112 protein-coding genes, 5 tRNA genes, 2 pseudogenes and 2 other annotated features (1 of these 121 cut by a window edge) are annotated in these 115,343 nt (G+C 46.5%); of the genes and pseudogenes, 103 read left to right on the forward strand and 16 right to left on the reverse strand.

Going from position 1 to position 115,343, the window contains the following annotated elements; translation table 11 throughout:
- Positions 1-61 precede the first annotated feature (61 nt).
- The 27 genes from murD to AC506A_RS00920 all read left to right on the forward strand — a co-directional run bounded on the left by murD (position 62) and on the right by AC506A_RS00920 (position 26,983).
- Positions 62-1,501 (forward strand): UDP-N-acetylmuramoyl-L-alanine--D-glutamate ligase, encoded by a 1,440-nt coding sequence (gene murD / locus AC506A_RS00790; protein WP_495459123.1) that lies wholly within the window; start codon positions 62-64, stop codon positions 1,499-1,501.
- A gap of 45 nt (positions 1,502-1,546) precedes the next feature.
- Complete coding sequence (spoVE, locus tag AC506A_RS00795) at positions 1,547-2,644, forward strand: stage V sporulation protein E (RefSeq protein WP_495459124.1); 1,098 nt, start codon at positions 1,547-1,549, stop codon at positions 2,642-2,644.
- Positions 2,645-2,651: 7 nt separating this feature from the next.
- On the forward strand, positions 2,652-3,764 hold the full coding sequence (murG, locus tag AC506A_RS00800) for an undecaprenyldiphospho-muramoylpentapeptide beta-N-acetylglucosaminyltransferase (protein WP_495459125.1): 1,113 nt from the start codon (positions 2,652-2,654) through the stop codon (positions 3,762-3,764).
- Positions 3,765-3,943: 179 nt separating this feature from the next.
- Positions 3,944-4,849, forward strand: a complete 906-nt coding sequence (murB, locus tag AC506A_RS00805; protein WP_495459126.1) for a UDP-N-acetylmuramate dehydrogenase — start codon at positions 3,944-3,946, stop codon at positions 4,847-4,849.
- A 15-nt stretch (positions 4,850-4,864) separates the two neighbouring features.
- On the forward strand, positions 4,865-6,145 hold the full coding sequence (murA, locus tag AC506A_RS00810) for a UDP-N-acetylglucosamine 1-carboxyvinyltransferase (protein WP_495459127.1): 1,281 nt from the start codon (positions 4,865-4,867) through the stop codon (positions 6,143-6,145).
- 91 nt (positions 6,146-6,236) lie between these two features.
- Positions 6,237-7,001 (forward strand): cell division protein FtsQ/DivIB, encoded by a 765-nt coding sequence (locus AC506A_RS00815; RefSeq protein ID WP_495459128.1) that lies wholly within the window; start codon positions 6,237-6,239, stop codon positions 6,999-7,001.
- 241 nt (positions 7,002-7,242) lie between these two features.
- Positions 7,243-8,487 (forward strand): cell division protein FtsA, encoded by a 1,245-nt coding sequence (ftsA, locus tag AC506A_RS00820; protein WP_495459129.1) that lies wholly within the window; start codon positions 7,243-7,245, stop codon positions 8,485-8,487.
- A gap of 16 nt (positions 8,488-8,503) precedes the next feature.
- A complete protein-coding gene (gene ftsZ / locus AC506A_RS00825; RefSeq protein WP_495459130.1) occupies positions 8,504-9,625 on the forward strand; it encodes a cell division protein FtsZ in 1,122 nt (373 codons plus the stop codon).
- A 321-nt stretch (positions 9,626-9,946) separates the two neighbouring features.
- The gene (gene spoIIGA, locus AC506A_RS00830; protein WP_495459131.1) at positions 9,947-10,951 is read left to right on the forward strand and encodes a sigma-E processing peptidase SpoIIGA; all 1,005 of its coding nucleotides are present in this window, start codon (positions 9,947-9,949) and stop codon (positions 10,949-10,951) included.
- Positions 10,930-11,652, forward strand: a complete 723-nt coding sequence (sigE, locus tag AC506A_RS00835) for an RNA polymerase sporulation sigma factor SigE (RefSeq protein WP_090638315.1) — start codon at positions 10,930-10,932, stop codon at positions 11,650-11,652. Before spoIIGA ends, sigE begins: the two co-directional genes overlap by 22 nt.
- Before the next feature lie 201 nt (positions 11,653-11,853).
- Positions 11,854-12,858 (forward strand): methionine ABC transporter ATP-binding protein, encoded by a 1,005-nt coding sequence (locus AC506A_RS00840; RefSeq protein WP_495460929.1) that lies wholly within the window; start codon positions 11,854-11,856, stop codon positions 12,856-12,858.
- Positions 12,855-13,532: a methionine ABC transporter permease gene (locus AC506A_RS00845; RefSeq protein ID WP_495459132.1), complete on the forward strand. Its 678-nt coding sequence runs from the start codon at positions 12,855-12,857 to the stop codon at positions 13,530-13,532. Before AC506A_RS00840 ends, AC506A_RS00845 begins: the two co-directional genes overlap by 4 nt.
- 44 nt (positions 13,533-13,576) lie before the next feature.
- The gene (locus AC506A_RS00850) at positions 13,577-14,434 is read left to right on the forward strand and encodes a MetQ/NlpA family ABC transporter substrate-binding protein (protein ID WP_495459133.1); all 858 of its coding nucleotides are present in this window, start codon (positions 13,577-13,579) and stop codon (positions 14,432-14,434) included.
- A 192-nt stretch (positions 14,435-14,626) separates the two neighbouring features.
- On the forward strand, positions 14,627-15,034 hold the full coding sequence (locus AC506A_RS00855) for a GntR family transcriptional regulator (protein WP_495460930.1): 408 nt from the start codon (positions 14,627-14,629) through the stop codon (positions 15,032-15,034).
- Entirely contained in the window at positions 15,031-15,720 is a 690-nt protein-coding gene (locus AC506A_RS00860; protein ID WP_495459134.1) for an ABC transporter ATP-binding protein, read from the forward strand. Before AC506A_RS00855 ends, AC506A_RS00860 begins: the two co-directional genes overlap by 4 nt.
- On the forward strand, positions 15,717-16,553 hold the full coding sequence (locus AC506A_RS00865) for a hypothetical protein (protein ID WP_495459135.1): 837 nt from the start codon (positions 15,717-15,719) through the stop codon (positions 16,551-16,553). Before AC506A_RS00860 ends, AC506A_RS00865 begins: the two co-directional genes overlap by 4 nt.
- 15 nt (positions 16,554-16,568) lie before the next feature.
- Positions 16,569-17,786, forward strand: coding sequence for a hypothetical protein (locus tag AC506A_RS00870; RefSeq protein ID WP_495459136.1), 1,218 nt, complete (start codon positions 16,569-16,571; stop codon positions 17,784-17,786).
- 152 nt (positions 17,787-17,938) lie between these two features.
- The gene (gene sigG, locus AC506A_RS00875) at positions 17,939-18,721 is read left to right on the forward strand and encodes an RNA polymerase sporulation sigma factor SigG (protein ID WP_090573745.1); all 783 of its coding nucleotides are present in this window, start codon (positions 17,939-17,941) and stop codon (positions 18,719-18,721) included.
- A gap of 151 nt (positions 18,722-18,872) precedes the next feature.
- Positions 18,873-19,148, forward strand: a complete 276-nt coding sequence (locus tag AC506A_RS00880; RefSeq protein WP_495459137.1) for a YlmC/YmxH family sporulation protein — start codon at positions 18,873-18,875, stop codon at positions 19,146-19,148.
- A 98-nt stretch (positions 19,149-19,246) separates the two neighbouring features.
- The gene (gene pgeF, locus AC506A_RS00885; protein WP_495459138.1) at positions 19,247-20,095 is read left to right on the forward strand and encodes a peptidoglycan editing factor PgeF; all 849 of its coding nucleotides are present in this window, start codon (positions 19,247-19,249) and stop codon (positions 20,093-20,095) included.
- Between the two features lie 3 nt (positions 20,096-20,098).
- On the forward strand, positions 20,099-20,824 hold the full coding sequence (locus tag AC506A_RS00890) for a YggS family pyridoxal phosphate-dependent enzyme (RefSeq protein WP_495459139.1): 726 nt from the start codon (positions 20,099-20,101) through the stop codon (positions 20,822-20,824).
- Between the two features lie 60 nt (positions 20,825-20,884).
- Positions 20,885-21,331, forward strand: coding sequence for a cell division protein SepF (locus AC506A_RS00895; protein WP_495459140.1), 447 nt, complete (start codon positions 20,885-20,887; stop codon positions 21,329-21,331).
- A 7-nt stretch (positions 21,332-21,338) separates the two neighbouring features.
- A complete protein-coding gene (locus tag AC506A_RS00900) occupies positions 21,339-21,602 on the forward strand; it encodes a YggT family protein (RefSeq protein ID WP_495459141.1) in 264 nt (87 codons plus the stop codon).
- The gene (locus AC506A_RS00905) at positions 21,602-22,384 is read left to right on the forward strand and encodes a YlmH family RNA-binding protein (RefSeq protein ID WP_495459142.1); all 783 of its coding nucleotides are present in this window, start codon (positions 21,602-21,604) and stop codon (positions 22,382-22,384) included. The genes AC506A_RS00900 and AC506A_RS00905 overlap by 1 nt, the downstream gene beginning before the upstream one ends.
- A gap of 131 nt (positions 22,385-22,515) precedes the next feature.
- Positions 22,516-23,013, forward strand: a complete 498-nt coding sequence (locus tag AC506A_RS00910; protein WP_495459143.1) for a DivIVA domain-containing protein — start codon at positions 22,516-22,518, stop codon at positions 23,011-23,013.
- Between the two features lie 67 nt (positions 23,014-23,080).
- Positions 23,081-23,384, forward strand: a binding site (T-box leader).
- 51 nt (positions 23,385-23,435) lie between these two features.
- Positions 23,436-26,531 (forward strand): isoleucine--tRNA ligase, encoded by a 3,096-nt coding sequence (ileS, locus tag AC506A_RS00915; protein WP_495459144.1) that lies wholly within the window; start codon positions 23,436-23,438, stop codon positions 26,529-26,531.
- A gap of 125 nt (positions 26,532-26,656) precedes the next feature.
- Positions 26,657-26,983: a DUF5665 domain-containing protein gene (locus AC506A_RS00920; RefSeq protein ID WP_495459145.1), complete on the forward strand. Its 327-nt coding sequence runs from the start codon at positions 26,657-26,659 to the stop codon at positions 26,981-26,983.
- 12 nt (positions 26,984-26,995) lie between these two features.
- Here the strand turns inward: AC506A_RS00920 and AC506A_RS00925 are convergent, their stop codons facing one another.
- Complete coding sequence (locus AC506A_RS00925) at positions 26,996-27,712, reverse strand: TraR/DksA C4-type zinc finger protein (protein WP_495459146.1); 717 nt, start codon at positions 27,710-27,712, stop codon at positions 26,996-26,998.
- Between the two features lie 177 nt (positions 27,713-27,889).
- Between AC506A_RS00925 and lspA the strand changes: the two genes are divergently transcribed.
- From lspA to AC506A_RS01110, 37 genes and pseudogenes are all read left to right on the forward strand, one after another.
- On the forward strand, positions 27,890-28,408 hold the full coding sequence (gene lspA, locus AC506A_RS00930; protein WP_495459147.1) for a signal peptidase II: 519 nt from the start codon (positions 27,890-27,892) through the stop codon (positions 28,406-28,408).
- Complete coding sequence (locus AC506A_RS00935) at positions 28,380-29,324, forward strand: RluA family pseudouridine synthase (protein ID WP_495460931.1); 945 nt, start codon at positions 28,380-28,382, stop codon at positions 29,322-29,324. Before lspA ends, AC506A_RS00935 begins: the two co-directional genes overlap by 29 nt.
- Positions 29,325-29,435: 111 nt before the next feature.
- Positions 29,436-30,671: an LL-diaminopimelate aminotransferase gene (locus AC506A_RS00940; RefSeq protein WP_495459148.1), complete on the forward strand. Its 1,236-nt coding sequence runs from the start codon at positions 29,436-29,438 to the stop codon at positions 30,669-30,671.
- Between the two features lie 386 nt (positions 30,672-31,057).
- Entirely contained in the window at positions 31,058-31,591 is a 534-nt protein-coding gene (gene pyrR / locus AC506A_RS00945; RefSeq protein ID WP_495460932.1) for a bifunctional pyr operon transcriptional regulator/uracil phosphoribosyltransferase PyrR, read from the forward strand.
- Between the two features lie 14 nt (positions 31,592-31,605).
- Positions 31,606-32,511, forward strand: a complete 906-nt coding sequence (locus AC506A_RS00950) for an aspartate carbamoyltransferase catalytic subunit (RefSeq protein WP_495460933.1) — start codon at positions 31,606-31,608, stop codon at positions 32,509-32,511.
- 32 nt (positions 32,512-32,543) lie between these two features.
- A complete protein-coding gene (gene pyrC / locus AC506A_RS00955) occupies positions 32,544-33,839 on the forward strand; it encodes a dihydroorotase (RefSeq protein WP_495459149.1) in 1,296 nt (431 codons plus the stop codon).
- Between the two features lie 30 nt (positions 33,840-33,869).
- A complete protein-coding gene (carA, locus tag AC506A_RS00960) occupies positions 33,870-35,015 on the forward strand; it encodes a glutamine-hydrolyzing carbamoyl-phosphate synthase small subunit (RefSeq protein WP_495459150.1) in 1,146 nt (381 codons plus the stop codon).
- Positions 35,002-38,220: a carbamoyl-phosphate synthase large subunit gene (gene carB, locus AC506A_RS00965; RefSeq protein WP_495459151.1), complete on the forward strand. Its 3,219-nt coding sequence runs from the start codon at positions 35,002-35,004 to the stop codon at positions 38,218-38,220. The genes carA and carB overlap by 14 nt, the downstream gene beginning before the upstream one ends.
- 91 nt (positions 38,221-38,311) lie before the next feature.
- Positions 38,312-39,043 (forward strand): orotidine-5'-phosphate decarboxylase, encoded by a 732-nt coding sequence (pyrF, locus tag AC506A_RS00970; RefSeq protein ID WP_495460934.1) that lies wholly within the window; start codon positions 38,312-38,314, stop codon positions 39,041-39,043.
- A complete protein-coding gene (gene pyrE, locus AC506A_RS00975; RefSeq protein WP_495459152.1) occupies positions 39,044-39,691 on the forward strand; it encodes an orotate phosphoribosyltransferase in 648 nt (215 codons plus the stop codon).
- A gap of 157 nt (positions 39,692-39,848) precedes the next feature.
- Complete coding sequence (locus AC506A_RS00980; protein ID WP_495459153.1) at positions 39,849-40,097, forward strand: hypothetical protein; 249 nt, start codon at positions 39,849-39,851, stop codon at positions 40,095-40,097.
- A gap of 251 nt (positions 40,098-40,348) precedes the next feature.
- Positions 40,349-41,344, forward strand: a complete 996-nt coding sequence (locus AC506A_RS00985; protein WP_495459154.1) for an ABC transporter ATP-binding protein — start codon at positions 40,349-40,351, stop codon at positions 41,342-41,344.
- Positions 41,345-41,348: 4 nt separating this feature from the next.
- The gene (locus AC506A_RS00990; protein ID WP_495459155.1) at positions 41,349-42,173 is read left to right on the forward strand and encodes an ABC transporter permease; all 825 of its coding nucleotides are present in this window, start codon (positions 41,349-41,351) and stop codon (positions 42,171-42,173) included.
- Complete coding sequence (locus tag AC506A_RS00995; RefSeq protein ID WP_495459156.1) at positions 42,157-42,996, forward strand: ABC transporter permease; 840 nt, start codon at positions 42,157-42,159, stop codon at positions 42,994-42,996. The genes AC506A_RS00990 and AC506A_RS00995 overlap by 17 nt, the downstream gene beginning before the upstream one ends.
- Positions 42,997-43,139: 143 nt before the next feature.
- Positions 43,140-44,090, forward strand: coding sequence for an ABC transporter ATP-binding protein (locus tag AC506A_RS01000; protein WP_495459157.1), 951 nt, complete (start codon positions 43,140-43,142; stop codon positions 44,088-44,090).
- 3 nt (positions 44,091-44,093) lie between these two features.
- The gene (locus AC506A_RS01005) at positions 44,094-45,209 is read left to right on the forward strand and encodes an ABC transporter permease (RefSeq protein ID WP_495459158.1); all 1,116 of its coding nucleotides are present in this window, start codon (positions 44,094-44,096) and stop codon (positions 45,207-45,209) included.
- A 188-nt stretch (positions 45,210-45,397) separates the two neighbouring features.
- A complete protein-coding gene (locus AC506A_RS01010) occupies positions 45,398-46,162 on the forward strand; it encodes an ABC transporter ATP-binding protein (protein WP_495459159.1) in 765 nt (254 codons plus the stop codon).
- Positions 46,128-47,201: an efflux RND transporter periplasmic adaptor subunit gene (locus tag AC506A_RS01015; protein ID WP_495459160.1), complete on the forward strand. Its 1,074-nt coding sequence runs from the start codon at positions 46,128-46,130 to the stop codon at positions 47,199-47,201. The genes AC506A_RS01010 and AC506A_RS01015 overlap by 35 nt, the downstream gene beginning before the upstream one ends.
- 3 nt (positions 47,202-47,204) lie before the next feature.
- Positions 47,205-50,117, forward strand: a complete 2,913-nt coding sequence (locus AC506A_RS01020) for an ABC transporter permease (protein WP_495459161.1) — start codon at positions 47,205-47,207, stop codon at positions 50,115-50,117.
- Between the two features lie 6 nt (positions 50,118-50,123).
- Positions 50,124-51,011: an ABC transporter ATP-binding protein gene (locus AC506A_RS01025; protein WP_495459162.1), complete on the forward strand. Its 888-nt coding sequence runs from the start codon at positions 50,124-50,126 to the stop codon at positions 51,009-51,011.
- Positions 51,012-51,016: 5 nt separating this feature from the next.
- Positions 51,017-52,558, forward strand: a complete 1,542-nt coding sequence (locus tag AC506A_RS01030; RefSeq protein WP_495459163.1) for an ABC transporter substrate-binding protein — start codon at positions 51,017-51,019, stop codon at positions 52,556-52,558.
- The gene (locus tag AC506A_RS01035; protein WP_495461016.1) at positions 52,559-52,861 is read left to right on the forward strand and encodes a hypothetical protein; all 303 of its coding nucleotides are present in this window, start codon (positions 52,559-52,561) and stop codon (positions 52,859-52,861) included.
- A gap of 83 nt (positions 52,862-52,944) precedes the next feature.
- Positions 52,945-53,021: transfer RNA gene (locus AC506A_RS01040), tRNA-Met, on the forward strand.
- A gap of 21 nt (positions 53,022-53,042) precedes the next feature.
- Positions 53,043-53,119: transfer RNA gene (locus AC506A_RS01045), tRNA-Ile, on the forward strand.
- Positions 53,120-53,137: 18 nt separating this feature from the next.
- Positions 53,138-53,223, forward strand: a tRNA-Leu gene (locus tag AC506A_RS01050).
- Between the two features lie 187 nt (positions 53,224-53,410).
- Positions 53,411-54,382: a tyrosine-type recombinase/integrase gene (locus tag AC506A_RS01055; protein WP_495459164.1), complete on the forward strand. Its 972-nt coding sequence runs from the start codon at positions 53,411-53,413 to the stop codon at positions 54,380-54,382.
- A 326-nt stretch (positions 54,383-54,708) separates the two neighbouring features.
- The gene (locus AC506A_RS01060; RefSeq protein ID WP_495459165.1) at positions 54,709-55,293 is read left to right on the forward strand and encodes a helix-turn-helix domain-containing protein; all 585 of its coding nucleotides are present in this window, start codon (positions 54,709-54,711) and stop codon (positions 55,291-55,293) included.
- A gap of 906 nt (positions 55,294-56,199) precedes the next feature.
- Entirely contained in the window at positions 56,200-56,325 is a 126-nt protein-coding gene (locus tag AC506A_RS01065) for an ATP dependent DNA ligase (protein WP_495460935.1), read from the forward strand.
- A gap of 205 nt (positions 56,326-56,530) precedes the next feature.
- The gene (locus tag AC506A_RS01070) at positions 56,531-57,400 is read left to right on the forward strand and encodes an HNH endonuclease (protein WP_495459166.1); all 870 of its coding nucleotides are present in this window, start codon (positions 56,531-56,533) and stop codon (positions 57,398-57,400) included.
- A 62-nt stretch (positions 57,401-57,462) separates the two neighbouring features.
- Positions 57,463-57,849 (forward strand): (deoxy)nucleoside triphosphate pyrophosphohydrolase, encoded by a 387-nt coding sequence (locus AC506A_RS01075; RefSeq protein WP_495459167.1) that lies wholly within the window; start codon positions 57,463-57,465, stop codon positions 57,847-57,849.
- 322 nt (positions 57,850-58,171) lie between these two features.
- The gene (locus AC506A_RS01080) at positions 58,172-58,930 is read left to right on the forward strand and encodes a stalk domain-containing protein (protein WP_495459168.1); all 759 of its coding nucleotides are present in this window, start codon (positions 58,172-58,174) and stop codon (positions 58,928-58,930) included.
- Between the two features lie 249 nt (positions 58,931-59,179).
- Positions 59,180-59,794, forward strand: a pseudogene (locus tag AC506A_RS01085) (phospholipase D-like domain-containing protein); the annotation flags it as partial.
- 245 nt (positions 59,795-60,039) lie between these two features.
- Positions 60,040-60,303, forward strand: coding sequence for a hypothetical protein (locus tag AC506A_RS01090; RefSeq protein ID WP_495459169.1), 264 nt, complete (start codon positions 60,040-60,042; stop codon positions 60,301-60,303).
- 164 nt (positions 60,304-60,467) lie between these two features.
- On the forward strand, positions 60,468-61,601 hold the full coding sequence (locus tag AC506A_RS01095; protein WP_495459170.1) for a hypothetical protein: 1,134 nt from the start codon (positions 60,468-60,470) through the stop codon (positions 61,599-61,601).
- Positions 61,602-61,845: 244 nt separating this feature from the next.
- Positions 61,846-62,043 carry a hypothetical protein gene (locus AC506A_RS01100; protein WP_495459171.1) on the forward strand — a complete coding sequence of 66 codons (198 nt, stop codon included), beginning with the start codon at positions 61,846-61,848 and terminating at the stop codon, positions 62,041-62,043.
- 38 nt (positions 62,044-62,081) lie between these two features.
- Entirely contained in the window at positions 62,082-63,086 is a 1,005-nt protein-coding gene (locus tag AC506A_RS01105; RefSeq protein ID WP_495459172.1) for an endonuclease/exonuclease/phosphatase family protein, read from the forward strand.
- A 366-nt stretch (positions 63,087-63,452) separates the two neighbouring features.
- Positions 63,453-63,950 carry a metallophosphoesterase gene (locus AC506A_RS01110; RefSeq protein WP_495460936.1) on the forward strand — a complete coding sequence of 166 codons (498 nt, stop codon included), beginning with the start codon at positions 63,453-63,455 and terminating at the stop codon, positions 63,948-63,950.
- 604 nt (positions 63,951-64,554) lie between these two features.
- Here the strand turns inward: AC506A_RS01110 and AC506A_RS01115 are convergent.
- The gene (locus AC506A_RS01115; protein ID WP_495459173.1) at positions 64,555-64,893 is read right to left on the reverse strand and encodes an excalibur calcium-binding domain-containing protein; all 339 of its coding nucleotides are present in this window, start codon (positions 64,891-64,893) and stop codon (positions 64,555-64,557) included.
- Positions 64,894-65,234: 341 nt separating this feature from the next.
- Between AC506A_RS01115 and AC506A_RS01120 the strand changes: the two genes are divergently transcribed.
- The gene (locus AC506A_RS01120) at positions 65,235-66,821 is read left to right on the forward strand and encodes a Calx-beta domain-containing protein (protein ID WP_495459174.1); all 1,587 of its coding nucleotides are present in this window, start codon (positions 65,235-65,237) and stop codon (positions 66,819-66,821) included.
- Between the two features lie 144 nt (positions 66,822-66,965).
- Here AC506A_RS01120 and AC506A_RS01125 read toward each other — a convergent pair whose 3' ends face one another.
- The 3 genes from AC506A_RS01125 to AC506A_RS01135 all read right to left on the reverse strand — a co-directional run bounded on the left by AC506A_RS01125 (position 66,966) and on the right by AC506A_RS01135 (position 69,967).
- Positions 66,966-67,520, reverse strand: coding sequence for a recombinase family protein (locus tag AC506A_RS01125; RefSeq protein WP_495459175.1), 555 nt, complete (start codon positions 67,518-67,520; stop codon positions 66,966-66,968).
- 359 nt (positions 67,521-67,879) lie between these two features.
- Positions 67,880-69,625: a DUF2075 domain-containing protein gene (locus AC506A_RS01130; protein ID WP_495459176.1), complete on the reverse strand. Its 1,746-nt coding sequence runs from the start codon at positions 69,623-69,625 to the stop codon at positions 67,880-67,882.
- Between the two features lie 3 nt (positions 69,626-69,628).
- Positions 69,629-69,967 (reverse strand): nucleotide pyrophosphohydrolase, encoded by a 339-nt coding sequence (locus tag AC506A_RS01135; RefSeq protein WP_495459177.1) that lies wholly within the window; start codon positions 69,965-69,967, stop codon positions 69,629-69,631.
- 713 nt (positions 69,968-70,680) lie between these two features.
- Here AC506A_RS01135 and AC506A_RS01140 point away from each other — a divergent pair.
- The 5 genes from AC506A_RS01140 to AC506A_RS01160 all read left to right on the forward strand — a co-directional run bounded on the left by AC506A_RS01140 (position 70,681) and on the right by AC506A_RS01160 (position 74,851).
- Positions 70,681-72,501, forward strand: a complete 1,821-nt coding sequence (locus AC506A_RS01140) for a phage/plasmid primase, P4 family (protein WP_495459178.1) — start codon at positions 70,681-70,683, stop codon at positions 72,499-72,501.
- A gap of 298 nt (positions 72,502-72,799) precedes the next feature.
- Positions 72,800-73,192, forward strand: a complete 393-nt coding sequence (locus tag AC506A_RS01145) for a hypothetical protein (protein WP_495459179.1) — start codon at positions 72,800-72,802, stop codon at positions 73,190-73,192.
- Complete coding sequence (locus AC506A_RS01150; RefSeq protein WP_495459180.1) at positions 73,192-73,530, forward strand: hypothetical protein; 339 nt, start codon at positions 73,192-73,194, stop codon at positions 73,528-73,530. The genes AC506A_RS01145 and AC506A_RS01150 overlap by 1 nt, the downstream gene beginning before the upstream one ends.
- Before the next feature lie 508 nt (positions 73,531-74,038).
- A tRNA-Leu gene (locus tag AC506A_RS01155) sits at positions 74,039-74,124 on the forward strand.
- A gap of 208 nt (positions 74,125-74,332) precedes the next feature.
- Positions 74,333-74,851, forward strand: coding sequence for an NUDIX hydrolase (locus tag AC506A_RS01160; protein ID WP_495459181.1), 519 nt, complete (start codon positions 74,333-74,335; stop codon positions 74,849-74,851).
- 78 nt (positions 74,852-74,929) lie between these two features.
- On the opposite strand, the gene AC506A_RS01165 is transcribed toward AC506A_RS01160, so the two are convergent.
- Positions 74,930-75,622: a helix-turn-helix domain-containing protein gene (locus tag AC506A_RS01165; protein ID WP_495459182.1), complete on the reverse strand. Its 693-nt coding sequence runs from the start codon at positions 75,620-75,622 to the stop codon at positions 74,930-74,932.
- A gap of 152 nt (positions 75,623-75,774) precedes the next feature.
- Here AC506A_RS01165 and AC506A_RS01170 point away from each other — a divergent pair, with 152 nt between their 5' ends.
- The 3 genes from AC506A_RS01170 (at position 75,775) to AC506A_RS01180 (ending at position 78,318) form a co-directional block, all read left to right on the forward strand.
- Positions 75,775-76,311: a hypothetical protein gene (locus AC506A_RS01170; RefSeq protein ID WP_495459183.1), complete on the forward strand. Its 537-nt coding sequence runs from the start codon at positions 75,775-75,777 to the stop codon at positions 76,309-76,311.
- A gap of 465 nt (positions 76,312-76,776) precedes the next feature.
- Complete coding sequence (locus AC506A_RS01175) at positions 76,777-77,478, forward strand: uracil-DNA glycosylase (RefSeq protein WP_495459184.1); 702 nt, start codon at positions 76,777-76,779, stop codon at positions 77,476-77,478.
- 15 nt (positions 77,479-77,493) lie between these two features.
- On the forward strand, positions 77,494-78,318 hold the full coding sequence (locus tag AC506A_RS01180) for an SPL family radical SAM protein (protein ID WP_495459185.1): 825 nt from the start codon (positions 77,494-77,496) through the stop codon (positions 78,316-78,318).
- Positions 78,319-78,371: 53 nt separating this feature from the next.
- On the opposite strand, the gene AC506A_RS01185 is transcribed toward AC506A_RS01180, so the two are convergent.
- From AC506A_RS01185 to yicI, 3 genes are all read right to left on the reverse strand, one after another.
- Entirely contained in the window at positions 78,372-79,373 is a 1,002-nt protein-coding gene (locus tag AC506A_RS01185; protein ID WP_495459186.1) for an S-layer homology domain-containing protein, read from the reverse strand.
- A 93-nt stretch (positions 79,374-79,466) separates the two neighbouring features.
- The gene (locus AC506A_RS01190) at positions 79,467-79,805 is read right to left on the reverse strand and encodes a L,D-transpeptidase (protein WP_495459187.1); all 339 of its coding nucleotides are present in this window, start codon (positions 79,803-79,805) and stop codon (positions 79,467-79,469) included.
- A gap of 578 nt (positions 79,806-80,383) precedes the next feature.
- Positions 80,384-82,711, reverse strand: coding sequence for an alpha-xylosidase (gene yicI / locus AC506A_RS01195; RefSeq protein ID WP_495459188.1), 2,328 nt, complete (start codon positions 82,709-82,711; stop codon positions 80,384-80,386).
- Positions 82,712-82,843: 132 nt separating this feature from the next.
- Here yicI and AC506A_RS01200 point away from each other — a divergent pair, with 132 nt between their 5' ends.
- Complete coding sequence (locus AC506A_RS01200; protein ID WP_495459189.1) at positions 82,844-83,722, forward strand: AraC family transcriptional regulator; 879 nt, start codon at positions 82,844-82,846, stop codon at positions 83,720-83,722.
- A gap of 2 nt (positions 83,723-83,724) precedes the next feature.
- Here the strand turns inward: AC506A_RS01200 and AC506A_RS01205 are convergent, their stop codons facing one another.
- Positions 83,725-84,861: a cation:proton antiporter gene (locus AC506A_RS01205; RefSeq protein WP_495459190.1), complete on the reverse strand. Its 1,137-nt coding sequence runs from the start codon at positions 84,859-84,861 to the stop codon at positions 83,725-83,727.
- A 233-nt stretch (positions 84,862-85,094) separates the two neighbouring features.
- Here AC506A_RS01205 and AC506A_RS01210 point away from each other — a divergent pair, with 233 nt between their 5' ends.
- The 7 genes from AC506A_RS01210 (at position 85,095) to AC506A_RS01240 (ending at position 92,798) form a co-directional block, all read left to right on the forward strand.
- Positions 85,095-85,778, forward strand: a complete 684-nt coding sequence (locus tag AC506A_RS01210) for a response regulator transcription factor (protein ID WP_495459191.1) — start codon at positions 85,095-85,097, stop codon at positions 85,776-85,778.
- Entirely contained in the window at positions 85,775-87,586 is a 1,812-nt protein-coding gene (locus tag AC506A_RS01215; protein ID WP_495459192.1) for a sensor histidine kinase, read from the forward strand. Before AC506A_RS01210 ends, AC506A_RS01215 begins: the two co-directional genes overlap by 4 nt.
- Positions 87,587-87,726: 140 nt before the next feature.
- Positions 87,727-88,416 (forward strand): N-acetylmuramoyl-L-alanine amidase family protein, encoded by a 690-nt coding sequence (locus AC506A_RS01220; RefSeq protein ID WP_495459193.1) that lies wholly within the window; start codon positions 87,727-87,729, stop codon positions 88,414-88,416.
- Between the two features lie 23 nt (positions 88,417-88,439).
- Entirely contained in the window at positions 88,440-89,309 is an 870-nt protein-coding gene (locus AC506A_RS01225; protein ID WP_495459194.1) for a carbohydrate ABC transporter permease, read from the forward strand.
- A 12-nt stretch (positions 89,310-89,321) separates the two neighbouring features.
- Positions 89,322-90,200, forward strand: coding sequence for a carbohydrate ABC transporter permease (locus AC506A_RS01230; protein WP_495459195.1), 879 nt, complete (start codon positions 89,322-89,324; stop codon positions 90,198-90,200).
- Between the two features lie 14 nt (positions 90,201-90,214).
- A complete protein-coding gene (locus AC506A_RS01235; protein WP_495459196.1) occupies positions 90,215-91,327 on the forward strand; it encodes an efflux RND transporter periplasmic adaptor subunit in 1,113 nt (370 codons plus the stop codon).
- A 25-nt stretch (positions 91,328-91,352) separates the two neighbouring features.
- Positions 91,353-92,798: an ABC transporter substrate-binding protein gene (locus AC506A_RS01240; RefSeq protein WP_495459197.1), complete on the forward strand. Its 1,446-nt coding sequence runs from the start codon at positions 91,353-91,355 to the stop codon at positions 92,796-92,798.
- Positions 92,799-92,844: 46 nt separating this feature from the next.
- Here the strand turns inward: AC506A_RS01240 and AC506A_RS01245 are convergent, their stop codons facing one another.
- Positions 92,845-93,156 carry a hypothetical protein gene (locus AC506A_RS01245; protein WP_495459198.1) on the reverse strand — a complete coding sequence of 104 codons (312 nt, stop codon included), beginning with the start codon at positions 93,154-93,156 and terminating at the stop codon, positions 92,845-92,847.
- A 223-nt stretch (positions 93,157-93,379) separates the two neighbouring features.
- On the opposite strand from AC506A_RS01245, the gene AC506A_RS01250 reads away from it, so the two are divergent.
- From AC506A_RS01250 to AC506A_RS01320, 15 genes and pseudogenes are all read left to right on the forward strand, one after another.
- On the forward strand, positions 93,380-93,826 hold the full coding sequence (locus AC506A_RS01250; RefSeq protein ID WP_495459199.1) for a tellurite resistance TerB family protein: 447 nt from the start codon (positions 93,380-93,382) through the stop codon (positions 93,824-93,826).
- Positions 93,827-94,051: 225 nt separating this feature from the next.
- A complete protein-coding gene (locus AC506A_RS01255) occupies positions 94,052-94,651 on the forward strand; it encodes a TerD family protein (RefSeq protein ID WP_495459200.1) in 600 nt (199 codons plus the stop codon).
- Positions 94,652-94,684: 33 nt separating this feature from the next.
- Positions 94,685-95,260, forward strand: coding sequence for a TerD family protein (locus tag AC506A_RS01260; protein WP_495459201.1), 576 nt, complete (start codon positions 94,685-94,687; stop codon positions 95,258-95,260).
- An 83-nt stretch (positions 95,261-95,343) separates the two neighbouring features.
- Positions 95,344-95,919: a TerD family protein gene (locus tag AC506A_RS01265; RefSeq protein WP_495459202.1), complete on the forward strand. Its 576-nt coding sequence runs from the start codon at positions 95,344-95,346 to the stop codon at positions 95,917-95,919.
- 82 nt (positions 95,920-96,001) lie between these two features.
- A complete protein-coding gene (locus AC506A_RS01270) occupies positions 96,002-97,264 on the forward strand; it encodes a TerD family protein (protein WP_495459203.1) in 1,263 nt (420 codons plus the stop codon).
- Positions 97,265-97,290: 26 nt separating this feature from the next.
- Positions 97,291-98,088, forward strand: a complete 798-nt coding sequence (locus AC506A_RS01275) for a TerC family protein (protein WP_495459204.1) — start codon at positions 97,291-97,293, stop codon at positions 98,086-98,088.
- A gap of 184 nt (positions 98,089-98,272) precedes the next feature.
- Positions 98,273-99,478, forward strand: coding sequence for an HpcH/HpaI aldolase/citrate lyase family protein (locus tag AC506A_RS01280; protein WP_495459205.1), 1,206 nt, complete (start codon positions 98,273-98,275; stop codon positions 99,476-99,478).
- 76 nt (positions 99,479-99,554) lie between these two features.
- Positions 99,555-100,745 (forward strand): annotated as a pseudogene (locus AC506A_RS01285) (phosphoribosyltransferase family protein); the annotation flags it as partial.
- Between the two features lie 36 nt (positions 100,746-100,781).
- Entirely contained in the window at positions 100,782-101,933 is a 1,152-nt protein-coding gene (locus AC506A_RS01290; protein ID WP_495460937.1) for a cysteine protease StiP family protein, read from the forward strand.
- Positions 101,930-102,763 (forward strand): HAD family hydrolase, encoded by an 834-nt coding sequence (locus AC506A_RS01295; RefSeq protein ID WP_495459206.1) that lies wholly within the window; start codon positions 101,930-101,932, stop codon positions 102,761-102,763. Before AC506A_RS01290 ends, AC506A_RS01295 begins: the two co-directional genes overlap by 4 nt.
- Before the next feature lie 14 nt (positions 102,764-102,777).
- Positions 102,778-103,827 carry an ATP-grasp domain-containing protein gene (locus AC506A_RS01300; protein WP_495459207.1) on the forward strand — a complete coding sequence of 350 codons (1,050 nt, stop codon included), beginning with the start codon at positions 102,778-102,780 and terminating at the stop codon, positions 103,825-103,827.
- A 136-nt stretch (positions 103,828-103,963) separates the two neighbouring features.
- On the forward strand, positions 103,964-104,620 hold the full coding sequence (locus AC506A_RS01305) for a hypothetical protein (RefSeq protein WP_495459208.1): 657 nt from the start codon (positions 103,964-103,966) through the stop codon (positions 104,618-104,620).
- A gap of 26 nt (positions 104,621-104,646) precedes the next feature.
- Positions 104,647-105,684 (forward strand): toxic anion resistance protein, encoded by a 1,038-nt coding sequence (locus AC506A_RS01310; RefSeq protein ID WP_495459209.1) that lies wholly within the window; start codon positions 104,647-104,649, stop codon positions 105,682-105,684.
- A 313-nt stretch (positions 105,685-105,997) separates the two neighbouring features.
- On the forward strand, positions 105,998-106,558 hold the full coding sequence (locus tag AC506A_RS01315) for a hypothetical protein (protein ID WP_495459210.1): 561 nt from the start codon (positions 105,998-106,000) through the stop codon (positions 106,556-106,558).
- A 187-nt stretch (positions 106,559-106,745) separates the two neighbouring features.
- On the forward strand, positions 106,746-107,426 hold the full coding sequence (locus AC506A_RS01320) for a TIGR00266 family protein (protein WP_495459211.1): 681 nt from the start codon (positions 106,746-106,748) through the stop codon (positions 107,424-107,426).
- A 96-nt stretch (positions 107,427-107,522) separates the two neighbouring features.
- Here the strand turns inward: AC506A_RS01320 and AC506A_RS01325 are convergent, their stop codons facing one another.
- Complete coding sequence (locus tag AC506A_RS01325; RefSeq protein ID WP_495459212.1) at positions 107,523-108,626, reverse strand: DUF4236 domain-containing protein; 1,104 nt, start codon at positions 108,624-108,626, stop codon at positions 107,523-107,525.
- A 168-nt stretch (positions 108,627-108,794) separates the two neighbouring features.
- Positions 108,795-109,035 (forward strand) — a binding site (T-box leader).
- A gap of 78 nt (positions 109,036-109,113) precedes the next feature.
- Here AC506A_RS01325 and gltX point away from each other — a divergent pair.
- A complete protein-coding gene (gene gltX, locus AC506A_RS01330; protein ID WP_495459213.1) occupies positions 109,114-110,772 on the forward strand; it encodes a glutamate--tRNA ligase in 1,659 nt (552 codons plus the stop codon).
- Between the two features lie 177 nt (positions 110,773-110,949).
- On the opposite strand, the gene AC506A_RS01335 is transcribed toward gltX, so the two are convergent.
- Positions 110,950-111,025 (reverse strand) — tRNA-Val (locus tag AC506A_RS01335).
- 144 nt (positions 111,026-111,169) lie between these two features.
- Between AC506A_RS01335 and AC506A_RS01340 the strand changes: the two genes are divergently transcribed.
- The 3 genes from AC506A_RS01340 (at position 111,170) to AC506A_RS01350 (ending at position 112,058) form a co-directional block, all read left to right on the forward strand.
- The gene (locus tag AC506A_RS01340) at positions 111,170-111,334 is read left to right on the forward strand and encodes a hypothetical protein (protein WP_495459214.1); all 165 of its coding nucleotides are present in this window, start codon (positions 111,170-111,172) and stop codon (positions 111,332-111,334) included.
- A gap of 65 nt (positions 111,335-111,399) precedes the next feature.
- Positions 111,400-111,660, forward strand: coding sequence for a hypothetical protein (locus tag AC506A_RS01345; RefSeq protein ID WP_495459215.1), 261 nt, complete (start codon positions 111,400-111,402; stop codon positions 111,658-111,660).
- Positions 111,661-111,785: 125 nt separating this feature from the next.
- Positions 111,786-112,058: a DUF3892 domain-containing protein gene (locus AC506A_RS01350; protein WP_495459216.1), complete on the forward strand. Its 273-nt coding sequence runs from the start codon at positions 111,786-111,788 to the stop codon at positions 112,056-112,058.
- Between the two features lie 74 nt (positions 112,059-112,132).
- On the opposite strand, the gene AC506A_RS01355 is transcribed toward AC506A_RS01350, so the two are convergent.
- Positions 112,133-112,867, reverse strand: a complete 735-nt coding sequence (locus AC506A_RS01355; RefSeq protein WP_495459217.1) for an MBL fold metallo-hydrolase — start codon at positions 112,865-112,867, stop codon at positions 112,133-112,135.
- Between the two features lie 172 nt (positions 112,868-113,039).
- On the opposite strand from AC506A_RS01355, the gene AC506A_RS01360 reads away from it, so the two are divergent.
- The 3 genes from AC506A_RS01360 to AC506A_RS01370 all read left to right on the forward strand — a co-directional run bounded on the left by AC506A_RS01360 (position 113,040) and on the right by AC506A_RS01370 (position 114,383).
- On the forward strand, positions 113,040-113,240 hold the full coding sequence (locus tag AC506A_RS01360) for a hypothetical protein (RefSeq protein WP_091219335.1): 201 nt from the start codon (positions 113,040-113,042) through the stop codon (positions 113,238-113,240).
- Positions 113,241-113,399: 159 nt separating this feature from the next.
- Positions 113,400-113,966 (forward strand): stalk domain-containing protein, encoded by a 567-nt coding sequence (locus AC506A_RS01365; RefSeq protein WP_495459218.1) that lies wholly within the window; start codon positions 113,400-113,402, stop codon positions 113,964-113,966.
- A gap of 117 nt (positions 113,967-114,083) precedes the next feature.
- The gene (locus AC506A_RS01370) at positions 114,084-114,383 is read left to right on the forward strand and encodes a DUF1292 domain-containing protein (protein WP_090976987.1); all 300 of its coding nucleotides are present in this window, start codon (positions 114,084-114,086) and stop codon (positions 114,381-114,383) included.
- Between the two features lie 65 nt (positions 114,384-114,448).
- Here the strand turns inward: AC506A_RS01370 and AC506A_RS01375 are convergent, their stop codons facing one another.
- Both AC506A_RS01375 and AC506A_RS01380 read right to left on the reverse strand, forming a co-directional pair.
- Positions 114,449-114,868, reverse strand: coding sequence for a DUF1885 family protein (locus AC506A_RS01375; protein WP_495459219.1), 420 nt, complete (start codon positions 114,866-114,868; stop codon positions 114,449-114,451).
- Positions 114,869-115,027: 159 nt separating this feature from the next.
- Positions 115,028-115,343 carry the final stretch of an aminotransferase class I/II-fold pyridoxal phosphate-dependent enzyme gene (locus AC506A_RS01380; protein ID WP_495459220.1) on the reverse strand. The gene runs 1,151 nt beyond the window's last position, so only the last 316 of its 1,467 coding nucleotides appear in the window; its start codon lies beyond the right edge, outside the window — the gene reads right to left on this strand; it ends in the stop codon at positions 115,028-115,030.

The following is a 115,343-nucleotide window of genomic DNA, read 5'->3' on the forward strand; positions in this document are numbered from 1 at the left end:
GGGGATTGTCAAGTAAGAAATGAATAAATGCATTGCTGAATTTTAAGGAGTTGTGACATAGATGAAACACCCATCCTTATACAAGGATCAACAGGTTATCGTACTCGGATTAGCCAGAAGCGGGGTCAGCGTCGCGAAGATTTTCCATAAGCTTGGCGCCAAGGTGACCGTTAACGATATGAAGGAACGTCATTTATCTCCCGAAGCGGACGAGCTGGACGCTTTGGGTGTTTCTGTTATTTGCGGCAGTCATCCGGCGAATCTCATTGATGCGGATACGGCACTGGTTGTTAAGAATCCAGGTATTCCGTACAAGTCAGCACCTGTCAAGCAAGCATTGGAGCTGGGCATTGAAGTCGTTACCGAAGTGGAAGTCGCTTATTTACTGTCACCGGCTCCAATGATCGGCATTACCGGTTCTAACGGCAAAACCACGACAACGACATGGATCGGCGAGCTGCTGGAAGCTGCGGGACTTCATCCGATCGTAGCCGGCAATATTGGGACTCCTTTGTGCGAAGCCGCACAGACGGCATCGAGCCAAGATTGGATTGTCGCGGAGCTTAGCAGCTTCCAGTTGAAAGGCACAACGGAGTTTCGGCCGCGAATCGGCATGCTGCTCAATGTAGCGGAGACACATCTGGACTATCACGGCGGTATGGAAGACTATGTCGCGTCCAAAGCGAAGCTTTTTGCGAATCAGACGCCTGAAGATACTGCGATCTTAAATGCAGATGATCCGGTTTGCCGCGAGCTTATGCATGCAGGGTCGATTAAAGCACGTATTCTGCCTTTCTCTACAACTAAAGAGCTTACATACGGATTATGCGTCAATCCGCCGTTCCCAGCTGATCTTACAGCGCCTGCCGGAGACGTCAACCGTGTTATCGTATGGCGAGATGAGCAAGGTCAGTCTCATGACATCATACCGGTTAATGAACTAGGTATTCCCGGTCGTCACAATACGGCTAACGCCCTTGCAGCCATTGCTGCATGCATCGTAGCAGGCGCAAGCATAGAAGCTCTGCTAGAGCCTCTTCGTCAGTTCCGTGGTGTGGAGCATCGCCTGGAATTTGTGCGCAATCATAACCAAATTGCTTATTACAATAATTCCAAAGCAACGAACGGAACAGCTACGATCATAGCACTTCGTTCTTTCCTGGGCCGTCGCGTCGTGCTGATTGCAGGAGGGCTGGACAGAGGCTCCGACTACATGGAGCTGCTGCCGCATTTCCGCGATCAAGTAAAAGCTGTTGTCTCCATAGGCGAAACCCGCGGTAAAATTGCCGAAGTCGCGAGACTCGCAGGTTTAACGACGATCAAAGTCGTCGAACCTGTGGAGGACGCCGAAAGCACGCTGCAGCTGGCAGTACGAGAAGCAGCAGCCCTCGCGGAGCCAGGAGATACCGTTCTCCTGTCGCCGGCCTGTGCAAGCTGGGATATGTTTACATCCTATGAAGAACGAGGGCGCATTTTTAAAGAATCGGCGCATAACTTGTAAGTAGGGGGCTTGTCCCTACTTAAGCTTGCAAGAGGTGTTCGCGCTATGGCAAAAGCCAGGTCTGCCCCGGATATGTGGATGATCATTTCGATTTGTCTCATTTTGGCTATCGGACTTGTAATGGTGTACAGCGCCAGTGCGGTGCTGGCCTTCCATGAATTTGGTGACAAATTTTATTATGTGAAACGACAGGTGCTGTTTGCTGCGCTCGGCATTGGGGCGATGATCGTCACCATGAACGCAGACTATTGGATTTGGCGCAAATGGGCAAAGCTCGGTCTGCTCGTTTGTTTCGGCATGCTGCTGCTCGTCTTGATCCCCGGCATCGGGGTCGTACGCGGCGGTGCGCGAAGCTGGCTCGGTATCAGTTCGTTTGGCATTCAGCCCTCCGAGTTTATGAAGCTGGCGATGGTCATCTTTCTCTCGAAGCTGCTCGCGGACAAGCAGCAGGCGGTAACCCAGTTTGCGAAAGGCCTCTTGCCGCCGCTCGGTATTATGGGACTGGCCTTCGGTCTCATTATGATGCAGCCGGATCTGGGCACAGGAGCCGTCATGATCGGTGCTTCGCTGCTCGTTATTTATACAGCAGGTGCGCGATTAGCACATTTGGGATCGTTGGCCTTAGTTGGTGTAGCCGGCCTTGTCGGACTTATTCTGGCAGCGCCTTACAGGCTTCAGCGAATTACAGCCTTTCTCGATCCATGGGCAGATCCGCTGGGGGCAGGTTATCAATCCATTCAATCTCTCTATGCGATTGGACCAGGCGGGCTGGTAGGCCTCGGCCTTGGCATGAGCAGGCAGAAGTTCAGTTATCTGCCCGAGCCGCAAACGGATTTTATATTTTCGATCGTGTCCGAGGAACTCGGTTTTATTGGCGGGACTACGATTATCACCTTGTTTGCCATCTTGCTATGGCGAGGCATGCGGACTGCAATTGCAGCGCCCGATACGTTCGGCAGCCTGCTAGCCGTTGGCATCATCGGCATTGTCGCCGTACAAGTGTTTATCAATATCGGTGTTGTTATCGGTATGATGCCGGTAACGGGCATTACGCTCCCGCTGGTTAGCTACGGAGGCTCCTCGTTGACACTCCTACTGACATCGTTAGGTATTTTACTGAATATATCCCGTTACTCGAGGTGACTAATACATGCGTATCGTATTGACAGGCGGCGGAACAGGCGGCCATATCTATCCCGCGCTTGCAATTGGCAAGCAGGTGATGGAAGAGCAGCCGGGCTCGTCCATCCTGTACATCGGCTCTCCGAAGGGGCTTGAAAGCCGGATCGTGCCTGCGCAGGGCATTCCCTTCGAATCGGTCGAAATTACAGGCTTTAGACGTAAGCTTTCCTTCGAGAATGTCAGGACGGTCATGCGTTTTCTAAAAGGTGTTCGAAGGTCTAAGCAGCTGCTGCGAGACTTTAAGCCGGACGTTGTTGTCGGTACTGGCGGCTATGTGTGCGGACCTGTCATCTATGCCGCTGCAAAGCTGGGCATCCCGACACTCATACATGAACAAAATGCGGTAGCAGGCTTGACCAATCAGTTTCTCTCCCGCTATGCCAGCCGTGTAGCGGTCAGCTTCAAGGATGCGCTGTCGCAATTCAAGCGGCAGCCGAATACATTATTTACCGGGAATCCTTGTGCGACCAGTGTCGTACGCGCAGATAAAGAACAAGGCTACGCCAGGCTAAACATCCCGGCAGGCAGTCAGGTAGTGCTGCTTGTAGGGGGCAGTCGCGGAGCGAAAGCGATAAATGATGTCATGGTGGACTTGGCACCGCTGCTTGAGCGGCTGCCAGAGGTCCATTTTGTGTTCGTGACCGGTGAAAGCTATTACGAGAATACGAGTCATCGCATTGAAGAGGTGTTGCCGTTACGTTCCGAGCGCCTCCAAGTGCTCCCGTATTTACATCACATGCCGGAGGTGCTTGCCATTTCTGATCTGGTGGTTGGAAGAGCAGGGGCGTCCTCTATTGCCGAATTGACGGCACTTGGTATTCCATCGATTCTGATTCCATCGCCGAACGTGACGAACAATCATCAGGAAGCGAATGCCAGAAGTCTGGTAGATGCCGGTGCCGCCGAAATGATCCTTGAACGCAATCTGAACGGTGAGCTCCTCTTCGAGCGCATCAGCCGGATTATCAATAGCAAGCAAACGCAGACGGCGATGAGTACGGTTGCGAAATCACTAGGCGTGCCGGAGTCGGCAGCGCTGATTGTGAAAGAATTGAAGCAATTAACAACTGGGCAAAAATAAGCCTGTCCTATAGGCGATTGTCACACTCCTGTGCGGGTAGGCATAGTATACAGCATAATCGTGACCGTCACCCGGCGGGCCTCAGAAGTCTCTGCTTTACAGCAAGGCGGCGGGCCACCCGGAGGAGCGAACGAGCGCCAGGCAAGTTTCAATCGCTATAGCAGAAGGAGGTACGACAGATGGAGCAGTTTTTGGCGGAGCTAAGCGAAATAGATGCAGGCAGAGTCCTGTTTAACAAGCCGCTCTCCGAATTTACAACATGGAAAATCGGTGGGCCGGCAGATGTACTTATTATTCCGAATACCGAAGATCAGCTGGTGTCGGTCGTCCGGTTGCTCCATAAACATGGGGTACAGTGGACCAATCTCGGACGCGGCTCCAATTTGCTAGTCAGCGATAAAGGAATCCGCGGCGTCGTCATTCAACCGGGTGAAGCATTCGATTATGCACGATTTGATGGCACGCTCGTTCATGCGGGTGCCGCTTTTTCCTTTATTAAGCTGTCGGCTTTGGCAGTCAAAGAAGGGTTATCCGGATTGGAGTTCGCGGGGGGAATTCCAGGATCGGTAGGCGGAGCTGTCTATATGAACGCCGGCGCTAACGGGTCGGATGTGTCACGTATCTTCAAATCAGCTGACATTGTACTGGAAACAGGGGAATTGGTTCGCTACGGAATAGAGGATATGAAGTTTACTTACCGTCATTCATGCTTGCATGAACGACCGGGCATCGTCATTGGAGCCGTCTTTGAGCTTGAGCAGGGAGATCGTAAAGAAATTATGGCGACTACTTCCGCTTACAAACAGCGTCGACTGTTGACTCAACCGCTTCAATTGGCTTGTGCCGGAAGTGTGTTCCGCAATCCGCCGAATGATTTTGCCGCAAGGCTCATTCAAGAAGCGGGGCTTAAAGGAATGCGCTGCGGTGGCGCCGAGATTTCTAACTTGCATGCCAATTTCATTGTCAACACCGGGCAAGCGAAAGCTGAAGACGTTCTCACCCTTATGAAAACCATTCAAAGCACAGTAAAGGACAAATTTGGAGTCGAACTGGTGGCGGAGGTACTGGTTATGGGTGAGCGGTAATCCGGAGGTGATAAATTGGACAAATTGGTGATTGAAGGCGGGAAACCTCTCTCAGGAACCATTGTTATCCAAGGCGCGAAAAATGCCGCTTTGCCGATTTTAGCTGCTAGTATGCTGGTAGAAGGAAAAGTGACGATCGATCATGTACCTAAATTGCTTGATATCGACGTCATGCTTAACATTTTGCGCGAACTTGGCTGCCGGGCAGAGCACGAGGACGAAACCGTCACGCTCGATACGTCAAGCTTGCATTCTTCCCACATTCCTGAGGCTCTTATGCGTCAAATGCGATCATCCATTTTTCTTATGGGGCCGCTGTTAGCAAGGTTTGGCGAAGTAACGATTTATCAGCCAGGCGGCTGCGCGATCGGAGAACGGAAAATCGATTTGCATCTTAGCGGCCTTCGGGCGCTGGGGGCGCAGGTCGACGAGGAAGACAGCCGAATAGTCTGTTATGCAAAACGGTTGAAAGGCGCGGAAATTCACCTGGATTTCCCGAGCGTCGGAGCTACGGAGAACATTATGATGGCCGCGGTGCTTGCCGAGGGGCTTACTACGATCAGCAATGCTGCACGAGAACCGGAGATTCAAGATTTGCAGCATTTCTTGAACAGTATGGGTGCCAAGATCTTCGGTGCCGGTACGGATACGATTACGATCGAAGGAATAGAGAAGCTTACGCCTTGCCGCTATCAAGTCATTCCAGACCGGATTGTTACTGGAACGGTGATGGTAGCCGCTGCCGCAACACGCGGGCAGGTGACTCTGCTGAATACATGTCCTTCGCACCTAACCTCTCTCATCCATGTGCTTAGACGCACAGGTGTTCAAATAACGGTTGACGATGATATAATCAAAGTAGGTGCAGCAGCACGCCCAAAAGCTGTTGACCGCATCGTAACCTCGCCTTACCCTGCATTTCCTACCGATATGCAATCGCAAATTATGGTGCTGCTTGCACTGGCAGACGGTGTAAGCGTCATGAAAGAAACGATTTTTGAAGGCAGATTCAAGCATGTCGATGAGCTCTCACGCATGGGAGCCGATATCCGTGTAGATCTGAACTCTGCTTTCATCCGCGGCGTGTCACGACTTTATGGTGCCACGGTTGAAGCAACGGATTTGCGCGCCGGTGCAGCTCTAGTCATTGCGGGGCTTGCCGCGCAAGGGAAAACTGTCGTTGAGCAGGTGCATCATATCGACCGCGGTTATGACCGGATTGAGACGATGCTAGGCAGGCTGGGAGCTAGAATTACCCGCTATTCACCTGTGCCGAACAATCAAATCGTTCCATAACAACGTGTGTGGACAGATATAAGAACGCGTGAGCGGCTCTTGCCATGATTGGCGGGAAGCCGTTTGCGTTTATACAAAGAGGGGACAAGCTATGCAAGAGAAGATGCCCGTGCTGCGCGAACCCGTGAAACGGCGCAGAGGCGGCAAGAAGCTGTTGGCGGTGCTATTCTTATTGTTCGTCGTGATTCTTGGCGTACTATTCTTTAATTCTTCCATAAGCAAAGTAGCTACCGTGACCGTTGAAGGTCAGCACTACCTGAATGCAGCCGAAATCCGCAAGGTTGTCGGCATCGTCGCCGGAGATTCCTTCTTCGGTACATCCGCAAGCAAATTAGAGGCAAGAGTGCATACGCTTAAGGCCATTGAGAATGTGAAGGTGACCAAATCATTCCCCGGAAGTATCACGATTCATGTGCAGGAGTTCAAAACCGTCGCCTATACATTGTCGAAGAACGGCGAAATCACGGCTATTTTGGCTAACGGCGCCAGTATTGCAGCTGGTTCCGAAATGATTGTCGACAAACCGATTCTGTCGGGCTGGAAAGCAGATGACCCTATTTTGGCCGAGCTTTGCAAGATGCTATCAACGATTCCGGAAGACTCCATAGGAGACTTCTCGGAGATTAAGCCTGAACCGTCCCCTTCTTACAAGGATCGGATCAAAATCTACACCAGGACGCGTTTTGAGGTGATTACAGCAGTGTCTCTGCTGCCGGAGAAGATCCCTACGCTGAATGCTGTTATTGAAATTCAGCCCCCGGGACTAATTACTATGCTGCTTGCGGATAAATATGCCTCATTTACGCCTGAAGTCGCAGATAATGAAGGCATTTCCCAAAAAGAGACTACTCAATAGCTTCAAAGAATGATAGAATTTTAGTTATGTAGATTTATTTGCCCTTTTTGCATTTTTTCGGAACAACATCAACCAGAGCATGTACATTCATGTAATGGACGTTTAAATAAACCTTGAAAAAATTGTAGAAAAAAGAGGGATATTCAGGATTACGTTGAATTAAAAAGAAATGCAAAGCAGTCACGGCATTTAATGTACTTAATTAATGTACCTAATTAATGTTGAACGGAGGTGCCAGAGGTTGAGCAGCAATGACATCATCGTCAGTTTGGACATCGGTACATCCAAGGTTCGTGCTATTATTGGCGAAGTGAATAACGGAGTCATTAATATTATTGGAGTTGGATCGGCCGACTCGGAAGGTATCCGCAAAGGGGCTATCGTTGATATTGACCAAACCGTTCAATCCATTCGCAATGCGGTGGATCATGCCGAGCGTATGGTCGGTATTCAAATAAGCGATGTATACGTAGGCATTCAAGGCAATCATATCGGCTTGCAAACGAATCACGGCGTTGTCGCCATATCCAATGAAGATCGTGAAATCGGAGAAGAAGACATTGAACGCGTATTGCAAGCGGCGAAAGTAGTAGCTTTACCTCCGGAACGCGAAATCATTAACCTAGTTCCAAAGCAGTACTTGGTTGACGGTCTTGAAGGCATCTCGGATCCTAGAGGCATGATTGGTGTTCGTCTAGAAGTCGAAGCAACACTCGTTACCGGGGCCAAAACGGCGATACATAACTTAGCCCGGTGCGTCGAGAAAGCGAATTTGCGTATTGCCGGCATTATTCTAATGTCATTAGCATCCGGTCAAATGGCACTCACCAAAGATGAGAAAATGATGGGTACTGTCCTCGCAGACATTGGCGCCGGATCCAGTACCATTGCAATTTTTGAGCAAGGAAGCATTGTTGCAACTTCCACGCTGCCGGTTGGCGGCGAGTATGTTACTAGCGATATTTCCTACGGACTCCGTACTCAAACCGAGCAAGCCGAGAAGATTAAGCAGAAATTCGGCTGTGCACTTATCGACGATGCTGCAGAAGATCAGAAATTCAAAGTAATGCGCATGGGCAGCAACGTGGAGAAGGAATTCTCTCAGGTTGACCTGGCTAACATTATCGAACCACGCATGCAAGAAATTTTTCATTTGATCCGGCAAGAAGTACGCCGACTTGGCTATGGTGATAAGATCAATGGATATGTTCTAACGGGCGGTACAGTGACGATGCCGGGAACATTGGCACTGGCCCAACATGAGTTGGAAGCAAGCGTACGCATTGCGGTGCCGGATTATATCGGCGTTCGTGATCCTGCTTTTACCAGCGGTGTTGGTATGATTCAATATGTTTCGAAGTATATGAAAGGCAAGGCAGTTTCGACTCCTAAGAAGAGTGCCAGCCGGAAGTCCAGTACAACGAATTCGCCCTCGAAGCCTGGTCTTTTTGAAAAATTGAAAAATATGTTTAGTGAATTTATTTGATCGGGGGAGCAATAACATGTTGGAATTTGATTTCGATAATGAGCAGATGGCCCAAATCAAAGTCATCGGTGTAGGCGGCGGCGGAAGCAATGCTGTTAACCGGATGATCGAGAATGGAGTCAGAGGCGTAGAGTTCATAACTGTGAATACAGATGCGCAAGCATTGCATATGGCGAAATCGGAGCAGAAGCTGCAAATCGGTGACAAGCTGACTCGCGGACTAGGTGCAGGTGCAAACCCTGAGGTTGGTAAGAAAGCAGCTGAAGAATCACGTGAATCGGTAATGAACACACTCAAAGGCGCTGACATGGTATTCGTAACAGCAGGCATGGGCGGGGGAACCGGCACAGGTGCTGCCCCCGTTATCGCTGAGATCGCTCGCGAATGCGGCGCGCTGACAGTCGGTGTTGTAACACGTCCATTCACGTTCGAAGGACGCAAACGCTCCGGACAAGCCGACCTAGGTATCGAAGCGCTTAAAGAAAAAGTAGACACCTTAATCGTGATCCCGAATGACCGTTTGCTTGAGATCGTAGACAAGAAGACGCCGATGCTGGAAGCGTTCCGCGAAGTGGATAACGTGCTGAAGCAAGCGGTGCAGGGCATCTCCGACTTGATCGCGATGCCAAGTCTGATCAACCTTGACTTCGCGGACGTGAAGACGATTATGGCGGAGCGCGGCTCTGCCCTGATGGGTATCGGCAACGCTACAGGCGAGAACCGTGCTGCAGATGCAGCGCGCAAAGCCATTCAAAGCCCGTTGCTTGAAACGTCTATCGACGGCGCGCGCGGTATTATCATGAACATCACAGGCGGCGCAAATCTCTCGCTCTATGAAGTGAATGAAGCGGCTGAAATCGTCATTTCGGCTTCCGATCCGGATGTAAACATGATCTTCGGTGCTAGCATCGATGAGAATTTGAAAGATGAAATTAAAGTAACTGTTATCGCAACAGGATTCGAGCACGCTAATAACAGAGCTGAGGTTCGTCGTCCTGTAGCTGGACAACCAGAACCAACAAGCGCTGAGGCTCCACGCCAACAGGCTGCAAGCACGGGTCCTAAACCGTTTGGCAGTAATGTATCCAGCGATCAACTTGATATTCCGGCATTTCTTCGCAATCGTCGCAACACCTAGTCATCTATAATAAGGACTTTAGCCGCTTTCCGGATCGTCGGAAAGCGGCTTTTTTGCTAGTTTACAATCCCTTTGCACTACCTATTTAGATGGATGCTGCATTCTCTAACTCACTTCAATGCACTCAAACCAATCCCTTTGCACTAACCGAACGCAGCACAATTCGCGTTAACGGTTAGTGCGTCCTCGACAAAAAAAGATTGCTCCTGACGGCATGTTTAGACAGACATTGTAATAGGATTTAACTATACTAGACACAAGCCGCAAATCCTCGCTAAGCTTTTACGAGGGAAACGGCGAGCAGGGAAGTGCGGCAGGAAGGTGAATGCACTGGATGCAGTTTATCTCGACGTATTATTCATGGTCAACCTGCTCATAGACGGCTCGAATTTGCTGCTGACAGCTTGGGTGCGAAGCATACGTGCAAAGTGGTGGCGAGTTCTTCTCGCTGCCGGTGTAGGCAGCTTGTACGCCGTAATGATTGTGTTTCCGCCGTTGTCGTTCATGTTCACAATCGTCATCAAGATCGCACTGTCTATCATCATGCTGCTCATAGCGTTCGGATTTGGAAGCGTTCAATATTTTGCTCGTCATGTCGGAGCGTTCTACGGTGTCAACTTTGCTGCCGCCGGTGCTGTAATTGGAGCCCACTATTTGTTTATGAACAGCTCCAATAAGCTTTGGAATACCGTCGCCACTGTAAATGGGAAACTATATTTCATGCTGAAGCCATCGATGCTCTTTGTCTTCAGTCTTATTGGCGTCGGCTATTATATCTACCGATCGGTGATGACACAGCGCAAAGAACGTGATTTGGTCACCAATCATCTCGCGGAGGTGAAGGTTCGAATCGATGATAGGGAGCATAGCTGCACAGGTCTGATCGACACGGGTAATCAGTTGTATGAACCGCTGACCCGTACTCCGGTCATGGTCATGGAAGCGGCCGTTTGGCAAGATGTGCTGCCTGCTTCATGGATTGCTCAAATTCGGGAATCGCAGGTCGATAAGCTCTTAGCGAGCATGACGGATGATACGCCCTTCATTTGGCGAGACCGGCTAAGACTAGTGCCTTATCGTGGTGTAAATCGCGGTGCACAGTTCATGCTGGCGATAAAACCGGATCTTGTCATCATCAATCGCGATGGTGAAGTCTATGAATCCAAGAAAGTGCTTATTGGTTTAGACGCCGGTAAACTTGTCGCTGACGGCACCTACCAGGCGATCATCCATCCGTCACTTCTTCAAAATCGAAGTGTCACGATCGATACAATACACAGTTCTTCGGGAAGGGATGGAACAGCATGCTCGTCAAATGGAAATTGATCCTGCAGTTATATTATTATCGCGTTTTGTTTTTATTCGGATTAAAGAGCGAGGAAATTTATTATATCGGCGGGAGCGAGGCGCTTCCACCCCCGCTAACTCGTGAAGAAGAGGAATATTTGCTCGAGAAGCTGCCATCCGGCGATTCCGCGATCCGGGCGATGCTGATCGAACGCAATCTTCGTTTAGTCGTGTATATTGCCAGGAAGTTCGAGAATACAGGCATTCATATCGAAGATTTGGTGTCCATCGGTGCAATCGGGCTCATTAAAGCGGTCAACACGTTTGATCCAGAGAAGAAAATCAAGCTCGCTACGTATGCCTCACGCTGTATCGAGAATGAAATATTGATGTACTTGCGCCGCAATAGCAAGACACGGACGGAAGTATCTTTCGATGAACCGCTCAATATTGATTGGGATGGCAATGAACTGCTCCTCTCCGATGTGCTCGGTACCGAGAATGATACCATTTACCGTAATATTGAAGAGCAGGTAGACCGTAAGCTGCTTCATAAAGCACTGGATAAGCTGACCGAGCGCGAACGGATTATTATGGAGCTGCGTTTTGGGCTTGCTGACGGGGAAGAGAAGACACAAAAGGATGTCGCTGATTTGCTCGGAATTTCACAATCCTATATCTCCAGGTTGGAGAAGCGGATCATTAAACGGCTGCGTAAAGAGTTCAATAAAATGGTCTAATTCGTGAACAAATGGTCCGCAATTTCCGTAATCCCGGGGATTGCGGGCTCTTTTGCGTTAAAGTAGCAATTCAATCCAGTGACAAAGAGCATAAAAGTTGTTTATAATGCTTGTTGTTCTTTCTACACATGCAGGTTGTTATTGGGGCAAAAGGGTATTCTAGCATGAATGGCATACGAAGGATGGCAGGAGGTTTTACCGCTGATTGAGCTCTTAGACATAAGCAAGTCCTATCGCACTGGCAAAACGTACGTGGATGCGATCACAAATATAGATCTTACTATAAATAAAGGCGAAATATTCGGTATCATTGGACATTCGGGGGCAGGCAAAAGCACGCTGCTTCGCTGCGTCAATCTATTGGAGCGTCCGACTTCAGGGTCCGTGAAGGTTGGAGATGTAGAACTAACGAGTCTCGCAACTACGCGATTGCAGCAGGAGCGCCGCCGGATCGGAATGATTTTTCAGCATTTTAATTTACTCACCATGGCGACGGTTCGAGATAACATTGCATTCCCACTAGAACTGGCTAAGCAGTCAAGGTCAGCAATTAAGCAAAGAGTGGACGAGCTATTGAAGCTGGTAGGCTTAGAGCAGCATGCAGATAAATATCCGGCTCAGCTCTCAGGCGGGCAGAAGCAGCGTGTCGGTATTGCAAGAGCGCTTGCCAACAATCCGGATGTGCTTCTTTGCGACGAAGCAACTTCAGCGTTGGATCCACAAACGACAAACGCGATTCTATCGCTTCTGCTTGATATTAATGAAAAGCTTGGCATTACGATTCTGCTTATCACGCATGAGATGCATGTCATTCGTTCGATTTGTGATCGCGTTGCAGTTATTGACGGAGGCGAAATCGTCGAAATGGGGGATGTGCTGGATGTATTCCTCAAACCGCAGCATACCATTACGATGGATTTTGTCAGCCAAATTGCAGATTCATTCGATCCGCGTGAGCTGATCGGTACGCGCAGCGGTCGACTCGTTAAGGTGAACTATGTCGGCGAAGTGACGTACGAGCCACTTCTGTTTAATGCGGTTAAATCCACTTCGGTGGAATTTACGATTTTGCAGGGGACCGTTTCACGTATGAAAAATACACCGTACGGCCAGCTTGTGATCGAATTTATCGGCAATGACCGTGAGATTGATGAAGTGCTTGCGAGCCTGCGCGGTAAAGGGCTGGAAGTAGGTGAGCTGAAATGATGCTGAAGCAAAGCTTTGATTGGTCCGATGTTCGGTGGGAAGAAGTATGGAAGGCATCGAAGGATACGCTGACGATGCTTGGCGCATCGTTGTTCTTCACGATCATACTTGGCTTGGTGCTCGGGGTTGTGCTGTTCCTGACTTCAAGAAAGCAGTTATTGGAGCAGCCTTTTGTTTATGCGCTTTTATCGATTGTGGTGAATGTGCTGCGTTCCGTACCCTTTATCATCCTCATGATTATGATCATGCCGGTGACGAAGATTCTGACAGGGACAACGCTAGGCGTGCAGGGCTCGATTCCGCCGCTTGTCATTGCGGCTGCGCCTTTCTTCGCCAGACTGGTGGAGACGTCTTTGCGCGAGGTAGACCGAGGCGTCATCGAAGCGGCTCAGGCTATGGGTGCCTCCAGATGGGATATCGTAAGGCGCGTTTTGCTGCTTGAGGCAAGACCTGGCTTGCTGGCAGCAATTACGATTACGGCCGTGACGCTTGTGTCCTATACGGCTATGTCAGGCGTAATCGGCGGCGGTGGTCTTGGCGATCTGGCATTGCGCTACGGCTATCAAAGATTTCAAACGAGCGTAATGCTAGTCACGGTTGGTTTGCTCATTATTTTGGTTCAACTCCTGCAGATGGCCGGTGATTATCTGGTACGCCGATTTAGCCGGAAGTAAGGTGAACAGCATAGAAAGCAATATACAGACGGAGGAATGAAAGAATGAAAAAGGTAAGTTTTGCACTATTACTGCTAGTACTCGTTGTAGCGTTGTCCGCATGCGGAGCGAAAAATAACGAAGGAAACAATGCGAATGCAGGCAATACTCCTGCAAATAATGGCACTAACGCTGCTCAAGAAGTAACGCTTAAGGTGGGCGCTACACCGGTACCTCATGCTGAAATTCTTAATTTCATCAAACCGGCCTTGAAAGAAAAAGGCATTAACCTTGAAGTTGTAGAATTCAATGACTACGTGCAACCGAACACGCAATTGTATGAGAAGCAATTGGATGCAAATTTCTTCCAGCATACACCTTACCTGGATCAATTCAACAAAGATAAAGGTTATGATCTTGTCAATGTTGCCGGCGTTCATATTGAGCCGTTCGGTGCTTATTCGAAGAAAGTGAAAAGTGTAGACGAACTGAAAGACGGTGCAAAGGTCGTTATTCCTAATGATCCATCCAATGGTGGTCGTGCACTGGCTTTACTTGCAGCAAATAATGTAATTAAGCTGAAAGACGGCGTAGGCGTTGCAGGTACCGTTCATGATATTACGGAGAACCCGAAGAACCTAGAGATTACTGAAGTTGAAGCTGCAACACTTCCACGCGTTCTGGATGAAGTGGATTTGGCAATGATCAACACGAACTATGCACTTGAAGCAGGTCTTGTTCCAACGAAGGATGCTCTATTCATCGAAGGTAATGATTCGCCATATGTGAATATTGTTGTTGCTCGCCCGGATAACAAAGATTCTGATGCGATTAAAGCATTAACAGAAGCGCTGCAATCGGCAGACGTGAAGAAATTCATCGAAGACAAGTACGAAGGCGCGATTATCCCGGCCTTTAAATAATACGAATGGTATCAAGGCACTGTCTCTCCCCAAGCTAATAGGGGGCAGACAGTGCTTTTTATTTTGCCGAAACAAGGAAGTTGACAATGGAGTGTACTACATGTATAGTACACGTATAAGGTGTATGAACTACGTAGTACACACACTTCAAAAACACGGAGTTGGAGACGTATGAACAATAGTGATGGCAGTGTGGATGTGAAATTCAATACGAGAGATCCTGTCTACCTCCAGGTAGTCAAGTATTTCAAAGAACAGATCGCAACAGGCCAACTGGCAAAAGGACAGGTCATTCCTTCGCGTCGTGAAATCGCCGGCACGCTCAAGATCAATCCGAACACGGCTCAGAAGGCTTATAAAGAAATGGAGGAACAAGGCTTGATCGTCACTGAAGGGAATTCCCCAAGTCGGATAACGACAGATGAGCAGGTGCTTAATCTAATTCGGAGCGAACTGATCACGGATGCCGTCGATGCATTCGTACAATCTATAGCTAATATCCATGTACCGGTTGATGAGCTGCTAGCAATCGTTAAGACCAAAGTAGAATCCAGCTACTCGAAAGCTGCAAGCGGTAGCGTGAAGGAGGGGCAATCATGATTGAAGTGAAATCGATCCGCAAAAAGTACGGCCGCAAGAAGGTGCTCTCGGACGTATCCTTCACGGCAAAGAAAGGTCAAATTACTTGTTTGATTGGCATTAACGGTGTTGGCAAGTCGACGATTTTGAAAGCGATCATGGGGCTTACGCCAATCGATTCTGGGACGATAACCATTGATGGCCAATCAATCGGGAAACAAATCTATGAACATATTACTTATGTTCCGGACAATATTACGATGCCGCCATCGATGACGGTAGCAGATAGCATGCAATTTATGAAAGATTTCTATAACTGCTGGAATGAGGCGCGTGCGGATGAAATGCTTACATTCTTTAAACTAAACCGTAAAGACCGCATCAGCGAGCTCTCCAAAGGAAATACGGCAAAACTGAATCTGCTGCTCGGACTTTCTCTTGATGTGGATTATGTACTCATGGATGAACCGTTCTCCGGGATCGATATGTTCAGCAGAGAGCAAATTGCATCGGTATTTACCAGTCACCTTGTTGAGGACAGAGGCGTTATCATTACGACGCATGAAATCAACGATATCGAACATCTCATTGATGAGGTCGTATTGCTTGACAATGGTGCGGTGAAATATCAGTTCAACTGCGAAGCGATGCGGATGGAAAATGGCAAGTCGGTCATGGATGTTATGAGAGAGGTGTATTACGGATGAATCGTTATTTAAAGCTGCTGCATATGGAGGTCACGCGTTTCTGGAAGCTTTATGTTTCGCTGTTCGTACTGACAATAGTGATGCAGGGACTCGGGATTGTAATAGCATGTAATCGGTACATGGATCAAGTAAATGAAGAGATGGGCCCAAACATGACTTCTTTCGCGAAGTTTGTGGAGGAGAACGGCAAGATCAAGTTCTCGGTTATACTCAGTCAAGCCAATCTGTGGTTTATGGCACCGATTGCGCTCTGTATCGGCGGGCTTTCCTTATATGTTTTCTTGATCTGGTACCGAGAATGGATGGGGAAGAACTCGTTCATCTATCGACTGCTTATGCTGCCAACAGAGAGACATAATGTATATCTGGCTAAGCTGAGCGCGATTATACTGTTTGTTCTTGGGCTGGTTGCCTTCCAGCTACTCATCCTGCCTTTGGAATATAAACTCTTTGATTCTCTCATTGACGAGGGACTGAGAAGCGCTGAAACGATGTCATTCATCATTCAAACGCATTCCCTTCTGCAAATATTGATTCCCTATTCCTTCACCGAATTTGTTCTCTATTACGGCATCGGCTTGCTTGTTGTCATCATCCTATTCACTGCGATCCTGCTTGAGCGGAGCTATCGTCTGAAAGGAATTATCGCAGCTGTGCTTTACATCGGAGTTTCGATTCTGCTTTTGGCTTTACCTGTTATGATTTCGAATCGAAATGTAGATTATTTGTATCCGATTGAAAGTTTCTTGATTGAACTGGTTGTCGCTGTACTCGTCGGGGCGATGTCGCTTGCTGTGAGCTTCTTCTTAATGAACAAGAAAGTAACGGTATAAGGAGGTAACGGGAAAATGAAACGCTATTGGTTCTCTGCATTGCTCGTCATCTTCATCCTTGCGAGCGTTGGCACCTATTATGTGAAGGCAGCTACAAGAAGTTTGCCTGAATATCGACTCGAAACGATATCAGGTGATGATAAGGAAGCCCAAAATGTGGTTTTGTACGGATCCGAAATCAATGAAGGTATGATCGAAATTACTGCGGATGGCAGCACTTACGACAGTCAGAAGTCGTTCTTCGAACGAAAGCTCTCGACTGCTCAGACGTACAAGTTTAGCCCGGAAATTGCCCAATTGATTAAAGATCACCGCACCTTCATGCGTGGGAAGCGCGCGTATTCCGGTTTCTATCAAGACGAGCAGTATCTGGCTTATGCAGGCATTAAATACGGGACTCAACGAAATGATGGGTCGCGGAGCATGAGCTTCAGCTTTGATGCACTCGAACTGAAAACGAAGGAAAGAAACCGTTTTACAGTCGGGGTTCCTAACAATCCTACCTATAATTGGGTCAGCGTAATCAATGTTCAGGTCGAGGATCAAAATATGAAAGTATTGACGTCCAATTCGATCAAGAGCAACGTATATACGCCGGAAGGTCCTTTGCAAGAGACTCATCTATATACAGTAGATTTGAAGGAAGAACGAATCGTTCGCGATGACATCGTCTTGTCCGACAAGAAGGAAGACAACGGGAATGTCATTCATTACAACATGCTGCAGCCTCTTCATTCATTAGCTCCTATAGGGCAGATGGTTTATAAGCAATCCACTTTGAAAGTCGTGAAGGATAAGGATGGCAATAAATCTTCTGAAATCATAAATGAGGAGCTGTACACTTACAATCTAGAGTCAAGTCAATCGCAACTGATTGCGGCAATTACAAACAGTGATATACTCGGTCAGCAGGTGTTCATCGACGGAGATTCGGTCACCTTAATGAATCAAGGTGTAAATCCGGTAACGGTAAAGCAATATAGCATAAGCAAGAAAGAGTTAAAGCAGTTCACAGTCCCATTGGTTGCGAGCAGTGAATCAAACTCGATGATAACCGGGGAACGGATCTATACGATCTCGACGAACAACGAATCGAAAGATGTTTCCATCATCGATTTGTCGCAAGGCAAAGTGGTTTATACAGGTTCTGTTACCGTTAACGAAACAGGCGCAGAGCGCAAGGAAATGCTGAAGCATCTGAATATTTATTCGCTTTACTTGAGTAAGAAGTAATCTTTCAAGCCCTCGGAATCACTTCGGGGGCTTGTTTGCGTTTACATTGCAGGTCAGCTTTGAGAATGACTTTCTTCTTGCGCGAGGGGGGAATAAATTGGGGGGGCAAGGAGATACTGAACATTAATGTTTCTCCTTGGGAGGTAATCACGTTGACCCGAAACAAAGTCGAGATTTGTGGAGTGGATACCGCGAAACTGCCTGTCCTCACAAACGCTGAGATGCGCGAATTATTTACCGCATTGCAAACGCAAAATGAGTGGGCAGCAAGAGAGAAATTAGTCAATGGCAACTTGAGGCTAGTGCTTAGTGTGATTCAACGGTTTAACAACCGCGGGGAATTCGTCGACGATCTCTTCCAAGTCGGCTGCATCGGCCTCATGAAAGCAATCGACAATTTCGATCTCAGTCAGAATGTTAAGTTTTCCACGTATGCGGTTCCGATGATTATCGGCGAAATCCGCCGTTATCTACGCGATAACAACCCGATTCGTGTATCGCGTTCATTACGCGATATTGCGTATAAGGCACTGCAGGTGCGTGACAGCTTAACGAACAAAAACTCAAGGGAGCCGACGATTTTTGAAATTTCCGAGGCGCTGAACGTTCCGAAGGAGGATGTCGTTTTTGCGCTCGATGCCATTCAAGACCCGGTATCATTGTTCGAACCGATTTATCATGATGGGGGAGATCCCATCTATGTGATGGACCAAATCAGTGATGACAAAAACAAAGACGTCTCGTGGATCGAGGAGATCGCTCTTCGAGAAGCGATGCACAAATTAAATGAACGCGAGAAAATGATTCTGTCGATGCGCTTCTTCGAAGGGAAAACGCAAATGGAGGTAGCCGACGAAATCGGCATCTCACAAGCGCAAGTATCCCGGCTGGAGAAATCCGCGATTCAACAAATGCAAAAGCATGTTAAAACGTAATTTGACCAAAATGAAACGGCGCCTAGCGCCGTTTTTTTGCTGTTTGACCAAGCAGCTATAATTACTGGGCAAGCAGGACATTTTGCCCATTTGGCACATATATTGATAATAAGGTGATGAGCAGTTCTCTCGGAAGCGTGGTGAACGGTTAATGAAAATTTCGGATTTTCAGACGAAGGATGTTATCAATATTGTAGATGGACGCAAGTTGGGACAGATCAGCGACTTGGAGCTGGATTTGCGGCAGGGAAGAATTGATTCCATCGTTGTACCGAACTATTCCCGTTTCTTCGGCTTGTTCGGCGGTGGCACAGATGTCGTAATCCCTTGGCGAAATATTGTGAAGATCGGCACAGATGTCGTACTCGTTCGAATTGATGATGCGAAGGTGTACCGAACTGAGGAAGACGATGTGCAAGTTCGCTAAGCGCATCCGCCAACCAGACGAAAGAAGCCTTGCGGGTGGATGGCCGCTCGCAAGGAGGCTGCCATGCATGGTACACTGGGATTTGAGGTGAATGAATCATGGAACCGTTTAAACATGCTAAAGCAGCGAAGAGTCCTTCGCTTTTTTTATTGCCGCAATGGATCGAGCGGTTTGATGGATTGACCGTCGGCTTCTCCGGACGGGAAGGCGGTGTCAGCAGCGCGCCTTGGCAATCTCTGAATTGCGGCCTTCATGTTGGGGATGCGCCGGATGACGTTGTACGTAATCGAAGCCTATTGGCAGAGTCTCTTGGCTGGCCATTCGAAGCATGGACCTGTGCGGAGCAAGTGCACGGTAATCATGTACATATTGTAGAAGCGAGTGATCGCGGCAAAGGCAGGGCGGAACGCGCGTCTTCGATTGCGGATGCCGATGCGCTTGTGACAAACCAGAAGAATGTTTTGCTGACTTCCTTCTACGCGGATTGTGTGCCGCTTTATTTCTTCGATCCTGTTCGCGAAGTGATTGCACTAGCTCATGCCGGCTGGAAAGGGACGGTATTGGAAATTGCCAGGTTGACCGTCGAACGAATGGTCTCGACCTTCGGCTGTAATGCAGCTTCCATTCAAGCGGCTATTGGTCCTTCCATCGGGATGTGCTGTTATGAGGTGAATGATGTCGTACTGGATCGTGTGCTGCCGCTCATTGCTGACTTGAATGCTAATGCAGCAAATATCGTTGTGCCGACCAGCGAAGGAAAAGCAAGGATAAACTTGAAAGAATTGAACCGACAGATTATGATAAAAGCAGGAATTTTGCCGAGCCGTATCGAATGTTCAGAGTGGTGCACCGGTTGTGCCACGAATCTGTTCTTCTCTCACCGAGTGGAAGGCGGAGCGACAGGCCGAATGGTGAGCTGGATCGGCATGAAAGAAGGAGACAAGTAAGGCGTGACGACTTTATCACAGCGTATTGAAGAAGTGGAACGGCGGCTCGCAGAAGCGTGTGCAAGAAGCGGCCGGCAGCGTTCGGAGATTGAACTGATTGCGGTAACGAAGTACGTAGGCGTACCCCAAACGCAAGCGGTCTTGCAGCAAGGTCTCGTTCATATGGGGGAGAATCGCTGGCAGGATGCGGCAGAGAAGTGGAACGCGATTACGGGCAGCAAGTGGGATGCAAACGCAGACCATGCGCCGTCTGGACAAGCTGTATGGCATTTCATTGGGTCACTGCAAACGAATAAGGTTAAAGAAGTCATAGGGAAATTTACATACATCCATTCCTTGGATCGTCTTTCATTAGCGGAGGCAATCGAGCGTAAGGCCGCGCAGCTTGATGTCAAGGTGCCTTGCTTTATTCAAGTCAATGTATCCGGAGAAGACAGCAAGCATGGCCTTCAGCCCGAAGAACTGATCCCTTTCGCCAAGCAACTCGTGGCCTTTACTCATATCGAGCCGGTTGGGCTGATGACGATGGCGCCGCTTGACGGCGAAGCCGAGCAATCCCGTCCCGTATTTCGCGGGTTAAGACAGCTTCGTGACGAACTGAACCGCAGTGCTGTTTTGAACAAGCAGGTTGACGGTTTGTCGATGGGCATGTCGGGGGATTTTGAGGTAGCTGTAGAAGAAGGCGCAACATGGTTAAGACTAGGAACGGTACTGGTAGGTCACAGCTAAGGATGCGTTTCAGCAAGTGATGACCTGGAATGCAAATTAAGAGGGAAGAGGGCGACGGGCATGATGAACAAATTTATGAGCTTTCTCGGCCTGCAAGAGGAAGAGGAAGTCGTAGAACGCGAACGAATCGACAATCATGACGAACAAGATAATGAAACTTCTCCCTTTGAGCAACGTAAACAACCAGCAAAGGGAAATAATATCGTCAGTATTCATTCGCAGAAGAATGTGCGCGTTATTCTGAACGAACCACGTTCGTACGAAGAAGCACAAGATATTGCGGACCACTTACGCTCGCGCCGTTCAGTCGTTGTGAACCTGCAGCGTGTTCGTTCGGATCAAGCAGTGAGAATCGTTGATTTTCTCAGCGGTACGATTTATGCGTTGAACGGCGGCATTTCAAAGCTTGGTCCTAATATTTTTCTTTGCACGCCCGACTCGGTTGAAATTCAAGGCGCAATAACGGAAATGCTGGCAGAAGAGCAAGATTACAAAAAAATGAGGTGACCTTGAGTTGGACGTAGCAAATTTAATTTTAACCCTATCACAGATTTATCAGTATATGATCATTGCTTACGTACTGTTGTCATGGCTGCCGAGCCTGCGTGAGAGTTTTATCGGCGAACTGCTGGGTAAGTTGGTTGAGCCATATTTGGCTCCATTCCGCAGATTTATTCCCAATATCGGCGGGGTCATTGATATTTCCCCGATCGTAGCTTTGTTTGCACTTCGTTTCGTGGCCTTGGGTCTGATATCGGTCATCGAGATGGTTATCTAATGAAAAACGATATTTATGTCCATTTCCATCCGGATGAGCGGCCCTTCGTGGACCGCGCCTCGGAATGGATAGAACGAGCAGCATTCGGTCACGAAGTGAAAGTGACCGATTTTCTCGATCCAAGGCAGGCCGATATCGTAGCGTCGCTGGTAAATCGGCGTGCAGATGTTGGTCTTCGCTTTGTAGGCGGCTATGAAGGCGCGGAACGCAGAAGGGCCATTATTGCACCTGATTACCGTGATCTCGAAAGTGAACCCGAAGGGATTGCATTAATTGAAGTAACCGGCGGTACGCAAGGTCATCTGGAGCTGGATCATGGCGATTATCTTGGCGCACTGCTAGGTCTTGGCATTAAACGTGATCGCATCGGTGATCTTCATGTGCATGAGGATAGCTGCCATTGTTTAGTTGTCTCGGAAATAGCCGATTATATTAATATTCATTTACGACAAGTCCACCGTGTTCATGTCCTAACGGACATCCTTCCTCTGCCTCAGCTGCGTCCCGCGGTGTCCGCAATGGAAGAGATGAATTTGTCGGTGGCTTCTTTGCGTCTTGACGGTATTGCCAGCGATGTCCATCGGATCAGCCGATCCAAGATCGTAGATCCCATCAGGGCGGGAAGATGCCGCGTCAATTGGAAAGTCGAAGAGGATCCTTCCGCACAGTTGAAGGAAGGCGACGTCATTTCGATGCAAGGGCTTGGCCGATTCAAAGTGCTAATTGTAGAGGGAGTTACGAAGAAAGGCAGAGTTCGGGTCAAAATCGGCAAATTTATCTAATCGTTTGCAGGAAAATGACTCCATCTGTCGAAATTAGAAGTAAACTCAGGAAGGATACAGCTTAAGGCGCTAGTCCCATACGGGGATGCCCTAAGCATGATCCCCTTCGACTACAATCAGGAGGTGCGCCAATGCCGCTTACGCCATTGGACATACATAACAAGGAATTTGGCAGACGACTTCGCGGGTACGATGAAGATGAAGTAAATGAATTTCTTGATCAAGTCATTAAAGACTATGAGGCGCTCATTCGCGAGAACAAGGAAATTCAGAATCAAGCTCTTACTTTGCAGGAGAAGCTGAACCATTTCTCCAACATTGAAGAAACGCTTAGCAAGACGATTATTGTGGCGCAGGAAGCGGCAGATGAAGTGAGAAGCAATGCGAAGAAAGAAGCGCAGCTAATCGTCAAAGAAGCCGAGAAGAATGCTGACCGCATCATTAATGAGTCGCTAAGCAAATCCCGTAAAGTGGCGCTTGAGGTAGAGGAGCTTCGCAAGCAAGCTTCGATCTATCGTGCCAGATTCCGGACGCTCGTAGAAGCACAGCTTGAGCTGCTCAGCCATGATAGCTGGGATACGCTCGATGGACCGCAAAGCTTGACGAGTGAAATCGCTCGCGGCGTGTAATTTTTGTTGCGATTGGTTTGACAATTGTTTAGGAATCGCGTATAAATGGTAATAATCAATCTATACGATCAGTTCGTTGACGAGAACGAGTACGTTTCTGTTAGCACCTCAGAGAGCCGGTATTTGCTGAAAGCCGGTGTGAGAACAGTTGCGGAATATCCTCTCTGAGAAGCACTGCCTAACCTTATGGATGCCATAAGCAGTAAGCAGTTCCGGAAGTCCACCGTTATTTGGAACTCGGATGCATGCATCCGTGACGAAGGTGCCAAGCATAGCGGCGCGTCCATTTGCTATCTCTGTATGAGATAGGCGTGGATCGCAGTTAAACTTGGAACAAGGGTGGTATCGCGAGCTATAGTCTCGTCCCTTTACAGGGGCGGGGCTTTTTTTATTTTTCAGGAGAACGAAAGGGGTATGAGCGTATGCAACGCGTCGATGTCAAAGAGAAAGCAAGAAGTCGGGACTCTAGAGTACTGGCTAAATGGAGAGAAGAAGAGACATTTAAGCAGTCGATTACAAACCGGGAAGGCAAACCGAATTTTGTCTTCTATGAAGGTCCGCCTACGGCAAACGGAGCTCCGCATATCGGTCATGTGCTTGGACGCGTAATCAAAGACTTCATTTGCCGCTTCAAGACGATGGATGGATATCGCGTAGTCCGCAAAGCAGGCTGGGACACGCATGGATTGCCTGTCGAGCTAGGCGTAGAGAAGCAGCTCGGCATTTCCGGTAAACAGGAAATCGAGAAATACGGTGTGGAAGCCTTCATCACAAAGTGCAAAAACAGCGTATTCGAATATGAGCGTCAATGGCGCGAACTGACAGAAGCGATCGGTTACTGGACCAATATGGATGATCCATATATCACGCTGAACAATAACTACATTGAGAGCGTATGGCATATTCTATCGACGATCCATGGCAAAGGACTACTGTACCGCGGTCACCGCGTTAGTCCTTATTGCCCATGCTGTCAGACGACACTTAGCTCACATGAAGTTGCGCAAGGGTATGAGGATGTTAAAGATCTGAGCGCCACTGTGAAATTCAAGCTAGTTGACTCCGATGAGTTCGTGCTCGCTTGGACGACAACACCTTGGACGCTTCCGGCGAACGTTGCGCTTGCTGTTAATCCAAATTTGGTTTACGCACGCGTACTGAAGGATGGTCAAGTTTATGTGGTGGCTGAGGCACTTGTTGAGAGTGTAATGAAAGGCGAATTTGTCATCCAGTCTACGGTTCAAGGTGCAGAGCTGGTCGGTAAGAAATACGAACCGCCGTTCAAATACGCCGAAGTCGAGAACGGACATATCGTCATTCCAGGTGACTTCGTCAGTGATACGAGCGGTACAGGTATCGTTCACATTGCTCCCGCACACGGTGAAGATGACTATAAGGTAGCTCGTCAGAATGGCGTCAGCTTCTTGAATGTGGTGGACAATGCAGGACGGTACGTCGATGTTGTAACGGATCTGGCAGGACGTTTCGTGAAAGAATGCGATGTCGATATCGTCAAAATGTTAAGCGAACGCGGTTTGCTCTTCTCCAAAGAACGTTACGAGCACAGTTATCCATTCTGCTGGCGCTGTAAAACGCCGCTGATCTACTATGCAACAGACAGCTGGTTCATCGAAACAACCGCTGTGAAAGATCAATTGATCGCGAATAACAGCGGTGTGGAATGGTATCCGGGTCACATCCGCGAAGGCCGTTTCGGTAAGTTCCTGGAAGATCTCGTTGACTGGAATATCAGCCGTAACCGTTACTGGGGAACGCCGCTTAACGTTTGGATTTGCGACAGCTGCGGCGGGCAGCATTCACCCGGCAGCAGAGCAGACCTGGTCGCGCGCTCGACATCGCCGATCTCGGAAGACATTGAGCTCCATAAACCATACGTGGATGAAGTGAAGCTGAATTGCCCGCATTGCGATGGCGGTGTTATGACACGGACTTCTGAAGTCGTTGACGTTTGGTTCGACAGCGGATCGATGCCATTCGCGCAGTACCATCAACCGTTTGAGAAACAAGAGATTTTCGCTGAGCAGTATCCGGCGGACATCATCTGCGAAGGAATTGACCAAACGCGCGGCTGGTTCTTCAGCTTGCTGGCGGTATCTACGCTGTACAATGGTCAGGCACCGTACAAAGCGGTTATTTCCACAGGTCATATTCTGGATGAGAACGGACAGAAGATGTCCAAATCGAAAGGGAATGTTATCGACCCTTGGGAAATCATTAACGAATACGGCACGGATGCATTCCGCTGGGCATTGCTGGCAGACAGCGCGCCGTGGAACAGCAAACGTTTCTCGCGCGGCATTGTAGGCGAGGCCAAATCCAAAGTGATCGATACGATCGTCAATACGCACGCGTTCTTCGCGCTCTATGCTTCGATCGACGGTTACGATCCTGCAGCACAACCGGCGCGCGTATCCGGCAACAAGCTGGATCGCTGGATTGTGTCCCGTCTGAACAGCTTGACTGCCCAAGTGAACAAGAGCCTGTCAGTTTATGACTTCCTCAATGCTGCGAAGGGCATTGAAACCTTTGTCGATGAGATGAGCAACTGGTATATCCGTCGTTCCCGTGACCGTTTCTGGGGAAGCGGCCTGACGGACGACAAGCTGGATGCCTATGGCACGCTTCGCACAGTCCTGCTTACGGTTTCTCGCCTAATCGCGCCGTTCGCGCCGCTGGTAGCCGAAGATGTATATACGAATCTCGGCGATGGCAGCAGCGTACATCTGGCGGACTATCCGAAAGCAGATGAAGCGGCAATCGATGAAACGCTGGAGCGCGATATGGAAACAGCGAGACAAATCGTTGAGCTTGCTCGTAATGTCCGCAACGAAACGGGCATCAAAACCCGTCAGCCGTTATCAGAGCTTATCGTCGCGCTTGACAATGAATTCGACCTCTCGCCATATGAAGCAATCATCAAGGATGAAATCAATGTGAAGTCGATTACGATTGCGAGCGGCGACACCGGTTTCGTTGATTTTGCCTTTAAGCTGAACCTCAAAGTAGCCGGCAAGAAGTATGGCAAACATGTAGGTCCAATCCAAGGCTACTTGAAGTCGCTGACTCCGGAGCAAACGAGCGGCATTATGAAAGCAGGCATGCTTACATTTGCATCACCGGATGGCGAGTCGCTGGAAATCGCATTGGATGAGCTGCTCGTAGAGAAGCAGGCCAAATCCGGATTTGCTTCGGCATCGGGTTATAACTTAACGGTTGCAATCAATACCGATATTACGCCTGAGCTGGAACAGGAAGGTTTGGTACGGGAAGTTATCCGTGCTGTACAGGATACGCGCAAGAAGCTTGATCTTCCGATTGAGATGCGCGTTCATCTAGTGCTGGATGTCGATGCGGAGCTTCTGGCAGCACTGCAAGCCTTCGAGTCGGTGTTGTTCGAAAGCGTCCTGCTGCGCAGTGTGGAGTATGGCAGCCAAGCGGAAATGGAACGAGTATCACTCGGAGATAAAGAGATTGGAATTTCTGTCGTAAGGGTATAGTAACCTCATAGCAGCAAACAACACGAACGCCCATGAAGACGAACGGCGAGCGGCATATTTGCCGCTTCCGAACTGCTGCATGGGCGTCGTTCTTGTTTGCTTTAAGCCCTGGGGAGGGATCCTTCATGACAGAAGAAAATAAAGATTTAGTCGGTGTAAGGCACGCACTGGATGCACTGGAGAAACGGCTGCAGAAGGTTGCCACAGAAATGGAGCGATCGCAAATCGCTGATTATGTGCTGCTCCTAAATCGCCCGTACTCGCTCATGTGGCGCAATTTGCTGGGCGGCACTGCGCGAGGTGTCGGAATCGCCATTGGATTTACGTTCTTTGCGGCAACGATTCTTTATGTGCTGCAGCTGCTTGGTGCACTCAATTTGCCGATCATTGGCGACTATATTGCAGACATTGTCCGCATCGTGCAGCATCAGCTGGAAGGGAAGACTTATTAATGGTAAGGAGCTCTATTGCTGTTCGAGCATATGATCGCCTTCCTCATGCTCCATATAATCATAATATTCGCGATTGCGGACAACACTGACATGCTTGCCTGTAATGTCAGTTGCCAAAAAGCTCTCGAGCGGCTCTACATACCCGTCGGCTTCATCAGCTTCGATGCCAATCTCTTCGTAAGAACGAACATTGGCATTCTCTGACATCGCGGGAGAGTCGGAATTGCCCCAGCTCTCGACGATTTGCCAAGCGTCTTCACCATCGAAGCCGTTGTAGCCATCTTCGTGTTCATCCATGCTCGAGCGGCCAAATCCAGGTGAAAGGAATTGTTCCTCCACCGGACGGTGCTCCGAAATTTCTTGTCTTGGTGAATGCGCAACGCAGTACAGCGAATCAGGAAGTGCCCGCAATCGTTCAAGCGGAATATCGCTGCCGCATGTAAGACAGCTGCCATAACTGCCTTCCTCGATGGCGGTTAGAGCAGCTTCAATGCGGCTAAGGTGAAATTCCTCTTGTTCATGAAGCGCAATGTCTTTGCCGCGTTCATACGTCTCTGTGGCTGCATCGGCGGGATGGTTATCATACGATGACAAATCGCCGGATTCGTCCTTAAGCGATGCGGAGAGTCCGTAATGCTCGCTGCTTGCAAGCCGTTGTTCAATGGCGGCTTTTTCCACGACAAGGCTGCTGCGTAAATTTTGTAGCTGACTGTTCGTAAGGTTCGTCATGATAAGTGCCCTCTCTTCACGTTGGCATGATGGCATACTTTCTGTCGTTAGTTTCCCAACTTAGGCGCTGTTTTAGAGGCGGGTATTCATGGGTGAATTGGCAGTGGCATACGGAAATTGTCCTAGTGTGTTTGAGCTCTCCTATGCTACAATGTTGAGGACAAGGGGGCATATGCGATGAAATATTATTACTATTGGCTGGCAGTTGTTGTATTCGTAATTGACTATTTTACCAAACAATGGGTTGAGAAAAGTCTTACGATCGGTGAAACAAAGCATGTGCTCGGCGAATTCTTTATTCTAACTTCCATTCGAAACAAAGGTGCCGCGTTTGGAATCCTGCAAGAGCAGCGTTATCTGTTTATATTGATTACGCTTGTTGTTGTTAGTGGCATCGTGTGGTATATGGTGAAGAACCGCAACTCCGGTAATGGTTTGCTTCTGGCAGGTCTTGGCCTGGTACTCGGCGGCGCACTTGGTAATTTCTTGGAGCGCGCATTATATGGTGAGGTTGTCGATTTTCTACAATTTACGTTTGGCAGCTATGTATTCCCAATCTTTAACATCGCTGATTCCGGTATCTGTATCGGAGTAGGCATGATTTTGCTGGATGCGATTCTGACATCCAAGAGAGAGAACGGAGATTCAAATGGACAAAAAGAACCTAATGGACAAGGGCACCAGTTTATTCAATGATGAGCCCATGAGTTTTACCGCTATTGAAGCGGATGCCGGCGAACGGCTGGATAAGTTTGTAACCGAAAGCATTGAAGAAGGCTCTGTTTCCCGCACGATGGTGCAGGATTGGATTAAATCCGGCGCCGTGCTGGTGAATGACCGTCAGGTGAAGGCGAATTACAAACTAGCCGTGGCCGACGTGGTCACGGTTATTATTCCTGAGCCAGAGGAAGCAGTAATTGATGCGCAGAATATTCCGCTGGATGTCGTGTACGAAGACAGTGATGTTATCGTGATCAACAAGCCGCGCGGAATGGTCGTTCACCCAGCTCCGGGACATTACTCCGGTACGGTCGTGAATGCACTTATGTACCACTGCAAAGATCTATCTGGCATTAACGGCGTGCTTCGCCCAGGCATTGTGCACCGGATCGATAAAGATACTTCCGGGTTAATTATGGCCGCGAAGAACGATCTCGCGCATGCTTCGCTTGCGGCGCAGCTCAAGGCCCATACTGTTACGAGAAAATATCTCGCCCTCGTGCACGGGACGATGCCGCATGAGCATGGAACGGTTGATGCGCCGATTGGCAGAGATCCGCAGGATCGGAAGGTCTTTATGGTTACTCAGAGGGGCAGTAAAGAAGCGATCACGCATTTCCAAGTCGCGGAGCGCCTCGGTGATTTCACACTGCTGGAGCTGAAGCTTGAGACAGGAAGGACACATCAGATTCGCGTGCATATGAAATATATCGGGCACCCGCTTGCAGGCGATCCGATTTATGGCCGCAATAAGACGATTGGTCTTAAAGGGCAGGCGCTGCATGCAGCAGTACTAGGATTCGATCATCCGCGTACGGGCGAATATATGGAGTTTGAGGCGCCGATTCCAGCTGATATGGAACATGAGCTGATGATTTTGCGTCAACGCTAGTTGTGTAATAGTACAAACTTTTCACCATTTTCTTTATATGGTTCGTGGCTTACGTTGCGCTATGATGATAACAAACTGTAAGCAGTGACAACGAAAGGTGAGATGGATCGAATGACTCAAATCAATCACAACTATACGCAGCTGCAAGGGAGCTACCTGTTCTCTGAAATTGCTAAGCGCCGTACTACATTTATTCAAAACAATCCGAATGCTCAAATTATCAGCCTCGGTATCGGCGACGTAACACGTGGCCTGCCAGATGCGGTAACGAAAGCCATGCATGCTGCAGTGGATGAACTGGCTAATCCAGGTTCTTTCCGCGGTTATGGACCGGAGCAAGGGTACGACTTCCTCATTAACGATATCATCAACAATGACTATAAAGCGCGCGGTATCGATATTGCGACGAATGAAGTTTTCGTCAGCGATGGTTCCAAGTGCGATGTCGGCAACATTCAAGAAATTTTCAGCCAAGATGCTGTTATCGCGGTTCAAGATCCGGTGTACCCTGTATACGTGGACACGAACGTAATGGCTGGCCGTTCCGGCAAATTCAACAAAGAAACAAACCAATACGAGAATATCGTATATCTGAAATGCGACGCGTCGAACAACTTCACGCCAAGCCTGCCGGAGCGCAAAGTCGACCTGATCTACTTGTGCTACCCGAATAATCCGACAGGTATGACGCTTTCGAAGGAAGAACTGAAGCGCTGGGTTGACTTCGCGAAAGCGAACAACTGCATCATCTTGTATGATTCGGCCTACGAGGCATTCATTCAAGAAGCGGATGTTCCACGCAGCATTTATGAAATTGAAGGCGCGAAAGAAGTAGCGATCGAATTCCGCAGCTTCTCGAAGACAGCCGGCTTCACAGGTGTTCGTTGTGCATACACAGTTGTTCCACGCGAGCTGAAAGCGAAGGATGCAGACGGTAATGTGGTACTTGTAAATGATCTGTGGAATCGCCGTCATACAACGAAGTTCAATGGCGTATCTTACGTGACTCAACGTGGTGCTGCTGCGATCTACACACCGGAAGGTAAAGAACAAATCGGTGCGATCATTGATTATTACATGACGAATGCAGGTATTATCCGCGATGGTCTTGCATCGCTTGGCCTTGAAGTGTTCGGCGGCGTAAACGCTCCTTACATCTGGCTCAAAACACCGAACGGTCTTGACTCATGGTCATTCTTCGATAAGCTTCTATCTGAAGCCAATATCGTAGGTACGCCAGGTGTCGGCTTCGGTCAAAGCGGTCAAGGCTACTTCCGCTTGACAGCGTTTGGCAGCCGCGAGAATACCGAAAAAGCGGTTGAACGCATCACTAAGCTTAGCTTGTAAGAAAAGAAACTTACGCGGCGTCCTCGGACGGCGCGTAAGTTTTTTCTATATAGTGAATTATACAGACTAACGCATATATATCCGTTAACTGTACAAAAGAACCTTGACAGCTTTTGTCGAACATGGGATAATTCTTTTGATAAACAATAAGTACCTTTAACTCAGTCCAGAGAGGCTGGCAAGGTAACGTGAATCGTTTATTCGCATCTTATAGCAGGACAACTTCCCACTCGCGCTGTGTGCGCAAGTGGAGCTTGTCTAACAACTGCTGAGGTACGAGTCCAATGAACGTGAAACTCCTTGCGCACCCGCAAGGAGTTTTTTTTGTGGCCATGCAGTATGCATCGAACGATGATTGGTTTGACTCAAGGAGGCGGAAGAAGCGCATGGATGAGCAGCATCGGATCATTATGGATGAGACGGCAATACGCCGCGCGCTGACTCGAATCGCCCACGAAATTGTCGAAAAGAACAAAGGTATCGACAATTGTGTACTCGTAGGCATTCGAACACGCGGCATCTATTTGGCACAACGTATCGCAGAACGTATTCACGAAATCGAGGGGCTTCCGGTCGAAGTACAAGAGCTCGATATCACCTTGTATCGGGATGACCGCGAAGCAGGAAGCTCAGGCGCAATGCATGGCAATGCCACATCGGTAAACGTGAAGAACAAACGAGTCATTCTCTTCGACGATGTACTCTACACAGGCAGAACAATCCGAGCAGCCATGGATGCATTGATGGATTGCGGCAGACCGCAATCGATTCAGCTTGCCGTTCTGGTTGATCGGGGCCACCGCGAGCTGCCGATTAGACCGGATTATGTAGGGAAGAACGTACCGACCTCTAAACAGGAGCAAATCGAGGTTTTTCTCCAGGAAGTGGACGAGAACGATCAAGTAACGATTATCCATTAAGGGGGTAGGCTTTAATCATGACAACCGCAACATTAGTCAGACAGCGAAGCTTGCTGGGACTTAAAGAGCTAAGCAAGGAAGAAATCAGCTCGATCTTGGACCGCGCCGCTTACTGGGAAGCAAGTTCAAACAAAGTCGAGTCGGTTCAGCAAGGCAAGTTTGTAGCGAATATGTTTTTCGAAAACAGCACGAGAACGAGATTCTCCTTCGAGGTTGCCGAGAAACGACTTGGTACGGAAGTACTGAACTTCTCCGCTGCGGTCTCAAGCGTACAAAAAGGTGAATCGATTTACGATACCGTGCGCACGCTTGAATCCATGGGAATCGACGCAGGCGTCATCCGGCTAAAGCCAATCGGCGTTCTGGCCGAGCTGGCACAGAAAATTAAAGTGCCGCTAATCAATGCAGGCGATGGAAACAACGAGCACCCGACACAGGGACTGCTCGACCTATATACGATGCGCAAACAGTTCGGCGAGCTAAAAGGGTTGACGGTTTCGATTATCGGAGATATCCGGCACAGCCGAGTTGCACGCTCCAATTTGTATGCCCTGCAGAAGTTTGGTGTACATGTCCGCTTCTGCGCACCAGAAACGATGAAAGCAGCAGAGCTTGATGCTCCGTATGTTTCGATGGAAGAAGCGCTCCGCTCCGATGTCATTATGATGCTCCGGGTACAGCTGGAACGTCACGAGAGCGGTATTCTAAGCTCAGCTGAATCCTATCGCGAGCATTTCGGATTGACAGAAGAACGAGCGGCTACAATCGCGCCGCACGCGATCATTATGCACCCTGCACCAATCAACCGCGACGTTGAAATCGATGATGCACTTGTCGAACATCCGCAATCGCGCATTTTCCCACAGATGGCAAATGGCGTACCGATTCGGATGGCGGTCATTGAACGAGCACTTACTTAACTAACTAAGGAAGCCGGAAGGAGAAAACGATCATGGCAATATGGATTTTAAACGGACTCGTTTGGGACGAACAGACAGGTGAGACAGCACGAAAGCACGTTCGAATTGAGAATGGACTGATCGCTGCGATTGCCGATGCGGCTTCCGGTGAGCCGGATACAGCCGGACACGACATTATAGACGCGCAAGGAAAGCTTATCTCCGCAGGATTTATCGACATGCACGTGCATCTGCGCGAGCCGGGCTTCGAATATAAAGAGGATATTGCAAGCGGAACACGCTCCGCGGCAAGAGGCGGGTTTACCACAATCGCTTGTATGCCGAACACTCGTCCCGTAACGGACACGCCGGAGACAGTGCGCTACATACTGGATAAGGCTAAGAGCGCAGGTATCGTCAATGTGCTGCCTTATGCGGCCATTACGAAGAACGAGCTTGGCCGCGAGCTGACGGACTTCGCAGCGCTCAAAGAAGCTGGCGCAATTGGGTTTACCGATGACGGAGTTGGCGTACAGAACGCACAAATGATGAAAGATGCCATGAAGCTTGCAGCTTCGATGAATATGCCGGTTATCGCACACTGCGAAGATGATTCTCTCGTAGTCGGAGCAGCAGTGACTGAAGGCAAATTTGCAGCGGAGAACGGACTTAAAGGCATTCCGAACGAGTCCGAAGCAATCCACGTAGGACGCGATATCTTGCTGGCAGAAGCAACAGGCGTTCACTATCATGTCTGCCACGTAAGTACGGAGCAATCGGTTCGCCTGATCAGAATGGCTAAGCAAATCGGCATTAAAGTAACAGCTGAGGTTTGTCCGCATCACTTGATTCTCTCCGATGAGGATATCCCGGGCATGGATGCCAATTGGAAAATGAACCCGCCGCTGCGCACACCGCGAGACGTACAAGCGGTTATCGAAGGACTAGAAGATGGCACGCTGGATATGATCGTTACGGATCACGCGCCGCACAGTGCGGAAGAGAAGGCACGCGGCATGCAGCTGGCGCCTTTTGGCATCGTCGGTTTCGAAACGGCATTCCCGCTTATGTATACGAAGTTCGTTAAAACAGGCAAATGGTCGCTAGGCTTCCTGCTTAAGCGAATGACATCAGACCCGGCGCGCGTCTTCGGACTTCGCAGCGGCGTTCTGGAAGCAGGCGCACCTGCTGATCTGACCATTGTAGATATCGAGAATGAACGTGAGGTTAACCCAGAGAGCTTCGCATCGAAGGGTAAAAATACACCATTTGGCGGCTGGAAGTTGTCCGGCTGGCCGGTAGCAACAATCGTAGACGGAAATGTCGTTTGGACAGAGCTTCAAGAATAGTAAGCAACTTGATAACTAGGAGTGATACGGATGCAAGCAAGATTGTTATTAGAAGACGGCACGCTGTTTACAGGACTCAGCTTTGGCGCTGAGGGTCAATCCGCCGGCGAGGTTGTTTTTAATACAGGGATTACAGGTTACCAAGAGGTACTTTCCGATCCGTCCTACTGCGGACAGATCGTAACCATGACCTATCCTTTGATCGGGAACTACGGCATTACGCGCGACGATTTCGAAGCGGTACGCCCCTACATTCACGGCTTCGTCGTTCGCCGCCATGAGCCGGTACCAAGCAACTGGAGAGCGGAATACACGCTTGATCGTTTGCTCAAGGAGTATGGCATCATCGGAATCAGCGACATCGATACACGGATGCTGACTCGTAAGCTGCGCCACTACGGCACGATGAAAGGGATGCTGACAACAGGCAATGAGCGTATTGAAGAGCTTGCTGAGCGTCTGTCCCTGACACCGCTGATGCGCGATCAAGTTGCTCGTACATCGACGAAGAGCATTTTCTCCAGCCCAGGCGAACGCGAGCGTATCGTACTGGTAGACTACGGCGCGAAGAGCGGTATTCTCCGCGAGCTTACGAAGCGCGGCTGTGATGTAGTCGTTGTTCCTCACGACACGACAGCTGATCAAATCCGCCGCCTGAACCCGGACGGCATTCAATTGTCGAACGGCCCTGGGGATCCGAAGGATGTTCCACACGCTGTCAAAATGATTCAAGAGCTGCTTGGTGAATACCCGATCTTTGGGATCTGCCTTGGCCATCAATTGTTCGCACTTGCTTGCGGCGCCGATACAGCGAAGCTGAAGTTCGGTCACCGCGGCGGTAACCACCCGGTTAAAGAACTGGCATCGAGCCGCTGCTACATCACTTCGCAGAACCATGGTTACACCGTTCTCGAAGATTCCGTAGCCGGAACAAAGCTGGAAGTTACGCATATCAACAACAATGACAAGACCATTGAAGGCTTGAAACATAACGAATTCCCGGCTTTCTCGGTTCAATACCACCCAGAGGCTGCACCGGGACCGTACGATTCAAGCTACCTGTTCGATCAATTCCTAGAAATGATTCGTGAACATAAAAGAAATAACCCGCAAATACCTCGTCAAGCACAATTGGCGGCATCATTGAGAGGAGAGCTGCAATATGCCCAGAAATAATAAGCTGAAGAAAATTCTCGTTATCGGTTCCGGTCCAATCGTCATCGGGCAAGCTGCAGAGTTCGACTATGCAGGCACACAAGCTTGCCAAGCGCTTAAAGAAGAAGGCTACGAGGTTGTACTTATCAACAGCAATCCGGCTACAATCATGACGGATACAAATATGGCTGATAAAGTATACATCGAGCCGATTACACTTGAATTCGTATCTCAAATCATTCGTCAAGAACGTCCGGACGGTTTGCTGCCAACACTTGGCGGACAAACAGGTCTTAACATGGCAGTCGAGTTGGCGCGTGCCGGCGTATTGGAACGCGAGAACGTTCAATTGCTGGGTACACAGCTTACGGCAATCGAGAAAGCGGAAGACCGTGATTTGTTCCGCGATCTGATGCGCGAGCTGGAGCAACCAGTGCCAGAGAGCGTTATCGTTACAACGATACAGGAAGCTGTGAATTTCGCTAACGAAATAGGCTACCCGATCATTGTTCGTCCAGCTTATACACTGGGTGGAACAGGCGGCGGTATTTGCGCAAGCGAAGAAGAGCTTCTCGAAACGGTAGCATCCGGTATCCGTTACAGCCCAATCGGCCAATGCTTGATCGAGAAATCGATCGCAGGCATGAAAGAAGTCGAGTATGAAGTTATGCGAGATGCGAACGATAACTGTATCGTCGTGTGTAACATGGAGAACTTTGACCCGGTTGGCGTACATACAGGCGATTCCATCGTCGTAGCGCCAAGCCAAACGTTGTCCGACCGCGAATATCAAATGCTTCGCTCGGCATCGCTGAAGATTATCCGCGCACTGAACATTGAAGGCGGCTGTAACGTACAGTTCGCACTGGACCCGTTCAGCTACCAATACTATGTTATCGAAGTGAATCCGCGCGTAAGCCGCTCGTCGGCGCTCGCATCCAAAGCGACAGGCTACCCAATCGCGAAGATGGCTGCCAAGATCGCAGTCGGCTACACGCTTGACGAAATCGTCAACCCGGTAACAGGCCAAACTTATGCATGCTTCGAGCCGACGCTGGACTATATCGTATCCAAAATCCCGCGCTGGCCGTTCGATAAATTTATATCGGCAAACCGTAAGCTGGGCACGCAAATGAAAGCGACAGGCGAAGTTATGGCGATCGGCCGTACATTCGAAGAGTCCATTCATAAAGCGGTTCGTTCCCTGGAAATCGGCACGCATCGCATTCACTTGAAAGAAGCACATGAGCTGCAAGATGATGTGCTGCGCCTTCGTCTGGCGAAGCCGGATGACGAGCGGATGTTCCTCGTAGCGGAAGCATTCCGCCGTGGCTACAAGCTTCAGGATATTCAAGATTTAACGAAAATCGACTGGTGGTTCCTTGAAAAAATCGAAAGCATTGTCGCATTCGAAGCGGAGCTTCGCAGTGCATCCGTACTGACAAACGAGCAGCTGTACGCTGCAAAACGTAAAGGCTTCTCCGACCGCTCCATTGCAGAGATCCGCCGTGAAGGCAACCATACAACATTCATCAATGAGCTGGAACTGCGTCAACACCGCCTTGAGCAAGGCATCAAACCGGTATACAAAATGGTTGATACTTGTGCGGCTGAATTTGAAGCAACGACACCTTATTACTACTCGACGTATGAAGTTGAGAACGAAGTAACGGAAACGACGAAAGAGAAAGTGCTCGTGCTTGGCTCCGGCCCGATTCGAATCGGCCAAGGTATCGAGTTCGATTACTCGACCGTACACGCGGTATGGGCGATTCAGAAAGCCGGTTACGAAGCGGTTATCATCAACAACAACCCGGAAACCGTATCGACGGATTTCAGCACTTCAGACCGACTTTACTTCGAGCCGCTCTTCTACGAAGATGTTATGAACGTCATCGAACAAGAGAACCCGATTGGCGTTATCGTTCAATTCGGTGGTCAAACGGCAATCAACCTAGCTGCTCCGCTGACTAAAGCAGGCGTTCGTATCTTGGGCTCCAGCTTGGAGAGCATCGATGCTGCCGAGGATCGCAAGAAGTTCGAAGTGCTTCTGAATGAGCTGAACATTAAACAACCGAAAGGCAAAACAGTCATTTCCGTGGATGAAGCGGTTGAGACTGCACAAGGCCTTGGTTATCCGGTGCTTGTTCGTCCTTCGTACGTCCTAGGCGGACGTGCTATGGAAATCGTATATTCCGACGAAGAGCTTCTCACGTACATGGTGCAGGCGGTCAAAATCAATCCGGAGCATCCGGTACTGATCGACCGTTACATGCTCGGTAAAGAAGCAGAGGTTGATGCGATCTGTGATGGCGAAACGGTTCTGATCCCAGGCATCATGGAGCATGTTGAGCGCGCAGGGGTTCACTCCGGCGATTCCATCGCTGTGTACCCGCCGCAATCCATTTCGACGGAATTGCAGCAGAAAATGGTCGAAATCACGATCAAAATTGCTAAAGGCTTGAACGTTATCGGATTGGTTAACATCCAGTTCGTTATCTTCCAAGACGAAGTCTATGTAATCGAAGTGAATCCGCGCTCCTCGCGTACGGTTCCGTTCCTTAGCAAAGTAACGAATATTCCGATGGCGAACCTGGCAACGAAGGCAATCCTTGGCGAGAAGCTTGCGGATCTTGGCTACGAAACAGGTCTATGGCCGGAAGATGACTTTGTATCGGTTAAAGTACCGGTCTTCTCTTTTGCGAAGCTGCGCCGCGTTGACCCTACATTGACGCCGGAAATGAAATCGACCGGTGAAGTTATGGGCCGCGATCAGCAGTACGCGAAAGCTCTGTACAAAGGCTTGGTTGGCGCAGGCATGCGTATCCCGCCAACAGGCTCCATCATTGCAACGGTAGCGGATAAAGATAAACCGGAAGCGATTGAAATTCTGCGCGGCTTCTACGAGCTGGGCTACAATATCATTGCAACCGGCGGTACTGCAACGTCGCTTGAAGAAGCGGGACTGCGCGTACAAACGGTGAACAAGCTGAGCGAAGGCTCGCCGAACATCTTGGATTTGATCCGCGACGGTCAAGCACATTTCGTAGTGAACACGCTGACGAAGGGCAAGACACCTGAGCGCGACGGCTTCCGGATTCGCCGTGAAGCCGTTGAGAATGGCGTCGTATGTATGACATCGCTCGATACCGTTCGCGCGCTGCTTAACATGCTGCAGACCATCAACTTCTCCTCGCGTCCAATGCCGGTACTGGCACAGAAATAACCAATAGAATGGCCGTAATTGGCCGCGAAAGCCTGCCTTCAAGCAGGCTTTCGCCATGCCTGTATAGACCTAGTGAAGGGGCTGCCTAATGATGAAACTTAGCAGAGAAGAAGCGGCTGGCCGTATTATGGTTGCGCTGGATTATCCGGATGCAGCAGCGGCAGAAGCGCTGGTCAACAGCTTAGAAGGTATTCCATGCTACATGAAGGTTGGTATGCAGCTGTTCTACGCGGCTGGTCCAAGCTTCGTAATTGGACTTAAGGAGCGCGGCTATAAAGTGTTCCTGGACTTGAAGATGCATGATATTCCGAACACGGTCAAAGGCGGGGCGAACAGCATCACGAAGCTCGGCGTCGATGTGTTCAATGTGCACGCTGCAGGTGGCTTAGATATGATGAAAGCGGCAATGGAAGGCGTGGAGCAGGCACTCGCGAGTGATGCCACATTGGCGCGTCCTCTCGTCATTGCCGTAACCCAGCTGACAAGTACGAGCAAGCAAGTTCTTAACGATGAAATCGGCATCAACGGCTCCGTTGAAGAAGCTGTCGTTCGTTATGCACAACTGGCTAAACAAGCAGGACTTGGCGGAGTAGTGGCATCACCGCAAGAAGTGCCAACGATTAAAGCGGCGTGCGGAACGGACTTCCGCACGATTACACCTGGTATTCGCCCGGCAGGAGCCGATCTGAATGACCAGTCCCGCATTATGACGCCACGAGAGGCGCTGCAGCAAGGAACCGATTATATGGTGATCGGAAGACCCATTACAGCTGCCGCAAACCCGCGGCTTGCACTGGAATCTATTATTGAGGAGCTGATCTAGTTGACTACACCTGTACTGGAACAATTACCGCGCGAGATTGCCAAAGGACTGCTGCAAATTAATGCCGTAGCCCTTCGTCCGAATGAGCCGTTCACATGGACAAGCGGCATGAAATCACCGATCTATTGCGACAATCGCCTTACGATGTCTTACCCGGAAATTCGCGATCTGATCGCAGAAGGATTTGCGACAGTCATCCGTGAGCAATTCCCGGATTGCGAAGCAGTTGCGGGTATCGCAACCGGCGGCATCCCTCATGCAGCATGGGTTGCGCAGAAGCTGAACCTGCCAATGCTCTATGTGCGCGACAAAGCGAAGGGCCATGGCAAAACGAATCAGATCGAAGGTCACTTCAAGCCGGGGCAAAAGGTTGTCTTGATTGAGGATTTGATCTCGACAGGCGGAAGCTCCTTGAAAGCCGCAGTAGCAGTGCGTGAAGCAGGCTGTGAGGTGCAAGGCGTGGTAGCCATCTTCACCTATCAGTTCCCGAATGCCATCGCAGCATTCGCTGAAGAAGGCATTCCGCTTGCAACTTTGTCGAACTACTCCGCGCTGATCGAGGTTGCGGCTGAGCAAGGAATCGTTCAACAGAGCGATATCGCGCTGCTGCAGTCGTGGCGTGAGAATCCGCAAGCATTCGGCGTATAATATGACTAAATTAGTAGTCCGGAGCAGATGCTCCGGATTATTTTTTTTTATTTACAATTCACTGGGAAGGTTTCATAAATCTCGTAATAGGTTATATTTAGCTAACGCACTTCATAGACTAGCTTATACCAAATAAGAGATTGCGAGGAAGCCAGTGATGAATACCATGTATGAAAGGCTGCTCAGATCAACTGAGGATTTGCTTTATCGTGTGCGCATTTATGATCGAGACTTGACCAGAAGTGAGGAAATCACGCAATTGGACGAAGCCTATGGGTTGATGAGCACAGCTCTGCTCCGTACCCAAGGCTGTGATGATCATAGTATGGAATGTTTTGCCTCACGACTACAGCAAGTAAGACTGCGATTAATCACGATGATGGAGGACCTCCTCCATCCCGCATAAACGGTTTACAAGCTTCCGGAAAAATGTCTTGCCAACCTTTGAAACGGCTGGTAATATGTTACATTAAACGGAAGGGTTTCTAGGGATCCGCACATGGCGAACCGAGCGAAACCGGCAAACGACGATATGTCATGCTACACCGTAGGGATAAAAGACCTTCGGCAAGTTCCGCCTTACAAAGATAAGGCGGTGCTCGCAGGAGGTCTTTTTTGCTTTACCGGAGCACCGTACGAGGGCAGGAGGAGAAATCAATGACGACAGCTGCATTACAGACACATGGATTAAGCAAAAGCTTTGCCGTGAAACGCAAGGATGCCGGACTTTCGGGGAGCATCCGCTCGCTCATTCGGCCGCAATGGGAGGAGAAGGTGGCCGTAAGGCAAATTGATCTGACCGTAGCAAGAGGAGAGCGGGTTGCGTTTCTGGGACCGAACGGAGCAGGCAAATCAACGACGATCAAGATGCTGACAGGTATTCTCCACCCTACCTCCGGTGAAGCGCAAGTACTGGGATTAACGCCATGGCGGGAGCGGACGAAGCTGGCTTTTCGAATTGGCGCCGTATTCGGGCAGAAATCGCAGCTGTGGTACCATTTGCCTCCGATCGATACCTTTGACTTGATCAGTCGGGTCTACGAGCTGAACCGAAGTGACTATCTAGCGAGACGGGCAGATTTAATCGAGCGATTCGAGCTGGGACCTTACCTGAATATTCCTGTTCGTAAGCTCTCGTTAGGGGAGCGGATGCGCTGCGAGATCGCGGTTTCCTTCCTGCACAGGCCGGAGCTGTTGTTTCTGGACGAACCGACGATTGGGCTTGATGTAGTCGTGAAGCAGCGGATTCGCGAGTTGATTCTGGAAGTGAATCGCGAGGAAGGGACGACGGTCTTCCTAACGTCTCACGATGCCGGAGATATGGAGGAGCTATGCTCGCGGGCTGTCGTTATCCATCATGGCGGGATTTTGCTGGATGCACCTGTTGATCGGTTAAAGCGAGAAGTATTGAGCCGCAAAATCATTTCCCTAACCTTGTCGGAACATTACATTGCCGGCATGCTGCCGGATCTTCTAGGCATGGAAATCCTCCGCTCAGAAGGTCGCCGCTTGAAACTTGCTGTGGACTTGAAACAAGTAGGCATTGAATCGGTAGTCAGCGCATTGATGGGTCAGTTCAGGCTGGACGACATGACGGTAGAAGATCCGCCGATGGAAGAGATCATTACGCATATCTATGGGTCGGGAGGGTAGGGCGATGGCCATTCGGAACTTAAACCCGTTATGGGTACGAAGAAGCAAGAAAATAGGAGCCGTTGCTCAAATTACGATGCGGCAGCAATTGGCCTATAAGACGGATTTTATCATGCGGGCTTCGTTTCTGCTGCTTATCCTGTTTGTATTCGTACAGTTGTGGAGTGCTGCCTATGACGGAGACAGCTCCCGTGTCATAAATGGCTATACGCTAAAGCAAATCATTTGGTATTTGGTATTCACAGAGGCGATTACGATGGGGGTGCCAGCCATATGTACAGCCATTGAGAATGAGGTGAAGAGCGGCGATATTGCGATCCGGCTTATCAGACCCATCTCGTACGTTGGCTATCACTATGCCGCTTACCTATCAGAAGCGGTATTCCGATTCTTCGTCCACTTGGCAGTTGGCAGCATGATAGCGTGGACGTTTGTTGGACCGCCGAATTTCGGCCTTGGTTGGGCAGGCCTGTTGTCTCTTACGCTCGGTGCGCTCACGATTGCATTTCTGCTGAACATGGTCGTTGCATTATGCGCCTTCTGGGTGGAAGAGACACGTGGGATGGAGTTTGTGCTGCACAAGCTGCAATTCACCGTAGGCGGCATGCTGCTGCCGCTTGATCTAATGCCGGAATGGCTGCAGCGCATCTGCTCATGGCTGCCATTCCAGGCTATGTTGTATTTTCCGGCAAGAACGGCTGTGAATTATGGGTCTGCCTCTTTACTGCAGCAAGTAGCGATTCAGGCAGCTTGGATAGCTGTGCTGACTTGCTTCACGATCGTGATGTACCGGAGAGGAGTGGCAAAGCTGCATGTCAATGGCGGATAACCTAGAGAAGGAAGATGAGAGAGACCAGGTGCAGACGCCGCTCGGGACGATTCGGTTTCTGCTCACCTGCTGGAAAGTCAACTTAGCATCCACAATGGAATATCGGCTCAGCTTCTTCTTGCTGGCCGGGATGATGTTTATTAACAATTTCATGTGGTTGTTCTTCTGGACTCTGTTCTTCAATCGATTCCAGGTGGTAAACGGTTGGGAGTTATCCGATGTCATGATGCTCTGGGCTGTCGGGGCAGGCGGTTTCGGCTGGGCGAATATGCTCTTCGGCAACTTTCATCGCATCGCTACTGTTGTTTCAAGCGGCCAGCTCGATGTGTATTTATCACAGCCGAAGCCTGTGCTGCTTCATGTATTGGCTAGCCGAATGTCCCTTACCGCTGCAGGAGATTTTCTATTCGGGCTGGCCGTGTATGCTTGGGTCGGCGATCACAGCTTGCTTGGTGCGGTGCAGTTCGGATTGGCTCTGCTTATTAGCGGATTGATATTTATGGGCGTCATGATTATTGCCGGCAGCTTCGCGTTCTTCTTCGGCAATGCCGAAGGGATAGCAGGTCAAGTATTTAACAGCTTTGTGGCACTTTCGACATATCCATCCGGTATCTTTCGCGGTGCGGCGAAGCTGCTCTTGTTTACACTTGTTCCTGCAGGATTCATTAGCTATCTGCCGATCGGTTTGATGCGTGATTTCGATCCGAGCTTCTTCTGGCAGGCGATAGCGATGACGATCGGCCTATTGGCGGCAGGTACGGTGTTATTTCGTATCGGACTCAAACGGTATACCTCAGGCAATGCCATTGCTATGCGCGGCTAGCAAGCAAAGCTAAGCATCGGGTACCACTCACGCTAATCCTTCTCTAGACCGAGATCAATTCCCCCCACAGGCGGTTCTTGCTTCTATTTTCCAGTGCTAAAGTAGGGGGAGAAGACAGCGTGAAGGAAGGGGAATGATGGCTGGTGACAAGGCATGAGGCAGGCGAGACAGTGCTGATCGTCGATGATCTGCGCAAGTCATTCGGAGGTACAGTAGCGGTGGATGGCATTAGTTTTACGGTGCAGAAAGGTGAGGTATTTACAATTATCGGACCCAATGGAGCCGGCAAAACAACGACGCTTGAAATGATTGAAGGGCTGCAGGAGCCAGACCGCGGATCGGTGACCGTACTAGGCATGAATTGGGCGCAGAACAAGTCTCAGATCAAAATGGAAATTGGCGTGCAGCCTCAGACCAATGCATTGTTCGATCTGCTGACGGTGGAGGAGAACCTCGAAACGTTCGCTTCCTTCTACAATAGGCGGCGGCCGACAGATGAAATATTGGGCTATATCAACTTGGCGGAGCATCGAAATAAACGGGTAAAGGCGCTCTCCGGCGGTCAGAAGCAGCGGCTTGCAATTGGACTTGCGATGATTAGCGATCCAGATCTGATCTTCCTGGATGAACCGACAACAGGGCTCGATCCACAAGCAAGGCGCAACATTTGGGACATCGTGCTGAAGCTCAAAGCTATTGGCAAAACCACGATTCTTACGACGCATTACATGGAGGAAGCAGACAAACTGAGCGATCGCGTATGCATCGTGGATCAAGGGCGAATCGTTGCACTCGATACGCCAAAAGCCTTAATCGGACGCCTGACGAAGGAGCGTGAGATTCATCTTACGTTTACCGGAGGGGATGAGCACGCATCGCTGGCGGAGCATATTGCATTAGGCAATACTGCCGTTACGCGTGTGAGACGAAGCGGTGATCATCTGGTCGTTTGGTCGCTGCAACCGGAGGAAACGCTGTATCAATTGTTTGGCTTTACCTCCCAGCAAGGCATTGAGGTTGAACAGGTATCCATTCGCGAAATGAGCCTGGAGGACGTCTTCATTGCGTTCACAGGCAAAGAATGGAGGGACTGAGCCATGAACCGAAACAGATGGAATCAATTCAAGAAGCTGTTTAGTGCACAGTTTAAAACAACGTTCCGTGATAAGAATGTATGGTTCTGGTCGATTTTCTACCCTGTTCTTCTGCTAGTTATCTTTATCATGATATTCGGCGGCAGTTCGAGCAGCAGTTTCTCGGCAAAGCTTGCACTCGTTGAACCCTCTTCCAATACTTTAGCGGAGGATCTGCGCACCGGGTTGAAGCAGATTGACGTATTCGAGTATAAGTCAGAAACGCCGGTAAGTCGTGAGAAGGCGGAGGAGTGGCTGAAGGATCGTGATGTGGATGCGGTTATTGTGTTGCCACAGTCGGCAGAGGCCTCCTCGCTTGAGCTGCTGCTGAATAAGGAGAAGCAGAACTCTCCTTCATCGCAGGCGATACAAAGTATTCTAAACAATATCGTGCTGCAGATGAATAGTGCCGCTTCCGGTGTTGCCCCTGCATTTACCCTGAAGACGGATTTCGTATCCGCAGGCAGTGAGGAACTGAAATATACAGACTTCCTGCTCACCGGATTAATTGCTCTTGCGATCTCGCAAGCCGGCTTGTTCGGCATGGTATCCATGGTAGAGATGCGGCGCAATGGTTTGCTTAAGAGACTGATTCTGACGCCGGCGAGTATGGGACTGTTCGGAATGGGCGGCATCGCGGTACGATTTATCCTTAGTGCGATTCAGATCGTCCTCCTAACGCTGATCGGCGTTCTCGCATTCGGTGCACATATCAATATGAATGTGCCTGCATTCTTGATTGTTTTCCTTGTCGGAACGTTGTCTTTTGCAGGAGTCGGATTTATGCTCGCAGGGTTTAGCAAGACGATGGAAAGTTATTTCGGCATGGCGAATTTAACCAGCTTCATCATGATGTTCATTAGCGGTGTTTTCTTCGATATTAACGTACTGCCCAGCTATATTAAACCGCTCGCGAACGTCATGCCGCTGACTTATTTCGCAAACGGGATACGCGACAGCATGGTGTATGATATCAGCGTGCTGCATGCCACATTCTGGGTAAATATCGCAATTATGCTGGCATGGGGCCTTGTCTCGGTCATCATCGGTTCGAAATTTTACAATTGGAAGCAGCCATAATGTGTTAGTCTTAAGAGAGAGCTTCTGCGCCTTTAAGCGGATCATGTCCGTTTATGCGGCTCAGAAGCTTTTTTAGCAAATATTTAACGAAATTGGTAGTTGTGCGCGTAACTTTTTGATCGCTTGCTCCGTCTAATCGTTATTGAGATTAAAGTTTTTTAATAGGAAGGGGGGTCTCTGCAGCCGCGATGGGATGGTGGAGAAGCAAACAAGCAACAAAGGAAGCTGTAGAATCCGACGCAACAAGGGAAACTGATGCTCCGTACATACCAACAATCGAGACCAAACCGCTTCTCACCGTAGAGTCGGTTGAACGCACATTCCAGGTAGGCGGACAGCCGCTTCATGTGTTGAAAGGGATTGCGATGGAGCTAAGACCAAGGCAGCTCGTGATGCTCCGCGGGCGTTCCGGCTCCGGTAAAACAACGCTGCTCAACATGATCGGCGGGCTCGATCAACCAACGAAGGGCCATATTTTCTTTCAAGATTTGCCCTTCCATAGCATGAATGATGATGAACGTACGAAGGTACGGCGCAAGCACATGGGGTTTATTTTTCAGGCGTATGCCTTAATGCCGCTCTTATCTGCTTATGAGAATGTGGAGCTGTCGCTCCGTATGGCGGGAATCCCGTCTCAAGATTGGAAGAAGCGCGTCGAGCATTGCTTGGATCTTGTCGGTCTGTCCAAAAGGATGCATCATCGTCCGTTCGAGCTGTCTGGCGGCGAACAACAGCGTGTTGCGATCGCGAAGGCCATCGCACATCGTCCGAGTATGCTTCTTGCTGACGAGCCGACGGCTGAGCTTGATTCGCAAATGTCCGCACAAATTATGTCGGTATTCCAGACCATTATTCGCACCGAGCAAGTAACAATCTGTATGACAACGCACGATCCCACGATTCTGGAGGTTGCCGATCATGTTTACGAAATGGTTGACGGGAAGTTCATTTAAGACTGCTGCTGTTGTAGTTCTTGGAGCTTCTCTTATTCTCACGAGCGGATGCTCATTGCTGCCTAACGAAGATAACGAAGAAGCTTTGCCTGCCATTGCGCCGCCGCAAATTTCGAAGAAGCCGGAGTACGAGGTGACGACCGCTACACTCGAAACGAAGAAGACGGGAATCGGGAAGCTGATTTCGCTTCAGGAAGAAACGCTGTATTTTACACTCGACGGCAAACGTTTGAAGGAACTTCATATTAAAGTCGGCCAGAAAGTAACTGCAGGCCAAGTGATTGGTTCCCTCGATGTGGACGATATGAAGAAGCTATTGCGCTCCGATAAGCTGCAATTCTCAAGAGATGAGCTTCAAATGAAAGAAACACTGCGCAAGAAGGATGAGATGGATCCGGTAGAGTTTGAGCTTGCCAAAATCACCTTCGAGGAGAAACGTCAGAAGCTGGTAGAATCGCAGACGGAGATTGATAAAGCGATTCTGAAAGCGCCGTTCAGCGGCACAGTGGTATCGCTTAACGTCATGAAAGGCGATTTGATTAAAGCCTACGATCCGATATGTATTATCGCGGATACAGGGCAGTTGACCGCAGCTGCGAAAATGACAGCCGATGAGCTTGAAGGCGTATCCGTTGGCATGCCGGTCAACGTTGAAATCAACAGTGCCGGTCAGTTTAAGGGCAAGATTGCTCAGCTTCCGATTCAGAAGGATGACGGCGGCAATGGCGGTGGTGAAGGCGGTGGCCAAGGCGGCAACAAACCGGAGCGACCGGAAGATTTTCTGACCGTGAAGCTTGATAAGATGCCTGCAGGTGTCACACGCGGAACGCCGCTGTCGATCTCAATTATTATGAACCGCAAAGAAAATGCAATCGTTATTCCGCCATCCGCATTGCGTTCAATCGGGTCACGTACTTACGTGCAAGTCATTGATGAGGACGGCAAACGCGAGGTGGATGTTGAAGTAGGGCAGCAATCGGCAACGCAAGTTGAAATCCTCAAAGGATTGACACCGGGGCAGAAAGTCGTAGGTCGATAAGCTATGGGGATGCCGCTATTTCGCTTTCTGCTTCGCAAAATGTGGAACACGCGATGGATGACGCTCAGCTCGTTGGCCGGCTTGATCATTGCCGTCGCCTTTGCGACCAGTATTCCGATGTATGCGGATGGAGCGCTGAAGCGGGTTGTGGCACAATCGCTTAAGGATGAGAGCAGCGGTCTGCCGGCGGGATCGCTTCTCATGCGTTACCAGGAAACGACTGGCAAGACGGATCTGAATGCATTGACCGAGGTGTCCCGTTTTATCCGGGAGGATGTTCCGAATGAAATAGGGTTTCCAATCGGTACGTATGTGCAAAGTCTAGCCATTCGAACAGCGGAGCTGACGCCGGAGGATCCAACGACCGTCGATGCGAGCCGTGTTCGTCAGATGGGACTTACGTCGATGAGCGGCCTCGATAAGAAAACAGAGCTGACGCAAGGGCGCTGGTTCACGGATGCTGTCGGTGATGACGATACGATTGAAGCCGTCATGCTGGAAGAGGCGATGTACCGCAGTGACGTTCATATCGGCGATGTGTTTGAATACCCGATCTACAGCGGATTGAATCTGACGCTTCGCGTTAAGATTGTCGGGGCGTTTAAGCCGCTGAGCGATACGGATCCGTATTGGTACCAAGGGCTAGAGGGCTTGATGAGCTCGCTGCAAATCGGCGAGAACGCCTTTCAGAAAGGGCTTATGAAGGATCGGAAGATTCCGGTTCATACGGCCAACTGGTATTATGCTTACGATTTGAAGGATATAAAGACAAGTGAATTGTCGCCGCTTAATCATACGCTTGAACGGTTGAACATTGAGCTGTACCAGCGTCTGAAGGATACGAGAGTGGAGATCTCATTCGCGAAGCTGCTGAATGAGTTCCGCAAACAGAGTCTCCAGCTGCAACTGCTGCTCTTCACACTGGCCGCGCCGATGCTGGCTATGGTGTTCTACTTTATTGCGATGAATGCGAGACAATCGCTCGATAAGCAGCGCAGTGACATTGCCGTGCTTCGCAGCCGGGGAGCGGGGACGAGGCAGATCATCGGCATTTATATGCTGGAAGGACTGCTGCTCGGAATAATCGCCCTTATCATAGGACCGTTAATCGGTTGGTTTATGGCGAAGAGTATCGGCTCGGCTAATGGGTTCCTGGAATTCGTGAATCGGAAATCGATCCCGATTGGCTTCGGGACCGAGTCGATCATCGCAGGTGTTGGCTCAGTGGTGCTTGCCCTTCTTGCAACAATCATCCCTGCGGTTATTTATGCTCGGGCATCGATTGTCGACTACAAGAAACAGATAGCGCGCTCTGATCGCAAACCGCTCTGGCAGAGATGGTATGGCGATGTGCTCCTGCTTGGTATAGCAGCGTATGGCTGGTACTTATTCAATGAACGCCAGATGATTTCGTTTAAGAGTAAAATGACGACAGATCAGCTCAATGTGCAGCCGTTTCTATTCTTTGTTCCGGCGCTCGCAATCTTCGCAATGGGGTTGTTCTTCCTTCGTGTTTTCCCGTGGCTGCTGAAGCTGTTTAATTGGATCGGCCGGAAGGTGCTTCCGGTGCCGCTCTACTTGACGCTGACTCAGCTGTCGAGATCGTCGAAGGGGTATTATCCACTGATGATTTTGCTTATCTTGACGCTTGGATTAGGGGTTTACAATGCTTCCGCTGCTCGAACGATCGACCTGAACTCAACAGAGCGGACGCTCTATAAATTCGGAACAGACGTTGTCATGCAGACCGTATGGGAAGGAACCGCCGAAGTAATTGACAACGGAGGCGGGGATACCGGAGGTGGCGGACAAGGCGGCGGAGAAGGATCCGGCGGCGGCAGTGGTGGTGGAGGCAATGGAGGCGGAAGTGGTGGAGGTGGCGGCGGCAACGGCGGCGGCTCGGCAGTACCGACTCGTATTAACTACTCCGAGCCGCCATTCGAAGTATTTCGTAAATTGGATGGCGTAGAGGCTGCGGCACGTGTGCTGCAGACCAAAGCTAATATCGTCGTTTCGGGACGATCGGCCGGACAAGGAACTGTTATGGGGATCGACAATGTCGATTTTTCCAAAGTTGCATGGTTCCGCAATGATCTGTATCCGTCACATCCGTTCCTTTATCTTAAGTATTTGGGGCTCTATGAACAAGCTGCTATTATTCCGTCCAACGTGGCAGAGAAGTATCAGTTGAAGCTCGGTGATACGATTTCTGCTGGCTTGCAGGAAGGGATGATTGATTTCGTCGTCGTCGGGATCGTTCCGTACTGGCCGAGTCAATATCCGGATGCATCACCGTTCATTATCGCGAATCTCGATTATATCTACGACCAAGTGCCGATCATTCCTTACGATGTGTGGCTGAAAATGAAACCAGGTGCGCTTACAGCTCCAATTATGAAGCAGCTGCAGGATGAGGGCATCGAGCTTGCGAATGTTCAGGACGTTCGGATCGAGCTGGCCGTGCAATCGAAACATCCGACACGCGGCGGGGTATTCGGCATTCTAAGTCTCGGCTTCCTCGTTTCCATTATCGTGTCGCTAACCGGCTATATTCTGTTCTGGTTCTTTAATCTATCGGGCCGGATCGTACAATTTGGTGTACTTCGCGCGATGGGACTTTCCAGGAAGCAATTAACCGGTATGCTGCTTCTTGAGCAGGTGTTTACTGCAGGGCTCTCTATCGGGCTCGGTATCCTAATCGGCAAAATTGCGAGTTTGCTGTTCTTGCCTTTCCTGCAGACGACCGACAATGTCGCGAACTCTGTACCGCCATTTAGGGTCGTGTTTGACTCCAAGGATACGACGCAGCTCTACATCGTAGTCGGATGCATGATGCTGATGGGTGCAGCGCTTCTGCTCATTCATATCCGCAGATTACGCGTACATCAAGCCGTTAAGATGGGAGAGGAGCGTTAAGACCTCATGATTACTTGCGAGGGACTCGTTAAAATTTACAAATCAGATGATCTTGAGGTCGTTGCCCTGCAAGGGCTGAACCTTCACGTCCGTGAAGGAGAAATGATGGCGATTATCGGTAACAGCGGCAGCGGGAAATCGACGCTGCTCAATATACTGGGCGGTCTTGACCGCCCTTCGGCAGGCCAAGTGAGCGTAGGACCTTGGGATTTGCTCAAGATTACCGATGAGCAGCTCGTCTCCTATAAACGCGACACCGTCGGTTTCATCTGGCAGAGTAATGCGCGTAATCTGCTCCCGTATTTAACGGCGCTAGAGAACGTGGAGATGCCGATGATGCTGTCTTCCAAATTAGATCGCGCTTATGCGAAGCAGCTGCTGGAGTGGGTGGGGCTGAAGGAACGTATGCACAACAAGCTTCACCAGCTCTCAGGCGGTGAGCAGCAGCGGGTTGCGATCGCCATTTCGCTGTCAAACCGTCCGAAGCTGCTGCTTGCCGATGAGCCGACAGGTTCTGTCGATACGCGTACGTCTGATCTCATCATGGATATCTTCCGCAGGCTTAACCGCGAAATCGGCATTACGATCGTTATCGTAACACATGACTTGTCGCTCGCCGGTAAGGTCGATCGCGTCGTGGCCATTCGGGATGGACTAACCAGCACCGAATTCATAAAGCGAAATCCGAATTTGGACGATAGAGAGCAGTTAGGCGCACACTCCGGTCTCGGGGGCGATCAAGCCATTCATGAAGAATATGTCGTCGTAGACCGGGTGGGCAGGCTTCAAATTCCGAAATCTTATTTAACCGCCTTACAAATTACAGATAAAGCATCAATGGAATTTGACGGTGAACGGATCATTATATCACCGCCTAAATCACTGGAGGGGTAGAACCAATGGAGAAGAGAGTTACACGTTCACGGGGAAAACTAATCATGAGGACTTCTGCTTTAGCGGTATCAGCGGGACTGCTAGTGTCAAGTCTTGCAGCTTGCAGTAAAGGTGACAGCGGCAACGAAGCAGAGCGCCATGTGCTGAGAATCGGCTTCATGTATTCCAATTCCGATAATGAGCCCTATCTGCGTCAACAGTTCACGGATGGTTATGAGTTAACACATCCGAATATCGACATCGAAATCGCGGCTGCTATCAATTACGACGACCAGCGTTTCGAAGAGCCCGATCCGAATAAGAAGCAGCCAGATCCATACGAGAAGCTCAAAGAGATGATCAACGGCAAAAACCCGGTCGATGTCGTCGTTCTGGAATCCTCCTATCTGAAGCGTCTTGTCGAGGACAATCTGCTTAAACAGCTGGATCCGCTTATTCAAGAAAGCGAATTCGATATCGAGGATTTCGTACCGACTGTTATTGACGGCATCAAGGATGCAGGAGGCGGCAGCCTCTATGCGCTTACGCCGACCTTCAACTCTTCGGCCCTCTACTATAACAAGAAGCTATTTACCGATGCCGGCGTAACTCCGCCGACAGACGGTATGTCCTGGACGGACATCTTTACGAAAGCGAAACAGGTAGCTAAGGGCGAAGGCGCTGAGCGTAAATTCGGCTTCTCGTTCAATCGTTGGAGCGGAGACCCGTTCTGGGATTCGCAAACCTACGCGGCACCGCTGCAGCTTAAGATGTTTGACAATAAAGCGGAGAAGATGACCGTGGATACGCCGCAATGGCGCAAAGTGTGGAGTGAAGTAGCCGGTCTCTATCAAGAAAAAATCGTTCCTACCCAAGAAGATATGAATAACGGCGGCGGAGGCGGTATTGCCAGAGACGAGAAAGCTGTCTTCAACCCGTTCCAAAACGATCTGTTTATCAGCGGCCGTATCGCCATGATGATTGGCGGATATGACTACGTGAATGAGCTGTCCAGAGCGAAAGATTATTCCGCTAAGAACCCTAAGATCCCATCCGTGGATTGGGATGTCGTTACGATCCCGACGTTCGAAGAAGCACCGGGCATTGGCGGCAATATCTACTTGAACAATCTGATGGCGATTAGTGCCAATGCACAAAATAGCGACGATGCTTGGGACTTCATCCAATTCAACAACAGCAAGGAATGGGCGAAGCTGAAATCCCGCAGCACGTACGAAATGGTAGCGCGCAAATCGTTCCTAAAGCCGAAGGATGGCATGAGCTATAACATCGAGGCATTCTACTCCCTTAAACCGGTACCGCCGCAGGATATTGCGTTAGAGAAGCTCTATCGTGATATGCCGAATCTGTATCAGGTTCAGCAGTTTGCACAGCCGCTCTTCCAGGAAGTCATTCAGAAGAAGAAATCCGTCGAAGAAGCGCTTAAGGAATGGCAGACCAAAGGGGATGCTATGCTGCAGAAGATCAAGGACAATCCGAATGGTCCGCTCGAGCCGGTTGAGGGCGGAGGCGGCGTAGGCATTGATGTTTACGGTGGTAAAGGCTAAATGAAAATGTGGAACCGCATTGGCGCAGTTAGCGTCAATGCGGTTTTTTTTGCTTTCGTGCAGCCGTGCGCGACCAATGCTTGTTTTTTCCGAAAATGGGGTATTCTAAGCGAAACGGCGAAGAAGGGAGTAAGTGACATGAAGTGGGTGTATTGGGGACGTCTGTATGAAACCAAATTTCAAGCCGGATGTCTGGTTAGACGGATGGAAAACGACTGGTGGGTATATGGGTACGAATGTCCGCAAGAAATTGAAGTATTTCGCTCGCGGAAAGGGAGATTTGGCGTTCGATTCCTCCCATAACAAATTATGCTTGACTTAATCATGCATCATATAGTATATTATTTCTTGTCGCCATTGATTGATTTGTAGTGAATGTGTGTTATCGCGGGGTGGAGCAGCTCGGTAGCTCGTCGGGCTCATAACCCGAAGGCCGCAGGTTCAAATCCTGCCCCCGCAACCAACCTTTCGATTATTATCGTAAGGGCCCTTAGCTCAGTTGGTTAGAGCGGTCGGCTCATAACCGATTGGTCGGGGGTTCGAGTCCCTCAGGGCCCACCATTCCACAATCATGAACATGCCGGGGTGGCGGAACTGGCAGACGCACAGGACTTAAAATCCTGCGGTGGGTGACCACCGTACGGGTTCGATTCCCGTCCTCGGCATCCTTAATATCAACGTTTAATCCGCTTATACCAACGTCGAGTCAGACGTTAGTGTGGCGGATTTTTTCGTATTATTGCGCCGCGCTTTATTCACAATCCTGTGCGAATGGACTATCCTGAACGCACCTCATAACCGCGCTTTATTCGTTTTTTAACGACAATTACGCGGAGGAGAGGTGTTTTTTTTATGCAAAGAAATCATCCAGTAAGACGAAAGAATACGATTGCTGCGGTAAGTGAAGGAAGAACACAATTAGCCGCTGAATCAACAGATTTGGATGTCGCTATATCGACCTTTTTACGTCATTGCCGAATCAAGAATCTGACTGGGCTTACTATCAAATATTACGAAGACGTTCTTGGAATGTTTAAACGATTAATTGAAGATAAAGAAATTCGTGGCCCAATTGAAGTAACTCAGGTGATTATTGAGGAGTGTATCCTTGCAAAAAGAAGTGAGGGTGTTGTTGACGCTACAATCAATAAATATTTGAGAGGCTGGCGTGCATTTTTTAACTATTTGAATATGGAAGGCTATATAACGGAGAATCCTTTTGAGCGTATATCAAATATAAAATCCGAGCGGAGGATAATCGAAACCTTTTCTAAACCACAGATGAGGAATTTACTCGATGCACCCAATAAGCAGACCTTTACCGGTTACAGGGACTATGTCATGATGTTATGCCTGTTTGAATGCGGCTGTCGGGCAAGCGAACTTGTTTCGATTCAAATTCCGCATATCAACTGGAAAGAAAGGCTAATACGCGTTTATGGTAAAGGTCGGAAGGAGAGGTACGTTCCTTTTCAAGCAACGTTGGATAAGCATTTAAAAGAGTACATCGCTATACGCGGTTTACTTGAACATGATTATTTGTTCGTCAATATTGACAATAGTCCAATGAAAAAGCGAACTATGCAAGAGAATATACAGAATTTCGGAGTTATAGCTGGATTAAAAGGCGTTCGAGTATCTCCACATACATTTCGCCATACGATGGCAAAGATGTACATAATGGCAGGTGGAGATATTTTTTCGCTTCAAAGAATATTAGGACATACAAGCCTTGATATGGTTCGTGTCTATGTGAATTTGTTTGGTACAGATATAGCGAAGCAACATGCTAAATTCTCACCGCTCGAACGATTAAATGACTAACAACAAAACATGGCACGCGAATATTTAGCAATTGTAACAAGCGCAATTGACAGCTCCGGCAGTGTAAAAAACAGCCTAGGGAAGTTCATCGTAACTTCATACGCACCTAATGACGACTACATACCTCGTACCACTCGACTAATCCTTAGTCGCAATCGAGTAAGTTCGATTACTCTTGATGCATAAAACGGACCGAATCACGATTTGGTAATACAAATGTAAGAAAAACAAATATGTACTAACAATAACTCTTCCATAAAAGTAATATAACGTGCTACAATAATGAAAATTATGATACATTTAGTATCAACAGGGAGGGCGAACCTGTGTCACACGATGTGTTTTATAAAGTAGAAGTAAGTCCCATTCAGGATAACATTATTTCGGAAATAGGAGTGACTAATTGGGCTGTTCTCACCTGCATTGCATCATATATGGATGCCGAAGGCATTTGTTATCCTACGCAAGAGCGTATAGCCAAAAATATCGGGGTATCGAGGACGACGGCAAACAAGTATGTTAATCAACTACTTGAAGTGAGGATAAACGGAGAACCGATACTGAAAAGAGTTAAAGTAAGAAACCCGAGGGTAAGCCCTAACGAATGTTCGATTTATACGGTGAATCAACAAATTACAGGGATTTCGATTTTTAGCTCTCAGGAAAAGTTGAGGACGCTGCCATACCAAGAGTATTTGAACACACCACACTGGAGAAAGTTAAGGAAGAAGGTTTTGGCCAAGTGTAAATATAAATGTAGTGTCTGCGGCAAGAAGGACGATTTAGACGTTCATCATAATACATATGACAGGATTGGAAAAGAAGAAGAATCAGATTTAATTGCACTATGTAGAGATTGTCATAGTTTATATCATTCGAATGGAAAGCTTCCCAAAGTTCTTGAACAATAATGTGAACACGATACTTTGAACAGTAGTCTATTTCACAAAAAAAGGCTTCTCTCTGGAAGCGTCATTGGTATTATCCTCTTAAGGTAGAAAGTGAAAATAAGTTCATGCTATGCTTAATACTGTTGACTGGCACTTAAAGGAATAATTTAGTACCTTCAACAGAGAATTCGAGAAATGTACTTCAAGCTTGGACTTTTTTAAAAGGTAGCATCAAAATACTCATAGATGCAATAGATCAAACACCGCCCATCAAATAGGTAGGCGGTTTTCTTTTGCTCGGTTACAGAGAAAATGATTAGTTCATTTGACATAATGAAATACAAAAAGCCCGAGAAAGAAGCTATACCGGTGTTGGATGGTTTCCCAGTCATCTCATATAAAATGTCGAGTCCTTCCATGATAAGCTTATACATAGGGGGACTTTGCACATGCTCAATACGATTATCAAGTCAATGTAACTTCAGGCTTCTTCAAAAGTAGTTCCGCATAAGATCGTTTTCACCCAAAGAAGCCTGATACTGTTCTCAGACTTGCTGAACAATATCAAGCTCATTTAGCCATTTGGGACATGATTTTTCACAATTGGGAACCTTTGTGAAAAACGAGTCTTCTGGAGTGTCTGGAATGGCTTCAGAGAGTTGTAATACCACTTCCTGTATCCTTAACATCTACGTATGAAGAAGGTCAGAGTCTGTTCCAGAAGGCTAAAGAACTTGGTCATAGAAGGTATTGTTTCGATGAATGCAGATTAAAACGAAGAACTACCGATATGGTGAGTTTTTGCTTTTCAGGTAAACGCAAGAAAGTGTTTAGGTGGAGCTTATCTGACAGAGGTAAGCATGTAGGGGTAATTGAGTTCCCCCACCTTCAGATGTTCTGAAAGCATTTGGAGCAGTTGCGACACAGATTGTTAAAGGGGAGAGTAAGGATTGGGTTTATCTTGAGCCAGTTCTGACTTGCAAAGTGAAATTTCAATGTTTCACGAAAGATGGGAAGCTACGTCATCCATCGTTCGAATCATTTGTCATTTGAAGCTGTAGAGATACGGCTATTTTGTTTATTCATTTTTTGAGGTGTAGGTACTTGGAGAAGGGTATTTACTTACTCCTTCAAAACTATTATGTGGTACAATTTTGTTATTAATTTGTCGATGATTTTAGTGTCAATGAAAAGATAGACTACCCGAATACAATATTGAACCATTGAAAATTATTAAAAATGGAAGGAAGAAAAATCAGTGGCTACTAGTGATTTAAAGTCATTATTTTTTAATTTGCCAGTTATTGATTATAACGAAGTAAGGAACCGCGGGCATAAACAGCAAATGGGTATATTTAAGCCCAAAAATACAATTCATGCTTTCAGCATAATTACGAATGTTGGTGAATCGCAGCCGAATTATGAAGATAATCTTTCAGATGATCTTGTTCTTACATATCATGGACGAGGGAAAGAAAAAGATCAAACCTTAGACGATTATGATAATAAAGCCCTTTTTCTTAATTTTAGAGACCAGGTTCCAGTGCATGTTTTTGCTGGGGGGGGAAATATTTATCGTGATTGGGGTAAGTGGATAATCACTGATTTTGGTACGGAGTTAGGGACTGATGGGTTTATTAAACTTGTTTACAAGATGGAACTATATGAGCAAGCAGCAGAATTAAATATCTCAAACGTAAGTGTTAGTAATCAAATCAACAGAGTGGCTGAAAAGAAAATGTCTCAAGTAGCAAGACAAGTACGTTATGCCCCCGAGCTGCGACAACTTAAGAAATCATATAATTATAAGTGTCAAGTAAATAACTCTCATGACGTTTTAGGAAGAACGGGGGCAAAAGTTGTGGTTCACCACTTGTTTCCAGTTGGCGAAGGTGGACCATTAGTGACTGAAAATCATAGTAATGAAATCGTTTTGTGTCCAAACTGCCATTCTTTATTTGATGATGGGTCAATTTATATTGATTGGAAAGATGGGCAAACATTACACCATTGGAATCGAGCTGTGGAGTATGAAGGTAGTAAAATTACACTAAATCCCGGTCATGTGCTTGATCGATTACTACTTGAAAAAGCGTATAACCTTCATTGGAAGAAATCAAAGAAATAGTAACATCGTGAATTATCTAATAAATACGATAAGTAAATTTATATAATGATATGGGGTTTGAGATGAAAAAGGTTACAGCAGCGCTTCTGATTCATGAAGGCAAGATTTTGATCGCACAGCGTTCTTCAACCGACAAGCTGGCTGGTAAATGGGAGTTTCCAGGTGGCAAAATCGAAGAAGGTGAAACACCAGAAGAATGTTTAGTTAGAGAGATGGAGGAAGAATTCAAAATCGCCATCAGAGTGGACGACTTCTATAAGGAATCAATATATCATTACGAACATGGATCAATTCAATTGTTAGCATATTGGTGTACGTGGACTGGTGGTGTTATAACACTTACGGTACATGATGAATACATGTGGGTTTCACTAGAAGATATGCAGAGGTTTGAGTTTGCACCTGCGGATATTCCAATCGTAAATACACTTATTTCAGAGGGGCATTAAATTAGAGACGAAAATATATGGGCAGGAAAGATAGTAAGACTAAAGGCACATCCAAGCTGTTGTGCTTTTTATTTTTTGAAAAGTTGATGATCCCATTCAGAACGAGCTATATAGCGAGAAGTAATACAAATCTAAAGGATATGAAGGTGACCTAGTTCTTTTCATGATGAAAAAATTTATACTTTAGAATCATATCGACATTATTTTGTGTCTATTTATGCGGTTTTTACTAGACCAATAGACATAGGTGATGTTAATATTTTCATTGAAAATATCTGCAAATAGTAAAATATCCCAAAAATATCCGAAGGAGTTTCCATTAATGAGAAAAATCATTCTAGGTATCGCAATCGGAGCAGCTCTCACTTTTGCAGGTCAAGCATTTGCAGATCAGATTCAGCACATCATCAATCCTGTTACATATCCTATCTTTGTTAATGGGAAGGAATATAAAAGTACGGATGCTAAACCACTCAACATTGATGGGAACACTTATTTGCCATTGAAAGCTATAGCAGCAGCATTAGGTAAGCCTGTAAAATGGAACAAACAATTGAAGCGAGTAGAAATTGGTGATGCGAATGCACAGCAAAGTATTGGTTATGCGAATGCACAGCAAAGTTACAAGTCACTATCAGATTATAAACCTATAGTGAAAATCAAAGGGAATTTATATGAATGTTATGTAGGAGTATTCCAACCTTTCGAGCAGTCTCCTGATGGTAAGTTGTTTGTACATTTTGAAACGGGAATCCCTTATTTAGAAGAGTTACTAGGTATAGCCCTAAATGATTACAAAATAAATCTATCGGATAATCCCTATGTTAAAGGTTCTATTGAATCTTATGATGATAGCAGATATGTTACCTACAAAACCGTGTATACAAATGTAAACCATAATAATTATGAGACTATTTTCCATAATGCCGATAATTCGAAAGTATATACTATATCAATTGATGAATCCGATCTCATCAATATACACCATGTACCGATGGATGATTTTTTCAATAAGTTAGGAATCAAACATACTATTGAAATTGATGATACGAATAAGGTGATAACTATTTCATTCGATTAGACGCACAGACGAAGTAAAGATAATTCTAAGTCCATGAAAGAGTTGTTCTAATGGAGTGGTGGAGTGATTCGCATATACTTGACTTCAATTGTTTAAAGAAATTGGAATAATACTCTTATTGAGATAGGATGAAATATATAGATGCGCTTATTAAAAATACTTTCAGTTATTACACTGTCTGCAACTCTACTCTGTGGAGTAACTTATGCAGCAAGCACTTCTTCCACTAAGGGTGCAGACCTAGAATAGGCATTTACTCAAGCGGATCAGAAACCAGAAAAACTGCTCATTAACGTAATCGATTCGGCTAAATCGACATTAGATATTGCTATCTATAGTCTTACGAAGCCTGATATTGTTGATGCAATCAGAAAGGCAAAGAAGCGCGGAGTGAACGTTCGAATTATTACCGATAAAATTCAATCATCTGGCAAGAGTCAGGCAGAAGCTTTAAAAATACTTGGTAGTGCAGGTATTCCGGTTAAGATCAATACTCATAGCGGATTAATGCATCTTAAAGTGACAATTGCTGATAGGAAGATGGCTACTACAGGTTCATTTAACTATTCTCAAGCTGCATCAACTACAAATGATGAGGTACTAATGGTAATTCGAAATGCTGATGTGGCTAAATCCTTTACGGTGGAGTTTGATGCAATGTGGAAGGATACAAAAGGTTATACATCTATTTCAGCTAAAATTGCTCAATCTGGTGCTTCACAGACTCAACCAAGTAACAATTCAAATGTAACTTACGCCAATTGTTCTGCTGTCAGAGCAGCTGGAAAAGCACCACTACATAAAGGTGACCCTGGTTACAGTACGAAGCTGGATCGTGATGGCGATGGAGTAGCTTGCGAATAATAATAATAATAATAATAATAATAATAATAATTCAATTTTTTGCGTTGGGGATCAGCGGAAATCTGATGCAATCTATATTGAAAGTGGCATTTCAATTAGCATAAAATAACCAGGCATTTCTGTATGGGAGCTTATCCTCTTGAAGCAGGGATGTCTTTTTTTGTCTAATAGTTCCTTCTTAACTGTGGGAAATACCTGTATAATAGGTTTTGAGGATGATATAAGAGTTGTGAGGGAAGTGTTGAATGGAGACTGCTGCTACTAAGGTAAATACAAATTGGATTTCTGTATTTCTAAAGGAAAATGATCGGCCAGAAAAAGAATTTGTAAACCTACAAGAGTGCTTCAGGTATCTAAGAGGTCTTGAGCAATTCAATGGCTATAGTAACAATGGTATTTATAAAGTAATTAACTCAGGAATCGATGATGATAAGCAGCTCCATCCTGGATTCACTTTCTGGACAACGAATGAAGCCAGAGAAAGACGGGCTAATCGAAAGACAAGGTGAAAAGAACACATAATTGACTGAGTTAGAATATCAAAAAGTCAATGTTTATATTGGTTTTTGATGGTGTATTTTTTGATAAAACATGGATTTCATTTGTACTATAACTTGCAGGATTGATAATTCACATACAAATTACATTAAGTGTCTGAAAAGGAGCAATACGCGTGAATTTATTCGATTCAGCTATTAGAGAATACAAAGGGCCTGCGTTTTATTCAGAACCCGAATATGAGTATTTAAACCGTTCTGCTCGACAAGAAAGTAGCTCAATTAGAGATATTCTTGAAAATTGGTTTTCCTTGTTTCCTGAGAACGGCAAAAAAGACTTAAAGGCACGGTTTTGCTCCAATGATGATGGACAACACTTTGGAGCGTTTTTTGAATTGTATTGCTTTGCTCTTCTGTACTTTCAAGGCTATTCAGTGGAACTACATGTTCCAACAAAAAGTGGAATTACTACTAAACCTGACTTTCTAGTTAAACAAGGGGATGAAATTGTATTTTATTTTGAAGCCACTTGTGCACTAGACTCAAAGGATGAGGTAGCTGCAAGATTAAGGGTCTATAATATTATTGATTATTTAAATAATACGAATTCTCCAAACTTCTTCCTTGGAATAAGTATTTTAAACTCTACTATTCAACCACCTAGAATATCAAAGTTAAAAAGGTATCTTGAAAATGAATTAATGAAGCACAGTCCTGAAACCCAAGAGTTACCCACAATTCAATGGGAAGAAAATGGATGGAAAATACAATTTCAGTTAATTCCAAAATCGGAATCATTAAAACAAAAGGAGCAGCACAGAACTATAGGATCTCAGGTTAATGAAGCTAGATCGATTGATTCAAGAAAATCACTATTTGCATCGCTACAATCAAAAGCGACAAAGTATGGGGAACTTGATCATCCTTTCATAATTGCAGTTAATAGAATTGGTGACTATATTAATGACATTGATGATATTGATGTTTATGAGGCCCTATTTGGTAGAGAGAAAATGGTATTTAATTTACATACTAAAGAACATGCAATTGAAAGAAGTCCTGATGGATTTTGGATTGGACCTAAAGGCGTTCAGAATAAGAGAGTAAGCGCAGTATTAATTGCATCTCAGCTGAGGACCTGGACTATGAATTCATATAGTCCAATGTTATTACATAATCCTTGGTCTAACATACCGTTAAATCCTGAAAAATGGATTGGTAATCAAAAAGTACCAAATAATGAAAGACAAGCGATGGAATTGTTAGAAGGAAAAAGTTTCATTGAAGTTCTAGGACTTAACCCCTTTTGATGGAACAAGTAAAAAAGAAGTTCCACCATGGCACAATCCAAGCGGTTGTGCTTTTCTTATGTCTCAAAAGTTGATGCTACCTACAAGTATCTCCTGTAAAATGAGCTGCTTTTTAATTGGGTTGGTTCACATAGGGAAAAAAGTCTTAGTTATCGATGGTAAGATTGACCTATTCTGATGTAAAATGACGTAAGATGTTTGGAACTTCTCATTAATCCTAGAGAGTTTAGATTTGGGGGAACAGATGGTTATTAAGGAACTTTGGAAAGCAGTTGATAAGAAACGAATGGTTGTTTTGACATTAGAAGACAATAGCAAGGTTCAGGGCATTTTAGAAGCTATTACGGAAGATCAGCGAGTGAAGATTCGCGACGATGCCGATGTAGAGTGGATTCCCATCAAAGATGTGGTTAAGGTTTCTGTTTTGATCCCGTTCAGATGAGAGTTTGGTTAATATTCAAAAAGGGGCGTTTCGAAACATTGAAGATAATAAACGGAGAAAGATACTATTCCAAGCAGGAAGTAGCATTACTTGTAAATCGAAGTCCTCAAACTATTAATTTGTGGGACAAGTGGAGTCAAGAGTTGTCGGATCAAGGAAAGGATCGCCTAATTCCTGAATCTATCCGAACTGATAACAACTATCGGTTTTGGAGTGAGAGTGATGTTGAGAAGATAAACCTATTTGCAGCGAATATTAAGTATGGTGATCTCTCAGAATTCTCACAGCGACAGTGGGGAACGCGTTCAAATTATACAGCCTCTAAGACAATAAAAGTCCTGACTTGGAACATTCGACATGGTGGTAATAGCGAGAAGATTGATAATATTATTCAGTCTATGATTCAACATGACGCTGATATCAATGTTATAACTGAGTTCAGAGAGAATGACAATGGGAGAAAGATTAAGACTTCAATGTTGGCAGCGGGATGGAGTAATGTTCATTCATCAAATCCACCAGATAAGCAGAATGGGATATTGATATTATCTAAGTACCCAATTGATGTTTCGGGGTACCAACATCAATTGCCAAAAGTACATCACAGATGGGTGGAGATTTATGTACCTATGTTTGATATACAAATTTTAGGGGTACATATCCCAGATTTCAATACAGAAAATAGTGACAAAAAAGGGTATTGGGAATCCGTGATTCGATTTGCTCAATCAAATATGAATTCACTATGTATGATAATCGGTGACTTTAATACAGGGCTAGCATTGGACACTGAGGGTACAAAATTTAGGCTTTCTGAATATATGGAGGAATTAATTGCACTCGGTTGGGTTGATTCTTGGAGGACACTGAATCCAACTTCAAAAGAATTTACTTGGTATAGTAATGCAAAAAACGGTTTTAGATTGGACTATGCATTTCTTTCTCCTGAATTGTCCAAAAAGCATAATAGTACCCACTCACATACTGAAAGACTAGAAAATTTATCTGACCATTCAATTCTAATTTGTGAAGTTGAAATATGAATTTAATACTATTGAAACAATAATAAAACGGAGATTTCATTGAATGCAGAATTTGACGATTAGGAATATTGATTTATGAATTCTACAGAGTTCTTGATGGTCGTTATCACATGCGGTTTAATGGGAGTTTAACGGTTTCGGTTATCAATACCGGTAGAACATTTTATCTCGATTACCTATAAAGTATTACCGCAGAAACAATTAATGATCATGATACGTGGAGCTTCATTCAAGGGATTTCTAGAAAACACATGACAAAAGTAATGAAAGATGAATTAAAAAAATTGGAGAGTCACTTATCAAATTTCTAGGATAGTTATAACCCTGACTTCTTCAACGAATTGTGAGGTGAAGGGTTTGAGAATTATGCAAGATTTTTGGGTTATAGCTGATACTCATTTTGATGATCCATGGGTAATACGATGGGGTAAGAGACCATTTAAATCGATTCGTGAAATGAATGAAATAATCATTGAAAATTGGAATAGAAATGTTGAGGATGGGGACACAATTCTACATCTCGGTGATGTGTTTAATAATTCCCACACAAGAAATGATTACTCAATCATATCCAGGTTAAAGGGATATAAGTATTTGATTAAAGGTAATCACGATTTCTATATTCCTTATAGAAACTATGGATTCTCAAGAGTTACGGATAGTCTGACTCTCTCTAATTTATTATTTACTCACCAACCTGAATTTCCGCTTGAAACTCAGTATTACGGGAATGTTCACGGACACCTACATCGGGAATCTGTGTATGATACACGAAGATATATGTGTGTGAGTGTTGAGTTAACAAATTATACCCCAATTCATAGTACCGAAATCAGAAAGCATTTTCCGTACTGGAGATGGTGAAATTGATTGAGATTCTAACTGTTGAGAATTAAAAAAATACAAAGCCACTGAAGGCTACTTCATCATCACTGATACCACAGAACGAAAGCTACTTTGAAACACGTAACATAGATGATAGTTGGAAAGTTGAAATAAAATACTATGAGTTTGGGAAGAGTTCGGAATTGCAATCTAAGAAAAGCTTTATGACAATTATCTATCACGATTAATAAAATGGATTAAATAATGAGGATTCAAGAAAATTCACCTTCTCATAAATTATAGTAACTTGAAATGTGTTTTATACAGATAGGGGGTGTGTTAGAGGTGGCGGAGTCGTTCCGATTACATTTAATAGAGGCCAAGCTCTCCAGGCAGATCGTAACCGTTAAAACCGACGACGGAGAGCAGTTGCAGGGGACGGTCGAGGGTCTGTCGACATGGACGGCAACGTTGCGACTACCAGACGGAATTATCTATATCTTGGTAAGTAAAGTGATCGCACTTACAGATAGTTACGAGTCCTCTGAATGTAGCAACCATCCCTCCATGGAGTCGTTTTCTCAGTTAAATCCACTAATAGTGTAGTTCTACGCAAGATTACACCCCTAAACATGAGTGGCAGTCAACTTCTACGCAACATACGAACAGATCGGGTGAAAGAATCAAAGACCCCTTCATCATTTTCGCAAGCTATGCGGTTCTTATCACGATCAAGCTTTATGCTGTACCCTGGTTCACCTTTATAAGAGTGATGCCTCCTGCGGGCTTTTATAGCTGCGCAATTCACGTAACTAATCATTTTGTTGTTTATCTCGGTATTTAGCTTAATTGTCGATTTTAGGATTTTTTGCCAGCGCTCATTAGCAGAGCCCATTTTTCCGTCAATAACGAACAATACGCGGCTTAAGTTGATTGCTGCATATAACCCCAATCTGCTTGGAACCGTCGCTACAGTCGCCATGAAGGGCCTAAATACCGTTCAGAAGTTTTGCCTGACATGTAGCAAGCCATTAAAACAGGTGAAGATCAACGAAATAAATATGTTTCATATTGTATCACGATAAAATGTATGATACATTTTGTATACTGATTGCAGGGAGGAATATCGGTTTGAATATAAGCAATAAAACAATTGTATAATTAGCACCTTACTTCTGATTTTTTCTTGTGCTGGAGTTTACGCAACAACGACTCAGGGTGAAACGATTTATTCATGCCAAGGAGTTAAGTTCGTTGAAATCGAAAGCGTTCGCAATTGAGGCATAGCATCCTCAAGAGAAAACAGTCCATAGGGGGAAGCAAATGAAATATCGAGTATTGTTAATTTTAACTATTCTTTTTTCAGTGTTATTATTACCGTTGCAAAGTGTAGCTGCTACAGGAATAGATCCTGTAACAAATGTAGAGCTCAATAAATCTACTGTCATATCCGGAGAGAAAATTACACTTTATGTTAACCTTTCAGATACTGTGAAGCCAATTAGTACAGATATTGAGTTAGAAGGTCCTCCTGGAAATTCATATAGTGGTGTTTCTGGATACCTGCAACAGGAACAAACAGGAAAGTGGTTCATTGATATCCCAATTCCTTATAATGCACCAGAAGGCAATTATTATATTAAAAATATCGAGATAACTTTTGACAATGGTAATAAATTTACGCAATCATATGAGCAACAAAACCCCCAATTACAATTTTATGTTTTGCAAGCCAATACTGGAGTTCCAGTGGATGTAAGCATTACTTTTGCCGGCAATAATTTAGTAGTTCAGGATATTATATTTAATTCCCTTAACCCACAAGGTATGGAAGATACGTTGACGGTTAACCAAGGACAAAATGTTCCCGAGGGTACTTATAACATTCAGATCAAAGCACATGATAATGAGAACAGCTATATATTATATAAACGAAACTATGATTATAATGGTACTACTAACAACTTAACATTCTTAAAAGAAGAAGTATCTCATCTTATAATCGATATGGAAGATACGAATTTACAAATGTTTGGCGTAATTCTTCGGCCAAAGGATTGGAAATCCTTTAATATGACAGCTCTTTATAATAATTCATATTCTGTGTATATTAGCAAAATGGAGTATGAATCTTTATGGTCTATGTTTAAAACAAATGATCAATTTCAATTACATTATGAAACATTTAATATTAACGCTAATGAAGATATTAACTTGAAATTCAATACGAATTTAAAAGCTGATTTTAATTTTGAAAAACCATCTTATACACCAAGTGAAATTGTCTATAATTTTCTTCAATTAAAAGATGGCTTTGGTAATAAAACTTTATTTGCAACAAATTCAAATTATAAACATGTAAATGGCTCTATTAACTTAGTAAATGTAAATAATGAGGCAGAAACATTCCTTGTTGCAGTGAATCCTAATCTTGCTTATCCTGAAATAACTTTGCCTTCTGCTCCAGGTACTTATAATGTTACCTATGAAGAAGAAATGCCGTTCGAAGTTGAATCTAGTCAAGCAACAATTATTATCAAAGATAACGATATTAAGCCGGACAAGCCGGGAAGTCTTGAATTTCATAATAATGGGATTACAGTAAACGAAGGAAAAGGTAGCGTGAAAATAAAGGTTGTCCGCTCAGGAGGAGCAGATGGTAGAGTAGAAGCAACATACTGTTTTTGTAATGCTAACGCGCAAAAAAATGTGGATTATGTAGGTGTGAATGGAATAATTACATTTGAGGATGGGGAGAAGTCGAAGGAGATCGAGATTACTATTATCGATGATAAAATAAAGGAAAACGATGAGATGTTTAAAGTGTATCTGAAGTATCCACAAGGAGGTGCGACATTAGGAAAGAAAACAACTGCTTGGGTGACCATAAAGGATAATGACAAGAATTAATTAACTTATTCGCCGGCCGATCTCATGTTTTGAGAAAAGCTGGCTTTTTTTATTTTAATGCTGTACAAGTGTAAATTGGATAATCTTTGGGTGCTGGGAGGGGGTGCTCCCAGTGGTCTGAGCCTAAACGAAAAAGCCCACCCACTAGGACTGAGCTTGAATCGCACGATATAGAACGGACTTGCTGACTCCAGTCATGTCCCTGATCTCTTGGATCGTGTACTGCTTGGAAGCGTGGAGCTTTAGCGCCTGAGTGAGCTTATCTACATCCTGAGCAGGGCGTCCTCCGACACGTCCACGTGCTCTTGCGCTCTTTAGGCCGTCTTTAGTACGCTCCCTGATGAGATCTGCCTCTAGCTGGGCGAACGCGCTGAGGATCGTGAGCATCGCTTTCCCTGCTGCTGTTGACGTGTCTATACTATCGCCTACGCTTGCAAACATGATCTCGCGTTTATGCAGCTCATCGACGAGATTTACGAGCTTTGCTGTGGAGCGTCCTAGCCGATCCAGTTTGTAGACGACAAGCACATCACCTGGACGAAGATAATCGAGACAGGCAGCGAGCTCTTCACGGTCGTCTTTCCTACCGCTGGCCTTTTCACGAAAAATGCGCTCACAGCCGAACGCTTTCAACGCGTCGAGCTGAAGATCGAGGTTCTGGTCTTTCGTCGATACACGAGCATATCCGATCTTTGCCATATTGATTCCCCTCCAGATATGTCTACACTCTATTATTCCCTAAAACGTTAAACCAGTCAACTTAAGGGAATGTGATTTAGGGACGGATATCGGGAATCGAAAAGAGCGGTTTGCAGCGATTCATAGACAGCAGTGAGATGTTTCCCGGAAACCACCGTTATTGGGATCCTTGCTCCTCAGCGATCAGACAATGTTGATTTTTGACAAAAAGAAAACCGCCCACAAAAGGACGGATTAATTGAAATATCGTGCCCGTTAGCTTAATCGATGGTCTTCATGAATTATACATAATAGGAGCTCAGTTGCAATCGCGAATACATTATCAGATATGGTACGTTTACTTATTCAGCAATCATCTCTTATTTAATCTCCAATATTTCCTTCATATACTTTTTAAATTCATCATTTTTCCAGAATCCCAGCCGAATCCCGTCAATTCCTCTTGTCATCAGAATATAGTAAATATTCAACACAAATAAGGTAAATTCATGTGCATTTTCCGGGCTTTCATCATCTTTAGAGAACTTGCCATTAACATTATGAAAGTTCTCTGGATTGCCGAATAACCTGCCCTGTGCGTCGACTTGAAGATCATTTCCGACTAAAACGCCCACTTTATTCAAATCAATTCCTTGAACTGCAAAGACGGAGCCAATCTGTTCCTCAGCATCGGCATCTTCTGAATAAATCCAATTTTCTTGAGTGGAATTCCATCTTCGTTTGATATTTCCTTCATGCCAATGAGTGATTAACGGATCTTTGCCATCAGCCTGCTTCCAAGGTTCAACTAATCCACCTAGCACGCGGTTTATATGTTCAGGATTGAAATTTCTGTCTTCTTCTACCCAATCAATCAAATTCTTTAAAGGTTCTGTTTCAAAATATCCAAAATAAGCATCAGCATCACTATCTTGGAACACAGCCCTGTCAAATTTCGAGTTAAAATTCGTTTGTTCTAATAGACCTGTATCCTTATACAAAAGATATTTTATTCCATTTACAAAGTCTTCTGATGAATAGTTCTTTCCTGCTGGAGGTTGGATTCTAAATTGCGTTGTTAAGTATCTCTTCTCAAAGTCTTTGGTTGCTTCATTGAATTGCGTACGTGTCATATTGGCAGGGCGAATAGCTTGCAATACGTCATACATTAACACGATTTGACGGCCTATTTTTTTTATAGCCTTTAAGTGGTTCTCATCCTGGGCAAATCTCCCCTTATACACTTTGTTAAAAGAGTCCATTTGTTTGGAAAATTTTCTGGAAAGTTTATGAGATTCGTCAACAATTACAACTTCATAATTTTCATTGTTATTAATCAGCTGTGTCGAGGTAGCAAGTGTCAGGTTACTGTTGTTCATCCCATATACTCTAAAGATATCCTTTGCCGTTTGAATCCAATTAGGCTGCAAAACGACTGCAATTCGCTGATTCGGTTTCTCTTTCAATAACTTAGCGACCAAATGAGTCAGTAATACAGTTTTGCCAGTCCCTGCGTCGCCATTAATCACAAAGCTTTTATCAGGATTCGATTCAATCTCCTTAAGAAAGTCCATCTGCTGGATTGTTAATTCTTTGATTGGGCTATATTTGACCAGTGCTCCATTACGTAACTCCTCTAAAATCGGTGTGCTTACCCATCCATTAGGATATAGTTCTTTTTCCCAAAAAGGCAAAATGACTTCTGTAGCGACCTTTTCTCGGTCTCGGTAGTCATTGACGCTATTGCCATTGGTTCGATTAATAATCTCATCATTATCAAACTGAACCAGTTGCTTTTTAGATTTTGGATTGTCGGCCATAAAGTATGTTATCAGCTGGCTTTCGACATCATCTAAGGCAGAACCGTTGAAATAGGATGAAATAAGAATAATTACTTGGTTGAAATCTGCTATATTAAATTTTTCCTCTTGACCATTGTAGTGCTGCTTATTTCTCTCATTAAAGTGTTTCGTTTGTCCAATGTAAATCTTTTTCGACTTCGTACCTTTATAGATATAAACGACATTGCCATTCCTAAGAATATTTTGCTCAGGCTGGCGAAGTTTATCGAAACCTTCCAATTCTCCATCTTTCACATTCAATGTTATACAGTTGTACTTAGCCATTTCTTAATCCACCTCATCCAATTCATTATATTTCTCTTTTTGATCAAAGCTTTTGGGAACTGGATATTTTCGGGCATTTTTTATCAATTTCTCAGCGATGATTTCATCTATATCAAATCCTAGATTATCGGCCATCATATAAGAGTAAATCAGCACATCTGCCAGTTCTTCTTTAAGTCGTTCAGGATTTTTCTTAGATTCATCTGGTGTTTTCCATTGAAATAATTCCAATAATTCATTTGCTTCTAAAGAGATGGAAATGGCCAGATCTTTTTCATTATGAAATTGCCGCCAGTTGCGCTCATCTCTAAATTTATTAATCCGCTGCATTGATTCACTCATATTAAATTCCTTTCATTACTTCCAGAAAATGATTCCTCGACTCTTTATTATTGACCAGATATATGTTTCTATTCTAGCAATACTTCCATATTTAGTTTATATTGCGATGCTTACTTCTTCAACTATTCTGCTCATTAGTTTAAAAGAGCAAAAACAAAAATGACATATTTCAGAAACAATCGAATCAACTGTAGGGTCGGTATAGGCTTCTGTATGTTACCAACATTGACTCGTAATTAATCAGATCTGGCATATAGTAGTTCAGTTATTGTACCGGGACATAAAATGCTTTTGAAATACTTGACGCAGTCCCTGTCCAATGAGGATCAGGGCTTTTTTTCGTACCCATTTGTGAAAATCCAAATTTAGTTACGACATAACGAATGTAAGCCATAAGTAAGCCACTATGAGAGGACGTGTGTGCAGGGAAAATTACCTTCCGCGACTTTTTGTGAAAATGATCTGCTTTTTGTGATTAACCTTGTGAAAGTGTTGTGTAGTGCGTCTAGTCAATTTTGTGGAAATCCAAATCGAGTCACGAAAATTAATTAGAGGGCAATTGTGAGTTTTGTTTGTGACCTGTGATTAATCCAATGCAGAACAAATTTTAGATTGAGAGGAGCAAGAAGTGTTGGGATGTCCAAGCTGGACAAGTATGTTTAAGGCATTTGCAAGGTATGTAAATTCAAAAACAAAAAGGGGTTGAGAAAGAAATGTTCGTTGAATTCGTAGCAGGAGCAAAACACGCTCTACCCACCGCTGACCAATCAGAGTACCACGAGTCGTTCAAGGATTGCGGATACCTGCTCAAGAATGATGAGATCGTGATCGACATTGACAACATACCGAAGAAAACCATTGATAAGCTGATCGCCACTTTCAACATCAAGACCCAGATCGTGCATACGAGTCGCGGAATTCATTGTTATTTTAAATTGCCCAAGGGTTACAAGAACAAGGCAGAATTCATTTGCCCTCTTGGGTTCCCCGTGGAGTCGTTCACGGCCAAGCAGCGTCCCAACGGTGTGACCATTAAGCGTGACGGTGTGATGAGAACCATTGACAATGCGGGGGTTCGTGAAGATTTACCAGACTTCTTCAAGGCTAACATCAAGGGATTGGAGGATTTGAATGGCTTGGACAGTGGCGATGGACGCAATAACAAGCTTTATAATCAGAAATTCAAGGTGATGGCCCTTGCTGATCACAAGAAGATTCTACGGTTCATTAACGAGCATGTCTTTGCCCAACCATTGGAAGAGGATGAGTTCCTTACAATCATTCGTGACGAGAAGTTCGAGGCGGGTGAGAACCAAGAACCACAGGTTGCAGATGGTTTGAAACGTAAATTGAAGGTCATCAAGTACAATGATCGATTGTATTCATACAATGGTAGACGCTATGTGTCCGAGGAGTTTGAACAGGAGATTTACGAAGAGCTGCCTGATAAGAAAACGTTCTACGTTGAGGAAGTTATTCGCCAGTTGAGCAAGCGTACCCGCAACGTGAAACAACCGGTAGAAGGTTGGGACATCAAGTTCAGGAACGGTATCCTCCGTAATGGTGAGTTCATTGAAGTGGATTCAAGAGAGTTTACGCCTTATTACGTGGAAGTTGAGTACAACGAAGAAGCAGAACCTGTACCCGACGTTGACGACTACTTAAACCATCTGTCACAGGGCGACCAAGGTTACGTCAAGCTGATTCTTCAAATGATGGCACATGGGTTGATCACAGATCCAGAGATGAAGCGACAGATCGCCAAGTTTTTTGTCCTGATCGGGGACGGTGGTAATGGGAAGGGTACACTCCTGACAATCATTCGTATGCTGTTCGGTGATGAGAACTGTGCCTCCAACTCAATAGAAGAGATTGCAGACGAACGTTACTTTGTGGGATTACAAGGGAAGCTGTTCAACCTTGGTGATGACATTCAGGATAAGCCAATTGACCACGAACAAATGAAACGTCTCAAGAACATTGCTACTTGTGATTTCGTGGCTACTCGCCAGTTGTTCAAACAGTCCAAAGATACAGTATTAACCGCTTCAATGATCTTCACTTCCAATCATGCACTCAAGACGTTTGAGAAGGGTGAGTCTTATAAACGCCGTGTCGTATGGCTGCCAATGTTCGCAAAGCCGACCAAGAAAGACCCACGCTTCATTTCCAAGTTGACAACAAAGGAAGCCAAGGAATACTGGGTCAAGCTGATCGTAGAAGCATACCAAGAGGTTTACGCCATGGCAGAGATCGCTATTCCCGATGTTGTCGCAGATCATAACAAGGAATACCACGCTGACAACAACAATGTCATTGAGTTCATCGAGGGACATACAACTGACTTTTTCGTTGGTCTACGTCCACCAGAGGTCTATGACATGTACGAGATTTGGGCGAACGAAAATGGACTGACGGTACACAGCAAGAAAATGCTCAAGGAAACGCTTGAGAAAGTGCTTGGACTAGAGGTCGGGTCAGTCAAGGTTAACGGTAAGGTAGCTAAGAAATACAAGCTGAAGCAAGCAGGGTAACTTATAGGTAACTTGTAGGTAACTTGTAGGTAACTTTTTTGGTAGACGTCCCAAACCCTTGGGAGAGTAAGGGGTAACCTAGGTAACCTATATTTTAAAGAAGTTTTTTGTATAGTTATTTAGTTCTCCAACACTCCTTTGCTAACTAGGGAACACGGATTTCGCCAAATGAGGTTACCAAGGTTACCCCTTGCGTACCAAGGGAAAGGGAAGTTACCCGACAGGTTACCCTGCGGTTACTGACTGGTTACCCCATACTGTGATTAAAAACAAAATTAAACTCATTGGAGGAATTGCTATGAAGAACACAACGTTAATCAACTGGCTAACCGAGGAAGCTGTACAGAACATCGTGACAAATATTAACGAGGGTCTAACTGATGGTACTTTGCAGACTTACGAAGCTATCATTCAATGCTGCATCGATCAAGGAGAAAACGAGATTCTTTACTCTCAGTTAGTGCCATATCTACCATACGTGCCTATGGGTGACTATCCTTGGATGCATCTGTCGGACTTGGAAAATAACATGTGTCTGATCTCGATAGGCAGGGCTTCAATTTGGGACGATGAACAGAAACGGCATGTCGAATCCGATGACTTCCTGATCTCATTCCGTGGCATCGCCATCGAACAATATAAAATCGAATACCAACCACAACTATCAGTTATCCAAGGAGGGAAAATCTAATGAACCTAACATTAAACAAGATTTACACCCGCAACAAGAAGATCATGAAAAGTATCCTGCCCACACTATCCAAGAGGTATGAGGTCAAGAGTGCCGACACCGATTGTATTTGGTTGAAGCTGACGGACAAAGATGACATCGAAATCTCCATGAGTTTGACAGCTAATCCGCAGTTTGGCATCCATGTTTGGAAAAATGAATCAAAGCAATCCGACTACATTCTGGGGATTACCGAGGAACGTCTATTTCGCGTGATCGATGAAATGATCCTCATGTACAACTGGAATTTCAAAAGACCTTACCCATTCCCTGACACATATGCATGGTACGTCAAATAACAACCTGATCCGCAACTGAACACCTGCTGAAGCCCCCTGATCTGTCACTGGATTGGGGTTTCCATGCCCGGGCGAGAATCGAAATATTTTATTTAGGGAGAATTTTTAGCCTTACTATGAACGTGCGGTGGTGGGGAAAGGGGGGCATTTCGATCTTGACCTCCCGGGGGGTGAGCAAGTGAAGGTTTCTTGATCAACATCTTAAAAAGGAATTCAACCTTTGCAGCTAAGCAGTATCAGTTTCTGATCAAAGTCTTTGTCAATTCTTGTTCCATGCTTACAATGTTGATAGATAAGATGAAATGAACCACCAGAACTTTGGTGACCAAGAAACAAAATTGACAATGTATGATCGACGAAGTTATAATTTTCATTGGTTATGTGGTGCGCAGGATTGGATAAAGGTGGTTGATTACGTTAAGTCATCGACGTGCCAATGATTGAATGAATCCTGCGAACTGGACAGAATATTGCGCGGATTGAAAAGCGATTAAACGTTGATGTTACAGCCGGCTTAACAGAACTGGCAGACGCACAGGACTTAAAATCCTGCGGTGGGTGACCACCGTACGGGTTCGATTCCCGTCCTCGGCATCCTTAAGTACAATAAGGATTTACGAATCCTTGAAAGCAATACATAGGCTCTAATGAGCCAAAGATTCTGAAGAGAACCTTTTCCAACACTTGTTCTAAACAAGCTTGGGGAAGGTTTTTTTTATTGTAAACCGTATTTTATATAGAATATAATTCAATTGGTTAAGGATTTCTTTAATTGTTCCTACTATGTAACGAGGTGAACCCAATGAACCTGCTTAGAACAATCACAGACAGTGACTTTGACGGTGGAGACCCTGTACACATGCAGCTAGTGTCTAGGCATGCTTCCAGAGGTGTGCTTGTGAATGACCACTTGCAAGTCGCGATGATGTATATGACGAAGCTGAACCTGTATAAGCTGCCTGGTGGTGGCGTAGAAGAGGGGGAGGCTGTCGAGGAAGCGTTTTTGCGTGAAATTAGAGAAGAAACGGGTTGTGCGGCTGTCATTATGCATGAGCTGGGGTACGTGGATGAGCATAAGAATAGAAATCAGTTTTTCCAGCGATCGTATGGCTACATAGCGAAAGTGGTAGACCTTCCAGGCGTTGCTTCGCTAACCGAGAATGAAATCAAGCTCGGCATGCAAGTGAAGTGGGTTCACTTGAATCAGGCGATCATGTATATGAATAGCCCCGTCAGCGACTATTCAACGCGATTTATGTTAGTCCGAGACAAACTCATCCTTGAAGAAGCTGCACAATGGTTGAAAATGAACGATAGATGAGCATCAGCATGAGGTGAATGCAATAAACCTCCTTTGCGGTACCTGAGTCAATCAGGTAGTGGCGAAGGAGGTTTTTTATTATGCCCATTTGATAAGTTCATTACTGTGGATGTCAAGCAGCGAGAAGGCTTTTGCGATCATATCTTTATCTTTCTCATAGAGATGCGTAGCTTTATCGAAGATACCGCTTGTCTTGGCCACATGATTGAGTTGTTGCACCATAAATTCGGAGTTACAGAGGGCAATGACTCGATTGCTGTATTTGGTTAACTGCTGTTGGAAAACGGTTGCCAGTTCCACAATTTCAGGAGAGTAGACAACGGCTTCGCCATCGGAAGCTTTCATCTCGCGATGATCGACCAATATATTCAACTCATTCTGCCCATAAGCGGAACAGATTCCCAAGATGACAGAAGATAAATAATCCACATCCTGCTTGCCTGAAAATAACCCTGTAACCGAGAAGGCCAGTACTTTCTTCTCATGATCCAGGTGATAGTGAAATCGCTCTTTGAACGGCACTTTAAAGTCTTTGGAAAGGTAGGTAGGCGTTAAGGGGAATCGCTCTTCAGAGAACATATATGACATGGTTACTTGAAGTGCGGCGGTAATCTTCTGAATATTGACAAGACTAATATTTCGTTCTCCACGTTCAACTCCGCTTATGTACGTCCGGTCTAGTCCGGTTCGATAGGCTAACAGCTCTTGCGACATCCCGCTTCTGGCTCGGAGTTCTTTCACTCGTTGTCCAAACTCCAGACGTATATCCATTGTTACGCGCGAACCCCCTATTATTTCCCATATATACATAATGAGAATATAGTCAATGTGACTTAAAGTCAACAGACGGAGAGCTGGAATCTAGTTATTATTTAATCGATATCTTCGCAAATGGTATAAAAACAATAAAGGAGTCATGAACAGTGAGAAGTAGATATGCTGGCAGGAGTTACAAGAAGCTTTCTATATTTTTACTTGTCTTCATCGTAGGACTAGTTACATGGCTTTTCTGGGGGAACCAACTATACATCAAGCTAACTCCCTTGTGGTGTGTCGTACTGCCAATTCTCTATAAAGTCATTGAGAACCGTAAAAAACTGAAGTGTGAACTGTTAATTAGAACCGTATACAAGGAAACGCCGATCCTGTCGGTTGAAGCATGGGGTGATGCCGGCTATGGGTTCTTATCGGTGACGAAAGAATCGATCTATTTTGTTCCCAAGAAGGGCATTGTGTTTTATTTGCCTCATCATGAAACCAGCAGTTACGGCTATGATTTTATTGGAACCGGTCATTACATCGCGACAACAAAACAAGGTGTGGAGCGCTCGAGACAGACGAAAGTTCCGGTCTTTTACGTGGATTTCACGGATCACAGGTTCTACTTTCAATCCCACAAGAACAAACAATTTTATCATGAGGTTGAACTGGTGAATCGAGCGGCAGTCCAACATTTTTAATTTGACTGCATGCGCGTGAATAATTCGATTCCATTCGGTGCATCATATTTATTGACGGTGAGAAGAGAGGTGTGGTTCCATTGGACCTTTTGGTGCTAGGGCGACTACTGGAGGAATTTATTTAATCACTTCACGATATGGAAGCGAGGGGTTGTGTCGCAGAGCAGATCTGAACACACGCGCTGATAACGATCCGTTAAACCGGATGGTGATAAGCGGTGCCCAAGTTTTTCAAAGAAGTTTAGTGTGAGAATGGAAGAATTCAACGATCGATCACCGTCGAGAAGGAGCCTGCAAAGGCTCCTTTTTCTATCCCGATGCGGCGCGGACTTTTTGTAATCGACCAGGCAGTATGTTAAAATAAATGTATTCGTTTCACAACAGACAACCTCCTTTGCTTCACTTCTGACTGAACTCAGAATGACGGCAGAGGAGTTTTTTAGTTCACAACCTATGGGGGACTATATGACACTTATACTTAAAAATGATTGGGCAGAAGTGTTGAGCGGAGAACTGGAGAAGCCTTATTTTCAAGACTTGAATATACAATTAGCTCAGCAGTACGTGACTGAACTGGTTTACCCCGATCAAGCTGCGATATTTAATGCACTCCACTATACCTCGTTTCAGGATACGCGTGTAGTCATTATTGGGCAGGATCCTTATCATGGACCTGGGCAGGCGCATGGGCTTAGCTTCTCCGTGCTGCCTGGTGTGAAGACGCCGCCATCCTTGAAAAATATTTATAAAGAGATGCAGACCGACCTTGGCTTGCCTATTCCGGACCACGGGTTTCTGGAAGCATGGGCGAAACAAGGCGTGTTATTGCTTAATAATGTGCTTACGGTTAAAGCGGGATCACCGGCCTCCCATCAAGGAATGGGCTGGGAGCAATTCACGGATGCGGTGATCGCGGCGTTAAACGAGCGGGATCAGCCTGTGGTATTTGTTCTATGGGGGAAGCACGCTCAGGAGAAAGCCGCAGCGATTAATCAGGAACGTCATTATTTGATTTCCTCCGCACATCCCAGCCCGTTTGCAGCGCGTCGCGGCTTCTTCGGAAGCCGTCCGTTCTCGCGCGTGAATCACTATTTACGCGAACTCGGCGTAAATGAAATCGAGTGGCGCATCCCAATGCTCGCTGAGCTGCAGGAAGCGGTTAACTAAAGGGGGAGCAGTGATTTGACTGCATCTGAACCTGCAAAGAAGAAGGCGGCTGTTCGCTTCCTCAATCCGGCCTCAGGTTATTTAACGGGATATGCGTACACGCTCAATCCGTATGTGGGTTGTTCGTTTGGCTGCTCCTATTGTTATGTTAGGCGGATGCCCCTTGCGATGTTTCGCAGTGAGCCATGGGGAGAGTGGTTGGAGCCTAAACGGTTTGAGCCTGAAGCTTTTCGCAAGGAATGGCGCAAGGCGCTTGCCAAAGGTGATGTTACCGTATTTATGTCGTCAGCCACAGACCCTTACCAGCCGGCTGAACATAAGGAAGGTGTAACGAGGCAGCTGCTTGAAATTATGGCTCTGGAGCCTCCGCAGTTTCTGCTCGTTCAAACGCGAAGTCCACTGGTGCTGAGAGATTTGGAATTGTTTAGAAGCCTTGGCGATCGAGTGAGAATAAGCGTGACGCTCGAGACGGATCTTGAGACGATTCGGAAGAAGCTGACTCCAGACGCTCCGCCACTGGCTGCGAGGTTACGGGCGATTCGTGAACTGCGCGCGGCAGGTGTTCCTGTTCAGGCAGCCGTATCGCCGCTGCTTCCATGCAGCGACCAATTTGCGGAAATCCTTGCAGCTAACGTGGATCGAGTCGTAGTCGATGATTTCTTCCGAGGCGATGGCAGCGGAGGCAAACGAACAGCGCAGTTAAAGATGGCTGATCGCTATCAGGAGCTGGGCCATGAAGCGTTATATACGCCGCAGACAGCGGATCTCTTCCTGAAACAGCTTAGCGGATTGATGCCGCAGGGGAAGGTTTATTTTGGCCAACAAGGATTTCTGCCCTAATACGATGAAACCCTCAAAGCAACGATGCTTTGAGGGTTTTTGTATGCCAACAATTATTGGCCAACAGCCAGATCTGGCGCTTGGGGGCTGGCAGAAGTACCGTTACCGCCAATAATGCCGGTTGATCCGCCTACCGATGCTCCTACATCACCGAGAACCGGTTTGAAGCCGGAAGCGATATACGCGACCGCTTTTACATTTGTAATCACCTGAGCGTAAAATTTGTCTTTGTCGGGATAGATGGGTTCGACGTGAATGATCGCTTGATCTCCCTCGAACGAAATCGAAGCAATGCGTATTCCGTATCCCGGATTTGGCGCTTGAGCAGAAACCGTCACCTCAGTGATGTCACTGTTAACAGCCTTCGTTGAAAGCTGCAGATCGTAAAGCGGGAACGGGATTGGCTCCTCCACCGGTGGAATTGGTGGTGTATTCTTCACGAATTGAATGGCACCATGCAGCCAACCTGCTGCCTCGCTGCGTGTAATCGCTGTTTTAGGCGAGAAGTTCTGCTCTTTGTCCAGCTGTGCGATTTTGAGAATGAGGAGCTTCTGAATGCTGTCCATATAGGCTTGGTCGACAGCTGCTTCATCCTTCAAGATGACATACAGATCAATGAAAGCAAAGTCACCTTGATGGAGAATGCCCTTCATGAGGTGATGCGCAAATTGCTCCCGTGTCATCAGAGCGGACGGATCGGTGTCTCTTGGGATATCTAGTCCGTTTAATGAAGCGATGATAAACGTATTTGCATACCAAGCGTCATCCTTCATTTTAGGAAAACTATCTGTCACTTTCGGTTCCTTAATAAAGCGGATGTTGTCGATGTTCAGTCCGAGTCCTTTCACAATCATGGAAATGCCTGCTGCATAAGTGAGCTTGCCCTTCGGCTGGAACACATCATTGCCACTTCCGGACAGAATGCCCATCTTCTGAAGTTCTGCGATTTTCGTTTCATTAGGGTCGTTTTTAATATCCGAGAATGCCCAAACCGATTGTGATGCCGTCAGAAATAACAGCAGCATCATCGAAAACAGTACGAATCGTTTCAACATAAGTGGTCTCACCTCTTAATTATGGATTGTCTTGCTTATGTAGACGCACCTTCTCTTGTTAAAGTTGCAAAAGAAGGAGCAAAACATGCGGAATTATGGTCGAATGGTAACCCGAGTGTTAATCGGCACAAGTGCAGATAAAGCAAGGACATCGTTATTATACATCCGGATACAGCCATGAGAGACTTCTCTTCCAATGGAGCCGGGGTCATTGGTGCCGTGAATACCGTAATGCGGTTTAGATAATCCCATCCACAACACGCCGAAAGGACCGCCAGGATTCTCCTGTTTATTGATGATGGTGAATTCCCCAGTCGGCGTGCGAGTAAGCATTTTGCCAATGCCAACGGGAAATCCTCGAACGACGATATTATTATCCAGCAGGTAAAGGTGTCGATCGGATAAATCCACGATAATTCTATAATTAGGCATGCTTGAATCACTCCTCTACGTCAGCATATGACACTGCAGAATCGGATGAGATAAATTGTTTATTTTCAACGAAGCGTATGGGGTATCCGAAGCTATTCATTAATACCTTCTTACTCACATTGATTAGTGGAAGCGGGCTTTCGTAAAAACGGCCAACCAGTATATTCTGGTTGGCCGTTTTTGTAAGCAAATTTGATGGTGGTAGACGGCACCCTATATTTCTAACGAACCGTACGGGCCTTATTTGATCAAAAAGTAGCAATTTGAAACTCTAACGAACCATACGGGCACTATTTGGCTATAAACTCGTGCATTTCTGCCTATCTCGACTCAATAAGGTCTCTGAGGTTCGTTAGATGAATTGAGGAGCCCTTTTTTCTCAAATAAGGCCTCTACGGTTCGTTAGAATAGCGAGGGAAATGACGAGTGGTTCGCTTTCAGATGCTGGTGTGGTAGTGCCGATTAGCTGGTTTTTAGTATGGGATTGCTGTGTCTGGGGAGCATTTCTCCATGCAAAATAAAGGCTGCTTCAAAAGTCATTAGATGCACTTTTGAAGCAGCCTCGTTTGTTTGTTGAGTTAAGCTAATTCGATAATCAATTTAGCTGCTCCGGACAATGGGATAATCCGAGCACCTTCTGAACCGGCATCCGTTTGTCCGCCTTGAACGGAAGCAACTGCATGCTCGCCGTGGAGGATGACACTCCAGCCTTCGGACTTGCCTTCTGTATCGATCGTGATCGTGGAGCCGCTGCGGCTTGCTGTAACCGTAAATGCCGTTTCACCGGTAACGGTTGTCACGACAGAGGCAGCAGTTGCGCCATCTTGAAGCGCGTAGAGCGAAAGCGTAACGCCTGCCGCATAATCGTAATCCGGACGGCTGTCTTCGGCGCCTACTGCGATCAGCGAGTTCTCGCGGACAAACAACGGCATGCTGAAGTAATCGAATGTTTCGGTGCGCCATACGCCGCCTTCCACTTGCTCGCCGCTCAAGTAGTGCGTCCATGTGCCTTTTGGCAAGTAGTACGTGGACTCGCCGTCGGCATTGAAGATTGGGGCAACAAGAATGGAATCGCCAAGCATATATTGACGGTCAATATAATCACAAGTAGGATCGTCACCAAATTCAAGCACCATAGCGCGCATCACCGGCAGGCCGATCTTCACGGATTGCACGGATTGACCAAACAGGTACGGCATCAAGCGCAGTTTAAGCTTCGTATAGTGACGCAGAACATCGACTGCTTCTTCGTCATACAGCCATGGCACACGGTACGATGTGCTGCCGTGCAGACGGCTGTGGCTGGATAGCAGACCGAATGCCACCCAACGCTTGTACAGATCCGGCGGGGAGCTTTGCTCAAAGCCGCCGATATCATGGCTCCAGAAGCTGAAGCCGGATAAGCCGAGCGACAGTCCGCCGCGCAGACTTTCGGCCATCGATTCATACGTCGCTTCGCAGTCACCGCCCCAGTGTACCGGGAATTGTTGACCGCCAGCCGTTGCGGAACGAGCGAACAGAGCTGCTTCGCCTTTACCGCGTTTCTCTTCCAACAGCTCGAAGACGACTTTATTGTACAGCTGTGTATAGTAGTTATGCATTTGCTGAGGATCGGATCCATCGAAGTAGACGACATCTGTTGGGATGCGCTCGCCGAAATCGGTTTTGAAGCTGTCCACGCCCATATCGAGAAGCACAGCCAGTTTGCTCTTGAACCAGTCGCAAGCAGCAGGGTTCGTGAAGTCTACAATACCCATGCCATATTGCCACATATCGGTTTGCCATACGCTTCCATCCGGTCGTTTCAATAGGTAGCCATGTTCCGCAGCTTCATCGAATAATGGAGAGCGCTGAGCAATGTAACTGTTAATCCAGACACAAATATGAAGCCCTTTCGCTTTCAGACGCTCCAGCATGCCCTTTGGATCCGGGAATACACGCTCGTCCCACTCGAAGTTACACCATTCGTACTCTTTCATCCAGAAGCAGTCGAAGTGGAATACGGCAAGCGGAAGGTCGCGCTCAGCCATACCGTCAACGAAGCTTGTTACTGTCGCTTCATCGTAATTCGTGGTAAACGATGTGGTGAGCCACAAGCCGAATGACCAAGCGGGCGGAAGCGCAGGCTTGCCAGTCAGTGATGTGTAGTTGGACAGCACATCCTTCAGCGTATCGCCGCCGATGACATAATATTCGAGCGACTCGCCAGCTACGCTGAATTGAGCCTTGGACACTTTCTCCGATGCGATTTCATAGGAAACGAGCTCGGGATGGTTAACGAAAACGCCATAACCGCGGTTCGTGACATAGAACGGAATGTTTTTGTACGATTGCTCCGTAGCTGTTCCGCCATCTTGGTTCCAAATGTCGACGACTTGACCATTCTTCACGAATGGGGTAAACCGTTCGCCGAGTCCGTATACCGTTTCACCGATACCAAGGTCAAGCTGTTCGCGGAAATGGTGTTTGCCGTTGTCCGCTTTGACAAAGCCGGTCGAACGGAAGCCGCTGCGCGTAAGTTTCTTCCCTTTGTACGTATAGGTAACGGAAAGCGGATGTGCTTTCGTAATCGTTACTGCTGCGTCTCCGCTTGTAAGTGTCACAGCATCTGCCGTTTCTACAATCTCTACAGGTGCTTGGCTGGCTTCGAGCAATGGGAACGAAGAAGGGCCGAGGCGCCGTGCTCCTTTGTGATGATAATACTTCGCACGGATGATATCTTTCATGGGCGAAGAGAATTCCATCGTCATTAAAGGCGCGTTCAACGTATTGCCGCGGTGCTCCAAATGGCTGTGTGTTGCGTATACGGTGATGCTATTGCTTGAAACCTCAACGTTATGCACTTCGTAGGGGGTAAGGACTTGGTAGCCTTCGCGCGTCATCCAATAACCGTCGCTGAATTTCATGGTTTGCAGACCATCCTCTCGATATCGCTTGAAATGGTTTATATCATAATAACAGTATAATGATTGAAAAATAGTTTATCTTGCATTATTATGCTATATATTAATACGATTATGATATATGGAGTGGGATCGATGGATATCCATCATTTGCGTGAGAATAGGCGGCACGGCAGTCCAGGACTTCCGGTCGGCATCTATCGGATGGAACAAGGGGCAGGAGAGCCGATTCTCGACAATCACTGGCATGAGGAAGCGGAATTTCTAGCTGTGGAAAGCGGGGAAGCGGTGTTTCAAATCGGATTGTCGACCTACTCGGTTCAGGCAGGCGAGGTGTTGTTCATCCCTGGCGGTGAACTGCATGGCGGATATTCGCCGAATGGCGGGGCTTGCTCCTATTCGGCGCTTGTCTTTGATCTGGATTGGTTGATGAGTCAAGGGGACAGCTTGACTCATCAATATCTGGAGCCCATCAAACGCGGCCGGCTAGTGCCTGAGCCGCATGCCGTCGTGACGTCAGAATTGGCGTTGGCACTCTTCCAACAGTTGGCCCCGTTGTTTGCACTTGAGCATTCGGATGATCCGGCGAAACCTATGCGGCTGAAAGCCGGACTGTACCAGCTGTTCGCGGAATACGTTTCACGCCAAGCATTCGCACGAAGAGAGCCGCGTTCGTCGCTCGACATGCATACACAGGAACGGCTGAAGACTGTATTGTCTTACATCGACGTACATTATGCGCGTAAGCTGACCATTAAGGAGCTTGCGGCTGAGGCAGGGATGAGCGAGGGTCATTTTACGCGAGTGTTCAAGTCGTTCATGCGCAAAACCCCGATTGAGTACATCAATTTGCAGCGAATCCGGAGTGCTGCTGCGCTGCTTGCAGACAACAATACATCTGTCGGAGAAGCGGCATTGGAGTCAGGCTTCGACAACTTTAGTTATTTCTGCAAAATGTTTCGTTCCGTGTATCAGTGCACGCCTTCTGATTACAGGCACCGTAAAGGCGAATAGAGCTATCCAGCTGTTTCCCCATTAAAGAACAGTTTCATCATTGGCGGCGTCACGATCGTCGTAACGAGCACAACAACGACTATAACCGCGAACATGCTCTTGTTTAAGAGAGCAGCATCAAGACCAATGGCGGCAATAATGAGCGCTACTTCTCCCCTGGAGACCATCGCTGACCCGATTCCAAGCGCCGGTTTCCAGCTAAATCCGGATAACCGAGCGCCGACGGCCGAACCAGCCAGCTTCGATATGATCGCAACTAAACTTAAACTGATGATCAGGCCATATTGACCGGCAAGACCGCTCAGTTCGACGGTTACGCCAATCGAGGTAAAAAACACCGGGACGAAGATCGAATAGCTGATGCTCTCGACTTTCTCGAAGATTTCATGCTTATAGTCCGTAACACTGATTGCCACACCTGCAATATAAGCGCCGATGATATCGGCTACGCCGGTGTATTCAGCAAAATACGCATAACTAAAACAGAGAACGAGTCCCGCGGAAATCACCGTTTCCGTCACGCGAAGCGACGAGAAGCGCTTCAGGAACCAAGGCACGGCGAACCAGCCGAACAGGATCGCAATAACGAAGAACATCCCTTTTTTCAAAACAACGATACCCAAATTCACATCACCGCCGGAGAAGCTCATGACAAACGCCAGCGCGATAATGACAAGCACATCATCGATGACGGCCGCCCCAAGTATTGTCGAACCTTCCCGCGACTTCAGCTTGCCCATCTCTTTCAGAGCCTGTACGGAAATGCTGACGCTAGTTGCCGAGAGCAGTAAGCCAAGGAAAATCGCTTCAAACTTCGGCAGATCGAGCCAATAGCCGGTTAAATAGCCCAGCGCAAAAGGCAAAATAATACCGGATATCCCCACGTAAGCAGCCGATTTGCCCGTTCGTTTAAACTCGTCCAAGTCTGTCTCTAAACCTGCAATAAACATGAGCAATATGACACCGATCTTGCTGATTTCCGTTAATACATCTGTCTCCGTAATGAGACCGAGTACGGTCGGGCCCAGCAATATGCCTACTAGCAGCTTGCCGAGAACGGAAGGCTGACCGAGCTTCACACTCAGATGTCCGGCAAGCTTTGAAGCAATTAATATGATGACGAGCTGATAAATAAGCATGTTCGTTATCGACACTCCTTTCCTTATTTGCTTTATGTTTAGCTCCGCAAGCACAAATTAATCATTTAAGAAATTCCCTCCAACGATTCTTTATCTCATCTTTATCTCAAATGAATGTGTTCTTGATTTACGTTAGATACAATATGGAATTGAGGCTATTGAAGCAAAAATTATGTTTCATCTCGTCGGTTTGTTAAACTGATTCTAGAGATCCGTGAAATGGGAGCGGCAGAATGAAAACCATATTGATTGTTGAAGATGAGGAAATATTGCGCGAAATCAGTAAAGATTATTTCTTAAGCGAAGGCTATAAGGTGCTTGAGGCGGCTGATGGGAAAGCTGCGCTGATGATTTTTCAGGAGCATGAAGTAGATCTGGTTGTATTAGATATTATGCTGCCGGAAATGGACGGTTGGTCGGTATGCCGCAGAATCCGTAAATCATCTGATGTCCCAATCATCATGTTGACTGCCCGTGTCGATGAAGACGACACACTGCTCGGTTTCGAGCTGGGTGCCGATGATTATGTAACGAAACCATACAGCCCGCCGGTGCTGCTCGCAAGAGCGAAACGTCTCATTGAAAGCCGCGGCCGAATCGGCAAGCAGGCGCAGCCGGAGGACGCTTTAAGTATGAAAGGGCTCAAGGTTCATTTTCCATCGAGGACGGTTACGATTGAGGGGGCTAATGTTGCGCTCACGCATACCGAATTCGAGATTCTCACCTACCTCATGAGCAATCAAGGAATTGTCATTACTCGCGAGCAGCTGATTTCGAAAATATGGGGCTATGAGTATGTAGGCGATGATCGCACGGTGAACACGCATATTCGCAACTTGCGCACGAAGCTTGGCGATAAGGCTCACTTGATCGTTACGATTGTACGGACAGGCTATAAATTCGAGGGTCAAGCATGAGAAGCGGCATTGTACTGAAATTGTTCGTTCTTACGACTACGCTTTGCATGCTAATATTAGCGACGATTTATATCGGGCAAACCGTTTTTTTCAAAGAGTATTACGCGAATCGCAAAGTGAGCGACTTACAAGCGAAGTTGGTGGATTTTAAGACGGCTTATGTGGAAGCCAGAGGGAATTCGCTTGCCATCCAATCGCTTGAGCAAGATTTCTACAGAAATAACAACGTTACGATTACAAGCCTCGATCATGATGGTAACTTAAAACATATAAACGACTTCTACTTGGAGATTAAACTGCTTAAGGCTAGGACAGAGGCGGAGAAGAAGCAGCGCTTTATAGTGCCTCTCTATCAGCTTATGAGCTTGGAGGAAGCCGCTTCGGGACAAGCGTTGATTACAACCGGAGTCGATATGATGATTCAAGGGATCAAGAGTAACTCCATGCTTATTCCCATTGTGCTTCAGCATCAGTCGGGGGAAGTGTTGTATGCCAATGATCTATTCAAGCGTAAAGTATACGGGGCCAACGAGAAAGTCGAGTTTAGTGAGAAAAGGAAACCAACAGTCTCAGATCGATCCTCTTTCGTGAATCTGTTTGGTATGGTCACAGACGTCCGTGTTCCAAATGGCGGAGGTTCATCAGACTTCATCTATTCCAATCAGTTATTCCTGGATCAAATCAATGCATTTCAAGCGAAGCTGTTATTTGATGACATGCAGCTTGAGGATGCACTTGTCATCCAGGATTATGAGCAAAATAACGTGAAGTACAAGCTGTTCATCCAGCCGGTTCATTATGACAACGGTACGACAAACTACATCTTCGCCATGGCATCGCTGCAGCCGGTAGATGAAGCTGTTCAAATGATGAAGGACTATTATGTGTATATCGTCGTGTTTGTTTTGGTGCTCATCTTGATTGCATCGCTGTACTTTTCCATGAAAATCGCAAGGCCGTTGCTGCGCATCAATCAGACGACGAAGAAGATCGCAAATCTCGATTTCTCGGAAAGCATTCCTGTTCGTTCGAAGGACGAGATCGGGGATTTGTCGCGCAACATCAACCAGTTATCTGCTACGCTGCATTCTTACATCGGCAAGCTGCGGGAAGATATCGAGAAAGAAAAGCAGCTGGAGCGCACGCGGAAAGATTTTATTGCAGGTGTTTCTCATGAGTTGAAGACACCGCTGAGCGTTATGAAAAGCTGCATTTCGATCCTCAAGGATGGTGTTGCTGCGCACAAGAAGGACTATTACTTCGAAGCGATGGAACAAGAAGTCGATAAGATGGATCATCTCATTGTCGATATGCTGGAGCTGGCGAAATACGAATCTGGAACGTATAAGATGCAGATGGACGAGTTTTATATCGATAAGTCGATCGAATCGATTAGCGAGCAGTTGGCGCACGAAATTTCAGATAAACAATTGCATCTAAGCCTTCATCTTGTTCCTGCTTTGGTTATTGCCAATCAGCATCGAATCGAACAGGTGATCACGAATTTCATGACGAACGCGATACGCTACACGCCTGAGAATCAGGAGATTATTATCTCCATGGTAGAGGAAATTGGCGGAATCGTCGTTTGCGTCGAAAACAAAGGCGTCCATATTTCGGAGGAGCAGCTTGATAAAGTATGGGATCGCTTTTATCGGGGAGATACGGCAAGGCAGCGAGCCGATGGCGGCACGGGACTTGGACTTGCCATATCCAAAAACATTCTGGAGCTGCACGATGCCGAATATGGCGCGTCTAACACGAAAGATGGCGTTGCTTTTTACTTTATCCTGAATAAGAAACGCTAATCTAATGTTCTGCTCTAACCGCTTGTCAAGAAGGTGCATGCTGCCTCCCTGACAAGCGTTTTTTTTGTGTGTCATCAATCTTTATTTCATCTTTATTTCGGCTCCATGTGGTCTTTATCGGCTGCTATTATGATGAATTCATGAAAACAACACCTAAATTCATTGCTATAGCCATTGTCGGAGTCATCGTGTCGACCAGTCTCTTTCAACTTCAAACGGAAGGTGCAACGAAGGCGAAACCAAGTGTGGAAAGGACCAAAACCATAACAACCAATAAAGACGCCAATTTACCCTTGAAAGGAAAAACGATTGTTCTCGATCCCGGCCACGGCGGCAAGGATGTCGGATCCACTGGTGCTCAAGGAACGTACGAGAAAGATGTAACGCTGCTAACCGCGCAAAATGTAGGTCGGAAATTAACAGAGCAAGGAGCAACTGTTGTTATGACGAGACAAGCCGATACGACGATCTCGCTGAAAGCAAGAACGGAAGTAGCGCGAGCCGAGAACGCGGACTTGTTCATCAGCATCCACTTCGATGCTTTTCAAACCAGTGATGTGTATGGGATGACTAGCTATTACAACAAAGCGCAGGATCGGAAGATAGCACAGAACATCCATGAGCACATCTTCAAACAAGACATGCGTACGAGGGATAGAGGCGTGAACTTCGGCGACTATCATGTCATCCGTGAGAATACGAAACCGGCCGTTCTGCTGGAGCTCGGATATATATCGAATAAGAACGAAGAAGCCAGAATGCAGACTGCGTTGTTTCAAGACCAAATATCGACGGCCATCGCGAGCGGCGTTATCGAAAGTCTCCGTTGAGCGGTGAGGGAGAGATAGAGGATATGTTTCGTAAAGTCATGCGGCGGCACAGTGTCGTTGCAACCTTCTTTCTTGCTCCCAGCGCGATCGGATTCTTAGTCTTTTACTTGATTCCGTTCGCAATGGGCCTGCGTTACTCCTTTATGAATCGAACGACCGATGGCGCGTTCGTCGGCCTGAGCAATTATAAGGAGGTACTGGCGAGCGATTCCTTCCTTCAAGCAGCGAGGAATACGTTTCTGTTTACTTCTGTCAGCGTTCCGATCACGATCGCTATTTCGTTACTGCTGGCCTTGTTATTGAATCAGAACCTTTATTTCCGCAATTGGCTCAGAACCGCTTACGTGTTGCCGCTTGTCGTGCCTGTTGCCTCCGTTGTGCTAATCTGGCAAGTTCTGTTCGATTGGAATGGAGCAGCAAACAGCTGGCTGCATGAACTTGGCGTGTCACGGATCGATTGGATGAAGTCGGAATGGGCAAGAGGCGTGCTCTCTATGGTCTATGCGTGGAAAAACATCGGCTACAACATTATCGTGTTTCTAGCCGGCTTACAAAGCATCCCGAAAGATTATTACGAGACGGCGGATCTTGAAGGCGCGGGCCCGTTCCATAAGTTTACCCGTATCACACTTGTCTATCTGACGCCAACGATGTTTTTCGTCGTCCTGATGGGACTGATCAGCTCGTTTCGGATATTCCGGGAAACGTATTTGATCGCGGGCGATTATCCGCACGACAGCATTTATATGCTGCAGCATTACATGAACAACATGTTCTTGTCGCTTGATATTCAGAAGCTTACGTCCGCCGCAGCAATCATGGTGGTTTGCCTGCTCGTTCTTGTTTCAGGGATGTTTGCATTAGAACGGCGTTTCACTAATTACTTGGAGTGATGGGGAGAACCAATGAAACTGAAAGTTGCCATTACCAAAGCGGCGATCTCGATTCCGCTAGCGCTAATCGCATTCTTGATGCTGTTGCCGATCATCATATCCTTCACCAATTCGCTCATGACGGAGCACGAAATTGAATCGAATTATAATTTGATCGGGAAGATGACGGATACGGCAGCCGGCGGCAAGGATGCCTTTGTCAATCTGAAACTTATACCCAACTGGGTTTCGTTCGAACAGTACAGCAAAGTGCTGATCGCCACCCCGACGTATTTAAATCTGTTTTGGAATTCGGTTTACATGGTTGCGCTCATTATCGCGGGGCAGGTTATCGTTGGCGCTCTGGCTGCCTATGCCTTCGCCAAGCTCCGCTTTCGGGGTCGAGACCGGATGTTCTTCGTTTATCTGGTGGCGATGTTAATGCCGTTTCAAGTGACGCTCGTACCGAACTATATTATTGCAGATCAATTAGGCCTTCTGAACAGTGCAAGTGCCATCATTCTGCCCGGTATCTTCGGCGCATTTGGCGTGTTCATGCTTAGGCAATTCATGTTGTCGATCCCGAGTGCTTACGTGGAGGCGGCCTATATGGACGGAGCGGGTCATTTTCGCATCTTCCTTCAAATCATTGTTCCGCTTATTAAACCGGGATTCGCGGCGCTCATCGTACTCTTGTTCGTCGATTATTGGAACATGGTAGAGCAGCCGCTGATCTTTCTCGATGATACCTTCAGACAGCCATTGTCGGTGTATCTCTCTGTCGTTCAGCAGGAAGCAATGGGCATAGGTTTCGCCGCATCCGTCTTCTATATGCTGCCGATGGTGCTGTTATTTCTATATGCGGAATCACATTTTATCGAAGGCGTTCAAATGTCCGGCATTAAAGGGTAGGAGGTTTGTTTGATGTGGAAAGGCAAGAAATCGAGCAAGAACATACGGGCAGGAAGAAGAAGATCCGGCTGCTCGCCATCTTGTTTGCCAGTGGATTAATCGTGCTTACCCTGTTCAGCAACACGCTGCAAACGATGAATTTAACGAAGGTGTGGACAACCATTGGACGACAGGAGGAGCTTGTTCAGAGCTATACCGGAAGCGGCGTATTGGAGCCGATTACTGAAGCTTCGTTATCGAACAAAGCGGGCTGGAACGTAAAAACCATTAAGGTCAAAACAGGAGAAACCGTGAAGAAGGGACAGACGCTGGTCCTTTACGAGAGCCTTGAAGCCGAAAATCGTTATCTGGATGCTAAGACCCAGCTGGAGCAGCAGCAATTATCCATACAAGGCTTACAGGACCGCTATGTTGAAGCCGCAGCCAGCGATGATGCGAATCAGTTGCGCAGCGCGAAACGGGATCTCGATAGCGCACGTCTGACGCTGGTCATGCAGCAGCGTAATCTGAACAGCATGAAGGCGGATTTAGTCAGTAACCGCGAGCTGAAAGCACCTTTCGACGGAATTGTGATGAACGTGAGTGCCGTGGAAGATATGATATCCGCCAGCGCCGGTCCTGATGTTCAAATCGCTTCATCCAGTCAAGGTTATCGCATGCAGGTACAGGTGCCAGCGAACATTAGCGAACGTTTGAAGATAGGCCAGAAGCTGGATGTCCAAGTCGGTCACGCGGAGGATGAGAAGCAGCTGGAAGGGAGCGTTACGGGGATCCAAAACAAAGAAAATCAAATGAATATCGTAGTTGCCGTGAAACATGATTCGCTTCGAGGAGGCGAAATAGGACGTATTGACCTTAGATTTGTTTCTGCGGCCGATATGGGCGGCATCGTGATTCCGAGCAGTGCCATTCACCTTGAGGGTGAAGATACTTACGTTTATGTCGTTGAGGAGAAGAAAGGCCCGCTCGGCGATACAAGTCATGTCCGCAAGGCGCCAATCAAAGTCGGTGATTCGAATGAAACCGATACTGTTGTGCTGCAAGGGATTTTTCCGGATTCGCCGATCATTCTGGAAAGCAGCGTACCCGTCACGGACGGAGAGCTTGTTCGAGTAATGACCCATTAATACTTATCATATCAGGAAAGCGGGAATGAAGATGACAAGAGTACTGATTGTAATCATGAGCTGCATCATAATGTTTAGCTTAACAGCGTGCGAGGGAAGCAAGAATACGAATAGCCCTACCGGAAATTCATCAGAACCCCGGGCGAATGAATCGCCAAAGAATACAAGCGATGAGTCAAAACCTGCAGAGAATGCAGCAGCTGACGCATCCTCGCAGGGGCTGGAACCGCTTGACGATAAACCCAAAACCATCGTCGTGTCTATTCTTGGAACTACCGACATCTACAAGCTGGCGAAAGAGAAGTATGAAGCGCTGCATCCGAATACAACGATTCAGTTTAAAGAATTTGAAACCGGCAGCATGATGAGCGCATCTGAGGTGGAGAGATATATCAAAACGACGACGACGGAGGTGTTGTCCGGCAAGGGGGCGGACTTGTTCGCATTTACGACTGTGGAGCTGCCTATTGATAAGTACGTCAGAAAAGGCGCGTTCGAAAACATAGACGATTGGATGAAACGGGATCCCAGCTTCGATCCGCAGCAATACCATATGAACATTATGGATGGTTCCCAAATGAACGGCGGCCTGTATATTATGCCTGTCGAATTCTACTTGGAAGCTTTGTACGGAGATGCGGATGGGATCAAGAAAGCTGGTTTAACGTTTGATGATAAGAACTGGACGTGGAACCAGTTCGCCGAAATCAGCAAGCAGTTGGCAGGCAAGAATGGACATACCTATTCCATGAATTTTTTGCCGCCTGAGGCGATGATTAATAATCTCGTGTCTGACAACTATAATCGATTAATCGATGGTGCTAATGGCAATGCATCGTTTGACACTCCCTTTTTCACGGATTTACTGAAGGAAGTGAAGGAGATGTATAATGAAAAGGAGTTAAGAAGTGATGCGTCGGAATTCACAAAAAGCTACTTATCCTATTCATTAATGACATCCCCAAGCGATTATCTTCTACGACTTGCCATGTATTATAAAGATGGGAAAGTTTATCAGAAGCCGCATGCTGCAGATCAAAAGTCGGGCATCTCGTTTCTTGTGACGAATCAAATCGCCATGAACGCCAATTCAGAGGTGAAAAGAGACGCTTGGGAGTTTATGAAGTTTCTGCTGTCTGAAGAGATGCAGTCCTATCCGAAACAGCCGGGAGCTTCGGGATTCTCGATGAATAAAGCGGTGAACGAAAGGGCAATCGAAGATGTTAAGGCCAATGGTATCGATAAGGCCGTAGGTGGTAAAGGTGGAGGGGTTAAAGTCGAAGCAACTGAGGAGAATTTACAGGTTGTCCGTGACATGCTGTCCGAAGCCAGTTTAAGAAATATAGGCTACGAAACGACGGTTCAGAAAATAATCGCGGAGGAAGTTAGAGCATTCCTCTCGGGGCAGAAAACAGCGGATGCTGTTGCCAAATTGATACAGAATCGGGTAACGACGTATTTGAATGAGTAACTACTAAACAAAGAAAACGGACGGTCACTGGGACCGTCCGTTTTCTTTAGCGTCTTGAAGCAGCGCTCACAAGCAGCAAGATCCCGGTAATGAGATGCATGATCCATCCTAGAAACGGAATCCAAGCTAATATCGATGTTAGGATACCGAGAATGGAGCCATATTTAGATTCTCTTCTTCCCATAGAAAGCGCCAAGGTGACAATATGGAGAATGAGCATCACGAATAATGCTACATAGTTAGTTCCGATGACAACTAATGCTCCTAAAATTGGAACAGCCAATAGAATCTCAAGTAAACCCGTAATTAACTTCATTTTCCTTGAAGAGGATGATGTTGTTTCACGATGTTCTAACATTAGATTCCCTCCTGTGAAATTCCTAATATATCCCAGTGTATCATAAAGAAGATACTCTTTGTAAAGGAAAGGCATTACCTCGAGCATATAATTGAAAGAAGCAAAAAGTAAGGCGATTATCACGCAGCGCTGCTTTCGCTCTTTTTCAACAATATTTGCACTCATCTAGCAAATCCATTTACAATAGAATGGAACGTCATATTCCATTCCGGAGGTTACGAACTTGAGCGCATTCAAAACATGGTTACAAACGTCGAAACAAGGCTTGACGGATCAAGTCAAGAAGTTTAAGAACAAAGATTTCTTGGATGCTGTAGTAGCCGGCTGTGCAATCGTTGCAGCTGCGGACGGTACAATCGGATCCGATGAAAAACAAAAGATGGCTGGGTACATGAGCCGCAGCGAAGAACTCAAAGTCTTTGATATGAGCGATGTAATCAAACGTTTTAATTACTTCGTTGATCAATATGAGTTTGACAAGATGATTGGTAAACAAATCGCGATGAAAGCAATCGGCTCCTTCCGAAGCAAGCCGGAGGTAGGTCGCGTCATTGTGGGTGTTTGCAGTGCAATCGGAGCTGCGGATGGAGACTTTGATGATAAAGAACAAGCCGTTGTACGCGAAATTTGCAACATGCTTGGATTAAACCCAGGGGAATTCAATTTATAAGAACTAAGAGCACTTAGGCATACCTAAGGGCTCTTATTTTCTTCCAGTTTAATCAGAAAATAGTACAAGGACTTTAAGGCTGGATGTGTTAGAATTAATTTTGTCGAATAGAGGAAATTGTAGTAGTTTTTTGAAACGTGTACGCCGATCATCCGTACTATTGGTTTGAGAGTTTCTTAGATTGAAGAACATCGAATTCCATCGAAAGGAGGTGACATAGACGACATGAGCATCAATCTGGTTAAAGGTCAGAAAATTGATCTGACAAAAGGCGTTGCCGGATTAACAAAGTTAGTTGTTGGCCTTGGATGGGACCCCGCAGAAATCGAAACCAAAGGATTCTTTGGTAAGAAGAAAGAGCGGGTTAATATTGACTGCGATGCTTCCGCTTTGCTTCTTGATGAGAACGGGAAATTAGCTCGCAAAGAGAATTTGGTATGCTTCCACAATTTGAGCAGTTCTTGCAATTCTGTGAAGCATTCAGGTGACAACCTGACAGGGGATGGTGACGGAGATGATGAGCAAATCAACATCGACCTTGCCAAAGTACCTGCCAATGTTCACAAAATCCTTGTAGCTGTTAATATTTATCAAGCAGAAACAAGAAAACAAGATTTTGGGATGATTAAATCTGCTTATATTCGCATTTTGAATGGCGCTAACAACAATGAGTTGGTGAAATTCAATCTCACGGAGAGCTACGCTGGAATGACGGCTTTAATCACAGGTGAAATTTACCGCCATAACGGTGAGTGGAAATTCCAAGCGATCGGTGAAGGCGCATATGCAGCACACGTCAACATTTTGGCGGAGCGTTATATTTAATCCAAAACTACTTAAAAGCGAGGGAATCATCAAATGGCTATTAATCTTTCTAAAGGTCAAAAAGTTGATCTTACTAAGACAAATCCGGGTCTCTCCAAAATCCTTGTAGGTCTGGGTTGGGACACGAATAAATACGATGGCGGCGGCCAGTTTGACCTTGACGTTTCCGTATTCTGTGCGAACGGAGCAGGCAAAGTCGAGAATGAGAAGAACTTTGTTTTCTACAACAATCCTCAGAACGAGAATGGTTCTGTTGTGCATACAGGCGATAATCGCTCAGGTGCAGGCGATGGCGATGATGAGCAAATCAAAATCGATCTCGCAGCTGTACCTGCAACGATTGAAAAAATTGCATTCACAATCACGATCCACGAAGCGGCTGATCGCAACCAAAACTTCGGACAAGTTTCCAACGGCTATGCAAGAATCCTTAATGAAGGCAGTGGCGAGGAACTCATTCGCTTCGATCTTGGAGAAGATTTTTCTATCGAGACAGGCGTAGTAGTTGGTGAATTGTACCGTCATAGCGGCGAATGGAAATTCTCTGCAATCGGCAGCGGATACAAAGACGGATTGGCTGGTCTTGCGCGCGATTACGGTTTAGCTTAAGGGTTACGCAGTGCTTGAACTTTTAATGAGAGGGCCGCTTCATTGCGGCCTTTACTATCAAATTAAGAGGTGGAGTGAGAACAATGAGTATCAATCTTTCTAAAGGACAGCGTATCGACCTGACAAAAACCAATCCAGGACTTACTAAGGTAATTGTTGGCCTAGGTTGGGACACGAATAGGTATAGCGGCGGCAAAGATTTCGACTTAGATACTTCTGCATTCTTGCTTCATCAGGACGGGAAAGCTAAGAGTGAGGCTGATTTCGTATTCTATAACAATTTGAAAGCTTATGATGGTGCTGTTCATCATACAGGTGACAACCGGACAGGTGAAGGTGATGGCGATGATGAACAAATCGTTATCGATTTCAGCAAAGTACCGAGTCAAATTTCGCGCGTTGGGATAACTGTAACGATTCATGATGCAGATAGCCGCAGCCAAAACTTTGGACAAGTTTCAAGTGCTTTCGTTCGTGTTGTTAACGAAGCGAACAGTAACGAGGTTCTTCGCTATGACCTTGGAGAAGACTTCTCCACAGAAACGGCCGTCGTATTCTGTGAATTCTATCGTCATGAAAGTGACTGGAAGTTCCAAGCGATCGGAAGCGGCTTCTCTGGGGGCTTAGGCGCATTGGTGAAGAACTACGGTCTTTCGTAATTCGTATAATCTCGGATATGGTGATGGATACGAGAACCGTCGCCTCTACCTTACATAAATTGAAAAAAAAGGGTGGTCGAAGATGTCCGTTTCTGTGGTCAAAGGACAAAAAGCTGATATAACGAAGGGGAATCCCGGTGCATCCAACTATAAAGTATTCATTGGGTGGAATGCGCAATCGCAAGTTGAACTCGATAGTTCCGCTTTTTTGCTTGCACAAAACGGCAAAGTTAGAGGAGATAGTGATTTAATATTTTATGGCAATCCAAGTAACTCTTTCATCTCTTATTCCGAGGTCGGAACAAATGAGAGACAGCTCAAAATTAATCTAAACCAAACCTTGACTCAGGTTGAGAAAATCGCGTTTACGCTTACGATTTACGAAGGAGAAAGCAGACGCCAAAACTTCAGCCAAGTTAGCGGTGCATATATCCGAATCGTGAATGAGACAACGGGGCAAGAAGTTCTCCGTTATGAATTAGGAAACAATTTCTCCGTAGAAACAGCTATTGTTATAGGAGAATTATATAGATACAACGGTGATTGGAAGTTTAATGCGATTGGTGCCGGTTACTCCGGAGGTCTGAATGCGTTATGCGCTTCCTACGGAATCGAGACGCAGGATACAGCGACGCCTGCACAACCGGCTCCCCCTATCCAGGAGAAATCTGCAGCACCAATACCGCAGCCGAAACCAACTCCAACGCAAACACCACTACCTATTAATACACCGCCAATAAATTTGAACCTTTCGAAGATTGAGCTCAAAAAGAAAGGCGATAAGATCAACTTAGAGAAGAAGAGCGGCGGACTCGGAGAAATTCTAATCAATCTGAACTGGAATCAGCAAACGAAGAAGAGCGGATTCTGGGGCAAAAGCTCAGGCACTGACCTAGATCTTGCCTGTCTCTATGAATTGAAGAACGGCAAGAAAGGGATCATTCAGGCACTCGGAGAATCGTTCGGCTCGCAGACGCGTGAACCCTATATCGTTCTTGACGGCGACGATCGGACAGGCTCTGTCAAAACCGGAGAAAACATCCGGATTAACGGAAGCAAACTTACGGAGTTTAAACGAATCCTTGTGTTCACCTTCATCTATGAAGGGGTTTCTCGCTGGTCCGAAGCCGACGGTGTCGTAACCCTGAAACAAAATGGCGGTCCGGATATTATCGTGCGATTAGACGAGTTCGATAATAATTTACGCATGTGTGCGATCGCATTGATTGAGAACCACAAGGATGAAACCTTTAGTATAGAGCGAATCGTCCGTCATTTTGCAGGACATAAAGAAATAGATAAAGCTTATAATTGGGGATTACGCTGGGTTGCAGGATCTAAATAAATAGAATCATATGGAGGCAAGCGTTAATGGTTGATTTTTTTGCAAGCATGCTGGACAACTTTTCAAACTTTTTTAATTGGGACAATTTATCGTCCGTCCTATCCGATCCAACGAGCTGGGGCTTCATCTTTACGCTCATTATTCTAGAAGGACTTTTGTCAGCAGATAACGCTCTCGTACTGGCGGTTATGGTTCGTCACCTGCCTAAAGCACAGCAGAAGAAAGCCTTGTTCTACGGTCTTCTTGGTGCCTACATCTTCCGATTTATTGCAATCGGAGTCGGTGTCTATCTGGTGCAGATCACTTGGATCAAAGTGGCCGGCGGTGTCTATCTGCTCTGGATCGCGCTTAGCAATCTCTTCGATCTGGAAGTGAAGTTTGCGAAGATCGGCAATGTGTCGCTCATTCCATATATCGGTAAGAAAGCAGATAGTGAAGATGGCGAAGTTGACAATAAAGGCCTTGGCTTCTGGCGTACAGTTATCGCAGTCGAATTGATGGATATTGCATTTAGTATTGATAGTGTTCTAGCAGCATTTGGTGTCAGCGATCAAGTGTGGGTACTGTTCTTAGGCGGTATCTTGGGCGTACTCATGATGCGCGGAGTTGCTCAACTATTCCTTCGCTTGATTGAGAAATACCCTGAACTTGAGAAGGCAGCATTCATCTTAATTATTATCATTGGTGTGAAAATGATTGCCGGTGCATTCGGTTTCCACGTATCTCATTTCGTGTTCTTCGGCCTACTGATCGCCGTCTTTGTCGGAACAATCATCTTAAGTGCTACTCGTAAAACAGCTAATTCTCAATCCAAATCCGTTTAATTAAACTCACCTAGTTAGCTCTTTCAAACATGTATATGCATACAACAAGAAGAATCGGAGCTCTAGCTAGGTGTAATCCCAACCATGAATCCCTCCCGTGTGTTAAGGAGGGATTCATTTTTACCTCTGACAGCAGTAAAACTTTTTACATCCATGGTCGCATAGATCGAAAGGAGGAAGACAGTTGCGGTACTTTAATTATTTAACGAAAGAAGAAGAGAAGCGATTATTCTTCGAAACCCCGACATCCTTTAACAACTACACGGATAAAGATTTGCTTGCGCATGCGATCGGAGCGGCGCTCTATTGTCCTGCAACGCGTCCGACGATTGCAGATGATATCATTAGCCAAAAAAACAAAGGCCTGACTACAATGGTCTTAGATTTAGAGGATGCTATTGGTGACGATCAAGTGGATATCGCGGAAGAGTCTTTGTTTAAGCAGGTGCTTAAACTCGCATCTTACATTCACAGCGGCTTACTATTAAGCAGCAATGTACCTCTGCTTTTTGTTCGCGTTCGCAATGTAGAGCAATTAAAGCGTGTTATTAATCAGTTGGATGAGAACATTACGCTGATAACCGGGTTTGTATTTCCTAAGTTCACACCTGACAACGGATGTGCCTACTTTGAAGTCATTTCTACGTACAATCGAACGAAATCTTCATCTGCACCAACGCTTTACGGTCTTCCGATTTTGGAATCGGCGTCGGTCATTTATAAGGAAACAAGAACGGAAACACTTCTGAACATTAAGAAAATTCTGGATGAGCATAAGGAGTATGTCTTGAACGTCCGAATTGGGGCAACTGACTTCTCCAGTTTGTTTGGTTTACGAAGAAGCCCTGACATGACTATCTATGACATCGTTCCTATTCGGGATTGTATTGCAGACATCATTAATATTTTCGGTCGGGTGGACTCCGCGTATGTGATTTCAGGACCGGTTTGGGAGTATTTCTCCAGTCGAGAAAGAGTACTGAAGCCCCAATTGAGACAAACCCCGTTTGAGGAGTCGCTTGGGCGCACCGGGCGAAGAGTTCGAATGGATATCATCACCAACTATGTAGATGGACTCATACGTGAGGTCATTATGGATAAAGAAAACGGGATTGTTGGGAAGACGATTATCCATCCCACCCATATCATTCCGGTTCAAACGCTTTTTGCGGTGAGGCACGAAGAATATATCGATGCGATGACGATAATGTCCAATAACAATGGATCATTAGGTGTTTTTAAGAGCGAATATGCCAATAAGATGAACGAGATAAAACCTCATACGAACTGGGCAAGCCGAATTTTAGCACGATCAATCATATACGGGGTGTTACATGAACAACATCATTATATCTCCTTATTGCCAGAGTCCGAGCCGGCATACGTTTAATATACTTGGGGATCTTTCTGTCTCGGTCACTGTCAAAGACAACCCTTTCCAATTTTCGCTCGAGACTTTATTCTCAATGGCAGCAAGAATGAATAAGAAGAGGGCATTTCTATTCGTAAGTAAGGTACTAGGTAAGCATATTCCGGTAGATCCCCATATTTCGATGTTAAGCGGTGCAGCACTGTCTTTACTGCTGGCCAAGAAGCTTGGCAACGACCACCTTCAGGATCTGCTGACGGAAACGATGGAGGGATTGTCTTCCGCTGAGCAAGCCCGACAAGCTTATCAGAAAATCGTTGATAGCAAGGTCAAATTATCCGAGCCGGTTAAGTTCATTGGGTTCGCCGAAACAGCCACCGCATTAGGGCACAGCATGTACACGGTTGTCCAAGAGGGCTGCACGTATATCCATACAACGCGGGAAACCATCCCTGGGCTAACCTCCCTGATTAATTTTGACGAGGAACATTCTCATGCCGTATCGCATCGCTGTTATGCGCTCGATCCCTCTGTCATTCAAGGAACTGAAACGGTTGTATTAGTAGATGATGAGATTACAACAGGCAAGACGGCACTCAACATTATTCGTGATATTCAATCCAAATATCCTCGCTCTACCTATATCGTTGCTTCTCTACTGGATTGGAGAACGCCTGAGGATGAATTGCGGTATCAACAGCTCGAGAATGAGCTCGGTATTAAGATCGAAGTATTGTCGTTAATCAAAGGGACTATTGAGGTTCATGGAGAACCCATCGTAACTGTTTCGAGAGAAGAGGCTCCTCTCAGCACAAGTGAAGCAACCAAAGTTGAGTTCACGTACCTCGGGGATTTATTTGAACAATCTGGTGACGCGTCTCTTAACAGCCAAGGATTCGTCAACACGGCTCCTTACTTACAAGGTACGGGCCGCTTTGGCATTAATGAAGTGGACAATTGCAATACTGATCGCGGCATCAAAGCTGCTGCAGTTCAGTTGATGGCGAAGCGTATCGGAGAGAATACGCTATGTCTCGGTACTGGTGAATTTATGTATGTACCGATGCGAATATCCGCTGAAATGGGCCGGAATGTATCCTATCATTCCACGACCCGCAGTCCGATCCATGCCGTTAGTGCGCCAGATTATGCCATATCGCACGGTGCTTCATTCGTGTCACCTGATGATGGCGGAGTTATCAATTACAGCTATAACATCGAAGTTGGCCAATATGACGATCTCTTTCTCTTCTTGGAGAGAGACCTGCCTATATCGCATGTACAGCCGATGCTTGATGTATTCTGCTGCAAAGGGTTCAAAGTCATCCATGTTGTTGTATGCGGACCGAAGATTCATGCCATCATTCCTCATCCCGAACGGATCGGAAGCTACGACCCCAAAGATGTCATCTTTTTGCTTAAAAATTTGAATGATATTCAGCTCGAGATCGGTACAGCAGATCGTGAAGAAGCGATTCAATCGGGCACTCACTATTCTGAAATGCTGCCGATTGAATATCGACCGGAGCCGGAGTACATTCAATTATTTCATGACACGCTTACAGATTCAGCAGAGCGAGTTGCCATTGCTGCCGGTGTTGTAGCGGAGATGATTCTGGCAAAGCGCGGCCGTAATACCGTGTTGGTATCACTGGCGAGAGCGGGAACACCGATCGGTATCCTCATTAAGCGATATCTCTCGTATCGGTATCAGATCGACCTTCCACACTATAGTATCTCGATTATACGCGGGAAGGGCATTGACGAGAATGCGCTCAAATACATGCTGCAGCAGCATGGAGCAGATACTCAATTGCAATTCATCGATGGATGGACAGGCAAAGGTGCTATTCGCAAAGTGCTCATACGTGCATGTCAAGATTTTGAAATCAAATACGGCGTGAAGCTGAATGATGATTTGGCCGTTCTGGCGGATCCTGCCTATTGTTCTGAAACCTATGGAACCAGAGAGGATTACCTCATACCAAGCGCATGTTTAAACTCCATCGTTTCAGGATTAGTATCGAGAACGATCCTTCGTGATGATCTCATTGGTCCGGATGATTTTCATGGTGCGAAATTTTATAAGGAATGGTTGGAGGACGATTTATCCAATCACTTTATCGAAACCGTGGCCAATTACTTTCCGGTGATTCTGTCAAAGATCGATAAGGAATTGGAACAAGCGCGTCTACATCCGGGGCAAATGACTTGGCAGGGGATGCGTGATATTCAAGCGATTCAAGAAGAATTCGGTATCGTCGACGTTAATTTAGTAAAGCCAGGCGTAGGTGAGACCAGTAGAGTACTGCTTCGCAGAGTGCCTTGGAAAATACTCGTGGATCGTCTGGATAATCCCAATCTACGTCACATTATGATGTTAGCGAACGATCGTAAGGTGCCAGTAGAAGTATATCCCGGCCTCAGCTACTCCTGCTGCGGTATTATCAAGCCTTTAAAGGGGGAGTCAGATTGATTTACGCAAGTGATTTGGATCAGACGCTTATCTACTCCACGCGATCGGCCGGATTGGAGTTAGACTCTCCTCTGCTTACGCCTGCGGAAACGATTGACGGTGTAGTGAGATCCTTCATATCTATAAAGGCGCTAACCCTTCTTGAGCAACTTGTTCAGGATATCGAATTTGTTCCGGTAACCACTCGGACGATGGAGCAATATAACCGGATTGAATTATTCTCGGAAAGAATACGTCCAACATATGCCATTACGAGCAATGGCGGTAATATTCTTGTTAATGGTGTGCAAGACATCGAGTGGAATTTGCAAATACAGCAAACAATCCTTCATCAATCAGCTTCCTCTGCTCAGATTATGGAGCTGTTCGGACAGATTCGTCATGATGAATGGATTTATGACGAACGTTTCTGTGATGAGCTATTCTTCTCTATCCTCGTAAACCGCGAGAAGATGCCAGTAGATGAAGTTGAGGATTTGGGCAATCAAATCAGGCAGCTGGGCTGGGAAATGTCCGTACAAGGTAGAAAAATTTACATGGTGCCGCGATCGGTTAGTAAGGGCGCAGCCATGTCCCACATTCAGCAATTGATCGGAACGGAGATTATCGTATCTTCCGGCGACTCCTTATTGGATCGCAGCTTGCTGGACCTAGCCACACACCCCATTGCACCTAAGCATGGCGAACTATTCCGTGAGGAAATGAGAAATACCGGCTCGATGCCATTTACTTTCACCAACCGAACAGGTGCTTTGGCTGCCGACGAGATCGTAGAATATGTCCATTCATTATGCAAAGATGCACGAGTTGGCTTAACCCAATCAAACTAAAGAGGTGGATTCTGTTGAAGAATATCGCAAGAGTGTGGTTTAATCGCTGGTTCTCAGTCGCTTATCATTATATGAATCATATTAAGAACAATCCGGATGGACTTGAAGTCATTTTGTATGGCACGCATCCGGACCCGATGCATATGTCTTTGCAAATTTGTGATCATGCTGAGGTAGAGCCGGTATTGGACGGCGATGAGTATGTCGAGTATTGCTTGGATTTCTGCCGTCGTCACCAAATTGATGTGTTTGTTCCACGTCTGAAGATGCTTCATATCGCGAAAAACGTGAGCCGGTTCGAAGCGATTGGAACAAAGGTCGTTGTTTGTTCCAATGCGGACCTGCTTGAGAAGCTAATGGAGAAGGACTTATTCTATCAAGCCGTTAAACCTATCGGTATAATGGTCATCCCTGACTATCATGTCGTACGAACCGCCTCGGAGTTTAAGGAAGCTTATCACGATTTGATCGCCAAAGGGCATCAAGTATGTCTGAAACCGACCAATTCGGAGGGCGGTATGGGATTCCGTATCATAGACGACAAGCGGGATCGATTAAAGGATCTGTATGGTTCCATTAACCCGTTCGTAACCTTCGATGAGGTATATCAGCTGCTTGCAAGCGTCGAGTCCTTTGATGATTTAATGGTCATGGAGCTTCTGGACGGACTTGAATACAGCATCGATTGCTTAGCTGATCCAGCAGGTAATCTGCTTGCAGCGGTTCCGCGGCGGAAGGTAGGGGGCAGACTTCGCTTGATGGAAGACGTTCCGGAGCTGCTGGAGATCGCACAGAAGGTTGCGGATACGTACAAAATCCCTTATAACTTCAACATTCAAATGAAATATAAAGACGGTGTGCCTAAGCTTCTTGAGATCAATCCAAGAATGTCCGGCGGTCTACATGTCACTTGCCTCACGGGTATTAATTATCCCTACTTGGCTGTGAAAATGGCGCTTGGCGGGACGGTTGAACGCCAAAACCCGCAATATGATGTACTGGCCAGTCACTTAGAGAAGCCGATGATCATGACGGATGTTACAGCAGCTGCAACGCTAGTATAAGAGGCTAAGGATAGCCCCTGCCAAAATGTGGCGGGGGCTTTACTATACGAAGTGACCTTATTTAATTGACAATAAGGCATGGGAAATCTACTATAAAACCAAGATCAAAGACAGATATTAGGTGGAGGTGAATGACATGATGATGATTCGACCGGTTATTGGATCCTTAGCAGGTTATGTAATTGGGCTGGCAGGCAGCCTCTTTTTGCCGACATACGTTATTTTGCTATTCCCTCTAGCCGGATTATGCGCAGGGCTGTTCATCCGAACCAAACAGCGAATGAAGGCTCCATCCACCACAGAACCACCGGCAGTGATACCAGCACCGCAGCCGCAGACGCAGACGCGGCAAACGAATGAGAGCGATCAGGCTAAGGAAGTGGTCAAAGCGGGTATTGATCCAGCCTTTAAACCGGCACTGGCGTATCTATCCGTTCTTGAAGAGATGGTCATCTCTGAAGGGCAGAAAAACAACTTGGATAATGAAATCGTGGAGAAAGCATGTTCCTTGTTCCTTCGCGTAGAGAAGGTGATCCCATTGCTGAGTGATCTGCGTGACAATGGTGAAGTTGCCCATGTGCTCAATCGTCTCGTGTTGAAGGAACTGAATGGAGTTATTAATCCGTTCCTTCGGCTCAGTGGAGATCTGAAAGTGAAGAACCGGAGGCTTCTCTTGACGGGCCTGCGTGATGTTAATAAGAAGATCAATGATATTGTGGCAACGATCGAACACAAGGATTTAATGGAATTACAAACCCGCGCAGAAGTGCTCCACCAAAGGTACGCCAATTAATCATAATGAGAGAGGATCGGATACGCATGTCCATGCAAGTCGTTCCATTGAAGGAAGCCGATGAACAATCAGTCGTCCAAGAAGCGTCAGCGATCATCCAGAAGGTTGCGCAAGCAGATACGGTAGCCTTAGATGCCTTAATGGATGAGGTAGGAAAATTCGGCTCGAAGGCGCAAGAAAAGGCGGGTCAAACACTCAAGATGCTTGAACGGCCCGTAAACGAGTTGATGACTGGAAAATCGAAGCAGGTATCCAACTTGATTTTGGATTTACGCAACCAATGTGAGTCGCTGGAGCAAAGTAAAAATGTTGGATTTATTGGCAAGTTAATTCGCAAATCACCATTGAAGAACTATATTTATAAATATCAAAGCGTAAAGACCAATATCGATGCGATTGTTACCGGTTTACGAGATGGCAAGGATACACTGGAAGAAAATATCATCAGCATGCGTACTTTGAAACGCAGTTCGCTCGAAGAAATTTATCAACTCCAATATAAGATTGCCATGGGTTCCAAACTGCGTGAGCTCTTTGAAGTGGAAATTGCCAAACCGGAAAATGAGAGTCGGAAAACGTACCTGGAACGCGGCTTGCGCAAAGTGGTTACTCGCATTCAATCGATGACCGAGGATATCATGCTGTTTAATCAAGCCATTGCTGCAACGGATATTGTAAACGACGGAAATGATAAGTTGATTGATGCCGTAGACAATTCAATCTACAAAGCGGCGAATTTGATCACAGTAAGCGCTATGATCACTATGGCCTTAGAGGATCAAATGCGGGTGGCAGACGCAGTAGAGAAAGTAAACAGCACCATTGAGGAGCAGTTTAAGCGGAATGCCGAAATGCTCAGAACGACTACAGAGAAGTCGGCCGAGCTATTGAAGAAACCTTCTATGTCCTTGGAATCGGTTAATCAGGCTCTCTCCGACCTGATGGCAGCACTGGATCTGAGTGAAAAATCTAATCGTGATATCATAACATCATGCAATGAACTTACACCTAAATTGACGGCAATCAATACACAGATAACCAAACGTCTTGGTTTGGAAAGCTAATACATTCCGTATAACGACTATGTAACTTGACCATACTATTCATAGAATAGACGATTCGTTCATACACATAGTGGAAATGAATGAAGAGGGGATGAGAGTTGTGATTGGTGAGATCCTTCTGGGAGTCTTTTTAATCGTACTCATCATAGTTGCAAGTAACGAGAAGGCAGAAGCCGTGTCACAATTAAATAACTGATATCGCATCGCCTGAGTGAGCCCCTTTTGGGGCTTTTTTTATTTTCCTCATAAACGGTACAGGCAGAAATGCGTTCTGTTAGAATGATACTAACACTGGTTGCTAGGGGGAGAAGAGTTGATAGATTTTTCTTTTGAAGTGTTAAGTGACACCAACATTAATATTGAATATGTATACGGAAGTGAAAAGTTTATCTTAAACTTATTCTTGAAGAATGGCGTCTGGACCGTTCATCCGTTTGATGGCATTCTACTTAGTAACCGAGAGTTATGTCGGAATGTAATCGCTGATCTGATCCGAAACAAAGAGTTTCAGATTATGCTGGCGAAAGAAAATATTATGATGTCGAGTATTCGAACATCAATTGACCTGGATTCCATACATAATGAGCCTCATTATAACGGACGAGAGCATGAGTCTGGCGGTCCATCTTCCGATATTCAGGAGCTAATTGATCAACATTCCGTTACCGATATCATTGATATGGAGATAACACGATTGGATGATAAAATCCATGTATTCGGTGAAATTCTCAAACAAATGTTTATGGAAGACTTTGGACCTGGTGATCATGAGTTTGATAAGATGCAAAGTCTAGTGAGGATCTACAAAGAGGCAAGAGAAAAAGTAGGAGGCCTGACAGAATTCGATTTTGGCGGAGACCGGAAAAGGTTTTGAGAGCATGAATTTAGGATTCAGGCAACATGGTGAGCAGGATAAGTGCATTAACTGCTAATAGTATGCCAAAGACAAGTTTTGTCCTGCGTTTCTGATTGACTTTCATTTAGAAGCTCACCACCGTAAATAGAGTTATATCTCTTATATCGGATAATAGATCAATAAATTGAAGGGTGGATGTCCTCACGTGAAACATGAAATCCTGTATGACAATACGTTCCCTATCGTAAAAGTAAAGCTTGAGCGTGGTGAAGCGATTAAAGCGGAAATGAATGCAATGGTGTCCATGAGTCCGAACCTAGAACTGAAAGGGACGATGGATGGGGGGCTTCTTCGTGGTTTTGGCCGAATGCTCAGCGGGGAGAAATTCTTCTTCCAGGAGCTGAGTGCAAACAATGGACCGGGCGAGGTGCTGCTGGCTCCTAGCTCAGTCGGCGATGTTCAAGCCGTTGAACTCGATGGCTCGTATACACTGATGGTCCAAAAGGACGGATTCCTCGCTGCCACAATGGGCATTGAGGTAGCGACCAAAATGCAAAATCTAACAAGAGGTCTCTTCTCGGGCGAAGGTTTCTTTATCCTGGAAATCAGGGGTAAAGGCACGGTGTTCATTTCATCCTTTGGTGCAATCCATGCCATTAATTTAGGTGTGAACGAGGAAATCATTATCGACAATCAGCATCTTGTCGCTTGGCCAAACTATATGAATTATACAATCGAGAAGGCTGCAAAAGGTTGGTTAAACACTTTCACGTCAGGTGAAGTTGCCGTTTGCCGTTTCAGAGGCGAAGGTGTCGTGCTCATTCAGACTCGCAATGCAAAAGGCTTCGGCAGCTGGGTGCAGCAATTTATTCCGACACGAAATTAGCAGAGCTGGGTTATACAAAAAGAACCTTCAAGTCCATGGTCTGGAGATGAAGGTTCTTTTTGTATGCAGCATAAGCTGCCGGCTTGCTTCAGATTTCTATGAGGATAAACGGTTAACGGGTTCAAAGCCTGCTGTTTTCTTGAACTTCATTTGGTGATCCATCTGGCTGATGGCATCTGAACAATCAACGGCGTCGAAGTTGATTCCATTCATAGCTGAGCGCGGGATCTTTACCGCTACTAGAGGGACAATTTCCGCATGGCCCGTTGCTGTATTCAGACGTTCATCCAGGGCATGAATAACGACTTGGTTGAGTGGGAGGAGGGCAAACAAATCCCGTGCAATCCGCAGAATACAGCTGCACACATACTCCTGCTGCAGGTCGTAATACTGACTTTTGGGCATATCTTTCGTCGATACTTTACCGGTCTTAGTGAGAGTGAGTGCTTGTTTGGGAATGGATGTATCCAGATGGACGTTGAAATCAACGGCAAGCTCATACGGTCTCTCTGAGATGATCTCGAACCCGCTTCCGAATTCAACCAAATCATCCAGAGGCGCAAATTGCTCAAGCACCACGAATAAAGCTTCAGGTTCACCTTTCATGATCTTAAAGGCAAGCTTGACCATACTTTCCCACGCGTTATAATCATCCAAATCTTCCCGGCGTGCGACTTCGATTTGCTCGGTAAGCTGTGCTTTCTTGGCTTCGTCATTATTTAATAGACGGGACATGAACGATGGTCGGAACGCTTCGAGTGCAGCATGTGCTTCTTTCTCCTTTTGCCCCATGTCTCCCTTAGGAAACGGAGGAGGCGTAGTTGAGATAACCTGCCAATTGACATGCTCGTCACACTCTTTATGTATCGATGAGATTAGCTGCAGCTTGTTTTCGTAGGCTTCGACTTGGAGCTGATTATGCTGAAGCTCTTCAGATCTGGCTTGCTCACGCAGTAGACGGTCAAGGTCGGCTTTACGCTGATAAGCCTGACCTTGATACGACCGACGCGAACCTGAACTATGGTTATGCTGGTAGTATAATCCTGATCCGGGAATACTGGCAGTCGTCGTCCGGCGGCCGCTGGAATGAATACTATGACGGAGCCCTTTGACCCCAAAGCTGAGTCCAAGCCCAGTGTGACTTGCATTTAACCGAACGCCAGGAATAATTGAATAGCTTTTACGCCAACCGAATCCCATTGCCCCCACCATCCCAGTCGTAGTTAGTCATGAATAGTTTATATGATTATATTATACTGTAATCACCTATTATGGTAACATACGGAACTTACGTTGAAGAGGTTGAATCGGGCGCATCTATTCTTGACGCTGGATCAGCCAGTGTGCTAACGTATCCTTATATATTCGAAAAACGCGATTGATGAGGAAGAGTAAGCAAGCATTCGAATTGCAGAGAGCCCTGCATGGTGGTGGAAGAGGGTATTCGAGCTTGAAGAAAGAAGCCTCGGAGCATCAGACTGAAAGATGGAGTAAGTCTGGCGGGTCTTCCCGTTATAGAAGAGATGCCGTAGTTTAATGCTGCATCTATGAGCGGGTCGGTTGACCCAATCAAGGTGGTACCACGGAAGCGATGCCTTTCGTCCTTGTTGTTTTGAGGATGAAGGGCTTTTTTTTATGGTCTGACCGTTATGCGGTTTAAAATTCTGAGGAGAAAGAAGGAACGATTATGAATCAAACCGTGCTCGCACATCGTTTATTCCCTGCCATTAAGAGGCTGCCGGAGGACGTTCTGGGCAGTTACCCCGCGAGACAAGTGAAGGAAGGAGCCATGGTGACTCGGTTCGGGCCGAGTCCGACCGGATTTCTTACGATTGGCGGCGTCTATGCTTCGCTAATTTCCGAAAGGCTTGCGCATCAGAGCGGCGGCGTCTTCTATTTGCGAATTGAGGATACCGATACGAAACGGGAAGTGGAAGGCAGCATCGGCGATTTTCTTCAGGCGTTCAGGTATTGCGGTATTTATCCGGATGAAGGTCCGACCGTGGCTGGCGAAGAAGCAGGGGAATACGGTCCATATAAGCAAACCGATCGAGTGAGCCTTTACCATGTCTTTATTAAAGATCTAATCGCGCGAGGTTTAGCCTATCCTTGCTTCTGCGATGCGGATGAGCTGCAGCAAATCCGCGATAAACAGCTAGCAGCCAAGCTCAACCCGGGCTATTATGGCGAATGGGCCATTCACCGTAATCTGACGCCGGAGCAGGTTGAAGCGGAGCTGGCGAAGGGAAAGCCGTTCGTCATCCGGCTGAAATCGCCGGGATCCCCTGATCGAAGAATCAAGTACAATGATCTGATCAAAGGCGAGATCGAAATGCCGGAGAATGATCAGGACATCGTAATTATGAAGTCCGATGGTATTCCGACCTACCATTTCGCGCATGCGGTGGACGATTGTTTGATGGGTACCACGCACGTGATTCGAGGTGATGATTGGCTTGCTTCAATTCCGGTTCATCTGCAGCTATTCGACATGCTTGGCTTTCGCAGACCGGAATACGGTCACCTCGCTCCACTGATGAAGATGGACGGTGCCTCGAAGCGCAAATTCAGCAAACGTAAAGATCCGGATGCGGCTGCGCGCTATTACCAGCAGGTTGGTTTTCCAGGAATATCAATGACGGAGTACTTGATGACGCTCATTAATTCCAATTATGAAGAGTGGCGGATGAGCCAGCCGGAAGCGCCATATACGGAATTCATGATCGACATGAACAAGATGAACGTGAGCGGCGCGCTGTTTGATATGAATAAGCTCAATGACATTAGCAAGGATGCGATAGCCCGGCTAACAGCAGATGAAGTATTCGAGCACACAGCGGCATGGGCGGCGGCGTACGATACGGAGCTGGAAGCAACGCTTCTTGCCAATCGCGAATATGCAACGGCCATCTTCCATATTGGCCGCGAGGTGGAGAAGCCGCGGAAGGATATTGCCAAGTGGTCGGACGTGAAGGAATTATACGCGTACTATTTCGATGAATCGTTCAACAAATCGGTAGCAGCGGGCTACGATGCGCTGCCTGCCTCAATTCCGTCGGAGCTGGCGAAGCAGATCGTCCGTGAATACACGCATACGCTTGATTTGCAAGATGACCGGGACAGCTGGTTCGGTAAAGTGAAGGCTATCGGGGAGCAGCTCGGCTTCGCCAAGGATGCCAAAACGTACAAGAAGAACCCGGAACAGTACCCAGGGCATGTCGGTGACGTTGCGATGATTCTTAGAGTCGCTCTGACGGGCAGAAGAATGACGCCGGAACTGTACGATATGATGCATGTTATGGGAGAAGCTCGTGTACGTAACAGGCTGAACCAGTTTATCGGCTGAAATGCAGAGCTATCAGGACTAATAGCTGCTTATTATTCACCACGGCGATTCGTGGTGAATAATAAGATACGAAACTAGAAGGTTGTCGGACAAGAGGGATTCGCTGTATCACAGTTCATTCTTCCGTGTTCTAACAAAAAAACCCTTGATTCCTCAAGGGTTTGTGCGTTTAAATTATGGTGATCTGGACAGGGTTCGAACCTGTGACCCCTACCCTGTCAAGATAGTGCTCTCCCAGCTGAGCTACCAGATCATATAGTGTTGCCTCGTTAGTGACAAGAATTAATATATCAAACGGGAAAAAAGATGTCAACAAGTTTTCGCAAAAAGAAGTCTAAATTCTTGTAAACCCGCATAAGGTGTACTCAAGCTTAATCTTGGAGAGGCGGGTTGTCTAGTGGCGGAAGCTGCCCATTTGGCGGTGTGGTTGGTAGGCTTATTCAGTATCGTCGGTACGGTTTGCGTGTGTGTGGCAAAGATGGTGATCCATGATACAGTCGCTTATGATGAAGCATTTGTGTGGAGAAGAAAGCTGCCGCCGGAGTTGAAAACCAAGCGTTAAGTTTGCTTCGGTGACAGCACGGGCATACTATTCCCAAAATGGTGAAGCCATAGGGAGTGGTATAGTTGAGGAAAGCAATTGGAGCTGCTATAGGTTTATTGATTTGTTCCGGGTGCTTACAGCAACAACATGCTTCAGACACGGTCCCGACCATGAAGGTCGTCAACCAAGAAAACGTGCTGGGTACGGTTTATCCTACATCGCGATCGGTGTTCGGTGAAGTCTACGATTCACCTAACAAACCAAAAGATATGACACCGGCTTTACCGGGCGCGGCGAATTCGCGCCAGCAGAAGCCTCCGCTTCGTGAAGAGAACAACCCATAAATCCGGAAGTGCCCTTAAGGGGCACACCGGATTTTTTTGGCTGCTGCGAACCTCTAAGCTGCATAATTTCAGAGAGAATGAGCCATCCTATTTGAGCGCTGCCAGCGTAGAGGAGGAGTACAATCATGTATAGTCCAGATAACGAAGGTGTGCAAGCGAGCGGTGCCGCTGCTGCAGCTGAGAGGTTCGTAGCGGCACAGAAGAATGGTGATGGAGATTTAATGGCATTTAAGACTTCCTCAGGCCGTGTGCTTGATTACGAGCAGGCGTTAGCGGAAGCGAATAACGGCACAATTGCCGGGGTCAACGTATTTAAAGGAAAAGATGGCGAGCATTATATTCGAGGGGACGCAGACGGAGATCCGACGAACAATTTGGATCAGCTGCCAAACTTCTAGCTGCCTAGCCGTCTGAGATAATGCACAAAAAAACCCGCTGCACCTCGCAGCGGGTTTATTATCGTTAGGGCTTATCAGAAGGTATATCGCTTATGCTGCTCTACAAAACGCATAACTCCGGCTTGATCCTGGGCCGTCGGCTTACTGTCATCATAGTGCATGAGCCAGATGCGCTCTTGGATGTATTCTGGCAGTGATTGGAGCTCTTCGAGTGTCGTATGAACAACACCGGGAGGTTTCAGCTGGCAGTCATGGAAGATCGTTTGAACCCCTTGATTGACCAATCGTTCTAGGAGCCCGGGATTGAATTTCATATCAGCTGAATAGAAGAAGTTCTCATTAATAAGGAAAGAGTAACTAAGCTTATTCGGAATATGTTCGGTATGAATCGCTTCGACAACAAATCCGGGCAGCAGCTCTGTGCTGACTCCTGTCTGAAGCGGGAAAACGTCGAAATAATCCTCGAGTGCTGCACATTCATCCTGGAGCAGTCCACCTTTAAGTGAGCTTTCCCAGAGGGAGTCCACTAGGGATTCATGGATAAACAGTTTCGGCTTGCGATTAAAAACAAACTTCATTTGAAATGCGAGCTCTTCCAAGCCGCCGATATGGTCGGCATGAATGTGGCTGATGAGTACAGCATCGATCTCGTTAACGGATTTTCCAAGCTGATGCATTGATAGCAGCGCTGTAGTGCCGCAATCAAGCAATAGGGTATTGCGATCTGTATAAAACAGCGCATTTGTATTGAAATAGGTTTTGGCAAATGCACTTCCCGTTCCAAGCATCTGAATATCCAATCGGGACATCCTCCCTAAGCTGTACGTTACTATTCAATTTATCATTTATGATTGAAAATGAAAAGGAAAACCTTGCTAATCCGGCTTCGTGATCCAGCGTTCTTCTGCCATGCACACAGCTGCCCATTCGTTCATACGATAGCTATGAACGGAATGCGAAAATAGGCAGGTGCGGATCAATATGGCTCCTAAAGGTAAAGTTGTCAAGAAGAAGAAAAGCCCTTCGGACCGGAAGCAGGCAGTACTGAAGCTTGTGCTTTCGGACACATGTGCAGTATGCAAAACCCCTTGTGCAAGAGGGATGCGTTATTATGAGAGCATGAAGCAGCCGGGAGCAGTAGGGAAAGGTGTGCCGTGTATTTTGACGCGGACCTATGTGTAAAAGCGCGAACTATTTCCCTTCAGTATTTCCCAGGCAAGCGCATGTTTCAACATAATATGACAGGTTTTGGTAAGGAAAATTTTTTGTGAACTGGCGCAACTTTGGACGACTTGGTGAGTATAACCATACATCCAGATTACGGACGGAGGGTTTGCTACCATGAAGTTCAGAAAGCTTCTCATGTTGACGTTAGTGTTGTCGCTGTGGGGCGGCACGATGCTCTTTGCGGATTCCGCTTCTCAACGGGTGCGGGTCATCGTGAACGGAAATGAGCTAGACGACGCGGGGATTTTTACTGACGGTAAAACATACTTATCAGTTCGCCAAGTGGCGAATACGCTGCAATCCATTGTGTATTGGGATGAGGCATCGAAGAAGGTTACCTTGTATAAGCCAAATGTACACATGTTCCTATTCCAAGACACCACAATCTTCGGCAATGTCACCAAAGGCAACCGAATCACATTCAAAGTGTTTGCCCAAATTGACAACTTGCTGACGGATATTTCCGCAGTGAAGGCGACGATCGTGGATCCACAGAATACGGAGACCTTAATTCAGGCGAAGACTGTCTCGATTGAGAAAGACAACTTCTGGTACCGTACCGATGACTTCAATTATACGTTTGATACCGCTGGCAAATACACGATTAGGTTTTATATGAAAGTAGCCGGTAACGACGATTGGAAATTAGTTTCCGAGAAAACGATTACGGCCAAAGCATAATTGGATTTACCCGGAAGCGCTGCATTCCCACTGGATGCGGCGCTTTCGTTTGACCCTGAGATTGTTCCATGTTACGATACGAAGGAAATAAATCATTAATGGAAATGAGGGTATACAATGAGCGATCACGTGCACGACGAGAATTGCAACCACGATCATGATCACGAAGAACACGTATTCCTTGTCACGGACGAGGAAGGCATTGAGCGTGAAATGGTCATGGTATTTACGTTTGAATCCGAAGAGCAGGTTTATTCCGTATTGCTGGACCGCAACGATCCGGAAGCTGACGGCGTTATTTTCCGTATTGAAGAAGAGGACGGCGAAGCATTCTTGGTTGGCATCGAAGATGATGCGGAGTGGGAACGCGTAACGAAGATTTATGAAGAAATCGCGAAGAGCGAGAACGAAGCATAAAACAGCGTATATGCAAAATAGAGAAAAACTCCGATGCCATCATGGCTTCGGAGTTTTTTCATTGTTTACTTACGTGGATTATAGTAAATGGTTCGGCCGTTAAACATCGTGAGCTCAGCCTTCAAATGCTTGGCAAAATATTTGCAAAGCTCATTGGCTTTGGATTTGTCGCCATGTGTTGCGGTATCCGGGAGCACGACCTGCACATGTGAGATGCTCTGATCACCAGTTTCCTGGGTGCCGACTCCGAATAGGATGTAGTTGTATTGCGGCGAAGTGCCTTTTAAGTAGAACCATCGATTCTCTTCTCCCGGCTTCGTTTCAACCGTATAGGGAAAAGCAGATTCGGTGTAGTCCCATCCAAGCTGACGGCCAGTTAACGAGGTCTGTTCCCGGTAGCGGCCAAGCCTTTCCTTCACCTCATCGAGGCTGAGACGTTCAACTGCTGAACCTTGCACAAATTTAATGTAAGCGCTTTGACCCATATTGCCCACCCCCTCCCACATCATAGCATTCTGAAAAAGGATTGACAATAACCGCCAATAACGAGACTCCGTAGAAACGAAAAGTCCCCAGCCTGCTCTTGGTTAGAAGAGCTGGAAGCTGAGGACTTTCTTACAGTCGTTGACTCTAATAGGGGAGGTCTAAGTGATCGCTTCTTCTTCGAAGATTACTTTCACGAATTGAATGCTGCGATCTTCCGGACCTTTTACCGGCAAGCCGACTTCCACATGATCGGTGATGTAATCGATATTCGTCTGAGAGATGACTTCACCGGGTAGAAGAATCGGAATACCCGGTGGGTACACATAAATAAATTCAGCAATGATGCGGCCAGCTGATTCTTTGAAAGGGACAACTTCTGTCTGGCCGTAGAAGGCTTCACGCGGCGTCAGAGAGAGATGTGGAATTTCCGGAATCTTAACTACCAGCTCATTGGCTTCATTTCCTTGATGCTGC

It is taken from the genome of Paenibacillus sp. N22P23 (assembly GCF_059383735.1).

Coding starts and splice junctions, on each gene's coding strand:
- AC506A_RS00985 (WP_495459154.1), top strand. CDS start 40,349: ATGACGACAGCTGCATTACAGACACATGGATTAAGCAAAAGCTTTGCC.
- AC506A_RS01365 (WP_495459218.1), top strand. CDS start 113,400: ATGAAGTTCAGAAAGCTTCTCATGTTGACGTTAGTGTTGTCGCTGTGG.
- AC506A_RS01360 (WP_091219335.1), top strand. CDS start 113,040: ATGGCTCCTAAAGGTAAAGTTGTCAAGAAGAAGAAAAGCCCTTCGGAC.
- AC506A_RS01080 (WP_495459168.1), top strand. CDS start 58,172: ATGAGAAAAATCATTCTAGGTATCGCAATCGGAGCAGCTCTCACTTTT.
- AC506A_RS00935 (WP_495460931.1), top strand. CDS start 28,380: ATGGACAAGGGCACCAGTTTATTCAATGATGAGCCCATGAGTTTTACC.
- AC506A_RS01135 (WP_495459177.1), bottom strand. CDS start 69,967: ATGAGTGAATCAATGCAGCGGATTAATAAATTTAGAGATGAGCGCAAC.
- pyrF (WP_495460934.1), top strand. CDS start 38,312: ATGAAACTTAGCAGAGAAGAAGCGGCTGGCCGTATTATGGTTGCGCTG.
- AC506A_RS01355 (WP_495459217.1), bottom strand. CDS start 112,867: ATGTCCCGATTGGATATTCAGATGCTTGGAACGGGAAGTGCATTTGCC.
- carB (WP_495459151.1), top strand. CDS start 35,002: ATGCCCAGAAATAATAAGCTGAAGAAAATTCTCGTTATCGGTTCCGGT.
- AC506A_RS01275 (WP_495459204.1), top strand. CDS start 97,291: ATGGTTGATTTTTTTGCAAGCATGCTGGACAACTTTTCAAACTTTTTT.
- murD (WP_495459123.1), top strand. CDS start 62: ATGAAACACCCATCCTTATACAAGGATCAACAGGTTATCGTACTCGGA.
- murG (WP_495459125.1), top strand. CDS start 2,652: ATGCGTATCGTATTGACAGGCGGCGGAACAGGCGGCCATATCTATCCC.
- AC506A_RS00910 (WP_495459143.1), top strand. CDS start 22,516: ATGCCGCTTACGCCATTGGACATACATAACAAGGAATTTGGCAGACGA.
- AC506A_RS01015 (WP_495459160.1), top strand. CDS start 46,128: ATGTTTACGAAATGGTTGACGGGAAGTTCATTTAAGACTGCTGCTGTT.
- pgeF (WP_495459138.1), top strand. CDS start 19,247: ATGGAACCGTTTAAACATGCTAAAGCAGCGAAGAGTCCTTCGCTTTTT.
- AC506A_RS01090 (WP_495459169.1), top strand. CDS start 60,040: ATGGAGACTGCTGCTACTAAGGTAAATACAAATTGGATTTCTGTATTT.
- AC506A_RS00995 (WP_495459156.1), top strand. CDS start 42,157: ATGTCAATGGCGGATAACCTAGAGAAGGAAGATGAGAGAGACCAGGTG.
- AC506A_RS01245 (WP_495459198.1), bottom strand. CDS start 93,156: ATGTTAGAACATCGTGAAACAACATCATCCTCTTCAAGGAAAATGAAG.
- AC506A_RS01020 (WP_495459161.1), top strand. CDS start 47,205: ATGGGGATGCCGCTATTTCGCTTTCTGCTTCGCAAAATGTGGAACACG.
- AC506A_RS00925 (WP_495459146.1), bottom strand. CDS start 27,712: ATGACGAACCTTACGAACAGTCAGCTACAAAATTTACGCAGCAGCCTT.
- AC506A_RS01150 (WP_495459180.1), top strand. CDS start 73,192: ATGAACCTAACATTAAACAAGATTTACACCCGCAACAAGAAGATCATG.
- AC506A_RS01075 (WP_495459167.1), top strand. CDS start 57,463: ATGAAAAAGGTTACAGCAGCGCTTCTGATTCATGAAGGCAAGATTTTG.
- pyrR (WP_495460932.1), top strand. CDS start 31,058: ATGGATGAGCAGCATCGGATCATTATGGATGAGACGGCAATACGCCGC.
- AC506A_RS00870 (WP_495459136.1), top strand. CDS start 16,569: ATGAAACGCTATTGGTTCTCTGCATTGCTCGTCATCTTCATCCTTGCG.
- AC506A_RS00815 (WP_495459128.1), top strand. CDS start 6,237: ATGCAAGAGAAGATGCCCGTGCTGCGCGAACCCGTGAAACGGCGCAGA.
- AC506A_RS01265 (WP_495459202.1), top strand. CDS start 95,344: ATGAGTATCAATCTTTCTAAAGGACAGCGTATCGACCTGACAAAAACC.
- murB (WP_495459126.1), top strand. CDS start 3,944: ATGGAGCAGTTTTTGGCGGAGCTAAGCGAAATAGATGCAGGCAGAGTC.
- ftsZ (WP_495459130.1), top strand. CDS start 8,504: ATGTTGGAATTTGATTTCGATAATGAGCAGATGGCCCAAATCAAAGTC.
- AC506A_RS01225 (WP_495459194.1), top strand. CDS start 88,440: ATGTTTCGTAAAGTCATGCGGCGGCACAGTGTCGTTGCAACCTTCTTT.
- AC506A_RS01160 (WP_495459181.1), top strand. CDS start 74,333: ATGAACCTGCTTAGAACAATCACAGACAGTGACTTTGACGGTGGAGAC.
- AC506A_RS01025 (WP_495459162.1), top strand. CDS start 50,124: ATGATTACTTGCGAGGGACTCGTTAAAATTTACAAATCAGATGATCTT.
- ileS (WP_495459144.1), top strand. CDS start 23,436: ATGCAACGCGTCGATGTCAAAGAGAAAGCAAGAAGTCGGGACTCTAGA.
- AC506A_RS01310 (WP_495459209.1), top strand. CDS start 104,647: ATGTCCATGCAAGTCGTTCCATTGAAGGAAGCCGATGAACAATCAGTC.
- AC506A_RS01230 (WP_495459195.1), top strand. CDS start 89,322: ATGAAACTGAAAGTTGCCATTACCAAAGCGGCGATCTCGATTCCGCTA.
- AC506A_RS00940 (WP_495459148.1), top strand. CDS start 29,436: ATGACTCAAATCAATCACAACTATACGCAGCTGCAAGGGAGCTACCTG.
- AC506A_RS01305 (WP_495459208.1), top strand. CDS start 103,964: ATGATGATGATTCGACCGGTTATTGGATCCTTAGCAGGTTATGTAATT.
- AC506A_RS00895 (WP_495459140.1), top strand. CDS start 20,885: ATGATGAACAAATTTATGAGCTTTCTCGGCCTGCAAGAGGAAGAGGAA.
- AC506A_RS01120 (WP_495459174.1), top strand. CDS start 65,235: ATGAAATATCGAGTATTGTTAATTTTAACTATTCTTTTTTCAGTGTTA.
- AC506A_RS00850 (WP_495459133.1), top strand. CDS start 13,577: ATGAAAAAGGTAAGTTTTGCACTATTACTGCTAGTACTCGTTGTAGCG.
- AC506A_RS01055 (WP_495459164.1), top strand. CDS start 53,411: ATGCAAAGAAATCATCCAGTAAGACGAAAGAATACGATTGCTGCGGTA.
- AC506A_RS01125 (WP_495459175.1), bottom strand. CDS start 67,520: ATGGCAAAGATCGGATATGCTCGTGTATCGACGAAAGACCAGAACCTC.
- AC506A_RS01035 (WP_495461016.1), top strand. CDS start 52,559: ATGAAAATGTGGAACCGCATTGGCGCAGTTAGCGTCAATGCGGTTTTT.
- AC506A_RS01270 (WP_495459203.1), top strand. CDS start 96,002: ATGTCCGTTTCTGTGGTCAAAGGACAAAAAGCTGATATAACGAAGGGG.
- AC506A_RS01165 (WP_495459182.1), bottom strand. CDS start 75,622: ATGGATATACGTCTGGAGTTTGGACAACGAGTGAAAGAACTCCGAGCC.
- AC506A_RS01370 (WP_090976987.1), top strand. CDS start 114,084: ATGAGCGATCACGTGCACGACGAGAATTGCAACCACGATCATGATCAC.
- AC506A_RS00860 (WP_495459134.1), top strand. CDS start 15,031: ATGATTGAAGTGAAATCGATCCGCAAAAAGTACGGCCGCAAGAAGGTG.
- lspA (WP_495459147.1), top strand. CDS start 27,890: ATGAAATATTATTACTATTGGCTGGCAGTTGTTGTATTCGTAATTGAC.
- pyrC (WP_495459149.1), top strand. CDS start 32,544: ATGGCAATATGGATTTTAAACGGACTCGTTTGGGACGAACAGACAGGT.
- AC506A_RS01190 (WP_495459187.1), bottom strand. CDS start 79,805: ATGCCTAATTATAGAATTATCGTGGATTTATCCGATCGACACCTTTAC.
- AC506A_RS01140 (WP_495459178.1), top strand. CDS start 70,681: ATGTTCGTTGAATTCGTAGCAGGAGCAAAACACGCTCTACCCACCGCT.
- AC506A_RS00845 (WP_495459132.1), top strand. CDS start 12,855: ATGATGCTGAAGCAAAGCTTTGATTGGTCCGATGTTCGGTGGGAAGAA.
- AC506A_RS01145 (WP_495459179.1), top strand. CDS start 72,800: ATGAAGAACACAACGTTAATCAACTGGCTAACCGAGGAAGCTGTACAG.
- AC506A_RS00980 (WP_495459153.1), top strand. CDS start 39,849: ATGAATACCATGTATGAAAGGCTGCTCAGATCAACTGAGGATTTGCTT.
- AC506A_RS01010 (WP_495459159.1), top strand. CDS start 45,398: ATGGGATGGTGGAGAAGCAAACAAGCAACAAAGGAAGCTGTAGAATCC.
- AC506A_RS01205 (WP_495459190.1), bottom strand. CDS start 84,861: ATGCTTATTTATCAGCTCGTCATCATATTAATTGCTTCAAAGCTTGCC.
- AC506A_RS01030 (WP_495459163.1), top strand. CDS start 51,017: ATGGAGAAGAGAGTTACACGTTCACGGGGAAAACTAATCATGAGGACT.
- AC506A_RS01240 (WP_495459197.1), top strand. CDS start 91,353: ATGAAGATGACAAGAGTACTGATTGTAATCATGAGCTGCATCATAATG.
- AC506A_RS00880 (WP_495459137.1), top strand. CDS start 18,873: ATGAAAATTTCGGATTTTCAGACGAAGGATGTTATCAATATTGTAGAT.
- AC506A_RS01255 (WP_495459200.1), top strand. CDS start 94,052: ATGAGCATCAATCTGGTTAAAGGTCAGAAAATTGATCTGACAAAAGGC.
- AC506A_RS01200 (WP_495459189.1), top strand. CDS start 82,844: ATGGATATCCATCATTTGCGTGAGAATAGGCGGCACGGCAGTCCAGGA.
- carA (WP_495459150.1), top strand. CDS start 33,870: ATGCAAGCAAGATTGTTATTAGAAGACGGCACGCTGTTTACAGGACTC.
- AC506A_RS01185 (WP_495459186.1), bottom strand. CDS start 79,373: ATGTTGAAACGATTCGTACTGTTTTCGATGATGCTGCTGTTATTTCTG.
- AC506A_RS01115 (WP_495459173.1), bottom strand. CDS start 64,893: ATGGCGACTGTAGCGACGGTTCCAAGCAGATTGGGGTTATATGCAGCA.
- AC506A_RS00865 (WP_495459135.1), top strand. CDS start 15,717: ATGAATCGTTATTTAAAGCTGCTGCATATGGAGGTCACGCGTTTCTGG.
- spoVE (WP_495459124.1), top strand. CDS start 1,547: ATGGCAAAAGCCAGGTCTGCCCCGGATATGTGGATGATCATTTCGATT.
- AC506A_RS00920 (WP_495459145.1), top strand. CDS start 26,657: ATGACAGAAGAAAATAAAGATTTAGTCGGTGTAAGGCACGCACTGGAT.
- AC506A_RS01210 (WP_495459191.1), top strand. CDS start 85,095: ATGAAAACCATATTGATTGTTGAAGATGAGGAAATATTGCGCGAAATC.
- AC506A_RS01100 (WP_495459171.1), top strand. CDS start 61,846: ATGGTTATTAAGGAACTTTGGAAAGCAGTTGATAAGAAACGAATGGTT.
- AC506A_RS01220 (WP_495459193.1), top strand. CDS start 87,727: ATGAAAACAACACCTAAATTCATTGCTATAGCCATTGTCGGAGTCATC.
- AC506A_RS01350 (WP_495459216.1), top strand. CDS start 111,786: ATGTATAGTCCAGATAACGAAGGTGTGCAAGCGAGCGGTGCCGCTGCT.
- AC506A_RS01130 (WP_495459176.1), bottom strand. CDS start 69,625: ATGGCTAAGTACAACTGTATAACATTGAATGTGAAAGATGGAGAATTG.
- sigE (WP_090638315.1), top strand. CDS start 10,930: ATGCTCGTCAAATGGAAATTGATCCTGCAGTTATATTATTATCGCGTT.
- AC506A_RS01375 (WP_495459219.1), bottom strand. CDS start 114,868: ATGGGTCAAAGCGCTTACATTAAATTTGTGCAAGGTTCAGCAGTTGAA.
- AC506A_RS01175 (WP_495459184.1), top strand. CDS start 76,777: ATGACACTTATACTTAAAAATGATTGGGCAGAAGTGTTGAGCGGAGAA.
- AC506A_RS01005 (WP_495459158.1), top strand. CDS start 44,094: ATGAACCGAAACAGATGGAATCAATTCAAGAAGCTGTTTAGTGCACAG.
- yicI (WP_495459188.1), bottom strand. CDS start 82,711: ATGAAATTCAGCGACGGTTATTGGATGACGCGCGAAGGCTACCAAGTC.
- AC506A_RS01110 (WP_495460936.1), top strand. CDS start 63,453: ATGCAAGATTTTTGGGTTATAGCTGATACTCATTTTGATGATCCATGG.
- gltX (WP_495459213.1), top strand. CDS start 109,114: ATGAATCAAACCGTGCTCGCACATCGTTTATTCCCTGCCATTAAGAGG.
- AC506A_RS01325 (WP_495459212.1), bottom strand. CDS start 108,626: ATGGGATTCGGTTGGCGTAAAAGCTATTCAATTATTCCTGGCGTTCGG.
- AC506A_RS01260 (WP_495459201.1), top strand. CDS start 94,685: ATGGCTATTAATCTTTCTAAAGGTCAAAAAGTTGATCTTACTAAGACA.
- AC506A_RS01215 (WP_495459192.1), top strand. CDS start 85,775: ATGAGAAGCGGCATTGTACTGAAATTGTTCGTTCTTACGACTACGCTT.
- AC506A_RS00905 (WP_495459142.1), top strand. CDS start 21,602: ATGAAAAACGATATTTATGTCCATTTCCATCCGGATGAGCGGCCCTTC.
- AC506A_RS00990 (WP_495459155.1), top strand. CDS start 41,349: ATGGCCATTCGGAACTTAAACCCGTTATGGGTACGAAGAAGCAAGAAA.